We start from the raw sequence: 115343 nt of genomic DNA, 5'->3' as shown, positions 1-115343 counted from the left end.
TCGAGGCGGCGGCTCTCGTCGCCGAGCCGGTGCGCGAGGTGGGCGACCGGCCACGACGGCCGCGTCGCCAGCCGCGCGCCGGCCAGGTGCAGCGCCAGCGGGAGGTACCCGCACAGGCGCACGACGGCCCGGGCCGCGGCGGGCTCGGCGGCGACGCGGTCCGCGCCGATCTCCGCCGCCAGCAGGCGCAGCGCGTCCGGCTCGGGCAGCACGTCCAGCAGCACCTGGTGCGCCTGGGGCAGGTCCGGCAGCGCGGCCCGGCTCGTCACGATGGCCGCGGAACCGCCCGCGCCCGGCAGGAGCGGAGCCACGTGCGCGGCGTCCCGCGCGTTGTCCAGCAAGAGCAGGACGCGCTTCCCCGCGAGCGCCGAGCGGAACCGCGCCGACGCGGAGCCGAGCGTCAACGGCGTCGGCGGCTCGCCGCCGAGCTCGCGGATCAGGCGGTCGAGCAGGTCCAGGGGATCCGGCGGGTCGGCGGCGTGGCCGCGCAGGTCGAGGTGCAGCGAGCCGTCCGGGAACCGCCGGGCGAGCCGGTGCCCGGCCTCCAGGGCCAGCGCGGTCTTGCCGACCCCGGCCATGCCGGCGATGGCGACCACGACACCCGGACGAGGGTCGGCGAACAGGCCGAGCACGCGGTCGAGCTCCACTTCGCGGCCGGTGAACGCGGCGACCCCGCCCGGCAGTTCCCGCGGCACGGCGGTGGTCCCCGCCGGGGTCTTCGGGCGCGCACCCGCGGCGGCGAACTCCGTGCGGGCGTCGCCGGCCAGGTCGAGGGCGTCGGCGAGCCGGTCGAGGGTTTCGCGGTGCGGGAACCGGCGCTCCCCGCGTTCGAGCGCCCCGACGGCCTGGGCGCTGAGCCCGGCCGCCTCGGCGAGCGTCTCCTGCGTCAGCCCGGCCGCGCGCCGCAACCGGCGCAGCCGTGCCCCGAACGACTCCATCCGCCCCCTCCTCCCGAGGCGAAATCCTACGATGAGACGGCCGGGAGCATTGTCGCGGAAGATCGTATCGCTTATCGTATACGACGCTGTCCTCCTCCCGACGCTGCGAGGTGACCCCGTGCCCGCCCCCACGACCCTCATCGCCCGCGACTTCACCGAGTTCCGCACCGCCGTCTCGCAGTCGTTCGTCCCGCTGCACGTCACGGCGGGCGGTGACGGCTTCCGCGGCCGGATCCGCTCGTCGGGCGCCGACGAGGTGCAGGTCTCCGAGGTGACCGCCTCGCCCCACGTCGTCGAGCGCACTCCCGAGCTGATCGCCCGCGCCGAGCGGCGCTACTACAAGCTGAGCCTGATCCTGGCCGGCACCGGGCTGCTGGTGCAGGACGACCGCCAGGCCGTGCTGCGCCCCGGCGACGTCGCCCTCTACGACACGCACCGGCCGTACTCGCTGGTGTTCGAAGAGGACTTCCGGACGCTGGTGGTGATGTTCCCGCAGCGGCTGATCGACCTGCCCGCCGAGCTCGTCGGGCGGCTGACCGCGGTGCGGATGTCGGGCAAGGAGGGCGTCGGCAACGTCGTCGTGCCGTTCCTCGCCCAGCTCGGCGGCAACCTCGAGCAGCTGGCGGGCCCGGCGGGCGCGCGGCTCGCGCACAGCGCGGTCGACCTGCTCTCGACGCTGGTCGCGACCGAGCTCGACCTCGCGCACGCGGGCGCCGACCCGCACCACGAGCTGATGCGCCGCATCCGCGCGCACATCGACGCGAACCTGCACTCCGCCGACCTGACCCCGGCGCGGATCGCCGCCGAGCACTTCATCTCGACGCGGCACCTGCACGGGCTGTTCCAGGAGCAGGGCACCACGGTCTCCGGCTGGATCCGCACGCGCCGCCTCGAGCACTGCCGCCGCGACCTGCTCGACCCGGTCTACTCGGGCCGCCCGGTCGCGGCGATCGCCGCGCGCTGGGGGTTCGTCGACGCCGCCCACTTCAGCCGCGTGTTCAAGACCGCGTTCGGCCGGGCACCGAGCGAGCTGCGCCGGGAGTTGACGGTCAGCGCGTGACCGCTCGCCCGGACGAGGTGCCCGCCCGACGATCACGTCAGCTCCGCGCCCTCGCCGAGCGGCTGCCGACTCTCGGCGGCACCCTGCCCCGGTGGAGCGCTGCGCGGTGCTCGACCGGGTCGTGTCCGCGTCGCTCGCCGGCGCCGGGAGTTGCCATTCCCGAGCGGCTGCCGACGCTCGGCGGCATCCTGCCCGACGGCGCGCTCGGCGCGGTGCCCGGCCGGATCTCGCCGACGCCGGCGCCGGGAGTTGACCGTCAGCGTCCGGTAGTTGCCCCGCAGCGCGTGACCGCTCGCCCGGACCCGGCCCCCGCCCGACGATGAGGCCATGTCCGAAGCCCCCACCGACGGCTGGCGCACCTACGACGAGTTCGCCGCCGGGATCGCCACCTACCGCCTGCCGGACGCCGACCTCACCGGCCGGGACGTCACGGTCACCCTCGACGACGGCGAAGTCCTTTCGCTGAGCTTCAAAGACGCCGAGCACGTCGTGCTCAACGGCGTCGAGGACCCGTACGACGCCGTCGCCGTGCGCGACGACGTCTTCTTCGTGAACCTGCCGCTCACCAGCGTCGACGGCGAGGCGCTCACCGTCGTGTTCTCCACGACGTCGCACCGCGCGCTCGCCGTCCGCTCGGTGATCGGCGCCGAGGACGTCGAGGACGTTCCCCGCGTCTCGCAACGCTTCTGGTCCGGCGTCACCGACGGCGGAACCCCGTCCGGTGCCGTGCCCGGGCCGTCGCGGGACCTGATCGGCAAGCGGAACCTCTACCGCTACAGCCCCCACCACCTCTACGAGCACGTCTACGTCTCCTCGGAGCGCTACGCCTGGCAGTGCCTGGAAGGCGTCCAGCGCGGCCACGGCGACATGGACCTCTCGACCGTGTGGAAGTTCGCCGACGGGCTGTACCTGTTCTGCTTCCGCGAGTTCCGGATCGCCGTGGCGAGCGTGTGGCTGCACGACCTCGGCTACGCGCTGCGCACCACCGGCGTGTTCCTCGGGCTGACCGGCGAGGGCCGATCCGAGCACTCCCGCGCCGGCGGTCACGTCTACCCGCTCGGCTCGGTCAGCTACCCCGACGCCCAGCCCGCCTGAAGGAGCCTCAAGTGTCCAATGTGGACGTCATCCGCGCGCACTACGCCGCCAGCGACCGGGGGGACCTGCCCGGCATGCTCGCCCCGCTCGGCCCGAAGACGACGTGGACCGAAGCCGCCGGTTTCCCCTACGCCGGCACCTACACCGGCCCGGACGAGGTGGCCGAGCACGTCTTCACCGCGATCGGGCGGGACTGGGACGGCTACCGCTTCACCCTCGAAGACCTGCTGGACGCCGGGGACACGGTGATCGGCGTCGGCACCTACACCGGCACGCACCGCCGGACCGGCCGGTCCTTCACCGCCCGCGTCGCGCACCTGTGGCGCTTCGACGGCGGCGAGGTCGCCGCCTTCGAGCAGATCGTCGATTCCGCGCCCGTCGTGGCCGCAACCCGGGAGCAGCAATGAGAAAAGTCTTTCCCACCCTCGCGGTCGCCGTGCTGCTGGCCACCGCGGGCTGCGCCGGTTCCGACGCCGGTTCGAGCGGCCCGATCGTCGTCGGCTCGGTCAACGCGCTCAGCGGCGCGGCCACCTTCCCGGAGTCCTCGCAAGCGGCGAAGGCCGTGTTCGACGCGGCCAACGCCGCCAGCGGCGTCAACGGCCGCCGGATCGAGTACAAGGCGATCGACGACAAGGGCGACCCGTCGGCCGCCGCGGCCGCCGCCCGCGAGGTGGTCGGCGGCGACTCGGCCGTCGCGCTGGTCGGGTCGTCGAGCCTGATCGAGTGCGAGATCAACGAGAAGTACTACGAGCAGCAGAAGATCCTGTCGATACCGGGCATCGGCGTCGACCCGGCGTGCTTCTCCAGCCCGAACATCGCGCCGGTCAACGTCGGCCCGTTCCACGACATGACGCTCACCCTGCTCTACGGCTCCGAGGTGCTGAAGCTCGACGACGTCTGCGCGCTGCTCGAGATCGCGGGCAACACGCTCCCGGCGTATCAGGCCGCGATCGACGAGTGGACGAAGATCACCGGCAAGAAGCTGAAGTACGTCGATTCGACCGTCCCCTATGGAGGGTCGGACTACACGCCCTACATCGTCAAGGCGCGCGCGGCGGGCTGCAAGGCGATCACGGTCAACCCGGTGGAGCCGGACTCGATCGGCCAGCTCAAGGCCGCGCAGGCGCAGGGCTGGACCGACGTCACGTGGCTGCTGCTGACCAGCGTCTACAGCGAAAACTACGCCAAGGCGATCTCGAACGCCGGCGCCGGGGTCTACGTGCCGGCCGAGTTTTACCCGTTCACCGACGCGGCGGCGTCGGCGAACCAGGAGTGGCGGGACCTGATGGCGAAGAACAAGATCCCGCTGACGTCGTTCAGCCAGGGCGGCTACCTGGCGGCGAAGTACTTCCTCGCGGTGCTGCGCGGGATGAAGGGCGACATCACGCGCGAGACGGTGACCAAGGCGCTGCGCGAGATGAAGCCGATCAGCGACCCGATGGTCGGCACGCCGTACGTGTTCGGGCCCGCGCAGGCGCACCACGACAACACCGCGGGCTGGCCGATCAAGCTGGCCACCGGGACGAACAAGTGGGAGCTCTCGGCGCGGGACTGGCTGCGGATCCCCCGGTCCTAGGAGGACGTTCATGCTGCAGGGCGCACTGGCCGGCCTCGCCGCCGGCGGCCTCTACGCGGTGCTCGCGGTCTGCCTGACCCTGATGTCGCGGCTGGTGCGGGTGGTCAACTTCGCCCAGTCCGCGACCGGGATGTTCGGCTGCTACGTCGCCGTCTTCCTCGCCGTCCACCTGGGTTTCCCGGAGTGGCTGGCGACGCTGGCGGGCATCCTGCTCGGCGGCGCGCTGAGCGCGGTGCTCGGCTGGATCGTCTCGACGTGGCTCGCCGAAGCCGACACCGGAACGCGGTCGGCGGTGACGGTGGCCGTGCTCCTGCTGCTGATCTCGCTGGCGTTCATCCTGTTCGGCAACAAGCCGCAACCGTTCCACCCGCTGCTGGCCGGCCCGGCGTTCACGATGGGTGGCGTGGTGGTCAGCCAGGTCACCGTGGTGACGGTCGCGCTCGCGGTCCTGGTGGCGCTGGGCTGCCGGGCGGTGCTGGCCCGGACGTCGCTGGGCGTCCGGCTGCGGGCGCTGTCGGAACGCCCGACGACGGCGGAGCTGCTGGGCATCCCGGCCCGGCCGCTGTCGGTCGGCGTCTGGACGGCGACCGGGGTGATCGCCACCCTCGCGGTGTCGATCGTGGCGCCGTCGCAGTCGAACGACCCGACGTCACTGGCGATGCTGGTGGTCCCGGCCGCGGCGGCCGCGCTCCTCGGCGGCTTCCGCCGGCTGGACCTGGCCGTGGCGGGCGGCTTGGTCCTCGGCATGGCGCAGGGCGCGGTCGCGCAGGCCGACAAGCTGTCGGTGCTGCGGTACTTCCTCCCGTTCCTGGTCATCGTGGCACTGCTGCTGTGGACGCAGCGCAAGGAGGTGTGGGATGCGGCTCGCTGAAAACCCGCTCGCGCGGGCGGCCCTGCCCTTCCTGGTCGCCGCCGCGGCGATCGCCGCCGGGTACGCGCTCAGCGTCGGGCTCGCCGGGTACTTCGTCTACCTCGGCGTCAGCGCGGTCGTCGCGGCGATCGCCCTCCTCGGGCTCGGCGTGGTCACCGGGACCGCGGGCATGATCTCCCTCTGCCAGCTCACCTTCGCGGCGGTCGGCGCGTTCGTCGTCTCCGCGTGCAACGTCGCCGGCGTGCCCGGCGGGTTCGTCACCTGGCTGCTCCTCGGCGGCCTGGCCGCGGCGCTCGCCGGAGTCCTCGTCGGGCTGCCCGCGCTGCGGCTGCGGGGCATCACCCTCGCCGTCGTCACCCTCGGGCTGGCCGCGGCCGCCGACCTCACGCTCGTGCAGATCCAGTTCCCCGGCGCCACCGAAGGCACGTCGGTCGAGCGGCCGGACGCCTTCTCGGACGACCGGTCCTACTTCCTGTTCGCCGTGCTGGTGCTCGTCGCCTGCGGGCTGCTCGTGCACTTCCTGCGCCGCGGCCGCTGGGGCAGCAGCTGGCACCTGGTCGCCTTCTCCGAACGCGGGACCGCCGCCGTCGGCGCGGGTGTCCGCACCTCCAAGCTCACGGCGTTCGCGGTCAGCGCCGCGCTCGGCGGGATCAGCGGGGGCCTGCTCACCGGGCAGGTCGGCCTGGCCTTCCCGGCGAGCTTCACCGCCATCCAGTCGCTCGCGCTGTACGTGCTGGCGATCATGTCCGGCGCGCACCTGATCGACATGGCCGTGTTCGGCGCGCTGCTCTGGGTCGCCGTCCCCGAGCTGCTCAAGCGCTGGGGCGTGCCGCAGGACTGGGGGTTCGTGGTGTTCGGCGTGCTCGGCGTCCAGGCACTGACCGGCCGCGGCAATCTCGGCACGGCCGTGCGCAACCTCTGGTACCGCCGCGGCGCCCCCGCGGGTGTCGGGCTCGCCACCGAGGTCGCCGACGTCGAACCGCTGCCACCCGGCGACCCCGTCCTGGCGGTGCGCGGCCTGAGCGTCTCCTTCGGACACGTCGTCGCGCTGTCCGATGTGGACATCACAGTGCCCGAGCACGGGATCCTCGGCGTGATCGGGCCGAACGGCGCCGGGAAGTCCACTTTGGTCGACGCGATCAGCGGCTTCCTGCCCCGGGCGGACGGCACCGTCACCCTCGGCGGCCGCCCGCTCACCGGCTCGCCCACCCGCCGGGCCCGCGCCGGCCTGCGGCGGACGTTCCAGCAGGACCGCGTCCCGCCCGGCCTCACCGTCGGCGCGTACGTCCGGTTCGTCGCCCGGCGACGGCTCACCGGTGGCGAAGTCGCCGAGGCGCTGGAGTTCTTCGGCTGCCCGGCGCCGCGGACACCACTGTCGCGAGTGGACGCGGGCGCGCGGCGGCTCGTCGAGGTCGTCGGCCACCTGCTGGCGAAGCCCCGGGTGCTGCTGCTCGACGAACCCGCGGCCGGGCTGCCGCACGAGGAGCACGTCGCCTTCGGGCGGCGGCTGCGGCAGGTGCCCGCCCGGTTCGGGGTGTCGGTGCTGCTCATCGAGCACGACCTCGACCTGGTCCGGTCGGTCTGCGACACGCTCACGGTGCTCGACTTCGGTCAGGTGCTGGCGAGCGGCCCGCAGGCGGACGTGCTGGCCGACCCGGCCGTGCTGAAGGCGTACATGGGTGAAACGGAGCTGCTGTGAACGCGTTGCGAGTCCACGGGCTGACGGTGAAGCGCGGAGCCGGCCCGGTCATCCGCGACGTCGACCTCGTCCTCGAGCCCGGCCGGATCACCGCACTGGTCGGGCCCAACGGGGCCGGCAAGACGAGCTTGCTGGAAGGCGTGTCGGGCGTGGTGGCGCCCTCGGCGGGCAGCGTCCACGTCGGCGGGGTGAACGTCACCCGGCACTCGCGGGTGGCGCGGGCGCGGCTCGGGCTGGCGCACATCGAGCAGGGCCGGGCGGTGTTCCCCGGGCTGACGGTGCTGGAGAACCTCCGCCTGACCGCCCGCACCCCGGCGGGCGTCGACGAGGTCCTCGCGCTGTTCCCCGAGCTGGAGAAGCGCCGCGACTCCCCCGCGGCCCTGCTCTCCGGCGGCGAGCAGCAGATGGTGGTGCTGGCGCGGGCGTTCGCGGCCCGCCCGGCGTTCCTGCTCATCGACGAGATGTCGCTGGGCCTGGCGCCGGTGGTGTTCACGCGCCTGCTGCCGGTGGTCACGAAGTTCGCGGCCGAGGGGGCGGCGATCCTGCTGGTGGAGCAGTTCACGCACCTGGCCCTCGGCGTCGCGCAGGAGGCGGTGGTCGTCTCGTCGGGCCGCGTCACGTACTCCGGCGACGCCCGGACCCTCCTCGACTCCCCCGCCACCCTGCACTCCGCCTACCTCGGGTCCTGACTCACATCCCGGCGCGCTCGAAGGCCAGCGTCGGGAGGTCGACGGCGTGGGCGCCGCCGTCGGCGACCAGGACCGCGCCCGTGATGTAGGACGACTCCGCCGAGCCCAGGAACCGCACGATCGCCGCGATCTCCGCCGGCTCGGCGGGGCGCCGCAGCGGGACCTCCGCCGTCACGCGGCGGTAGCCCTCCTCGTGGCCGCCGGTGAAGCCCGCCGCCGCGGCGAACTGGTCCATCTCGCCGTCCGCCATCGGTGTGCGCACCCAGCCGGGGCAGACCGCGTTCGCGCGCACCCCGCGCGGCCCGAAGTCGCGGGCGATCGACCGGGTCAGCCCGATCAGCGCGTGCTTCGCGACGGTGTAGCCGGCGACGTTCGGCCCGGCGAAGAGCCCGGCCAGCGACGACACCACGACGACCTGCCCGCCGGTCTCCACCAGCGACGGCAGCGCGGCCCGGCACAGCACGAACGCGCTCGACAGGTTCGAGCGCAGGGCCAGCTCCCACTCCTCGTCGCCGGTGTCGACGACCGAAGACAGGCCGTGCCCGCCGGCGTTGGCGACCACTACGTCGAGCCGCCCGTACTTGCCCACGATCTCCGCGATCGCGCTTTCGGCGTCCTCGCGCACGCTCGCGTCGCACGCGATGACGTGCGCGCCGGTTTCCGCGGCCACCTTCTCGAGGGGCTCGCGCCGGCGTCCCAGCACGACGACGTGCGCGCCTTCGCCGGCGTACCGGCGGGCGACCGCCGCGCCGATGCCGGTACCGCCGCCGGTGATCGCGACGACCTTGCCTGATGAGTCCACTGTGGATCCTTTCCTAAGCGGGGAACGCCGAGCGGGCCGACATCCCGAAGTCGGCCAGCAGGGCTTGGCCGTTGACCGGCCGCGAAGCCGGGGACGCGAGGAACAGGACCTGCCGGGCGACGTCGGCGGCGGCCTGCACCGGGAACGCGGGGTCGTCCAGGACGGCGCCGAGGTCGGCGCGCGCCATCGGCGTGTCCACCACCGACGGGCAGACGCAGTTGACCCGGATCCCCGGCACCTCGACCGCGAGCGCGCGGGTCATCGCGACCACCGCGCCCTTGGACGCGCAGTAGGGCACCATGCCCGGCGCGGCCGTGAACGCCGAGTCGCTGCCGAGCAGGACCACCGCGCCGCTCTCGGCCAGCCACGGCAGCGCGTGCTTGACCAGCAGGAACTGCCCGGTGACGTTGACGGCGAGGACCCGCGCGACGGCGTCGGCCGTGGTCGCGGCCAGCGGCGTGCCGACCGGGCCGGAGATCCCGGCGCAGCCGACGACCGCGTCGAGGCCGCCGAAGTCCCGGGCGACGCGGTCCACCGCGGCGGCCAGCGCGGGCTCGTCGGTGACGTCCGCCTGGACGACGCCGGGCCCGGGTTCGCGGTCGATGACGCCGACCCGGGCCCCTTCGGCGCGCAACGCCCGCACGCAGGCCAGCCCGATGCCGGACGCCCCGCCGGTCACGAGGACCGCCTTCCCGGCGAGATCTGTTCGCATGCGCCCATCCTCGCCGCGGGCGGCGGAGACGTGGTTGGCCTCGAGTGCAGCGTTGTTGACGGGGACCGCACGGGCGATGGCGCGCGAGGCGGCACCGGCCGAGACTGGCCAGGGTGAGCACGCCGCACCCCCTCGACCCGCTGACCGCCGCCGAACTGACCGCCGGCCGCGCGGTCCTCGCCGACGCCGGGCTGGCGGGCGGCACGATCCGCGTCCCGCAGGCCGTCCCGGTCGAACCCGCCAAGGAAGAGGTGCGCGCCGGCGACGGCGACCGCCGTATCCGCTACACGCTCCTCGACACCGCCACCGGCCGCGCCGGGGAAGCCGTGGTGTCGGTGACCAGGCAGGAGCTCGTCTCCTGGGACGACTGGGCCGAAGCCGAGGGCCGGCCGTCGTACCTGTTCGAGGAGTACGCGCTGGCCGAGCGGCTGACGAAGGCGTCGGCGGACTGGCAGGCCGCGATGGCGCGGCGCGGCCTCGGCGACCGGATCGGCCACGCCTTCTGCGCGCCGCTCGCCCCCGGGTACTTCGGGCGCGAAGACGAGACCGGCCGCGTCATGCGCTCGCTCACCTTCCTGCGCGAAGACACCGACGACAGCCCCTGGGCGCACCCAGTCGAAGGCCTGGTCGTGCACCTGGACCTCACCGAGCAGCGCGTGCTGCGCGTCGAGGACGAGGGGGACGTCCCGGTGCCCGCCGAGCACGGGCGCTACACCGGCGTCCCGGCCCGCACGACGCTCAAGCCGATCGAGATCACCCAGCCCGACGGCCCGAGCTTCACCGTCGACGGCTCCGAGGTGACGTGGGAGGGCTGGCGCCTGCGCGTCGGCTTCAACTCCCGCGAAGGCCTGACGCTGCACCAGCTGAGTTTCCAGGACCGGCCGGTCCTGTACCGGGCCTCCGTCCCCGAGATGGTCGTCCCGTACGGGGACGTCGCGCCCGGCCGGTTCTGGATCAGCTACTTCGACGCCGGGGAGTACCAGTTCGGCAAGAACGGCAACGACCTGCGCCTGGGCTGCGACTGCGTCGGCGTCATCCACTACTTCCCGGCGTGGGTCGCCGACGACCGCGGCGAACCGGTCGAGATCCCGCGCGCGGTCTGCCTGCACGAAGAGGACGACGGGATCCTCTGGAAGCACACCGACCTCCACGGCCGCCCCGAAGTCCGCCGGTCGCGGCGGCTGGTGGTCTCCTCGATCGCCACCATCGGCAACTACGACTACGGCCACTACTGGTACTTCCACCTCGACGGCTCGATCGAGTTCGAGGCGAAGGCCACCGGCATCGTCTTCTGCGGCGCCGGGACGCCCGGTGCGGACCAGCCGCACGCCACCGAGCTCGCGCCCGGCCTGTTCGCGCCGGTGCACCAGCACCTGTTCTGCGCGCGGCTCGACGTCGAGGTCGACGGCGACCGCACCAGCCTGCACGAGGTCGACGTCGAAGGCGTGCCGACCGGGCCGGCCAACCCGCACGGCAACGCGTTCACCTGGCGGAGCACGCCGTTGCGGACCGAGCGGGAGGCGATGCGCCTGGCCGACCCCGCCCGCGCCCGCGTCTGGGAGGTCCGCAGCGCCGAGCGGGTGAACCGGCTCGGCAAGCCGACCGCCTACCAGCTGGTGCCGCGGCCGTCGGCGACGCTGATGGCGCAGCCGGACGCGACCGTGCACGCCCGGGCCACGTTCGCCACCAAGCACCTCTGGGCGACGCCGTACCGCGAAGACGAGCAGTTCCCGGCCGGCGACCGGCCCAACGCCCACCCCGGCGGCGCGGGCCTGCCCGCGTGGACCGCCGCCGACCGCGACCTCGTCGACACCGACCTCGTGCTGTGGCACGTGTTCGGCCCCACCCACGTCCCCCGCCCCGAGGACTGGCCGGTGATGCCGGTCGACAAGTCCGGCTTCCTGTTCCGGCCGTACGGGTTCCTCGACCGCAACCCCGCGCTCGACCTCCCGTCCGGCGACCACTGCGACCACTGAGGACTGCACCTTGACTACTCTCTCGGACACCTCGACCTGGCTCCCGCTGGACGGCCTGGCCCCGGGCTTCGACGCGAACAAAGCGCCGGTGGTCGGCGACCTGCACGGCCGCGCGTTCGTCCTGCACGACGACGGCGACGGGCCCGGCCGCACCGCCCGGTTCACCGGCGCGCGCGTCGCCTGGGACGGCGCGACCGTCCTCTGCGAAACGTTCCTCGTCGACCCCGACCTGTACTACGTCCAGTTCCACCCCGCCCCGCGCGAGGCGGTCTCGCTCCTGCTCGACCTGCGCGACGGCCGCGCCCTGGTCGTCACCACGACGATCGGCGACGACGGCACCCCGCGCGTCACCCAGGAGTTCCGGCCCGCGACGCTCGACGGGTTCGAGGTCCGCGGCGAGGCGATGGCGCCGAGCACGGCCCTGATCGGGCGCCGGGTGGTGTGGGTCTACAGCCGTGAGCACGCCTACGAGCACGTCTACCTCAGCCCGCACTGGTACACCTGGCAGTGCCTGGCCGGCCCCGAGCGCGGGCTCGCCGACACCGACGAGAACACCGTGTACCGGATCCGGCCCGGGATCCACGTGTTCGCCTGGCGGGAGAAGGTCATCCCGTGCGCGTCGGTCACCGTCGCCGACCACCGCGACGCCCGCCGCCTGCGCTCCCACGGCGTCCTCTTCGGGCTCGACGGCTCCGGCGAGCACCCGACGCACTTCACCTTCGGCGCGTACGGGCGGCTGCTGAGCACCACCGTCCACCCGGACGGCCTGGACCCGGCGGAGGGCTGAGCCGTGGCCGCCGACCTGGTACTGACGAACGCCCTGGTGTATACAGTGGACACCGCGCGGCCGTGGGCGTCCGCGCTCGCGGTGTCCGGCGGGAAGATCGTCGCACTCGAGGACGCCGAGCGCGGCCCGAAGACCGAAGTGCTCGACCTCGGCGGCGCGTTCGTCCTCCCGGGCCTGGTCGACGTGCACAACCACCACGCGATGGCCGGACGCGCCGAGCTGTTCGAGCTGACCTTCGGCGCGGACGCGGGCCTCGACGAGATCCTCGGCCTGGTCCGCGAGCGGGCCGGGACGCTGGGCCCGGACGAGTGGCTGACCGGCGGCGCGTGGGCGTCCACTTTGGTCTCGACGTTGTCCGCGCCGGCCGCGCGGCGGGCGCTGGACGACGCCGCGGGCGGGCGCCCGGTGTCGCTTTCGGACGACAGCAGGCACAACCGCTGGGTGAGCAGCCGGGCCCTCGAGCTGGCCGGCATCACGGCGGCCACCCCCGACCCGCCCGGCGGCGTGATCGTCCGCGACGGCGACGTCCCCAGCGGGCTCCTGCTGGAGGCGGCCGGGGTCCTGGTCGAGCGGGTGACCGGCGGCCTGACGGCCGGGCAGCACCGCCGCGCGTCCCAGCGGGCGATCGAGGTCCTGCACGGCTTCGGCGTCACGGCGTTCCAGGACGCCGGCGTCTCGACCGACATCCTGGGCGCCCTGCAGTCGCTGGATCTCGCCGGCGAACTGGCCGCGTGGGTGGTGTCGTCGTTGCTGGTCAACGACCCGATCTTCGGCTTCGACCCGGTCGGAGCGCCGCTGCTGGAGGTGGCGGACTCGTTCCGCAGCCCGCACCACCGCCCGGACTTCGTGAAGATCTTCCTCGACGGCGTCCCCCCGACCCGCACGGCGGCGTTCCTCGAGCCGTACCTGCCGGACGAAACGCACGGCGGCTGCTTCCGCGGTTCGACGACGATGCCGCCGCCGGAACTCACCGAGTGGCTGCTGACGGCCGCCGCGGCGGGCTTCTCGGCGAAGGTCCACTGCACGGGCGACGCCTCGGTGCGGCAGTTCCTGGACGCCGTCGAGAAGGTGCGCGCCGCGGGGTTCGCGGACACCCGGTTCCAGGTGGCGCACGGGCAGTTCGTGCACCCCGACGACCTGCCGCGGTTCGCCGAGCTGCGGGTCGCGGCGGACATTTCGCCGTTCCTGTGGGTGCCGGGGGTGATCCCGTCGGCGATCGCCGAGGTGCTGCCGGCGTCGCGAGCTTCGCGCATGCAGCCGAACCGGGCGTTGCTCGACAGCGGCGCGCTGGTCGCGGGCGGGTCGGACTGGCCGGTGAGCGAGTCGCCGAACGCGTGGGAGGGGATCGCGGGCCTGGTTTCGCGGCAGGACCCGTTCGGCCGCCGCCCGGGGGCGCTGTGGCCGGAACAGGCGATCACCCTGGCGGAGGCGATCGAGGTCTTCACCCTGGGCGGGGCCCGGGCGTGCGGGCTGGACGACGTCACAGGCGCGTTGACGCCGGGGCGCTCGGCCGACTTCGTGGTGCTGGACCGGGATCCCTTCCGGACCTCCCGGGTGGCGGGGACGCGGGTCGTGGAGACGTGGTTCGCCGGGCGGCGCGTGTTCCAGCGCTGACCCCGCGCCGCCCGGATGTCATGAAAGGGCCGTTCACCGCGCCTGGCGTCATGGACGACCCGTTCATGACGTCCGCAGCCGGCGCGAGCACCCCGTGCTGTACTCGCCGGTACTTTCTCCTACACTGGTAGAGAAACCAGTGCGGGAGGTGCCGGGTGCCCAAGATCATCGACCACGACCAGCGGCGCAGCGACATCGTCGACGTCACCTGGGACCTCATCGTGCGCGGCGGGATCGAAGCCGCCACCATGCGGGAGATCGCCGCCGCCGCCGGGTTCGCCAACGGGGCGCTCAAGCTGTACTTCCCCAGCAAGGAAGACATCATCGCGGCCACCTACGAGCGGGCCCTCGACATGATGCGGCAGTACGTCGAGCTCGACGGGCTCCGGGGGATCACCGCGCTGCGGGAGCTCTGCGTGTCGTCCATGCCGATCGACGACGAGCGGATCACCGCCGGGCGGGTGCTCATGATCTTCTGGCAGATGTCCCTGGACAACCGGACCATGCACGACAAGTACCTCGAGCACGTCCGCGAGTGGCGCGGGCTGCTCCACCGCTTCCTCACCGAGGGCCGCGAAGACGGCGACGTCGTCACCGGGACGCCCGACGAACAGATCGTCGACGAGATCGTCCTGCTCAACGCCGGCGCCAACGTGATGAGCCTGGTGGCGGGTGAGTTCTCCACGATCGACCTCCAGCACCGGCACCTGGAGTCCCTCCTGGACCGCCTCACCCGCCCCTGACCCTCAGGCGAAGATCCCCTTCAGGTACGCCGCCACCTCGGCGTGCGACCGCGCCGACGCCGGCAGGTCCGTGTACAGCCCGTAGAACCCGTGGATCTGGCCCTCGTACCGGTGCACGTCCACCGCCACCCCGGCCTCGGCCAGCTGCCGCGCGAACGCCTCCCCTTCGTCGCGCAGGACGTCGTACTCCGCCGTCAGCACCAGCGCCGGGGGCAGGCCCGACAGGTCCCGCGACCGCGAAGGCAGCACGTACGGGTCGTCCGCCCCGGTAGGGGCGTACTGGGCGAAGAAGAACCGCATCGCGTCCGCCGTCATGCCGTAGCCGGTCGCGAAGTCCACATAGGACGCGTGGCCGTCGTCCGGGTGGCCGAACACCGGGCAGATCAGCACCTGCGCGGCGATCGGCGGGCCGCCGCGGTCGCGGGACATCAGCGAGACCACGGTGGACAGGTTGCCGCCGGCACTCTCCCCGCCGACCGCGAGCCGGGACGGTGAAACCGCGGGCCCGGCGCCGCCCGCGGCCAGCCATTCCAGCACCGCGTAGCAGTCCGACGGCGCGGCCGGGTACGGGTCCTCCGGCGCGAGGCGGTACTCGACCGCCACCACCGCGACCGACGCCGCCGCGCACACCGCGCGTGAGGCCACCTCGTTCTCGTCGATCGAGCCGATCGTCCAGCCGCCGCCGTGGATCCACACGAACGCCGGCACCGGGCCGTCCGCTTCCGGCAGGTACACGCGGACCCGCAGAACACCGCCCGGGCCGGGCACCCAGTGGTCGGTCACCGACGCGACCGCCGCCGCCGGACCCGGCTTCGGCCGGGTGGCCGCGAACGCCGCCCGCAGCTCCACCGCCGTCGGCGGGCGATCGGGTACCGGCGCCGACGCGGCCTGGTCCAGCAGGTCCCGCACGGCCGGGTCCAGGCCGGTGCTCACACCGCCTCCGCGACGAGCACCCGCGGCGAGCCCGGCAGCGTCAGCCGGTCCACCGGGCGCCAGCCGGCGTCGGCCAGCCAGCCGCGGACGTCGGCCTCGGGGTGCACGACGGTGCCGTCGATGACCAGGTACTCCCCCGCGTGCAGCGCGTCGAGCGCCCGCGGCGACGGGTCGTCGTCCAGGAAGAAGTCCAGCAGCAGCAACCGCGCACCCGGTGCCGCCGCGGCCCGGGCGTGGCGCAGGATCGCCTGGTTCTCCTCGGCGGAGAACCGGTGGACGACGTGGTTCACCATCACCAGGTCGAACTCGCCCGCGGGCTCGGCCTCGGGGGTCGGCGCGCCGACGACGGTGGTCCGGTCCGCGAACTCCGCGACGGCTTCGGTGACCGACGGGACCGACCGCGGGTCGTAGACGAACGTCGCCCGCAGCACGTCGTTCGCCCGCAGGGCCTGCAGGGCGAACTCGGCCGAGAGCCCGCCCAGGTCCAGGAGGTTTTTGCAGCCGGTGAAGTCGAATTCGCCCACCAACATACGGGCGTGTAGGGCGTTATACGCCATGACGCCGCCGAGGAAGGTGCCCCAGCGGTCGCCGCCGAGGTCGAGCTCGCCGGGTTCGCCGGTGTCAGTGGTGTGCGAGAACTGCTGCCAGTGCGGGTAGCTGATCGTCTCGAGGAAGGTCAGGAACGGCGCGAGGTCCAGACCTTCTCCCCCGAGGTACGCGGCGGTGTCGGGCGTCAGCCCGTACCGACCGTCCACGCGGGACAGCAGGCCGAGTGCGGCGAGGGCGTCCCCGAGGATCCGGACGGTCTTCTCGGGCCGTCCGGTGCGCTCGGCCAGCTCCCCCGCGGCGAGCGGGCCGGCGGCCAGCGCGGGGAACAGGCCGATGCGGTTGGCGGCGAAGAGCTGCTGGGCGGCCATGTAGCCGACCGCGATGTCCACGATCCGTTCGGGCGTGGCGGGTCTGGTCGTCACGTCGTCCTCCTTTTGTTCGACGCGGACACTCTACATCCGTAGATAAAAGAGTCCAGTGCCGAGTTTTCCCCGTACAGCAACAAAAAGCCGTGATGTTTCAACTTCCTACGTTTGTAGAATAAAACCATTGACACCGCATGGCACCGGTGTCAACATGCGTAGAACTACCCCTGCCGGTGCCCGGCAGTCCGGCCCGCCCGCTCGTGGCGGGCGCGAGGAAGGGGAATCCATGACGCTGCTCGAAATCCGGGAGCTCACCGTCGGCGTCGTCACCGACGACACCGAGCGCGAACTCGTGCGGGAGCTCTCCCTCGATCTCGGGCGGGGGCGGACGCTCTGCGTGGTCGGCGAGTCCGGCAGCGGCAAGACCGTGACCGCCCTGTCGATCATCCGCCTGCTCGAGTTCGTCGCCCCCGTCCGCACCCGCGGCGAGATCGCGGTCGACGGCGTGGACGTCACGAAGCTGCCCGCCGACGCGATGCGCGCCTACCGCGGCCCGCGGATCGGCATGATCTTCCAGGAGGCCCTCGACTCCCTCAACCCGAGCCGCCGCGTCGGCGGGCAGCTGGCCGAGGCCTACCGCGAACCCGGGTCGCTGCCCGGGCAGGCCGCCCGCCGCGGCAGCCCGCTGCGCAAGCGCGCCGAAGCCAAGGCCCGGCGGCTGCTGACCGAGGTCGGGCTCACCGACACCGACCGGATCCTGCGGCTGTACCCGCACCAGATGTCCGGCGGCATGCAGCAGCGCGTGATGATCGCGCTGGCCCTGATGGCCGACCCCGACCTGCTCATCGCCGACGAGCCGACCACCGCCCTCGACGTCACCACGCAGGCGGAGATCCTCACGCTCTTCGACCGGGTGCGCCGCGACCACGGCACGGCGTGCGTGTTCATCACCCACGACATGGGGGTCGCCGCGCAGGTCGCCGACCGGATCGCGGTGATGTACCGCGGCCGCCTGGTCGAAACCGGCTCGCGCGACGAGGTCCTGACCCGGCCGAAGCACCCGTACACCCGGGCGCTGCTCGGGTGCGTCCCGCAGCTCGGCGTCAGCCGCCGCGACGGCTTCCCGACCATCTCCCCCGCCCGGCTCGCGTCGGCGATGGCGGGCGAGGCGACCGACGCCGTCGAAACCCCGGCCCTCAAACCGCGTCCCGAGCGGGAGCACGAAGGACCGCCGCTCACCATCACCGCGGTGTCCAAAGTGTACGGCCGAAAAGGCCAGTGGGTCGAGGCCGTCCGCGACGTCTCCCTCGAGCTCGCGCCGGGCGAGTTCTTCGGCCTCGTCGGCGAATCCGGCTCCGGCAAGTCGACGCTCGGCCGGCTCGTGACCGCCCTCGAACCACCGGTGTCGGGGACCATCGCCTTCGGCGCGCACGGGATCACGCCCGGCGGCCTGATCGGCGACGAACGCGCGTTCCGCCGTCGCGTCCAGCTCATCTTCCAGGACCCGCAGAGCTCCCTGGACCCCCGCCACACCGCCGCGCGGATCATCGCCGAGCCGCTGAAGGAACTGACCCCGCTGCGCGGCGCCGAGCTGGACCGGCGGGTGGCCGGCCTGATCGACGAAGTCGGCCTGCCGAAGGATTCAGCCGGGAAGCTGCCGTCGCAGCTGTCCGGCGGGCAGCGCCAGCGCGTCTCCATCGCGCGGGCGATCGCCGCCGGGCCCGAGCTGATCGTCGCCGACGAGCCGACGTCGGCGCTCGACGTCTCGGTGCAGGGCCAGGTGCTGAACCTGCTGCTGGACCTGCGCCGCACCCGCACGCTGAGCCTGCTGTTCATCACCCACAACCTCAGCCTCGTGCTGTCGGTCGCCGACCGCGTCGGCGTGATGTACCGCGGCGAGCTGATCGAAACCGGGACCCCCGACGAGATCCGGCTTTCCCCGCGGCACGACTACACCCGGCGGCTGCTCGCCGCCAACCCCGACCTGCCCGCCCTCCCCCACACAGGATCGACGCGCCCATGAAGAGAACTCCTCTGCTCGCCGCCCTCGCCGCCGCGGCCACGCTGCTCGCCGGCTGCATGGGCGGCGCCGGCACCACGACGGCCGCCGCCGGGCCACCGGTCCGCGGCGGCAACCTCACCGTCGCCGTCCCCACCGATCCGCAGTCGCTCGACATGGTCGCCAACCCCGGCCAGGTGACCGCGCAGATCGGCAACATGCTGTACGAGAAGCTGTTCGAAGTGGACCAGCACTTCGTCGCCCGGCCGATGCTCGTCGACACCTTCACCACCAGCCCGGACCGGCTCGCCTACACCTTCAAGCTGCGCCAAGGCGTCACCTTCCAGGACGGCAGCCCGCTGACGGCGAACGACGTCGTCGCGAGCCTGCAGCGCTGGCAGAAGAGCCACCGCACCGGGCAGCTCGTCACCCCGGACATCGACGCGATCACCGCGCCCGATCCGGCGACGGTGTCGATCAAGCTCAAGCGGCCGCGCTACCCGCTGATCGACGAGCTGGCCGGCGCGGGCACCGAGATCTACGAGGCGAAGAACCTCGCCGGCCTGCCCGCCACCGGGTTCGGCCAGGACAAAGCGATCGGCACCGGCCCGTACAAGCTGAAGAGCTGGGACATCGGCCAGCAGCTGGTGCTGGAACGCTACGACGGCTACAAGTCGCGGTCCGAAGAGGACTGGGGCGGGCAGGCCGGCGCGAAGCACGCCTACCTCGACACCGTCACCTACAAGGTCGTCGGCGACCAGGACGCGCTGGTCAACGGCCTGCAGACCGGCCAGTGGGACCACGCGATGCCGGCCAACGACCAGTACGAGCAGCTCAAGGCCAACCCGAACCTGGTCGTGCACAACCTGCCGGGCGGCAACGAGAACGTCGTCATCCCCAACTTCAACCCCGGTTCGAAGTTCGCCGACCCGCGGGCCCGCCAGGCGCTGAACCTGCTGCTGGACAAGCCCGCGATCAACGCGGCGACCGGCGGCAGCAAGGACCTCACCATCGAGACGGGCGCGTTCGCCTCGCCGGACAACAAGGCGTCCTACTCGGCCGCCGGGAACGACGTCTACCGGCAGCACGATCCGGCGCGCGCGAAGGAGCTGCTCGCCGAGGCCGGCGTCACCGCCGGGGCGACGATCCACATCGTCACCACCAACTCCTACCCCGAATTCGGGAAGTGGGCCGTGCTCATCCAGGACGCGCTCGGGAAGATCGGGCTGCAGACCAAGATCGACACGTTCGACTTCGCGACCATGCTCGGCACGCTGACCAAGGACCCGGGCGGCTGGGACATCACGACGTTGTTCTTCGACTCGTCGCTGACCTCGCCCGCCCAGATGCCCGCGCTCACCCTCGGCACGCTCAACGGCTCGTCGTCGCCCGAGCTCGACGGGCTGATGGCCGAGTTCAACGCCTCGACGACGCCCGAGCAGGCGAAGGCCGTCATCGACAAGCTCCAGGCGTTCACCTGGAAGCAGCTGTCGGTCATCACGCTGAGCCAGTCCCGGCTGTACGCCGCCTACACCCCGCGGCTCAAGGGCTACGGCGACTTCTACCGGGTCTTCTGGAACTCCTGGCTGGCCGCATGACCGGGCTGCTGCTGCGCCGGCTGCGCGACCTGCTGATCATCCTGGTCATCGTCGGCACGATGATGTTCTTCGTCATCCGGCTGATCCCGGGCGACCCGGCACAGGCGATCCTCGGCCCCACCGCGCGCCCGGCCGACGTCGCCGCGCTGCGCTCGAGCATGGGCCTGGACGGCTCGCTCTGGCAGCAGTACCTGAGCTGGGCCGGGCACGTGCTGCGCGGCGACTTCGGGACGTCGATCACCTACCACCAGCCGGTGCTGGACGTCGTCGCCGCGCACATCGTGCCGACGCTGACGCTGGCCGTGCTGTCCACGGTGATCAGCTTCTTCCTGTCCGTCGCGATCACGGCGTGGCAGGCGGTGTCGCCGCGCAACCCGGTCGCCCGCGGCCTCGACCGGCTGTCCTCGCTCGGCATGGCGATGCCGGACTTCTGGATCTCGCTGGTGCTCGTGCTGGTGTTCTCGGTGACGCTGCGGTGGTTCCCGTCCAGCGGCTACCACGACCTGCTGACCGACCCGGTGGCCGCGGTGCCCGCGCTGGTGCTGCCGGTGACCGTGCTCGTCATCGGGCAGACGGCGCTGTTCGTGCTCACCCTGCGCGAGAGCGTGCTCGGCGAGCTGCCCCTGGCCTACCTGCGCACCGCGCGCGTCAAGGGCCTGCCCGAACGGCGGGTGCTGCTGAAGCACGTTCTGCCGAACGCCCTGATGCCACTGGTGACGCAGCTGGGCAGCAACTTCGCCATGCTGGTCGGCGGGATCGTGATCATCGAGTCGATCTTCGTCGTGCCGGGGCTCGGCCACCTGCTGATGGGTGCGGTGTCCACTCGCGACTTCCCGCTCATCCAGGGCGTGACGTTGTTCGTCGCGGTGCTGTTCGTCGTGGTCAACCTCCTGGTCGACCTGTCGTACGCGCTGCTCGACCCGAAGGTGCGTGTCGCATGAGCGAGCCTGCGAGCGAATCATCCAACACTGCGCTTCCGGCTCAGGCGGCACCGAGCGCCAGCGAGGTGTGCGCATGAGCCTCGCCGTCGCCGAACCGGCGTCCGCTGTGGACACTCCCCCGCCCCGGCGGGCGGCCCGCGCGTTCCGGCGCAACCGGACCCTGGTGATCAGCTCGGTGCTGCTCGGCCTGATCGTGCTGGCCGTGGTCGTGCTGCCGTTCTTCCTGCCGAGCGTCAGCGCGACCGACCCGGTGCACCGGCTGCTCCCGCCGTCGGGCGCGCACCCGCTGGGCACCGATTCGTTCGGCCGGGACGTCCTCGCCCGGCTGGTGTCCGGCGGCCGCGCGTCGCTGGGGCTGTCCGCCTTGATCACGCTCTGCGCGGCGTTCTCCGGCATGGTGATCGGCCTGGTCAGCGGCTTCTACCGGGCCGCGGACGCGGTGCTGATGCGGCTGATGGACGCGTGGATGTCCTTCCCGGCGATCATCCTCGCGATGGCGCTGGCCATCGCGCTCGGGGCGAGCATCTGGACCGAGCTGATCGCGCTGACGGTGATCTTCACGCCGTTCACCGCCCGCGTCATCCGCAGCCGCGTGCTCGGGATCGCCGGGCGCCAGTACATCGGCGCGGCGCGGGTGTCCGGGATGAGCCGCGGCAAGATCCTGCTGGTGCACGTGTTCCCCAACGTGCTGCCGCTGGCACTGGTCCAGGTCGTCATCCTCGCCGCGGCCGCGATGCTGGTCGACGGGGCGATGAGCTTCCTCGGCCTCGGCATCGCCCCGCCCACCCCGACCTGGGGCAACATGATCGCCGAGGGCCGGTCGTACCTGGTGGTCGCGCCGTGGCTGGTCATCGTGCCCGGCGTGACGATCATGCTCTGCGTGCTCCTGCTCAACCTCGTCGGCTCCGCGCTGCGGATCGCCGTCGACGCCCGCGCCCGCACGCTCGGCGAGCTGCAGCGCCTCCGCCGTTCCTCTTGAGAAGGGATCTCCTTGACCGTCACCTCCCTCGCCGTGCGCCGGTTCGCCCCCGCCGGTCCGCCCGCGGGCCCGCCGGTGCTGCTCCTGCACGGCTTCGCCTCCGACGGGCACACCGACTGGGTCAGCACGGGCTGGCCGTCGGCGCTGATCGCTTCGGGGCGCCCGGTGCTGGTCCCCGACCTGCCCGGCCACGGCTCGAGTCCCGCACCCGCCGACACCACGCCGAAGGCCATCACCGAAGAGCTCGCCATCGCGGTCGGCGCGGTGTCCGAAGTGGACGTCGTCGGCTACTCGCTCGGCGCGCGGCTGGCGTGGGAACTGCCCGCGCTGCTGCCCGTCCGGCGGCTGGTGCTGGGCGGGATCAGCCCGCACGAGCCGTTCGGCGCGGTCGACGTCGAGGCCGCGCTGGCCTTCGCCGGCGGCGGCCGGCTGCCCGCGGACCCGCTGACGGCGGCGATCGCCCGGATGATCACCGCGCCCGGCCGCGACCCGGTGGCGCTCACGCACTGCATCGAAGGGCTGCGCCGGGAGCCGTTCGCCCCGCGGGTCGGCACCATCACCGTGCCGACGCGGTTCGTCGCGGGCCGGGACGACCCGGTCAGCCAGGGCATCGAGACCCTCGTCCCCCTGGTCCCGGGCAGCGACCTCCTGGTGGTCCCCGGCGACCACGGCGGCGCCCTGCGCGGCGCCCCCTTCCGCACCGCCGCCCTCACCTTCCTCGACACCCCCTGACCCGACCCGGGGCGTCACTTTCCCTATGAAAGTGACGCCCCGGGGGGGTTACCAGGAGCCGTCGGGGGCGACGTCGTGGTCGAGGCGGAGGTGGGCGAGGGCGGTGCGGATCTCCGGGCCGTGTTCGCGGGCCAGGAGGAGCGCGCCGAGGTTGTCGGTCAGCTGCTCCGCGCGGCTCACGCCGAACAGGACGTTCGCCACCGGTTCGTACGCCAGGCAGAACGCGAGGGCCAGCTGGGCGCGGGTCGCGCCGAAGTCCGCCGCGACGCGGGCGACTTCGGCGGAAGCCTCCACGATGGACGGCCGGATGCCCCCGACGTCCGCCCCGATCTTCCGCGCCGGGGCCGCGTTGCCCAGCAGCACACCGCCTTCGAAGACATCGGACGCCTGCAGTGCCAGGCGTCCGGCGTCGAAGTGCTTCCGGTAGGGCTCGCCCTCGGCCATCGCGCGCCGGGCGATCGAGTACTTCAGCTGCGCGAACTCCGGGCCCGGCAAGCCTTCACGGTCCGCGAACTCCAGCGCCTGGCCGAGGTCGGCCGCGAGCCAGTTGTTGACGCCCCAGCCGCCGATCCGGCCCGCCCGGATCTGCTCCGCGACCTCCGTGACCACGCGCGGGATGTCCGGGCGCTCCCGGTAGTCCCCCACCACGACCAGGTCCGCGCGGTCGGTCCCGATGCGGCCCAGCGACGTCTCGAGCTGCCCGGCGAAGCCGCTGCGGGGGTAGTCCCAAAGCCAGAGCTTGCCGCACAGCACGTAGTCCTCCCGGGCGATCCCGGCCTCGCGCACGGCCTCCCCGAAGAGGATGTCCGTCCGCGAGTTCTCCGCGTGCGGGCCGAAATCGTAGTGGGCGACGTCGAACAACGTGACGCCGGCGTCGACGGCCGTCTTGAGCAGCCGGACGGCGTCGCCGAAGTCCATCCGGTCCCAGGTGTTCCAGGAGCCGAGACCGAAGGCGGATCTTCCGAGCACGGGTTTTCCTTTCGCCGCAGCACATCTTTCATCTACAATTGTAGAATGAAAACACGGATCGTGGTGGTGACCGGCGGCGCGAGCGGAATCGGGCGCGGTGCCGCCGAAGCTTTTCTGGCCGCGGGTGACCGGGTGGTGGTCGCCGACGTCGACGCGCGGGCGGCACACGACGTCGCCCGGGCGATCGGGGCGGAGCACGTCGAGCTCGACATCGCGGACCCGGCGTCGGTGGACGCGGCGGTTTCCCTGGTCGCGAGCCGGTTCGGGCCGATGGACGTGCTGGTCAACAACGCCGGGCTGGCCGGGGGCGGCGGACCGGTGACCGACCTTTCCGTCGAGGTCTTCGACCGGTGCCTGCGGGTCAACTTCCGGGGCACGTTCCTGATGACCCGCGCGGTGGGCGCCCACATGGTCGCCGCCGGGACCCGCGGCGCGATCGTGAACGTGTCGTCGATCGGCGCGCGGCAGCCGACACCCGGGCTCGGCCACTACGAAGCGACCAAGGCGGCGGTCGACGCGCTGACCCGGTCCGCGGCCCTGGAGCTGGCACCGCACGGGATCCGCGTCAACGCCGTCGCCCCCGGCCCGGTGCTCACGCCGATGACGGCGGGGTTCGCCGCGGACACCGCCGCCCGCGCGGCCTGGGAGTCCCGGATCCCGCTGGGCCGCATCGCCGCCGTCGGCGACGTCGTGCCGTCCGTGGTGTTCCTGGCCTCGCCCGCCGCCGGGCACATCACCGGGGTGAGCCTGGCGGTGGACGGCGGCCAGCTGCTCACCTGACTATCCCTTGTGGACGATCCGGCCGCCGGTCACGGTCAGCCCGACCGCGACCGGCGGCAGGTCCGCGAGTGCGACTTCCAGAGGATCTTCGTCCAGGACGCAGAAGTCGGCGGCCATGCCGGGCTCGAGGGTGCCCTTCCACGCCGCGGATCCGTCTTGTGCGGCGGCTTCGGTGGTGTAGCAGCGCAACAGCCGTGCGGTCAGCTCGGGCGTGACACCCCGCGCACCCAGTAGCTCCCCCGCGGCCGCGAGGTGGACCCGCCAGTCCGGCGTCACGACCGGCGCGTCACTGCTCAGCGTGAGCCGCACCCCGAGGTCGAGGACCTCGCGCAGCGGCCACGCCTTCGCGGCCACGTCCTCGCCCAGCGCCGTGGCGACCATCGGCCGCATCGCGGTGGCGATCGCGGGTTGCGTCGTCAGCCCGACACCGCGCTCGGCCATCCGCCGCAGCTGCGCCGGGGTGACGAGGTCGCCGTGCACGAGGTGGTCGCCGTCGCGCAGGTGGGCGAGGGCGGCCTCGATGCTGCGCTCGCCGGTCGCGTGGACGCCGACGACCAGGCCGGCATCGTGGGCCAGGGCGATCATCGCGGCCAGGTTGGCCGCGCGCTCGCCGTCGTCGGGCCCGTCGACGAGCAGCGTTCCGTGGGTGCCGTCGGCGTAGCAGTGGTGGGTCCACGCGGTGCGCATCGGGGGGATGCCGTCGGCGAAGATCTTGACCCCGGACACGGCCAGCCACTCGGGATCCGCGGCCGGCACCGCGGTTCCGAGGCCGCGGGCGAAGTCCGGCAGCGAGCTGGCGCCGTCCAGGAGACCGAACAGGCGCAGCACGGTGACCCGCGCCCGCAGGCGGCCTTCTCGGTGCAGGTTCGCGTACTCGTCCAGGACTTCGGCCGAGAAGCACCCCGTTTCGCCGGGGCCGAGCCCGGGTTCGGTGTAGCTGGTGATGCCGAGCGCCGCGCAGACGTCGCCGGCGCGCAGGATCGCCGCCCGGCGGTCTCCGGCGGTGACCACCGGGGTTTCTTCGTGCGGCGCGCCGAGCAGCGGGTGCGGCCAGCGGGCGCCGAGCCAGGTCGCGTGCAGGTGCGCGTCGTTGATGCCGGGCAGGACCGTGCGCCCGGCCAGGTCCAGCACTTCGGTGTCCGGTCCGATGTGGGCGGTGAGGTCTTCCCCCACCGCGGCGACGCGGCCGTTGCGGACGGCGAGGCCGCCCGCCACCGTGCCGCCGGAGCCGAAGGTGTGCACCACCCCGCCGTGAACCACCAGGTCCGCCGGGTGGATCCGTTGTGCCGTCATGGTTTCCTCCCGGACCTGGACTTTTTCTTCCACGACTGTAGACTAAAAAGATGGCTCTGCCCACCCACACGGAGGCCGCCGTTCTCACCGGCCACCACGCGCCCCTCGAGCTGCGCGAACTCCCGCTGCCTCCGGACCCGGAACCCGGCGCCGCCCTCGTCCGGCTCACCTGCACCACGTTGTGCGGCACCGACGTCCACCTCTGGTCGGGGGAAATGAGTCTCCCCGGCATGCTGCCGATGGTGCTGGGTCACGAGATGGTCGGCGAAGTCGTCGCCACCGGACCCGGCACCACCGACACCCTCGGCCGGGAAATCCGCCCCGGTGACCGGATCGGCTGGTCCGAGTCGACGTGCGGGAAGTGCCACGGCTGCACGATCCTGCGCGAGCCGGTCGCCTGCGAGCGCCGCGGTTACGGCTTCCTGCAGCGTTCCGACCGGTTCCCCTACGCGACCGGCGGTCTGGCCCGCCATTGCTACGTCACGCCCGGCGCCGCGAAGCTCCTGCTGCCCGACGACGTCGAGGACACGTGGGCGTCGATGTCCGGCTGCGCGGGGAAGACCGTGCTGCGCGCGGTCGCCCGGTCCGGCGGCATCCGTCCGAACGCGACGGTCGTGGTCCAGGGCGCGGGCGCGCTCGGCGTGTTCGCCACGGCGGTCGCCCGGCTCTGCGGCGCCGGGGTGGTGATCACCGTCGGCGGGCCGCGGTCGCGGCTCGACGTCGCCGAGCGGTTCGGGGCCACCGCGACGGTCCCGGTCGAGTCCACCCCGGACGAACGCGTCGAGCGGGTGCGCGAACTGACCGGCGGCCGCGGCGCCGACCACGTCTTCGACTTCGCGGGCGGGCCCACGGTCGGCGCGGAGGCGGTCGCCTTCGCCGCCCAGCGCGGGACGGTCGCGATCGTCGGGTCGACCGGACCGGCGCCCTCCCCCGTGCCGCTGGGCACGGTGATGGGCAAGGAGCTGACCATCGCCGGCTCGCTCAACGGCGACATCGCCGACTACCACCGCTCGGTCGAGTTCTTCCGCGCCTTCGCCGATCGCCTGCCCTGGAACGAGCTGTTCAGCGCGCCGGTCGGGCTGGCAGGCGCGTCCGCCGCCGTCGAGTCGATGTCCCGGCTCGGCGAGCTCAAAGCCGTCATCGACCCCCGACTTCCCTAGGAGGGTTTTCGTGCGCATCCCCCAACGCCGCATCGGCCGCGACGGACCGGCCACCGGCGTCCTGTCCCTCGGTTCCTGGCACACGTTCGACCGGATGGACTTCCGCGAAGCCGTCTCGATGCTGCAAACGGCTGTCGACGCCGGGATCGGCCTGTTCGACGTCGGCGTTTACGGCCTGCCCGGCGCCCCGCCGGTGTTCACCGACGTGCTGTTCTCGGCCATGGTCCGCGCCGCGGGCCTGCGGCGCGAGGACTACCTGCTCTCGGCGAAGCTCTGGCTGGAGGGCTACCCGGAGCACAGCCTGCGCGCGCAGCTGGAGAACGCTTTCTTCCGCGCCGGCGTCTCCCACGCCGATCTGGTGATCCTCGGCGACCTCCGCCGCGACGACACCGATCTGCACGCCCTCGTCACCGACCTCGCCGCGCTGCACTCGGCGGGACTGATCGGGCAGTGGGGTGTCAACAACTGGTCGGCGCCGGCGATCCGGGCGGTCCACGACTTCGCCGCCGCGGACGGCGTGCCCGGCCCGGCGATCGCGCAGCTGAAGTACAGCGTGGCCCGGCGGTCCATTCCGGACGGTGCGCCGTTCGCTTCGGTGTTCGGCGAACTCGGCGTCTCGCTCCAGGCGTCCGACGTTTTCGAAGGCGGGGTGCTGCTCGGGAAGGGCGGGCGCCAGGTCGGGCGCGACCCCGGCGATGTCCGGCAGCGGATCGCCGGCTCGGCCGCGGACCTCGCGAGGGTGGCCGAGAGCGTCGGGGCGACGCCGGCCCAGCTGTGCCTCGCGTTCACGCTCACCCACCCGGCGACCACGACGACGTTGTTCGGCGCCACCAGCGTCAGGCAGCTCGAGGACAACCTCGCGGCGGTCACGCTCGTCGAGCGGATCGGTGCGGCGGACCTGCGCGAGCTGGTGGAGCCGTTCTGGGCCGACAAGGACGCCGTCGATCCGGAGGGCCCGTGACTCCGGAACTGTCCGCCGAGACGCTGGCGGCCGTCCGCGCGTCGTTCCGCAATCCCACCCCGGACGAGGCCATCGGCGGCCGGGACATCGAGTGGTCGGACCACGTCCTCGACGACGGCGTGGTCGTCACGGTGCTGCGGCCGCGGCACGCGCGGCCGGACGCGCCCGGGCTGTACAGCATCCACGGCGGCGGGATGGTGATGGACGACCGGTTCGCCGACCTGCCGCGGCTGGTGCCGCTGATCGAGGAGTTCGGGTTCGTCTGCGCGACCGTCGAGTACCGGCTCGCACCGGAGCACCCGCACCCGGCGCCGCTGGAGGACTGCTACGCGGGCCTGGTGTGGTTCGCGCAGACGTTCGGGTTCGAGCAGGTGATCGTGGGCGGCGGCAGCGCGGGCGGCGGGTTGAGCGCGGGGGTGGCCTTGCTCGCGCGTGACCGGGGCGGGCCGGCGCTGGCCGGGCAGCTGCTGCTGTGCCCGATGCTCGACGACCGGACGTCGGCGGACCTCCCGGACCTCGTGTGGTCGCGGGAGGCCAACGACTTCGGCTGGCGCAGCCTGCTGAACGGCCAGACGTCGCCCTACGCGGCCCCGGCGCGGATGACGGACCTCAGCGGCTTGCCGCCGGCGTTCGTCGAGGTCGGCGGGGCGGAGCTGTTCCGCGACGAAGACGTGGCGTACGCCGATCGGCTGGCCCGGGCGGGCGTCCCGACGGAGCTGCACGTCTGGGCGGACGCGCACCACGGCTTCGACCGCTTCGCCCCGGAAGCCGAAGTCACCCGCGCCGCCCTGGCCACACGGTCCTCCTGGCTCCGCCGCCTGCTCGACGGCCCGGGAGGTCGGCGCCGAGGATGAAGCGCGCGGCCTGCTCGCCGACGAGGACCGCCGGTGCGTTGGTGTTGCCCGTCGTCACCCGGGGCAGCACCGACGCGTCGGCGACGACCAGGCCGTCGAGCCCGTGCACCGCCAGCCGCGGGTCCACCACCGCGGCCGCGTCGGTGCCCATCCGGCAGGTGCCGACCTGGTGGTGGTACGTGATCGCCGTCCGCCGCACGTACTCACCGGCGTCGTCGCCCGGCGCCGGGTACAGCTGCCGGGCGCCCCACCCGTCCGCGAGCGCCGGTGCGGCGCCGACCGCCAGGCACTGCTCGACCGACGCCACCAGGCTCTCGAAGTCCGACGGCGCCGACAACGCCGCGAGGTCGATCAGCGGCGAGCCGTCCGGGGCCAGCCGCAGGCTCCCGCGGCTCTCCGGTGACACCATGCCCGCCATCAGCGAAAATCCGGTCGGCGGCCCGGACATCCACGGTTCGTACATCGGCACGCTGAAGCAGATCGGCTGGGTGTCCGGCACCGCGAGCCCGGCCCGGCTGCGCCAGAACCAGTGCACCTGCGTCACCGGCCGCCCGGGTTCCGGCACGACTTCGCGGGACGTCGAGAAGATCACCGGGGAGAGCAGGTGATCGTGCAGGTTGCGCCCCACCCCGGGCAGGTCCGCGACGACGTCGATGCCGAGCGCCGCCAGTTCGCCCGCCGGGCCGACGCCGCTGCGGAGCAGGATCGCGGGCGAGGCCAGCGCCCCCGCCGCGAGCACGACCAGGTCGGCCGAGAGTTCCCGCGCCACCCCGTCGATGGAGACTTCGACACCGGTCACGCGGGCACCGGAGAACCGCAGCCGGTGCACCATCGCTCCCGTGTGGACGGTCATCCGCGAAGCCACCGGAGCGCCGTAAGCGTGCCAGGTGTTGAAACGCCGCCCACCGCGCAAGGTGATCTGCTCGACGGACACACCGTCCAGGGTTCCGCCGTTGTAGTCCGGGTTGAACGCCAGACCGGTCTCGCGGCACGCGTCCACGATGGACCGCTGGACCGGGTGCAGCGGCTCGTTCGGGACGACGTCGAGGAGGTCCTTTTCGAGCCGGGCGAACACCGGCTCGACGTCTTCCCAGTACCAGCCGGGCAGTCCCCAGCCGTCGTAGTCGGCCGGGGCGCCGCGGACCCAGATCATCGCGTTGAGCGCGTGCGACCCGCCGAGGACCTTGCCCCGCGGCAGGTGCAGCCGCCGGTTCGCCGCGTGCTCCTGCGGCACGGTGTACAGGTCCCAGTCCTCGGGCCCGTGCCACAGCTCCCCGGCCCGCGCGGGGTCGTGGATCGCCGGGTTGACGTCCTCGCCGCCCGCCTCCAGCAGCGTCACCGCCGCGCCCGCGTCCACCAGCCGCCGCGCCACCACCGAACCGGCCGAGCCGGCGCCCACCACGATCACGTCCATGCGCTCCAGCGTGGCCCGCGCCCCTGTGGACCCGCGGCATCCCTTCGCGGTCGGTCAACGGGCGTGCGGGAGCGGACAAGACCCGCGGCACCCGGTCGCCCGATACTCGGCTCACCCCAGGCCGAGGAGGACAACGGGATGGCGACACGCCTGTGCATCGACGGACAGTGGACCGAAGCCGGCGGCGGCGTGCTCCCGACCCGCGACCCCGCCACCGGCCGCGTCATCGAAGAGGTCGGCACCGCCTCGCGCGCCGACGTCGACGCCGCCGTCGCGGCCGCCCGGCGCGCGCTCACCGCACCCGAATGGGCCGGGCTGCTCCCGGTCCGGCGCGCCGCGCTGCTGTTCCGGCTGGCCGACCTCGTCGAGCGGCACCACGAAGAGCTGGCCCGGCTGGAGACGCTCGACCAGGGCCAGCCGATCGGGGTGTCCCGGCAGGTGAGCGCGACCGGCACGGCGGAGCACTTCCGCTACTTCGCGGGCTGGGTGACGAAGCTGCAGGGCACCACGAACCCGGTGTCCTTCCCCGACACCCTGCTCTACACCCGCCGCGAGCCGGTGGGGGTGAACGCGCTGATCACGCCGTGGAACTTCCCGCTGATGATCCTCGCCTGGAAGCTCGCGCCGGCGCTGGCGACCGGCAACACGGTGGTGATCAAGCCCAGCGAGGTGACGCCGCTGACCAGCATCCGGCTGGTCGAGCTGGTGCACGAAGCCGGGATCCCGGCGGGCGTGGTCAACCTCGTCACCGGCGACGGCTCGGTCGGTGCCCTGCTGACCGAGCACCCGGACGTCGACCACGTCTCCTACACCGGCTCCACCGCGGTCGGGAAGCTGATCACGGCGGCGAGCGCGGCGTCCAACCTCAAGCGGCTCACCCTCGAGCTCGGCGGGAAGGCCCCGAGCATCATCGCGGCCGACGCCGACATCGACGCCGCCGTCGCGGGCAACCTCGCCGGGGCGACGCTCAACACCGGCCAGGTCTGCGCCGCCTACACACGCTTCTACGTCGACCGCAAGCGGGAGCAGGAGTTCGTCGACAAGCTGGCGCGCGGCCTGGAGGGCCTGCGGCTCGGGCCGGGCACCGAGGAGACCACGCAGCTCGGGCCGCTGGTGTCGGAGAAGCACCGCGAACACGTCGACTTCCTGGTCAGCACCGGCCGCGACCAGGGCGCCGACCTGGTCACCGGCGGGAACCCGGTCGACGGCGACGGCTACTTCTACGCCCCGACGCTGTTCGCCGGGGTCCGCGACGACATGGCGATCATGCGCGAGGAGATCTTCGGTCCGGTCCTGGCCGTGACGGCCTACGACGACGGCGACGAACCGCTCGCCCGCGCCAACGACACCGAGTACGGCCTGGCCGCGACGGTGTGGACCCGCGACCTCCGCACAGCGCAGCGCTACGCCGACGGCATCCGGGCCGGCGCGGTCTTCGTCAACATGCCCCCGATCCCGGACATGGCGGCGCCGTGGGGCGGCTACAAGGCCTCCGGCTGGGGTCGCGAAATGGGCCCCTGGGCGCTCGACGCCTACACCGAGACGAAGTCCGTCTGGCTCCACTACGGCGGGTGAAAGGGGGTTTCCCCGCGCCACAGATCGTATATTATTTAAGATACCTTCTTCGAACCGGCAGGCAGGACCACGGATGACGACCCTCCCGCAGCGGCCCGGCAAGATCATCGCGCTGCACCTCAACTACCGCTCCCGCGCCGCCCAGCGCGGCCGGGTGCCGGCGCAGCCGTCGTACTTCCTCAAGCCGCCGACGTCCGCGGCGGCGAGCGGAGCCGCGCTCGAACGCCCGGCGGGCACCGAGCTGCTGGGCTTCGAAGGCGAGATCGCGCTGGTCATCGGCCGCACCGCCCGCCGCGTCACGCCCGAGGAAGGCTGGTCCTACGTCGGCGGCGTCACCGCGGCCAACGACTTCGGCGTCTACGACCTGCGCTACGCCGACAAGGGCAGCAACCTGCGCTCGAAGGGCGGCGACGGCTTCACCCCGCTCGGTCCCGCGGTGCTGCCCGCCGCCGACGTCGACCCGGCCGCGCTGCGGCTGCGGACCTGGCTCAACGGCGAACTCGTCCAGGAGGACACCACCGGCGACCTGCTGTTCGGCTTCGGGCGGCTGGTCGCCGACCTCTCGCAGCTGATCACCCTCGAACCCGGCGACGTCGTCCTGACCGGCACCCCCGCGGGTGCTTCGGTCGCCATCCCCGGCGACGTCGTCGAGGTGGAGGTCGACAGCGACGGGCACACCACCGGACGGCTCGTGACCCCCATCGTCGCGGGCACCGTCCCCTTCGGACCGTTCGGTGCCCTCCCCCGCGCCGACGAGCAGCAGCGCGCGGACGCGTACGGGACCGCCGATGCGGGCTTCGAGCTGACGCCGGAGCTGCGCGCGAAGATCGAGTCCGTCGCCACCGCGACGCTGTCCGCCCAGCTGCGCAAGCGCGGCTACGACGCGGTGTCGATCGACGGGCTCACCTCGACCCGGCCCGGCGCCCGGCTGACCGGCCGCGCACGCACCCTGCGGTACCTGCCCTACCGCGAAGACCTGTTCAAGTCCCACGGCGGCGGGTACAACGCGCAGAAGCGCGCGATCGACGCGCTCGGCCCCGGCGACGTCCTCGTGGTGGAGGCGCGTGGCGAACGCGGGACCGGCACCGTCGGCGACATCCTCGCGCTGCGGGCCCAGGTGCGCGGCGCGGCCGGCATCGTCACCGACGGCGGGGTCCGCGACCTCGCCGCGGTGTCCGCTTTGGACATCCCGACCTACCACGCCGGGCCGCACCCGGCGGTGCTCGGCCGGCGGCACGTGCCGTGGGACGTCGACGTCGCGATCGCGTGCGGTGGCGCCGCCGTCTGCCCGGGCGACGTCATCGCCGGCGATGGCGACGGTGTCCTCGTCATCCCGCCGGACCTGGTCGAGGTGGTCGTCGACGCGGCGATCGAGCAGGAGCTGCAGGAGACGTTCATCGCCGAGCAGGTCGCCGCGGGCGAGCGCGTCGAGGGGCTCTACCCGATGGACGAGCACTGGCGCGGGAGGTACGCCGCATGGCTCGCGAAACGGTGAACGGCACCGCGATGAGCAAGTCGCGGATCGCGTACGAGTGGATCAAGGCCCGGATCGCCGACGGCACCTTCTCCCCCGGCTACCGCCTCGTCCTCGGCCAGCTCGCCCAGGAGCTCGGCGTCAGCGTCGTCCCGATCCGCGAAGCGATCCGGCTGCTGGAAGCCGAAGAGCTGGTGACCTTCGAGCGCAACGTCGGCGCGCAGGTCGCGATGGTCGACGAAAGCGAGTACCAGCACACGATGCAGACCCTCGCGCTGGTCGAGGGCTACGCCGCCGCGCTCGCCGCGCCCGTGCTCCCGCCCGGCGCGCTGGCCGAGGCCCGGGCGCTGAACGCCGAGCTGGCGGACTGCCTCGGGCACTTCGAACCGGCCCGGTTCACCGGCCTCAACCGCGACTTCCACGCCGTGCTGTTCGGCGCCTGCCCCAACCCGCAGGTCCTCGACCTGGTCCGGCGCGGCTGGGACCGGCTGAGCGGCCTGCGCACCTCGACGTTCAGCTTCGTGCCCGGCCGGGCCCGCGAGTCGGTCGCCGAGCACGAAACCATCCTCGGCCTGCTCGAAAGCGGCGCCCCCGCCGCCGACGTCGAGCAGGCCGTCCGCGCCCACCGGCTGGCCACCCTGGACGCGTTCCTCGCCCACCGCCGCCACTGACGCAAGAAGGGAAACCCATGCGCTTCCGCTCCGACCCCCAGGCCATCCGCGGGTCGATCGCGCCGCTGATGACGCCGTTCACCGCCGAGGGAGCCGTCGACCACGCCGGCCTCGAGAACCTCGTGCGCTGGCAGCTCGCCTCGGGCTCGCACGGCATCTCGATCGGCGGCTCCACCGGCGAACCCGGCTCCCAGACCGTCGCCGAACGCGCCGAAGCGATCCGCACGGTGGCCGCCGCGGTCGGCGACCGCGTGCCGTTCGTGCCCGGTACCGGCTCGGCGAAGCTCGACGAGACCCTGGAGCTGACGGCGGCCGCCCAGGACGCCGGGATCGACGCCGCGCTGGTCATCACGCCGTACTACGCGCGGCCGACGCAGGACGCGCTGTTCGTCTGGTACCGCACGGTCTGCGGCGAGTTCCGGGACCTGCCGATCGTCGCCTACAACGTGCCGAGCCGCACCGCGGTCGACCTCGCGCCGGAGACGGTCGCGCGGCTGTTCCGCTCGTGCGAAAACTTCGTCGGGATCAAGGAGACGACGAAGGACTTCGAGCACTTCTCCCGCGTGCTGCACCTGTGCGGCCGGAGCCTGCTGGTGTGGTCCGGGATCGAGCTGCTGTGCCTGCCGCTGCTGGCCCTCGGCGGCGCCGGGTTCGTCAGCGCGACGGCCAACATCGTCCCGGCCGCGTGCGCGGAGATGTACACCGCATGGCAGTCCGGCGACCACGAGCGCGCCCGCGAGATCCACTACGGCCTGCACCCGCTGGTCGACCTGCTGTTCGTCGAAACCAACCCGGCGCCCGGGAAGTGGGTGCTCGAGCAGCGCGGGCTGATCGCGTCCGGGCACGTGCGGCCACCGCTGATCACACCGACCGAGTCCGGCATCGCCCGGATCAAGGACTTCATGGCCGAAGGCGCCCAGTACCTCAGCCCCGCCGAAGGCTTCACCGTGGGAGGGAAGGCATGACCCACTACGTCCCGGAGGGACTGCCGGGCGAGCTCAAGCACTACATCGGCGGTGAGCTCGTCGACAGCGTGTCGGGCAAGACGTTCGACGTGCTCGACCCGGTGTCCAACACCCCGTACGTGACCGCCGCCGCGGGCCAGGCCGAAGACGTCGACCGGGCGGTCGCCGCGGCGCGCAGGGCGTTCACCGAAGGCCCGTGGCCGCGGCTGCTCCCCCGGGCCCGCGCGCGGATCCTGAACAAGATCGCCGACGCCGTCGAAGCGCAGGACAAGCGGCTGGCCGAGCTGGAGACGTTCGACACCGGCCTGCCGATCACCCAGGCGCTCGGGCAGGCGCACCGCGCGGCCGAGAACTTCCGGTTCTTCGCCGACCTCGTCGTCGCCCAGGCCGACGACACCTACCAGGTGCCCGGGCGGCAGGTGAACTACGTGCACCGCAAGCCGGTCGGGGTCGCCGGGCTGATCACGCCGTGGAACACCCCGTTCATGCTGGAGAGCTGGAAGCTCGCGCCGGCGCTGGCATCGGGCTGCACGGTCGTGCTCAAGCCGGCCGAGTTCACGCCGCTCTCGGCCAGCCTGTGGGCGAAGATCTTCGCCGACGCGGGACTGCCGGCCGGGGTCTTCAACCTGGTCAACGGCTTCGGCGAGGAGGCGGGTGACGCACTGGTCAAGCACAGGGGAGTCCCGCTGATCTCGTTCACCGGCGAAACCACGACCGGGCAGACGATCTACCGCAACTGCGCGGCCCACCTCAAGGGCATGTCGATGGAGCTGGGCGGCAAGTCCCCGGCCATCGTGTTCGCCGACGCCGACCTCGACGCCGCGATCGACTCGACGCTCTTCGGCGTGTTCTCCCTCAACGGCGAACGCTGCACCGCGGGCAGCCGGATCCTCGTCGAGCGGCCGATCTACGAGGAGTTCTGCACGCGGTACGCCGCGCGGGCGGCGAACATCGTCGTCGGCGATCCGCACGACCCGGCCACCGAGGTCGGCGCGCTCGTGCACCCCGAGCACTACGCCAAGGTGATGAGCTACGTCGAGCTGGGCAAGTCCGAGGGCCGGCTCCTCGCGGGCGGCGGCCGTCCGTCCGGGTTGGACAGCGGGAACTACGTGGCCCCGACGGTGTTCGCCGACGTCCCCTCCACCGCGCGGATCTTCCAGGAGGAGATCTTCGGGCCGGTGGTCGCGCTGACGCCGTTCGACACCGAAGCCGAGGCACTGGCACTCGCCAACGACGTCAAGTACGGGCTCGCCGCCTACCTCTGGACGTCGGACCTGGAGCGCGCGCACACCTTCGCGCAGTCGGTCGAGGCCGGGATGGTCTGGCTGAACTCGCACAACGTCCGCGACCTGCGGACGCCGTTCGGCGGGGTCAAGGCGTCCGGCCTCGGCCACGAAGGCGGCTACCGCTCGCTCGACTTCTACACCCACCAGCAGGCGATCCACGTCTCGCTCGGGCCGGTGCACACCGCCCGCTTCGGCACCGTCCAGGAGGGACAGTCATGACCGCCACGCCGCCGGACGTCATCCGCTGCGCGTACGCCGAGCTCGTCGTCACCGATCTGGCGGCCTCACGCGCGTTCTACGTCGACGTGCTCGGGCTCGTCGTCACCCACGAAGACGCCGACGCGCTCTACCTGCGGGCGTTCGAGGAGTACCTGCACCATTCCCTGGTGCTGCGCAAGGGATCCACGGCCGCGCTGGGCGTGCTGGCCTACCGGGTGCGCACGCCCGGCGACCTCGACCTCGCCGAGGAGTACTACCGGGCGCTCGGCGTCCGGGTGGAGCGGCGCCCGGCGGGTGCCACGCGCGGCATCGGCGAAGCGGTGCGGATCACCGATCCGCTCGGGTTCCCGGTGGAGTTCTTCCACGAGGCCGAGCACGTCGAGCGGTTCACCCAGCGCTACGACGTCCACGGCGCCGGCGCACTGTCGCGATTGGACCACTTCAACCTGGACACGCCGGACGTGCCGGCCGCCCGGAAGTACTACGAAGGCCTGGGTTTCCGCGTGTCGGAGGACATCCAGGACGACGAGGGCACGGTGTACGCGGCCTGGCTGTTCCGCAAGCCGACGGTCCACGACGTCGCACTGACCGGCGGCGACGGCCCGCGGCTGCACCACATCGCGTTCGCGTCGCACGAGCGGCACCAGATCCTGCACATCTGCGACCACCTGGGCGCGCTGCGCAAGTCCGGGATGATCGAGCGCGGCCCGGGCCGCCACGGCGTGTCGAACGCGTTCTACCTGTACGTGCGCGACCCCGACGGGCACCGCATCGAGATCTACACGCACGACTACTACACCGGCGACCCGGACAACCCGGTGATCACCTGGGACGTCCACGACAACCAGCGCCGCGACTGGTGGGGCAACCCGGTGGTGCCGAGCTGGTACACCGACGCGTCGGTGGTGCTGGACCTCGACGGGGCGGTCCAGCCGGTCGTCGCCCGGTCCGAGCCGCGCGAAGCCGACGTCACCATCGGCGCGGACGGGTTCTCCTTCACCACCGGGGAGGCGGAGTTCAAGCTAGGCGAGCAGGTGTGAGAACCACGCGCGGGTGCGGTTCAGGACGTCGATCCGGTGGTCGCGTTCGCGGATCGAGTGGCCTTCCCGCGGGTAGACGACGAACTCGTGCTCCCGGTCGTGCAGCGCGCGGTGCAGGAGTTCGGCCTGGGAGAGCGGCACGTTCGGGTCGCCCTCGCCGTGCAGGATCAGCACGGGCGTGCGGATCCGGTGGGCGTGGGTGATCGGGCTGTTCGCGAGCCCGCCGAGCGCGGCCTCGAACCGGGTGTGCTCGCCGGTGGCGGCCAGCAGCGGCCAGTCGATCACCCCCGCGCCGACCACGGCGGCCTTGAAGCGGTCGGTCTGCGTGACGGCCCAGGCCGCCACGAACCCACCGTGGCTCCAGCCGCCGATCCCGAGCCGGTCCTCGTCGGCGACACCCGCTTCGACGAGGAGGTCGATGCCGGCGAGGACGTCGGTGAACTCCGCCCCGCCGACGTCGCCGGCGACGCTGCGGGCGAAGGCGTCCCCGTGCCCGAGCCCACCGCGGCCGTTGGGCTGGAAGACCGCGAAGCCGGCGGCCGCGAGCCATTGGCCGGAGGGGTACCAGCCGAGGTGGAAGCGGTCGGCGTAGCGGTCGTGCGGGCCGCCGTGGATCAGGGTGACGAGCGGGAACGGGCCGTCCGAGCGGGTGGTTCCGGGCGGGAGGAGGAGCAGGCCGTCGAGTTCCAGGCCGTCTTCGGCCCGGTAAGCGAGGCGTTCCTGCGGGGCCCAGTCCCCCTTCAGGGCGGTGGTCAGGCGGACGAGCGGCCCCGCGGCCGGCCCGGCGTGCACGGCGTCGGGTTCGGCCGCGGTGCTCGCGACGAGCGCGACCTCGCCGGCCCCGTTCGCGGTCAGGCCGGCGAGCGAGCCCCGGGCGTTGGCGACTTCGGTGAAGTCCGGGAGCCGCCGGATCGTGGTGTCGAGCCCCTCGGCGACCAGGACGAGCGGCGGCCCATCCCCGGCTGCTGCGAGTTCGGTGGGGCAGCCGTCCAGGCCGGCGGTGAGGTTGCGGCCGTCGGCGTCGAAGACGGCATGGCCCCCGACGAGGCCGGGTGGGGTGAGACCGAGGTAGACCAGCCGCCAGCCGGTTTCGTCTCGCCACCAGGTGAGGCCGGTCGCTTCGAGCGCCGGGGTGGGCAGGTCTTCGACGGCGCCGGTGCGGAGGTCGACGAAGTGCAGGCCGGGTTCGAAGATCCCGGGTTCGCGGTCGGCGACGGACCAGGTGAGGACGGCGAGGGTCCGCCCGTCCGGCCGGGCGGCGGCTTCGACGACGTGCCGGCGGCCGAGGTCCGCGAGCGGCCGCGGGGTCTCGGTGCCCGGGTCGAGCAGCCACAGGCGATCCGGCCGGGCCACGGTGTCCCAGCGCGGCCTGGCCACCGGTGGCTGGTGAGCGGCCGCCACCGGGTCCTCGCCAGGCCCCGCACCACCTCCGGCGGGCGTGCGCGCGCCCGGGCCCGCCGTGACCTGGCGAACCCGCGGATCGGCTTGCCGGTCGTCCTCCCCCGGCGCCAGCACCACGACCGCCGCCGCGTCCGGCACCGGAACGCACCCGCTCACGCCCGTGGCCCAGTCCGTCAGCCGCTCCGCGTCGCCGTCGGTCCCGGCGCGGTACAGCTGCGCCTTCCCCTCTTCGTCCCGGTCCGACAGGAAGAAGACCGTCGCCGAGTCCGCCGCCCACCGCGGCTCGCGGCCCGTCGCGAACTCCCGCGGCTCGGCACCGCCGTCCGCCGGGACGAGCCACAAACCCCCGTCCACCGCGTACACGACCCACCGGCCGTCCGGGGACAGCTGCGGGGTGCGTGGCACCTGCCGGTCGACCACGGTCTCCGCCGTCAGTTCAGTCACTTCCCCGATACTGGCCCATCCGGCCGCCGCGCTGCCACGAACCCTCCGGGGAGGTGCGGGATGACCGTCGAAGAAGAAATGAGCCGGGCCGTCGAGGAGCTCAGCATGCGGGTCGCCGCCGCCGCGGAGCTGACGCTCGACATTTCCACGCGGCCGCTGCCACGGCGGGTGCGCTCGGCCGTCGCCGAGTGCGTCGGGTTCGGGCGGCCCCGGGACGAACGGCTCGGGGCGCTGCTCCTGGTCGTAGACGAACTCGTCGGCAACGCCTACCGCCACACCGCGCGGCCGTCCCTCCTGCGGGTCACGCGCGAACGGCGTGGCCTGCTGGTCGAGGTGTCCGACGAGGACCCGGCGATCGAGCGGGTGGCCGCCGGCGGCGGGCACGGGCTGCGGCTGATCGACGAGCTCTCCCACGGCTGGGGCGTGCGCGCGACCGCGCCGGGGAAGGTCGTCTGGGCGCTGGTGCCCGTCCACCTCTTCCGCTGACGCTCACCCCGTCCGCACCCCGACGAGCTCGCCCCGCGACCGCACCTTCAGCTTCCGCAGCACGTTGGCCACGTGCTGCTCGACCGTGCGCCGGGACAGGAACAGCACCTCCGCGATCTCCCGGTTCGTGTGCCCGTCGGTCAGCAACCGGGCCACGTCGCGCTCGCGCGGGGACAGCTCGTCGCCGTAACCGCGGCGGCCGCGACGGGAAGGAGCCGTCGCGCCCGTCGACCGGAACGTGTGGCGGCAGCGGGCCGCGTCGCGGGTGGCGCCCAGTGCGGCGAACGCGTCGGCCAGGTCGCCGAACTCGCCCGCCGCGGCCACGTCACCGGCCTCGTACCGGCAGCGCGCCCGGCGTTCGGCCGCCACCAGCGCCGGGTACGGCGTCGAGAGGCGCTCGTAGCGGGCGCAGGCTTCGTCGAACGCCCCGACCGCGCCCGCGACGTCGCCGTCGTGGGCCGCGACGATCCCGCGCCCTTCGGTGAGGACCGCCCGGGCCATCGGCGCCGCCAGGTCGCGGGTCTCGCGGTCGAGCTCGGCGAGCGCGGCACGGGCCTCCCCCGCGCGGCCGGTCCGGCAGAACGCCGTCACCGCCACCGGCACCAGCTCGCCCGACCACGCCCAGACGCCCTTGGTGCGGACCAGTTCCAGGCCGCGCGCGGCTTCCGCGGCCGCCGCTTCGACGGCGTCCTGGGCCAGCAGCATCCCGGCGATCCCGCCGTGCGCGGCGACCACCACCGGGGTGAACGCGTTCTCCGGCCGGTCGACGCCGGTCACCGCGAAACACGCCGCCGCCCGGTCCCAGGCCCCGCGCGCGCCGGCGAGCAAGCCCAGTACCAGCGACAGCTCGCTGCTCACCGGCAGCAGGTCGCGGTACTCCGCCAGCAGCGCCCGCGCGCGTTCGTCGAGCCCGGCCCACGCACCGCTCAGCCAGTCGATGTGCACCCCGGTCGTGCGGGCCGTGCTGACGACGTACGGCGTCCCGGCGTCGGCCGCGAGCTGCATCCCGCGTTCCAGCAGGCCGCGCGCCCGGCGGTGGTGCCCGGTCCACGCGCCGGCGTCGGCGGCGTTGCAGTACAGCCGCGCCAGCTGGCGCTGTTCCTCGGCCGAACCGGCGCTCACCGGGGCCGCGTCGAGCGCCGCCCACGCGCGCGGGTCGCCGATGTGCAGGCGGGACGGGATGTTGTTGGCCATCAGCGTCAGCCGCAGCCGCGCGTCGGCCGCCGTGGCGATGAGCCCGTCGACGCGGTCGAGCCAGGGCAGGTGCGCGCGCAACGGCGTCGCGCCGATCCACGGCTGCGCGAGCACCGCCATGGCCCGCCCGGCGAGGTCCGGCCGGTGCCCGAGCCCCGGCAGCGCCACTTCGATCTCGGTGCGCGCGGCCTCCAGGCCGCCGGCCTGGCGGGCCAGCAGCAGCCCGAGGCTCAGCCGGATCTCCGCCGACAGCCGCCCGGACAGCCGGTCGCCGGAGAGCAGCCCCTCCAGCGTGGCGACGACCTCGGCCTGCGAGACGCCGTTCGCGGCCACGGACGCCAGTTTCGCCGCCAGTCTGTCCACATCGGACGGATCGAGCTCCGGCCCGGCGAGCAGCGCGCGCAGCAGCCCGATCGCGGTCGCGGGGTCGCCGGCGTCCATCGCGCGGTCGGCCGCGGCTTCGCCGTAGCGCAACGCGTCGGCCGCGTTCCCGGCCTTCCGGCTGTGTTCGGCCAGCCGCAGCCACGGCTCCGGGCGCCGTCCGGCCAGCACCCGGACGGCCCGCCGGTGCAGTTCCTGGCGCACCGGCCCGGGGATCGCGCCGTACACCGCTTGCCGCGCGAAGTCGTGCCGGAACCCGTAGCGGCACTCGGCGGCCTCGACCAGCACCGCCCGCTCGAGGGCCAGCACGAGCGCGTACCGCCCGCGCGCCGCGCCCAGCCCCGCGACCGTCGTGAGGAGCTCGACCGGCGCCGGCTCGGCGAGCACCGCCGCGGCTTCGGCGATCCGCCGCGCCACGAGCGGCAGCGACCCGAGCCGGTCGACGGTCGCTTCGCGCAGCAGCTCGGGCACCTCGACGCTGTCCAGCGCCCCGTCGGTGACCGGCGACGGCAGCGCGTGGACGGCTTCCTCGACGACGAACGGGATCCCGGCCGTGCGCTCGTGCAGCCGGGCCGCGAAGGCGCCGGACACGCCGGGCTCGCCGAGCATGGCCGCGGCCAGCTGCCCCACGCCGTCCGGGTCCAGGGGGCCGACCCGGACCAGCGTGGTCGAGCTGCCCGGCGCCGGCCGGTGCGCGCGGCCCAGCGGGAGCCCGCCCGGCACGTCTTCGGGCCGGTAGCTCACCAGCAGGACCGTCCCCGCCGGCAGGTCGCCCATGAGGAACCGCAGCAGCCGCCGCGAGCCGTCGTCGGCCCAGTGGACGTCCTCGACGACGAGCACCAGCGGGCCCAGCAGGTCCAGCAGTTCGCGGACCGCGCGGAAGAACCGGTGCGCTTCGGCCCGGCGGTCCCCGGGCGGTTCCGGCGCCGCGGGCAGCAGCGGCGCGAGTTCCGGCAGGTGGCGGCCCAGGACGCCGGTGAGCGGGCCGGGCGCCGGGGCCGACGGCAGGTACTTCGCGGCGTCCCGCAACGCTTCGACGACCACGCCGTACGGGAACGGCTCCCGCTGCGGACGGCACCGGCCGGCCAGCACGCGCGCCCCGGCGAGCTCGGGCCGGGCCAGGAGTTCGGCGGCCAGCCGGGTCTTCCCGGCGCCCGCCTCCCCTTCGAGCACGAGGACCGCGGGCGGGCGCAGCGCGGCGGACACGAGCGCGGCCAGCTCGGCCGTCCGCCCGACCAGCACCGGCGAGCCGGCCCTGGCCAAGATCCCGTTCGTCATCGCCCGCCCCCCTGAAAGCGGCATAACGCCCCGAACCACCCTGTCCGGTGACCGGAGCTTAGGACCGCCGTTCGGGCGCGCGGAACCCGCGCGGCCGGGCACGGAACTTTCGTAGGGGAACCGCGAAAGGCATTAGTTACGTAGGCCTACGGGGCGCTGCCTCGCTTGTTAGCGCAGGTGAGCCCACCCGACAGTGAAACGGCGGTGGCTCTCGGTCACCGCACCGCGATTCACCTGTTCGAGTGAGTGGAGTCGAAGCATGCGCACAGTTCACCGCAAGGCGGGCGCCGTCGCCGCGGCGGTCGTGGCCGCGCTGGCCACCGCCGGCGTGGCGGCCGCCGCGGCACCGGAGGGCACCGTCGTCCCGGCCCGGCAGCACTACGGCGACCAGTACATCGTGGTGCTGAAGGACGCCCAGGCGCTCGTCGCACCCGCGTCGCTCGCCGGGCGGTACGGCGGCGAAGTCCGGTCGACGTACTCCCGGGTCCTGCACGGGTTCTCCGCCCGGCACCTGAGCGCGCCGCAGGCGCGGCGGCTGGCCGCCGACCCCGCGGTGGCCGCGGTCTACGAGGACGGCACCGCCCGCGTCGCGGGCACGCAGACCAATCCGACCTGGGGCCTGGACCGCATCGACCAGGCGAACCTGCCCCGCGACAACTCCTACACCTACCCGAACACCGGCGAGGGCGTCACGGCCTACGACCTCGACACCGGGATCAAGCCGGACAACCCGGAGTACGAAGGCCGCGCGTCGATCGGCAAGGACTTCGTCGGGGGCAACGGCAGCGACTGCAACGGCCACGGCACGCACACCGCGGGCACGATCGGCAGCAAGACCTACGGCGTCGCGAAGAAGGTCAAGCTCGTCGGGCTCAAGGTGCTCGGCAACGACTGCTCGGGCAACGGCCCGGACTCCGCCGCGGTCGACGCGATCGAGTGGGTCACGGCCAACGCCGCCAAGCCCGCGGTCGCGAACATGAGCCTGACCATGGACCAGGTCGGGGTCGGCGACGACGCGATCAAGCGGTCGATCGCGGCCGGGATCGTCTACTCGGTGGCCGCGGGCAACAGCTCCACCGACGCGTGCGGCACGAGCCCCGCGCGCGTCCCCGAGGCGATCACCGTCAACGCCTCCGACGAGAACGACAACCGCGCGTCCTTCTCCAACTACGGCAGCTGCACCGACCTCTTCGCGCCGGGCAACAACATCACGTCGCTCGGGCTGTCGAACGGCAGCAGCGCGAACATGAGCGGCACGTCGATGGCGACCCCGCACGTCACCGGCGCGGCCGCGCTGTACCTGGCCGCCAACCCGGGCGCCACGGCGCAGCAGGTGCGGGACGCGCTCGTCGGCGGCGCGACTTCGGGCGTGGTCAAGAACCCGGGGAGCGGTTCGCCGAACAAACTGCTGAACGTGTCGTTCATCGGCGGCGGTACCCCGCCGTCGAAGTGCGGCGCCAAGTCGAACACGACCCCGGTGGCGATCCCGGACGCCGGCGCCGCGGTCACCAGCTCGGTCACCCAGGACGGGTGCGACGGCAAGGCGCCGGCGACGCTGGCGGTCAAGGTGGACATCACCCACACCTACACCGCCGACCTCGCGGTCGACCTGATCGGGCCGAGCGGCGCGGTCTTCCCGCTGCGGAAGGCCGGCGGCACCGGCTCGGCGGCGGGCATCCACACCACCTTCACGGTGAACGCGGCGGCGGAGCCCGCGAACGGCACCTGGCAGGTGCGGGCGCAGGACGTCTACCGCTTCGACACCGGCACGCTGGACGGCTTCACGATCACCTTCTGACGCCGGAACGGGGAGGCGGCGGCCTCCCCGTTCCCGGTCCTCATTGGACGGTCAGGGTGTACTTCGCCGTCGCGGTCTTGCCGGTGGAGTCCTTCGCGGTGACGGTGACCGGGTAGGTCCCGCGCTGGAACGGCCCGGTGAGCTGCATCCGGGACATCCCGCCGCCGTTCACCGTGGCGGGGTTGAAGAACGGCGCGAACGACAGCCCGGTGGCCGACAGCGTCACGGTGCCGGTGCCGCCGGAGACGGTGACCGCGGCGGTCGTGAAGAACCCGGGTCGCACGGTCCCGCTACCGGGGTCGACGCTCACTTTGAGGTCACCGTTGGGCGGCTGGCCGGTCCCGACGGTCAGGGTCAGCTTCGCGGTCGCCGTGCCGCTGGGGCCGGTCCCGGTGATCGTGACCGGGTAGTCCCCTTGGAGTGTGGTCGCGGCTGTCTCGATCGTCAGCTTCGCGGTGTCCCCCGAGGTGATCGTCGCGGGCTGGAACGTCGCCTTCGCCCCGTCCGGCAGGCCCGACGCGGTCAGGTCGACCCGCTCCGCGCCGTTCTTCCCGGCGGTGCTCGTCACCGACGCGGAAACGTACCCGCCCGGCTCGGTCTTGACCGCGCCCGGCGTGACGCCGATGCCGAACGTCTCCGGCGGGGTGACGTCGCCGATCTGCTGCTTGACCCAGTCGCCCATGTCGTTGTTGAGGCGGCCGTAGACGCTGTACCACTTGAAGTCGCTGCGGCTCCACGACGCGACGCCGGCGACCTTGCCGTCGACGAGCAGCGGCCCGCCGCTGTCGCCGGGCAGGATCGTGACGTGGCCGTCGGAGTAGCCGCTGCAGATCATGGTGGCTTCCTGGAAGCCGGCGCCGACGCCGCTGCAGTTGCTCCCGGCCACGATCGGCAGGCTGAACTTCGTCAGCGTGACGTCGCGGGTGTCGTCGTTGAAGTCCTTCTTGCCGTAGCCGAGGCCGAGCCCGGTCTTGCCCGGCTTGTTCAGGTCCGTGTCGGCCGAGGTGGCGACCTTCGCGTACTGCCCGCCCGGCACCGGGATGTCCCGGTCGGTGGTCACCACCGCGACGTCGTAGCCCTGGTCGAAGTTGACGTACTTGGGGTGGGTGTCGTAGCTGACCACGCCGATCGCCGTGCCGCCGCCGGCGCTGAGGTCGTCGAGTCCGTAGAGGAACGACTTCTGCCCCTCGGCGGCCTTGCAGTGGGCGGCGATGAGGATCTTGCGCGGCGCGACGACCGAGCCGGTGCAGGTCTGCCCGAGCGGCCGCGGCCCGCCGTCCCGCAGCCCGGCGATGACGAACGGGTAGTCCTTGACCGACGCGGGCGTCCCGCCGACCGAAGACGGCGACACCCCGGCCGGCAGCGGCGTCCCGCCGAGCGGCGCCACGGCGGGCGGATGGTCACCCGCCTGTGCGGCGGGTACGGCGACCAGCGGCAGGGCGAGGACGGCGGCGAACGCGCCCAGCAAGCGTTGTCTCGAGTTCACGGCAGCTCCTTTTCGAGGTTGCTGCCGGTCACTTTCCGGTGACGCCGGGTACGAGAACAACCGGGGAGCCGCCCCGTACGGCTACGGAACTATTGCCGCGTCATTGCCGCGCCGCGAGGGCGTTCAGCAGCCGTTCGTGGTCGCCGGCCTCGCGCAGCACCGGCGCTTCGAGCTCGCCGGCACCGGGGTCGTCCGCGCGCACGGCGGCCAGGAACCGGACCACCGCACGGACTTCGGGCACCGCTTCGCCCCCGAGGTGGGCCAAGACGGTCGAGGGATCACCGGCGGCGCCTTCGATCGCCGCGGCCCACCCGTGCCGTTCGTCCCAGACGAGCGCGAGATCGTGGTCGGGAAAGCGGCTCAACCGCCAGTCGAGGGCGATGTAGGCGGCGGCGGGCGTCCCCGGGTCGAAGGCGCAGGACTCCAGCCCCACCCCGACGGCCTTGGCGACCGCCTCCACGTATCCGCGCAACCGCCGCTCGAACGAGAACTCCGTGTCGCGCCCGAAGTCGATCAGAATGCTCAACGCCGCCTCGCTTCCCGAACCGCCGCGGGATCCCCGCGATCCGGACGGCGAGTACCCCGTCCCGGTGTCAGCCAATCGTGGGCCACGCACCGGAATCGACGGAGCAGTTCGGCCCGGCAGCGCGGCCATCCTCGCCGGGGCGCGCGGCGATCCCGGCGGCGCAGCTCGAACCCACGCCCACCGCTTGCGCGCCCGGGATTGCGCCGGAGGGGCGCCCAGGGCCGCCCGGCGGGCGTCGGCTCAGCGGCAACGGCCGGCCGCATGTCCGGCACAGGGCCCGCGGCGGCCGCGCCATCGGGCCATGCAGCCGGAGCCGACTGCGTTTCCCTGACAGCGGGCGCCGGAGGGGGCGAACGTCGGCTCAGCGGCCGCCGCGATCATCCGGGCCGAGGTGAACCGCGCGAACCGATCCCGCGGCTCGAAACTCGCGGCCGGCCGCGGTGACCGGCGCACCGCCGCGACCCGAGGCCGCGTTCAGTCCGCCGGGGGCACTTGCAGTCCCGAGAACACCGCCGCGATCAACCGCCGTCCCTGGGCCGCGCCCTCGTCGTCGTTCGCCACCCGCCACAGGAAGCTCATCAGCATGATGATGTCCGCCGGGTCGTGCCCCGGTGCGATCGTCCCCTCCGCCACGCACGCGTCGGCCAGCTTCTTCACCGCCGCCGTCGCCGGTGCCCACGAAGCGCTGATCACGTCCTGGGCCGCGGGACTGTGCAGGGCGTCGCCCAGCCCGTGCTTCAACCGGATGTAACCGGCGAGCGTCTCGAACCACTCGACGAACGCCGCCTTCGCCGACGGCTGCCTCTCCAGCACCGCGTCCGCCTCCGCGGTCAGGCGCTCGATGTCGTGCTGGTAGGCCGCCAGGATCAGGTCCTCCCGCGTCGGGAAGTGGCGGTACAGCGTCCCGGCCCCCACGCCCGCGTGCTTCGCGACCTCGCTCAGCGGCACGAGCGGGTTGGCCGCGAACAGCTCGTGCGCGGCTTCGATGATCGCGACCCGGTTGCGCGCGGCGGCCTTGCGCTGGGTGCCGTACGTGCCGTCGGTCATGCCCCGATCATGCCCCACCTTTGACATCCGGAGAGCTCTCCGCTAATTTCGAACTCGCGGAGGATCCTCCGCGAGTTGCCCAGGCAGGAGCACCCCATGCACTACGTGAAGCTCGGCACCACCGGCCTCGACGTCTCCCCCGTCGCGATCGGCGCGATGACCTACGGCGAGCCCGACCGCGGCCACCCCGTCTGGTCACTCGGCGAGGACGACGCGCGGCCGCTGATCAAGCACGCGCTCGACGCGGGCATCAACTTCTTCGACACCGCGAACATGTACTCGAACGGCTCCAGCGAGGAGATCCTCGGCCGCGCGCTGAAGGACTTCGCCGACCGCGACGACGTCGTGATCGCCACCAAGCTGCGGCACCCGGTGCGGCCCGGCCCGAACGGCAAGGGGCTCTCACGCAAGGCGATCATGACCGAGGCGGACCACTCGCTGCGCCGGCTCGGCACCGACTACATCGACCTCTACCAGGTGCACCGCAACGACCACGCCACCCCGCTGGAGGAGACCCTCGAAGCGCTCAGCGACCTCGTCAAAGCGGGCAAAGTGCGCTACCTGGGCGCCTCCTCGATGCCCGCCTGGGAGTTCGCGAAGGCCCTCCACCTGCAGCAGCGGCACGGCTGGGCCCGGTTCGCCTCGATGCAGGACCACTACAACCTCCTGCACCGCGAGGAGGAGCGCGAGATGATCCCGCTGTGCCTCGACGAAGGCGTCGGCACGATCATCTGGAGCCCGCTGGCCCGCGGCCGCCTCGCCCGCGCCTGGGACGACGCCCGCTCGACCGCCCGCGCCGAGACCGACGGTGCCTTCGCGGACATGCTCTACTCCCCCACCGAGGAGGCCTCGAACCGCGCGATCGCCGAGGCCGTCGGGAAGGTCGCCGCGGCGCACGGCGTGAGCCGCGCGCAGATCGCGCTGGCCTGGCTGCGGCGGCAGCCCGTGGTGACCGCGCCGCTGGTCGGGGCGGGTTCGGCGGGGCAGATCGACGACGCCGTGGCCTCGCTCGACGTCGTGCTCTCCGACGACGACGTGCGCGCGCTCGAGGCGCCCTACACCCCTCGCCACGACTGGCAGGGCGTCTCCGACGAAGCCGAGCTGGCCGCGATCCGCGCCCGCATCCCCGGTATGGCACTGAAGTAGGCACCGGGACCGTGCGCCTGCCTGGTCCGTGAGGCAGGATCGAGGCGTGACCATCGATCAGGCCGGGGTGCCCGAAGCCCGTCCGGGCCCGGCGTTCCCCGAGCACGAAGCCCGCGTCGACGCCCTGCGCCGGCAGCTCACCGAGATCAGCGGCGAAGCCACCGTGCGGCTGGCCAAACGCACCTCGAACCTCTTCCGCTCCCGGACCGCGTCCCGCCACCCGGGACTGGACGTCGCCGGGTTCAGCCACGTGCTGCGCGTCGACCCCGAAACCCGCACCGCCGACGTCGAAGGGATGGTCACCTACGAGCAGCTGGTCGACGCCACGCTGCCCCACGGGCTGATGCCGCTGGTCGTGCCGCAGCTCAAGACCATCACCCTCGGCGGCGCGGTCACCGGGCTCGGCATCGAGTCCTCGTCGTTCCGCAACGGCATGCCGCACGAATCGGTGCTCGAGCTCGAGATCCTCACCGGCGACGGGCGGATCGTCCTCGCCACGCCGGACAACGAGCACCAGGCCCTGTTCCACGGCTTCCCCAACTCCTACGGCACCCTCGGCTACGCGCTGCGGCTGCGGATCCTGCTCGAGCCGGTCAAGCCGTTCGTCGAGCTCCGCCACGTCCGCTACCACGACCGGGACACGTTCTTCAGCGCGCTCGGCGAAGTCTGCGAGAGCGGCGAGCAGGACTTCGTCGACGGCACGGTCTTCGGCCCGGACGAGCTCTACCTGACGCTCGGCACCTTCACCGACTCCGCGCCCGCGACCAGCGACTACACCTGGCTGGACATCTACTACCGGTCCATCCAGCGGCGCGAGACCGACCACCTCACCGTCCGGGACTACCTGTGGCGCTGGGACACCGACTGGTTCTGGTGCTCGCGCGCGTTCGGCGTCCAGCACCGGCTGCCGCGGCTGCTGCTGGGGCGCCGGCTGCTCCGCTCGTCGGTCTACTGGAAGGCCGTCGCGCTCGACCGCCGGTTCAAGATCGCCGAACGGCTGCTCAAGCTCCGGCGCCTGCCGCCCGAGGAGACCATCGTGCAGGACATCGAGGTGCCACTCGCCCGCGCGGCGGAGTTCCTCGAGTTCTTCGAGCGGGAGATCCCGATCAGCCCGGTCTGGATCTGCCCGCTCCGGCAGCGCCCCGGCGGCGTGCGCTGGCCGCTCTACGAACTCGACCCCGCCGAGCTCTACGTCAACTTCGGGTTCTGGTCGGCGGTGCCGCTGGAGCCCGGCGAACGCGACGGCGTGCACAACCGGATGATCGAGGCCGAAGTCACCCGGCTCGGTGGGCACAAGTCGCTCTATTCGGACAGCTTCTACTCCGAAGACGAGTTCTGGCGGCTCTACAACGGCGACGCCTACGCCGAGCTCAAGCGGACCTACGATCCGCGCGAGCGGCTGCTCGGTCTCTACGAAAAATGCGTCCGCCGCCGGTGAAAGGAACGAAAGTGACCCAGGCAAGCACCACGGTCGGCGAGGTCTTCGAGCGGCTGCTCGGCCCCCGCGCCACCGTGTCGATCACCGCCTACGACGGCAGCAGCAGCGGCCCGGCCGACGCCCCCGTGGCCATCCAGGTGCGCTCTCCGCTCGCGCTCGACTACCTGATGTCCTCCCCCGGCGACCTCGGCCTGGCCCGCGCGTACGTCGCCGGCGCGCTGGACGTCACCGGCGACCTCTACACGGCGCTGCACGCGCTGTCGGCCCAGGTCGACCAGCTCACCGCGGCCGACCGGCTGTGGCTGCTGCGCAAGCTCGGCCCTGGCCACCTGCGGCTGGTCAAACCGCCCGCCGAGGAGCACCCGAGCCGGTTCCGCCGCGGGCTGACCGCGCTCCGGCACTCGAAGGAGCGCGACAGCGAGGCCATCGCCAGCCACTACGACGTCTCCAACCGCTTCTACGAGCTCGTCCTCGGCCCGTCGATGGCCTACACCTGCGCGGTGTTCCCGACCGCGGACGCGACGCTGGAGGAGGCGCAGGCGAACAAGTTCGACCTCGTCTGCCGCAAGCTGGGCCTCAAGCCCGGCATGCGGCTGCTCGACGTCGGCTGCGGCTGGGGCGGCATGGTCGCGCACGCCGTCCGGCACTACGGCGTCGAGGCCCTCGGTGTCACACTTTCGCGTGAACAAGCGCAGTGGGCGCAGAAGAACATCGTCGCCCTCGGCCTCGCCGACCGCGCCGAAATCCGCCACCTCGACTACCGCGACGTCACCGAAACGGGGTTCGACGCGATCTCGTCGATCGGCCTGACCGAGCACATCGGGGCGCGCAACGTGCCCGGCTACTTCCGCTTCCTCGCCGGCAAGCTCAAGCCGCACGGACGGCTGCTCAACCACTGCATCACCAACCCGGACACCAGCGTCGCCCACCGCTCGCGCGGGTTCATCGACCGGTACGTCTTCCCGGACGGCGAGCTCGAAGCCCCTGGTGAGATCGTCACGGCGATGCACGACAGCGGCCTGGAGGTGCGGCACTCGGAGAACCTGCGGGAGCACTACGCGTTGACGCTGGCCGGCTGGTGCGAGAACCTCGACGAGCACTGGGACGAGGCGGTCGGCGAGGCCGGCGCCGGGCGCAGCCGCGTCTGGGCGCTCTACCTCGCGGCCTGCCGGCTGGCGTTCGAACGGCGGGAGATCGAGCTGCACCAGGTGCTCGGAGTCCGCACCGACAGTGCCGGCGGGATGGGTCTGCCGCTGCGACCCGACTGGGGGGTTTGACCCGGGTACGGGGAGTAGTGCGAGAATAGGGACGAGACCGGGACGTCCGAACGGGACGCTCCGGCTCACTAACAAAGAGTAGGTATTGGTATGGCTCAGGGCAGTGTCAAGTGGTTCAACGGTGAAAAGGGCTTCGGCTTCATCGCCCAGGACGGCGGGGGTCCGGACGTGTTCGTCCACTACTCCGAGATCCAGGGCACCGGCTTCAAGTCGCTCGACGAGGGTCAGCGCGTCGAGTTCGAAATCGGTCAGGGCCAGAAGGGCCCGCAGGCCCAGCGCGTAAGCGTCATCTGAGCCACGAGGCACCTGAAGGCCCTCGCCCGTTCCGGGCGGGGGCCTTCTTCGTGCGCGGCCACACTGCGGATTCACAACAGTCCGGTAACGTATGGGGTGCCGGGAGCCCTTCCCACGCCCGGCCCGCGGCCACCGGTCGCCGTCCGGTTCCGGGTGTGGCAGCCCCGGCGGCGGCGATGCCGCGATGACCACCGGGGCCGATCGCCGGCAGGAGCGGCGACACGCCCGGCCACCACCCCAGACCGCAGACCGCCGGGTGATCCCGCTCCCCGGCCCCCGCGCGAGGACCAGGTCCCGCGCGGCGAGATCCTCGAATCGAGTAGTGCATGACCGCCTCCGTGAAGGCTCCCCGCCCGATACCCAAACCCGTGCTCAGCGGCCGCCAGAGCGTCGCCGAGCTGATCACCATCCGCACGTTTCTGCTGGTCCCGTTCCTCGCGCTGGCCGCCGCCGTCCCGGTGTTCTGGGGCTGGGGCGTCAGCTGGCTGGACCTCACCATCGGCGGCGCGTTCTTCGTGGTCTCGACACTCGGCGTGACCGTCGGCTACCACCGGTACTTCACCCACGGCGCGTTCCGCGCGAAGCGGGCGCTGCGGATCGCCCTGGCCATCGCCGGCGGCCTCGCGGCGCAGGGCCCGGTGATCGGCTGGGTCGCCGACCACCGCCGCCACCACGCCTTCTCCGACCGCGAGGGCGACCCGCACTCCCCGTGGCTGTTCGGCACCTCCCCGGTGGCGCTGGCCCGCGGGTTCTGGCACGCCCACATGGGCTGGCTGTTCGGCCGGGACAAGACCAACGTCGAGCGGTTCGCCCCGGACCTCGCCGCCGACCGCGACCTGCGCGTCGTCGACCGGCTCTTCCCGCTGTGGGTCGTGCTGAGCCTGCTGATCCCGCCGCTGCTCGGCGGCCTGATCACGCTCTCCTGGTGGGGCGCGCTGACCGCGTTCCTCTGGGCCGGCCTGGCGCGGATCTCGTTCCAGCACCACGTGACGTGGTCGGTGAACTCGATCTGCCACATGATCGGCGAGCGCCCGTTCGCCAGCCGCGACCGCTCGGCGAACTTCTGGCCGCTGGCGATCCTGTCGATGGGCGAGTCCTGGCACAACACCCACCACGCGGACCCGACGTCGGCCCGCCACGGCGCCCAGCGCGGCCAGATCGACATCTCCGCGCGGGTGATCTGGGCGTTCGAGAAGCTCGGCTGGGCGTGGAACGTCCGCTGGCCGACCCCGAAGCGGCTCGCGGCGCTGGCCCGCTGACGAAACCCCGCCGAAAGTCCTTGCCCCCGCGGCCGCGCCGGGTGACCTTGTCCGGGTGGACGCAGTCGCGCTGACCTTCGACGACGGCCCGTACCCGTCGACCACGCCGGCTCTGCTGGCGGCCCTCGGCGGCGTACGGGCGACGTTCTTCCTCTGGGGTGAGCACGCCGCGGCGCACCCGGACCTGGTGCGGGCGATCGCGGCCGCGGGCCACGCGATCGGCAACCACACGTGGACGCACCCGCGGCTCACCACCCTCGACGCCGCGAGCCGCGACCGGGAGGTCCGCCGGACGCAGGATCTCCTGGCGGCGCTCACCGGCGTCCGCCCGGTGCTGTTCCGGCCGCCCTACGGCGACACCGGCCCCGACGTGGCTTCGCTCGTCGCCGCGCAGGGGCTTACCGAGGTGCTGTGGAGCGTCGACACCCGCGACTGGGCCGGCGCGTCCACCGGCGAGATCGTCACGGCGGCTTCGGCGGTGGAGCCGGGCGGGGTCGTGCTGCTGCACGAAGGCCGCCCGGCCACCGTCGAGGCGGTGCCCCGCCTCCTCGCGGACCTGGCCGCCCGGGGCCTGCGCCCCGGTCCGGTCAGGGGTTGATGCGGGTGTAGGCCGGCTTCGGGCGCAGGTCCTCGTCGAAGAGGCAGGCCGCCCCCTCGCCGGGGAACACGTCCGGCACCCAAGAGTGCCGGTCGGTGAAGCCCCACGTCGTGAACTCGACGCAGCGGCGGACCGCCTGGCAGCCGTCCCACAGCCGGCCGAAGTAGCTCGCCTGGGTGGCCAGCTTCGCCGCGTCGGGCGGGGTCGGGATGCGGACGTCCGCCTCGGTGATCGCGACGTCCACGCCCAGCTTCGCCAGCCGGGCCAGGTTGGCGCGGTACTCGGCCGGGAAGCCGTACTGGATCGACAGGTGCCCCTGGATCCCGACGCCGCCGATCGGCACGCCCTGCCGCCGCAGGGTCTTCACCAGGTCGTACACGGCGTCGCTCTTCGGGTTGCGGCCTTCGATGTTGTAGTCGTTGATGTAGAGCGTCGCCTTCGGGTCGGCCGCGTGCGCCCACCGGAAGACGTCGGCGACGAAGCCGTCGCCGAGCTTCTGCCGGAAGACGGTGTCACGCCGGGTGCCGTCCTCGTTGAACAGCTCGTTGACGACGTCCCAGGCGCGGACCTTTCCCTGGTAGCGCTTGACTTCCGTGGTGATGTGGTCCTTGAGGACGCGGCGGAGCTCGTCGGCCGGCAGCGCGGCGACCCAGTCCGGGAGCTGCGAGTGCCAGACGAGCGTGTGCCCGCGGACGGTCTTGTGGTGCTGCTGGGCGTACCGGACGATCGCGTCGGCGCCCGACCAGTCGTACTGCCCGCGGACGGCTTCGACGGTCCCCCACTTCATCTCGTTCTCGGGGGTGACGTTGTCGAATTCGCGGGTGAGCACGGCACGGTAATCGGGTTCCGCCGCCAGGTAGGACGCGGCCACCGCGCTCCCGACGTAGCGGTTCGTGCTGTATTGCAGCGGAACCGACGCGGACGCGGCAGGCGCCTGCCACGCCGCGATACCGGCGACGGCCGCGAGCACCAGCACGGCGCGTTTCTTCGGAATTCTTCTCAGCATCTTCACCCTTCCATCGACAATGGCGAACCGAAAGTTTCGAGGCGTTTCAAATCAGGTTTCGATGACCTAGAATCTCCTCCATGACAACGAAGTCCGAGGATCTCGAGCCGACCGCGTCCCGGGTCACGATCGCCCGGATCGCCGCCGAGACCGGTGTTTCCGTGCCGACTGTTTCGAAAGTCCTGAACGGTCGGCCCGACGTCGCCGAAAGCACCCGGGCCCGGGTGGAAGCGGTCATCGGTAAATACGGTTACCGCCGCCGGGCTGACGAACGGTCCCGCCGTTCGCGATTGCTGGAACTGATGTTCCACGAACTCGAAAGCACGTGGGCACTCGAAATCATCCGCGGGGTCGAGTGCGTCGCCCGCGAAAACGGAATGGCGGTCGTGCTCGCGGAATCGTCCGGGCGGCACACCCCCGGCCAGAGCTGGCTGGAGAGCGTCCTCGCCCGCCGCCCGGTCGGCATCGTTTCGGTGTGCTCGGACTTCACCGGCGGGCAGCTGGCCAAGCTGCGCGCCCGCGACATCCCGCTGGTCGTGGTCGACCCGGCCGGCGCGCCGGGCCCGGAGACGCCCTCGATCGGGGCCACGAACTGGCAGGGCGGCCTGACCGCGACCCGGCACCTGGTGGACCTGGGTCACCGCCGCATCGCGATGATCGGCGGACCGGAAGGCGTGCTGTGCAGCCGGGCGAGGATCGACGGCTACCGCACGGCCCTGGAGACGGCGGGCCTGGCGTTCGACCCGGCCCTGGTCCGCCGCGGCGACTTCCACGTCCGCTCGGGTTATCGCGAGCTGGCATCGCTGCTCACCCTCCCCGACCCGCCGACGGCGGTGTTCGCGGGCAGTGACCTGCAGGCTCTCGGCGTGTACGAGGCCGCCCGCGGCGCCGGGCTGCGCATCCCGGACGACCTGAGCGTGGTCGGCTTCGACGACCTGCCGATCGCCCGCTGGCTGACCCCGGAGCTGACGACGATCCGCCAGCCCCTGCAGGAGATGGCCGCGGCGGGCGCGAGGTTGGCGATTTCGCTGGCGCGCGGGGTGCACCCGGAGAGCCACCGGGTGGAGCTGGCGACGAGCCTGGTGGTCCGGCAGAGCACGGCGACCCCGGCGCACCGGCCGAGCGAGGCCCTTCCGGTCGGCCGGAGGTAGCGGCCGACCTGCGGGGACCCCCAGCCCTGTCGCGGCACTTTTCCGTGAAAGTGACGCGGGGCCGGGCGAGACGCGACAGCACCGGCGGCCCCGCCACGGTCTTGCGCGGCTCCGCTCATCCCGGCCACCGCATGCTCTCCGGCGGCCCCAGGTAGCTCGGCCGCAGCCCGCCGGTGTCCACCACCAGCTTCTGCAGCACCACCGCCGGGTCCACCATCCAGAACTTCAGCACGTGCGGGCCCGCCGCCCCCACCACGTGGCCCGTCGACGTCAGGTTCACGTTGTCCGACGTCGTCCGCTCCCACTGCCGGTTCATCGACGTGTCGTCCGCGCCCGTGGCCTTCGTGATGTTCACGACCTGCGGCTCCGCGTCGTCGAACGAGACCGCGTAGCGCAGCCCGTCCCCCGCCAGCACGTTGTTGCGTGGCGAAAGGTACGCCCACACCGTGACCGGGCCCGCCGTGAACAGCGTCATCCGGTACTCCAGCCGCGGGCCCGCTCCCGGGTTCCGGCTCGCCGACGTCACCGGGAACGGCGTCATCCCCAGGTCCGGGACGCGCCGCCACGACGTCCCCTCGACAGCGACGTTCGCGCTGCAGTGCGGGGCTTCCACCGACACGTACCCGCCCGCTTCGACGAACCCGCGCCGCCACGGCGCCGGCAGGTCGCGGTGCCGCACCACCGCGTCCACCACCACCGACGAACCGGCGCCGGACACCGTGATCGGCACCGTCGTCGTCCCGCGGGGCGCTCGGGCCCAGTCGATCCGCACCGTCATCCGCAGCTCCTCCTCCACCCGCCCGCCGCGCGGCTCGACCCGCACCCACGGCGCGCCCGGGGTGACCGTGCAGCGGAACGGCGTCCGGCCGCGGTTGAAGACGTCGATGTACTGCGCCGGCGCGCTTTGCCACGGGCTGAACTCCGGCAGCGCCGGCCGGCCGGCCGCTCCCGGCCACGCCTCGGCGGCCCCGTCGACCGCGACCCCCAGCGAAGCCGCGGCGGGGACGTCGAGGCGGCGCACCGCCGGGAAGATCACGTCCGGCAGGGCCACGTTGTTCAGCTCCGGCTGCTGCCACGGCGCGTTCGGGCCGTACCGCTCGACGTCGCCGTAGTCGATGTGCGGCTGGGTCTGGAAGCCCTTCCACTTCCCGCCCGCGACGCCGGTGTTGTACTTCTCCGCCAGCGCCAGGTCGTCGGCGAACCGCGCCTCGGTGACGGCGGCGAGCCCGTTCGCCGAAGCCCGCCCCTGGGTCACGTACAGCAGGTTGGTGAACTCCGCGCGCCGCAGCGCGTACAGGTTCGCCGAGGCCTGGACTTCGTACAGCACCAGTTCGTAGAAGGCGTCCCGGTAGGCCGCGGGCACCCGCGGGGAAAGGCGGGCCGCCCGCGCCCCCAGGTCCTGCCACTCCGCCGTGACCCGGTCCAGCTCGCCGTAGTTCACCAGGCTGAACGGCGTCGCCTGGTCGTCGTAGGTGATCGTGCCGTCTGCGGCCAGGGTGATCCGCCGGTTCAGCAGCTCCGGCTTCCGCCGCGACTGCAGCCGCCCGTAGTCGTGCAGCACCCCGGCGATCTCGCCCGCCAGCGCGGGGCCGAAGTTGAGCGCGGCGAACTCGCGCTCCCAGGTGGACAGTCGTTCGGCCGGCCACGCCGCGGGGTTCCAGGCGTAGTCGAGGAAGAACTGCAGCGGCAGCTCGTTGCCCTTCATGTCCCCGACGTTCGCCACCCACAGCCGGTCGTTCCCGTAGGCGGTGGCCTGGTTCAGCTGCTCCCACGTGTTCGCGATCAGCGCGGTGTCGACCCACTTGTAGTTGCGCCCGCCGCCGACGTAGTCGAAGTGGTAGTAGAGCCCGTACCCGCCCGGGTGCGGCGGCAGCGAGAGGTCCGGGTGCTTGCGGATGTTGCCCCAGTTGTCGTCGGTGAACACGACGATGACGTCGTCCGGCGGCCGCAGGCCCTTGACCCAGTACCGCTGGACCTCCTTGTAGAGCGTCCACACCTGCGGGACGTCGGTGCTCAGCTCGCGCGCGAGGATGTCCCGCTCGGCCGCGAGGATCTCCGCCATCAGCTCGATGCCGTCGCCGTCGGGCAGGCTGACGTCGCCGTTGCCGCGCATGCCGAGCGTGACGACGCCTTCGAAGCCCTCGCGGGCCATCCGGCGGATGCCGTCGGTCCAGTAGGCCTTGATCGCTTCGCCGTTGCGGCGGAAGCTCCACTCCCCCGTGCCGCCGTAGGGGTCGTGCCCGGGGGTCGCGTGCCGGTTCCACTCCTCGATGCCGCGCATCATCGGTGCCTCGTGCGAGGTACCCATGACGACGCCGTACTCCTTGGCCGTCGCGTGGTTGAGCGGGTCGTCCTCGGCGAACGCCCGCCCCCACACCGCCGGCCACAGGTAGTTGGCGCGCAGCCGCAGCATGGTTTCGAACACCTTCGCGTAGAAGAGGTGGTTGAAACCGTTGGGGAAGCCCGGTGCGTGGCCCGGCCCGAAGTACTCCGGAGCCCAGGTGCCGAGCGCCGGGTTCTCGTCGTTGACGAAGAACCCGCGGTACTTGACGTACGGGGTGCCCAAGCTGAAGCGCTCGCCCGGGAGGTGCAGCTCGGCCTGCCGCCGCGGCGGGACGTCGGCCCACCAGTACCACGGCGAAACACCGATCCGCCGCGAAACCTCGTAGACGCCGTAGATCACACCGCGCTGATCGCTGCCGGTGAGCACGAGCCGCCCGTCGACGACCTGGCTCAGCGACGTCTCCCACTTCCCGGCGATGTCCCGGACGTCCAGGCGCCCGGCCCGCACCAGGTCGTCGACCAGCGGGCTGTGCCCGAGGGTGCCGACCAGCACCACGGGCCCGTGCTCCGGCACCACATCGGACACGGCCGGGCGGACGCCCGTGACGCGTTCGACGTCGGCGGCCAGGTCCCCGGCGACCCGGCGGACCCCCGGCAGATCGCCGGGGGCGACCACGATCGTCGCGGCCTTTCCCCGCGACACCAACGGGAATCCGGTCCCGGCTTCGGCGAGTCCCGGCAGGGCGGCCGAACCGGCCCCGGCCAGCGCGAGCAACTGCAGAAAGGTACGGCGGTGGACCTCGGACGGCACGGGAGACCTCCTGAGTCAGCCCTTCACGGATCCGGTCAGCCCGCCGACGATGCGCCGTTCGGCGAGCACGAAGAACGCGAGCGCCGGGATCATCGACAGCGCGGTGAACGCGAGCACGCGGGCGGTGTCCTGGGAGTACTGCGACTGGAACGTCGCGACGCCGAGCGGGAGCGTGAAGTGCGCGGAGTCGTTGAACACGAGCAGCGGCAGCAGGTAGGCGTTCCAGCTGGTGACGAAGGCGAGCACGCCGACCGTGGTCAGCGCGGGTGTCGACAGCGGCAGCAGGATCCGCCAGAAGAAGCCCAGCCGGCTGGCTCCGTCGAGCACGGCCGCGTCCTCGATCTCACCCGGGATGGCGTGCATGAACGGCCGCAGGATCACGATCGTCACCGGCAGCGAGAACGCCGCCTCCGGGATCGCCACGCCCCAGAAGCTCTCGAGCATGCCCAGCTGGCGCAGCCACAGGTACAACGGCAGCGTCGCCACGGTAAGCGGGAACAGCAGGCCGAGGGTGAACAGGGTGTACAGGCCTTCGCGGCCCTTGAACTGGTACCGCGACAGCGCGTACCCGGCCATCGAGCCCAGGCCGACGGCGACCGCGGTGGCGATCACGGCGATCAGCGCGCTGTTGCCGAGGAACGTCCAGAACGCGCTCGAGCCGAGGACCGAGGCGTAGTTGTCCGAGATCCACGGGCCGGGCAGCCCGGCCGGGTCGTTGTTGAGCTGGGCGTTGCTGCGGAACCCGCCGAGCACGACGAACAGCAGCGGCACGACGGTCACCCCGAGCACGACGATCGCCGCGAGGTAGCCCACCGACAGGCCGAACCGGCGTGAACGCATCAGCCCACCATCCTCGTCAGGGCACCCTGGGTGTCGCGGCGGAGCGCGAACCGCTGGTACAGCAGGGCGAACACGAAGCAGATGACGAACAGGATCACCGCCACCGCGGAACCGAACCCGAATTCGTAGCGCTTGAAGCCGTGGTCGACCAGGTAGGTCGCCATCGTCGTCGACGCGTTCGCCGGACCGCCCGTCGTCATGATCCAGGCGACGTCGAACAGCTGGAGCGAGCCGATCACCGAGAGGAAGATCCAGATCCGGATGGTCGGCCCGAGCAGCGGCAGCACGACGTGACGGGTCGTCTGCCAGGCCGACGCGCCGTCGAGCGCGGCGGCTTCGCGCAGCTCCGCGGGCACGCCTTGCAGGCCGGCCAGCAGCAGGATGATGCCGAAGCCGATGTACTTCCAGGTGATCACCGCGAACAGCGTGTAGAGCACGATGCCCGGGTCGGCCAGCCAGTTGTGGATCAGGCCGCCGAGCCCGGCGCCCTTGAGCACCTGGTCGGCGAAGCCGTTGGGCTGCAGCATGAGCACCCAGATCACCGCGGTGATCGCCTCGGACAGCACGTACGGCGCGAACACCAGTGCGCGCAGCACCGCCCGGCCGCGCAGCTTCCGGTTGAGCAGCATCGCCAGCCCGATCGACAGCGGCAGCTGAACCACGATCGACAGTCCCGCGATGATCAGGTTGTGCACGATGGCGCTCTGGAACACCGACCCGCTGAAGGCGTCGGCGTAGTTGTCGAAACCGATGAACTTGTCGAGCGGGCCGAAGCCGTTCCACTTGAACAGGCTGTAGAAGGCCGCGATCCCGATCGGCACCAGGACGAACCCCGCGAACAGCAGCAGGGCGGGCCCGAGCAGGAGCGCCAGCTCGAGCCGTTTGCCGAGACCGGACCGCTTCGCGCGGCGGCCCGGAGCCGGTGCGGACGGCCGGTTCGCCGTCCGCACCGGCTTCGTCGCCGTGGTCACTTGTTGCCCGCCGCGGCCTGGTTGACGGCGGCCACGATGCCTTCGGGGGTGCCCTGGCCGGCGAACATGTTCGCCACCGCGTCGTTCAGCGCGGCGCCGACCGCGGTCGGGAACGCCCGGTCGAAGTACATCTGCAGGTACGGCGCCTTCGTGCCGTAGTCGTAGACGGCCTTCAGCGTGTCGGTCTTCAGCGCCTTCGCGGCGACGGTGTTGACGGGCAGGCCGGCTCCCTGCGCGGCGAGCTGCGTCTGCACCGGCTCGCTGCCCAGGTACTGCAGGAAGTCCGCGCACGCCTTCGACGCGCGGGTGGTGCAGGCGAACCCGTCACCGCCGCCGAGCACCGCCGCCGGGTCGCCCTGCCCGCCCGTCACGGCCGGGAACGGGAACCAGCCGACCTTCGAATCCAGCTGCTTGTCGTCGGTCAGCGCCGACATCGTGCCGGGCTCCCAGTCGCCCTGCAGTTCCATCGCGGCCTTGCCGTTGGCGACCAGGCCGGCCGAGCTGCCCGCGCCCTGCTGGGCGGGCGTGCCCGCGAACCCGGTCTGGAACGGTTGTGTGGCCAGGAAGTTCTTCAGGTCCTGCCCGGCCTTCGTCCAGCACGGGTCTTCGAGCTTGACCGCCTTCACCGACTGCTTGAGCACGTCGACCGAGCACTCGCGGATCGCGAAGTAGTTGAAGTAGAAGGCGTCCGGCCAGCGGTCCTTACCGCCGACCGAGATCGGCGCGATGTTCTTGGCCTTCAGCTGCGTGACCGCGGCGTTCAGCTCGTCCATCGTCTTCGGCGGGGTGGTGATCCCCGCCTGCTGGAAGAGGTCCTTGCGGTACCAGAAGCCGACGAAGTGCTGTTCGAACGGCACGCCGTACTGCTTGCCGTCGACCTGCCAGTTCTCCCCGAACTTGCCGGTGGTCTGGGTGATCCACGGCTTCGTGGCGTCGGTGATGTCGGCGACCTTGCCCGAGGTGATCTGCGAGGCCAGGTCTCCGGCGCCCCAGGACTGGTAGACGTCCGGCGGCTCGGCCCCCTGCAGCGCGAGCGGGACCTTCGTCGGGAAGTCCTCGTTCTGCAGCGGCTGGGCCTTGATCGTGACGTCCGGGTGCGCCTGGTGGTAGTCGGCGACGACCTTCTCCCAGATCGACTTGATCGGATCGGTGGTGCCGTTGTGCCACCAGGTGAGGGTGACCGGCCCGCTCGGCTGCGCGGGCGCGTCGCTCCCCCCGCTGCACGCCGAAAGGGCGAGCGGGAGGACGGCTGCCAAGGCCGCGAGAACGGGGATTCTGTGCTTCGCGAACATCGTGGGTCCACTCCTGACGACTTCGGCCGAGTTGGACGGGGCGCGACTGCGCCCGGGTTGGCGAAGAGTTTGCTCCGGGGCAAATCGGATGTCAATCGTTGTCGATAACGTTTTACATGGCTAGTCTGAGCCGATGCAGCCCAGTTCCAGGGTGACCATCCGTGACGTCGCGGCCCGCGCCGGCGTCTCGGTGGCCACGGTTTCCAAAGTCATCAACGAGCGCTACGGCGTCTCCGCCGCGACGCTCGCGCGTGTCCGAGCGGTGATCGACGAGCTGGGCTACGAGGCGAGCCTCGTGGCGCAGAGCCTGAGAAACCACCGGACGAACGTCATCGGCATCCTGGTCGCCGACCTCGAACCGTTCTCGACCGAGCTGCTCAAGGGAGCCGCGGACGCCATCCGCGGCAGCGGTTTCGAGCTCGTCGTCTACTCCGCGGGCGGACGCACCGGCGACCCGGCCGGCTGGGAGAAGCGCTACCTCTCCCGCCTGTCCGGCACCCTCGTCGACGGCGCCGTGCTGGTCACGCCCGCCGTTTCGCTGGAAGCCGTGCCCGGCACGCCGGTCGTCGCGGTCGACCCGCACACCGGCCCGTCGCACCTGCCGACCATCGACTCCGACAACCTCCGCGGCGCGCAGCTCGCCACCGAGCACCTCCTGGAACTCGGGCACCGCCGGATCGCGTTCCTCTCCGGCCGCCCCGACCTCGAATCGGCGACACTGCGCAAGGCGGGCTACCTGCGGGCGCTGGAAGCCGCGGGCGTGCCGGCCGACGAGAACCTGGTCCGGATCGGCGCCTACGACCCGGAGGTCTCCGCGGCCTCCGCGCACGACCTGCTGACCGGGCCGGACCGGCCGACCGCGGTGTTCGCCGCGAACGACATCTCGGCCATCGCGACCGTCGGCGCGGCCCGCGAGCTGGGGCTTTCGGTGCCCGACGACCTTTCCGTCGTGGGCTTCGACAACGTCCCCGAGTCCGCGCTCTGCAGCCCGCCACTGACCACTGTGGACCAGCCGATCCGCGAGATGGGCCACCGGGCGATCAGCATGCTCATCGCGCTGATCAACGGCGACGCGGTCGAGCGCACCCACGTCACCCTCGACACCGGCCTCGTGGTGCGGCACTCGACCCGGGCCCTCTCCCCACCTCACCTGTGACATCCGGGGCTTCGCCCCGGGCCGGGGGCTCCGCCACCCGGAACCCCCGAAGAATCTCTCATGAAGGGCGGAAAGCCTTGACCACGCAGCCCACCACGGCGCCGGAGCCGTGGCGCGACGCCACAGCCGACCCGGGCGAGCGCGTCCGCGCGCTGATGGCCCGCATGAGCCTCCGCGAAAAGCTCGCCCAGCTCTACGGCGTGTGGGTCGGCATCGACTCCGGTGGCGAGATGGCCCCGCACCAGCACGACTTCGTCGACCCGTCGGTCGACTTCGACGACCTGGTCCGCCACGGCATCGGGCAGCTGACCCGGGTGTTCGGCACCCGCCCGGTCGACCCGGTGATCGGCGCGCACAGCCTGGCGCGAACCCAGCGGCAGATCGTGTCCAGCAGCCGGTTCGGGATCCCCGCCGTGGTGCACGAGGAATGCCTGACCGGGCTGGCCGCGTGGCAGGCCACGATCTACCCGGCCCCGCTGTCGTGGGGTGCGACGTTCGACCCGGACCTCGTGCGGCGGATGGCGGCGCGGATCGGCGCGACGATGCGCGGGCTCGGCGTGCACCAGGGGCTCGCGCCGGTTCTCGACGTCGCCCGGGACCTGCGCTGGGGCCGCGTCGAAGAGACCATCGGCGAAGACCCGTACCTGGTCGGCACGATCGGCAGCGCGTACGTCGCCGGCCTCGAGTCGGCCGGTATCGTCGCGACGCTGAAGCACTTCGTCGGCTACTCCGCCTCGCGGGCCGGGCGCAACCTGGCGCCGGTTTCCGCCGGGCCGCGCGAAATCGCGGACGTCCTGCTCCCGCCGTTCGAGCTGGCGCTGCGGGCGGGCGCGCGGTCGGTGATGAACGCCTACACCGACACCGACGGCCTCCCGGCCGCCGCCGACGCGGAGCTGCTGACCGGGCTCCTGCGCGACACCTACGGTTTCGACGGCACGGTCGTCGCCGACTACTTCTCCGTGGCGTTCCTGCACCGGCTGCACGGCGTCGCGGCCGACCGCGGCGACGCGGCCGGGCAGGCGCTGGCCGCCGGGATCGACGTGGAACTGCCGACCATGGACTGCTACGGCGAGCCGCTGCTCGCCGCGGTGGAAGGGGGCGCGGTCGACGCCGCCGTCGTCGACCGCGCCCTCGAACGCGTGCTGCGGCAGAAGTGCGAGCTGGGCCTGCTCGACGCGGACTGGGCGCCCGAGTTCCCGGAGGAGATCGACCTCGACGACGCCGGCTCCCGGGCGATGGCGCGCGAGGTGGCCGAGAAGTCGATCGTGCTGCTGCACAACGACGGGACGCTGCCGCTGGCCCCCGGCGCGAAGCTCGCCGTCGTCGGGCCGCGCGCGGACGCGGCGGGCGCGATGCTCGGCTGCTACTCGTTCCCGCTGCACGTCGGCGTGCACCACCCCGACGTCCCGTTCGGTGTCTCGGTGCCGACGGTGGTGGAAGCGCTGCGCTCCGCCCACGACGTCACCTACGCCCTCGGCTGCCCGGTCACCGGCGGGGACGACGAAGGGATCGCGGAGGCCGTGTCGGCGTGCACGGACGCGGCGGTGTGCGTGGCCGTGCTGGGCGACCGGGCCGGGCTGTTCGGCGGCGGCACGTCCGGCGAAGGCTGCGACGCGCCCGACCTGCGGCTGCCCGGCCGGCAGGAGGAACTGCTGGACGCGTTGCTGGACACGGGCAAGCCGGTCGTCCTGGTGCTGCTTTCGGGCCGGCCGTACGAGCTTTCGCGTCAGCTGCCGCGGCTGGCCGCGGTGGTGTGCGGGTTCTACCCCGGCGAAGAAGGCGCGCCCGCGCTGGCGGACGTCCTCAGTGGACGGATCGACCCGGCCGGCCGGCTGCCGGTGAGCTTCCCGGCGGCCGGCGCGAGCCAGCCGTCGACCTACCTGGCGGCACCGCTCGGCCGGCGCAGCGAGGTGAGCACGGTCGACCCCACTCCCCTGTTCCCCTTCGGCCACGGGCTTTCCTACGCCCCGGCGACCTGGGTGGACGTCAGCGCGACGGGTTCGCTCTGGCCGACCGACGGCGTCTGCCGGGTCCGGGTGACGCTGCGCAACGACCACGACCGCGAGACCTCCGAAGTCGTCCAGGTGTACCTGCACGACCCGGTCGCCGAGGTGGCGCGACCCGAGCGGCAGCTGATCGCGGCGCGCCGGGTCACCGTGGCCCCGGGCGCGAGCGTGGTGCTAGACATCGGGCTGCACGCGGACCTGACCTCCTACACCGGGCGCGCCGGGCGCCGCCAGGTCGACCCCGGTGACGTCGAGCTGCGCGTGGGTACGTCGAGCGAGCAGATCGTCGCGACCCTGCACTGCACGCTGACCGGGCCGCGCCGGCACGTCGGCTTCGACCGGGTCCTGACCCCGGAGTTCTCGTTGTGAGACGCACTTCGCTGATCGCCGTGCTGGCGCTGCTTACCGCGTTGTTCGTCGGCGCCTCGGGCCGCCCGCCGTCGTCACACTGGGTGGCGACGTGGACGTCGATGCCGCAGCTGACCGAGCCGGGCAACCTGCCGCCGGCGCCCTACACCGGCACGAACCGGGTGCTGGACAACGCTTCCCTGCGGCAGACGGCGCACGTCACGGCCGGCGGGCCCCGCATCCGCCTGCGGTTCTCGAACGCCTTCGGCGGCGCGCCCCTGCCGCTCACGGCGGTCACGGTGGCGCGGCCGGTCGCGGGGGCCGCCGGGGTTTCGGCGGTCGTCCCGGGCAGCGCGGCACCGGTGACGTTCCACGGCAAGGCGGGCACGGTGGTTCCGGTGGGCGCGCAGGTGGTCTCCGATCCGCTGCCCTTCCCGGTGCGGCCCTTCGAGAACATCGCCGTGACGACGTACCTGGCGCACGGCCAGGCGTCCCTGTCGGTCACTTCGCACCCGGGCTCGCGGACGACGTCGTACCTGGTGCCCGGTGACCAGGTGGCCGCGCCGGAGCTGCCCGGCGCGACTGCCGTGGACCACTGGTACTTCCTCAGCGGCGTCGAAGTGCTGTCCCCGGCCTCGGCGGTGGCGGTGATCGGTGACTCGCTGTCCGACGGCCGCGGCTCGACGACGAACGGCAACGACCGCTGGCCGGACGTGCTGGCCTCGCGGGTCCCATCAGCCGTGCTCAACCAGGCCGCGGGCGGCAACCGCGTGCTGCAGGACGGCCTCGGCCCGAACGTGCTGGCGCGCCTGGACCGCGACCTGCTCGCCCAGAGCGGCGTGTCGTGGGCGATCGTGTTCGAAGGCGTCAACGACCTCGGCACGGCCACCCCGGCCGCCGCCGCGGACGTGGCCGCGCAGCTGATCGACGCCTACGACCAGATCGTGGTCCGCGCCCACGCGGCCGGCATCGAGGTGTACGGAGCGACGCTGACCCCGTTCGGCGGCAACACCGGCTACGACGCACCGGAGCGCGAAGCGGCGCGTCAGCGGGTGAACGCGTGGATCCGCGAGCCCGGCCACTTCGACGCGGTCCTCGACTTCGACCGCGTGGCCCGCGACCCGGCGGTCCCCACGCGCCTGCTGCCGGCCTACGACGTCGGCGACCACCTGCACCTCAATCCCGCCGGATATCGCGCATTGGGTTCGAGCGTTCCCGCGCGCCTATTCCGAACGGACTGAAAGAAATGCCGGCTGGGCGGAAAGTGGACAATTCCTGGACGTCATTTCCGCGCGTCATCACGGATCGCCGAACCGGACCTGACGGACGGTGATCACCCCGGCGAGCGCCGGATATCCGTTGGGACACAAGCGAGTCTCGAAGGTGGGGGCCTGTGCCGCGCGTCACAGGCTTCACCCTATAGTGGCGCCCGTCTGTTCGTCCCCACAGTGAGCCGTCGCTCCCCGGGAAGGGAACCCATGTCCGACGTCATCAACAGCATCTTCGGCCGCCCCAAGAACGAAAACCCCAGCTCCGGCGGGTACGCCTACGGCACCCCCGAGCCCGAACCCGCGGTCGCCGAGGCCCCGGCCGACGGCGCCGAGGACACGGATTCCGCACCCGAGCCCGAAGCCGCCGCGGAAACGGCCGCGGTCGAGACCACCGAGACCGCCGAAGACGACACGGCCGCGACGGACTCCGAAGAGGACAGCGCCGAAGACGACGACACGGCCGCCGTTGCCGAGGATGACACCGACTCCGACGCCACCGAGGACGACACGGCGGCGGACACCGCCGTCACCGACGACGACTCCGAGCCGGCGGCCGAGACGGAAACGACCGAGGAGCCGGTCGCCGAAGCCGAGACCGTCGCCGAAGAAGAGCCGGCCACCGAGCCCGTCGCCGAGGCCGAGCCCGTCGTCGAAACCGAGCCGGTCGCGGAGGTGGAACCGGCCGCCGCGGCGGTCATCGCCGAAGCCGAGACCGTGGTCGCCGAAGCGGCCCCGGCCGAGGTCCGGCCCGCCGCCGGCACCCGCGGCAGCACCACGGTGGCCGACGGCGTGGTCGCGAAGATCGTCACCCGGGTCACCGCCAAGGCCGAAGGCGTGCACAGCGTCGACGAAGACGGCATCAAGATCGAGCTCGCCGACGAGGTCGCCTGGATCACCATCCCGCTGGTGATCGCCTTCGGCCACGCGGTCAAGGCGCTCGGCGAGCAGATCCGGGTCTCCGTGATCGACGCCGTCGAGCAGTACCTGGGCCTCGACGTCGAGGTCGTGGACGTCCACGTCACCGACATCCACTTCCCGGAAGCGGACTGACCGCGGGCGCCCGGTCCCGCGGGACCGGGCGCCCTCTCGGGACGCTCTCCGTCGTACCGCGAGCACCCGCGCCACTCCTTCGAGTGGTGCCCCGATTCCCTCGTGGGTAAAGAATTCCCGACCCGCCGCCGTCGTCGAGCCGGGTGCGGGCCGCGCTGCTAAAGTTCCGCGCTCTGGTCCGGACCACGCCGGCCCGATCTCCGGAAAAAGGCGACACTTGACCCACCTGACCCGCCCCGGCCTGCGCGAGCCCGTGCCGGACACGCCCGACTGGCACGTCACCGCGTTCCTCGCCCCGCGGCCGGGCGACGGCGACCACTCGGCGCTCGACGAAGTCCGCGCCCTGCGCGCCCGCATCGTGGTCGACCACGGCCGGCGCCCCGCGTTCCGCCGCGCGGACGGCACCCAGGCCGACGACCGGAACCTCGATTTCGGCGCCTGGCACTTCCTCGCGCGACGCAGTCCCGGCGGCCCGCCGCTCGGGTACGTCCGGCTGTCCACACCGGACACGGGCGCGTTCTTCCGGTCCCGCGACTTCCTCGGGGACCAGGACTACGAAAAACTCCTGGCGGCCGAGGGGTTCCCCGCCGAGGGCGTGTTCGAGCCCAGCCGGCTCGTCGTCGAGCACGGCGCCCGCCGGCTCGGGCTCGGGCTCCACCTGAACGCGCTGGCCATCGGCGCGGCCCACCACCTCGGCGCGCGGGCGGTGATCGGCACGTCCGGCACGAAGGACGGCCAGGACCGCTTCCACGAGCGCTTCGGCTTCCGGCCCGTCCGCGGCACGCGCCGGTACGTGCCGCAGTACACCGAAGACGTCGTCGTCATGCTCCACCGCGTCGCCGACGGCGGCGGGCAGCACCACGACCTGATCACCCGGCTGCGGGACGAGTTCCCGGTCGTCGCCGGCGCGGGAGCCCGCACCACCCGGGTCACCTCGCGTGGCGCCGCGGCGCCCGACCGCGACACCTTCCGGCCGGTCCTGCACGCCGCGGCCGAACTCGACGCGCTGCTGGCATCCGGTGCCGTCCGCGACATCCACGACACGATCGACGACCAGCTCACCGAGCTGGTCCGCGCCCGCGAACCGGCGTGCCGCGACGCCACCGAGATCGCGCGCGAGAAGCGCGAGCAGCTGGCCGGCACCGAGCCGTGGGAGTACGGCACGTGGGCGTGGTACCCGTGGTCGGGGCGGCTGGTGCACGTCCTGCCCCGCGAGGAGTTCCGCCTGGCCCGCACCGGCCGGAAGCAGTTGTCCGGCCGGCGGATCGGCGTCCTCGGCCGGTCGGACGGCGACAGCGTGGCGCTGACGTTGGCGCGGGAGGGCATCGGCGGCGCGTTCAAGCTGGCCGACTTCGGGCCCTCCGGCCTGAACCGCCTGCGCGGCGGCCTGCACGACATCGGTGTCGACCAGGCGGTGCTGACGGCCCGGCAGCTGACCGAGCTCGACCCGTACCTCGACGTCGAGGTCGAACGGGCCGGACTGAGCCCGGAAACGATCGAGCGGTTCTTCGCCGGCGGGCTCGACCTGCTCGTCGAGGGGTGCGCTACGCCGTGGGCGAAGATCGCGGCCCGCGAGTACGCGCGCGACCTCGGCATCCCGGTCGTGATGGCCACCGGCCGCGGCACGCTCGACGTCGAGCGCTTCGACCGCGAACCCGACCGACCGCTGCTGCACGGCCTGCTCGGCGACGTGAAGTCGGTCGACGTCCTCGAGCTGACCGCGAGTTCCCGGACCGAGCTGCTCCGGACCATCGAGGACGCCGACCGGCCGCAGCCGGCACCGGGTGCCGCGCTCGTCGGCGCGCTGTGCGGCGAGGCGGCCCGCCGCATCCTGCTCGGCCGCCCGTGCGAGTCCGGCCGCTTCCACGCCGACCTCGACGAGCAGCTGCACGGTCCGTAACACGAACGGCGGCACGATCGACCGTAGGTAGACTGCCGTTGCGTTCGGTGACGGATCGGGGAGGCGGCACATGCCCATCGACAAGGTGCGGGTGGATCTGGGCTGGGGCCCGGCGAAACTGTCCGGCGAATGGCGCCCGGACCAGGCCGAACGCGATGCGGCGTGGGAACTGTACGTCGAGCTGGTCACCCGTGTCACGGTGGCCCCGCTGGCTCCGGACCACGGCATCCTGCGTGAGGCGCTCAGCTCGCTGTACCAGCTGTTCGGCGTGACGCGGGAAATCCTGCGCCGGTACGGGCCGTCCGTGGCGAAGCCGCCTCGAAAGGGTGAATACCGCTTCGGCCACCTGGCGATCTGGATGCTGAACGCGGTCCTGCGCCCGGTACTGGCCCGGTGGCACCCGGCGTTGCAAGAGTGGGAGGCGAGCCGTCCCGACGGCACGGCGGTGGTCGTCCACGAGGCAGCGTGGGAGAAGTCGGTGGAGCTGCGCGCGGAACTGGAGCGGCTGCGGCTCGTGCTGCTGCAGTACGCGGAGATCTTCGCCAAGGTCTGCGAAGCGCCGGCGTTGATCGACGCGACGCACGACATCCTCGCGCAGTACGAGGCCGAGCAGTCCTAACGCACGACCTCGTAACGCAGATGCGTGACGTCGCGGTCTTCGAGGCGGCGGACCAGCCGCAGCTCGACCGGGTCCGACTCGCCGAACAGGCGCCGCCCGCCGCCGAGCAGGACCGGGACCAGGTGGATCTCCAGCTCGTCCAGCTCGCCGGCCGCCAGCAGGGCCTGCGCCGCACCCGCGCCGTGCACCATGACCCCGCGGTCGCCGGCCGCCGCGCGGGACTCCTCGGCGCACGCCACCACGTCCGTGAAGTACCGCGCGCTGCCGGGTAGTGCGTCTGCCGGGTCCGCGTGGTGGGTCAGGACGTTGATCGGCACGCCGTCGTGGTGGTCGCCACCCCACCGGCCGGCCAGCTCGAACGTCCGCCGTCCCGAGATCAGCGCGCCGGTCGAACACGCCTCGCGGTAGACCCGGCCGCTGGGTCCGGCACCGTGGCGTTCGTCGAGCCAGTCGAACAGCCGTCCCCCGCCGCGGCCCAGCTCCTGGCCCGGCCGGTCGTCGGGACCGGCGATGTAGCCGTCGAGGGACATGGACATGGACATGTACAGGCGGATCATGGGGTGCTCCTCGGGTCGCGTTCGCTTCACCCCTGCGTCGAACGAACTCCGCCCGGATCGACACGCCTCACTCGTCCCGGGCCCGGGCGATCACCTCTTCCAGCCGCAGCGGGCTCGCCGGGTGGTGGGACAGGCACAGCGGCGTCGCCACCTGGCGGAACCCGAACGCCTCCCCCGCCACGTAGAACTGCGCGCGCTCCAGCCGTGAGATGTCCGCAACCGGACTCCCTTTCGCGCGGGCCAGCTCGTTGGCCGCCGCGATCTGGGCCGGGCTGTTGAGTCGGCCGAAGAACTGCGTCATCGCGTTGCCGACGACCTGGTTGTGCAGCCCCTTCGGCGCCTGCGTGGCGAACAGCAGCCCCAGCCCGTACTTGCGGGCCTGCGACGCGAGCACGATCGTGCTGCGCGTACTCGCCGTGAGGCTCCCCGACGACGCCATCGTCTGGGCTTCGTCCATCACGAACAACGCCCCCAGCGGCCGCTCCCCCGCCGGGTTGCGCTTGATCCAGGCGAACAGCTCCATCTGCAGCTGGTTGACGAAGTTCTGCCGCTGCTCGTCCGCCTGCAGCCCGACGAAGCTGATCACCGAGACGCGGGCCCGCTTGCCGTCCGCGGGAGTCAGCAACACGCCCGGATCCACCGGTTCGCCGCCACCCGCGAAGAGCGGGTCGTTGACCATCGCCGCCTTGAGCACCTCGGCCAGGCCGGCCGCGATGCGCTTGGCGTCGTTGAGGTTGCTGACGTCCTCGGGCAGATCGGTCAGCAGCTCGATCAGCTCGGGCAGGCTTCGCGACCCGGTCTTCGCGTGCTCGACGACCGCCTGCCGCAACACGGCCAGCCCGATGTTGGTCTTCGCGGTACTCCCGGTCAGCCGCGCCTGCGGAGCCAGGGTCGCCACGGCCACCTCGACGGCGGCGGCGAACTCGTCGGAGTCGTCGAGCACGCCGGCGAAGTCCGGCAACGGCTGGAAAGCGAGCGGTCGCCCGGTCGCCCGCCCCGGCGTCCACACGACGACGTCGGTCTCGGCGAGGTACCGCTTCGCGAGCTGGGCGTCGTCGGGCCCCCAGCTCTCCGGCGGCGTCGGCCAGGCGTCGCCGAGCCGGGCGAGGTCGTTGTTGGGATCCAGGACGATCGCGGAGACGCCCAGCAGCGCGCACTCCTCGACGATCCGCCTGAGCAGCACGGTCTTCCCGGACCCGGACCCCGCGAAGACGGCGGCGTGCTTGCGCAGCGCGGAAAGCTCGACCCGCACCGGCTCCCCCGACCCGACGACGGTCCCGAGCGTGATCTCCCCGTCGGCCGGTGGCGGATGGGTCCCTTCGGCAGGCTGCCCCGACGGCTTCTCCGGCAAGACGGCGGACAACAACTCGGACCGGCTCGCGGGCCGTCGGTCGATCAGCCATTCATGCAGTTCCCGGCCACCGTTGGCGAGCATCTTGTCCAGGGCCCAGAAGATCCGGACGTCGGCCGCGCTCGGCGGGATCGTCTTGCCACCCGCGGTCGTGAACTTGTCCACCTCTTCCCGCGTCTTCGCGCCCTTTCCCCAGGCGTCCCGCAGGATCACGAGGTGCCGGTTGTCCGCCCCTTGCCGCTGCCCCGCCGCGGACCGCGCCTTCCGGAACCGGCTCAGCGCGGCCCGCGGATCCCGTGCGGGAATCGCCCGGAAGGCCCAGTGCTCCTGGAGGTCGGCGGCCTCGTCGAGGGTCCGCGTGAGCCAGGCGTGCACCTCACTGCGGGCGTTCTGCCGCTCGCACGACCACTCGAGATCGTCATCCCCGACTTCGGTCACCCAGCACCGAAGGGCGGCGGAAAGGAGATCGGGCATGGCCTTGTCGACGCTCTTCTCGGCGAGCAGCTTCCCGGGATCGGCTTCCGCTTGCAGCTTTTCGAATTCACTGTCGAGCTCTGCGAACCGGTCACTCTCGACGGCCGTGCGCACGGGCGCGACCGGCACCGGGGTCTTCTCGTCGAAGGAAAAGAGCTCCCTGACCTGCCCGCTGCGCAGGCACGCGTCGATGTGCGCGCCGATCCGCTTCAGCAGCTCACGCGGTGTCCACTGCTCCCACGGCTCGTCGAACGCCTCGGGCGCCACGGGCCAGCTCGGATAGGGCGGGGTGAACTCCATGGCCTGGTAGGCGACGCCCAGCCGTTTCTCGACCAGCGCCCGCCCGACTTCGGCGTGGGTGATCCGGCCGAGCATCACCGATTCGCGGAAGCGATCCGGGACGGTTCCCGCCGCCTTGGTCTTGATCTGCTCCCACGTCGACGGCAGGCAAGCCAGCACGGTCAGGGTCTTGTGGGTGACCTCCCGCAGACCCATCAGCCCGTCGGCGATCTGCGCCACGAGCAGGTCGTCCCCGACGCCTTCGCGGAGCATGCCCTGCGTCGACCGCGCGACGAGCGTGTCGAGCTGGTCGACGGCGATCACGACCGGCCCGGTGAGGGCGAGCAGCCGCGTGATTTCCTGGACGAGGACACGGGACGGTTTCGGCCTCGAGTAGATGTTCCACTGCCGGGCTTCCGACGTCAGCTCCGCGTCGCCGTCGAGGAAGTCCTCGCCGATGTACTTGGCGCCGCGGTCCCGGCTGGCGATGAGCACGAGGGCCCGCGCGGTGTCCCCGCATTCGTCGGCGACCATCTCGTCGAGCGAAGCCACCCCGTCGACGAACGCCTCGACGTCCTCCACCGTCAGCCCGCGCCCCCGCCGGATCCTCCCCTCGACCTCGGCGGCGACGTGCGCCCGCAGGCACACGCGCAGCAGGAACCGCTTCAGCTGGGACTCACCCGAATCGTCCGGCCGGGTCAGCCCACGGCGCAGCGCCTCGGCCGTGTTTTCCCAGAACGCCTCGGCGGCGGTGACGTCGTCGAGGAAGAAGTACCCCCGCGCGCGGTGCACCTGACGCCGGACGAGGCCCAGCAAGTGGGTCTTGCCGACCCCCTTCAAGCCGCGCAGGACGAGCCCGATCGGGCTGGGCCCGTCGCTGGTCACCGCATCGCGGATCCCCGTGTCGAGTGCGGCGAGCGCATCGGCGTGCAAGCCCTCGACGTGGTACGGCGAATCCCGCCAGACGTGGTCTGGGGTGTCCGCCCAGTCGAAGCTCAGCGTCGCCAGTGCTTTCAGCTCGTCCATCACGACGCCTCGAACGCGACGAAGTGGTTGTCCTCGCCGCCGATGCGGATCGCCGCTTCGTGGTCGGCCGCGGTGAGCGCCTTGCGGTTGTCCTCCGGGACCAGGTGCACCTCTCCCGCGCGGCTCAGTTCCTTCAGGACGGCATCGACTTCCGCCGCGGGTGCACCCAGCTTCGGCCGCAGGTCGACCAGGCCGACCCAGCCCCGGGGCTCCTTCACGAGCTCGCGGTAGGCGACGCGGATCCGGTCCTCGAGGCTGCCGCCCGACACGGTTGCCACAGCCGGACCGCCTTCGACGCCGGCGAAGACATCGGCAAGCTTGAGCTTCTCGCGCTGCAGGTACTCCGCCAGCCGCCCCAGCATGACGTAAAGCGCTGCGGCCAAGGGACTCTGGCCCCGCTGCGGCGGCGGACCGCCCATCGTCAGTTCCTGATCGCACCACGCCCAGCCGCTCTCGCTCAGCTCGTGCACGAAACTCCGCTTGGGCCCCGTCCGGTCGCTGTCGACGTAGCCGAGCTTGTTCAGCCCCGTGCGTTCGGTGCCCGTGAGGGTGAACCCCACGACCTCCTCCAGCTCCTGGTTGGACACCTCCCGGCCCAGCACCATCAGCGTGAACATCGCCGCGGTCTGCTTCTGTCCCAAGCGGTCCGTCATTCGAGATCCTTCCGGTGCTGCGTCGTGGTTTTCGCGCGGGTTTCGAGGAGGCGCAGGAGCCACTCGATCGCGTGGCGGGTCGGCAGGGGGGCGCCGTCGCGGACGTCGCCGTTCGGGGGGCGGGTGCGGGTGGCCACCGCCAGGTCGGCCGCGAGGTCGTTGGCCCGGGCGTCGTCGCCGGCGCCGATCGCGGCGCGGAGGCCCTCGATCAGCTCGTCGACCAGGTCCCAGCGGGACGGGCGCAGGTGCGCGTCGCGGGCCTGGTGCAGGACTTCGGCGACGTCGACCGCGTCGAGCAGCGGGGTGAAGCCGCGCAGCTGGCCGACCAGGTCGCGGGCCACCTCCGCCGGGCCGCGGGCGCCGAGGCGTAGGTAGCGCAGGTTGCCGACGTAGCCGGGTAAGCCGGCCGCCTCCGTGCCGGACGTCAGGACCGGGATGACCCGGCGGTCCTGGCCGAGCGTCCGGTGCAGGAACAGCTCGACCTCCGCCGACTGCCAGCGGCTCACCTTGCCGTCGACGACCAGGCACAGGTGGCGCGCGTCGTCCGCGGCCCTGGACAGCAGGGAACGGTCGCCCGACAGGGACTTCACGACCCGGACGTCCAGCTTCTCCAGTTCCGCGACCAGCTCGGCCGCCGGTCCCACCGACGAGCGCGGGATGCTGACGCGCAGTTCGTGGGTGAACTCGTGGCGGCTCGCGCGCACCGCCGCGACGTACGCGTCGCGGTTTTCCGCCAGCAGGTCGGTGCGGTCGAAGCGGCACGCGATCACCGCCGCGACCGTCTCCAGCGCGAACCCGATCTGGTCCGCGCTCGGCGTCTTCTCCGACAGCACCGGCAGCTGCTCACCGAAACTCCAGTACGACACGTACGGCAGCGTCAGGTGCCGGGACATCGTTTCCGGCGCGACGCCCTGGTCGAGCCACGTCCGGTACAGCTCGGCCGTCTCCCCGAGGACGATCCGCCGCCACTCCTCCGACCGGCCGTACTCCTCCCGGTTGTCGAAGCGCGACAGGACCGGCAGGACGGTCAGCCGGGACCGGTCGAACGGCAGCAGGTTCCGCGCCGCGTCCGCGCGCCGCGCGAGTTCCATCGCGCCGCGGATGCTCTGCCGGTTCGCGGTGAACAGCAGCACGAGGTGGTCCGGCAGGTGCGCGGTGCAGATGCTGCCGATGTCGGAGATCCCGGTGCGGCTGTCGATGAGGACGAAGTCGTAGTCCGCGGTCCACTGCTCCCGGCACTTCTCGAGGTATTCGCCGAACCCCTCGTCGTACAGGACGTCCCAGTCGATCGCCTGGACCTGGCCGATGTACCCGGGCCCTTCGCTCCCGGCGGCGATGAAGTCGAGCGCGCGGGCGCCCCGCAGCCGCGTGACGTGCGCGCCCGGCGCGAACCGGCCGGCCTGGAAGTCCGCCACGAGGTCCACCACGCCCCCGCGCGGTTTCCCCGGCAGCTGCGGCCGGAAGTAGTCGACGAGCCCGGGCGCTTCGAGGTCCCAGTCCAGGCAGAGCACCCGGTGGCCCCAGCGGGCGAGCAGGACGGCGATGTTGGCCAGCGTGAAGCTGCGGCCGACACCGCCCTTGTAGGAGTAGAAGGTGAACACCGAACCCGGCATCCGTCAGAACCTCGGCATCCGCGCCGGCTTCGACGGCTCGGGAGCCGGCGTCAGCACCGGCCAGTCCGCCCGCCAATCCGGCGCTCGTTCGATGAGTTCTTCCAGTTCCTTGGCGATTTCCGCGATCTTGTGGTTGAACTCGAGGTACGCCGGCGCCAGCTGGAAGTGCTCGAACGGGTGGTTCCACTGCTGCAGGTCGCGCATGCGCCGCTCGTGGGCCCAGTCCGGGAAGTTCCGGGAGTCGCAGAAGATCACCGGGTAGATCAGCGGCCCCGCGGTCAGCTCCTCGCGCTTCGCCATGGAGTACCACTCCGCCAGGCACCATTCGTCCCGGAAGTACTTCGGCGAGCACACCGGAACCAGGACGCGGGTGTGCTGCAACGCCGTGCGCCATTCGACCGGCCAGCTGGTCCCGGTGGGCACGCGGTCGTCGCAGAATATCCGCGCGTCGCGGTAGAGGTTGTTGTCGAGCACTTCCGAGAGCCGCGGGTGGAAATGGTTTTTCACCCACGCGGAAATGTCCCGGCCGGTGCGTTGGTAGCTGATGAACACGTCGTACTCGTACACGCGTGCGCTCGCTCCTTCACCGCTCCCCACCAGGCAACGGCCATCCTAGGCCGGGCCGGAGCGGCCGGGAAAGGCGGGAAACTGGACAGAATCATGCCAGTACCTGGCCACCACTGGACAATATCTCCGGCCCACTCGAAAACCTTGACAAACGCCGAACCGGCGGATAATCGTTTTGCCGATGACCGACCGTGAAGCGCCCCGGGTGTTCGTCACCTACGCGCACGACACCCCAGAGCACAAGGAACTCGTGCACCGCTTCGCGTCGTTTTTGCGCGTCGGGATCGGCCTGGACGTGCACCTCGACGCCTGGTACGACAACAGGCGCCGGGACTGGTCGTTGTGGGCCACCGAAAACCTGGAGAAGGCGGACTTCATCCTCGTCGTCGCCTCCCCCGACTACAAGCGCCGCGCCGACGGCACCGCGATGCCGCACGAGGGCCGGGGGTCCCAGTTCGAGACGGCGATCATCCGCGACAACCTCACCCGGGATCTGCGCCGGGAGACCGAACGCGTGCTTCCCGTCGTCCTGCCCGGCCGTTCGATCGACGAGATCCCGGCCTTCCTCAACGCGTACTCGACGACGAGGTACTCGATCGACGAGTTCACCGAAGCCGGCGTCGCCGACCTGATCGCCGCGATCACCGGGCAGGGCCAGTACCCGATGCCCCGCCGCGGGACTTGGCTCGGCGGGACCCGCGAGCCGCGCGAAGTGCCCGCGGGCGAGCTGCCGTGGCTGTGCGCCAGCAACGGCGTCCGCCGCGGTCCGGCGTCGATCGGCGGCACGCACTACGAGGAGAGCATCGTGCTGCGGCCGACGTCGCCGACGGCGACCGGAACCGGGTTCGTCGAACTGGAGCTGGGCGGGAACTACCAGCGGTTCAGCACCGTCGCGGGCGTCCCCGACGACGCCAGGGACGAGTTCCAGGTCGGCCGGGTCCGGGTGGTGCTCGACGGGACCCCGCGCGCCCAGCACGACGTCACCGCCGGGAAGCCGGCCGCCATCGACCTCGACGTCACCGGCGCGCGCCTGTTGCGCGTGGAGATGTCCCGCCCGGGCGCCGCGACGTCGCCGTTCGGGTCGGCCGCCGTCGTGGTCACCCGGCCGGGGCGGCCGCCCGAGCTCGCGCTGGGCGACCCCACCATGACCTAGACGAGTAATGCGTAGTTCGTTCAGTGGTCGTAAGCGGTCAGGGATCGGGTGATGGGCCGGCTGGTGGCGCGGTTGTGCCGGATGGCGGCGGTAAGTGCCAGGAAGCGTCGGGCGACGCGGGCTTGCGGTTGCGGTAGGACGGACGAATCAGCCGGACCCCGCACTCGGTGAGGTAGTGGTCGCAGATCGCCATGAGCAGCCGCGGTCCCCAGAACCAGCGCGAGTGTGAACGGCAGAAGCCGTACTTGGCCCAGCCGGCCAGCTCCTAACGCTTGACCGTGGGCCGGGACCGGCCACTCCACCGGGGTCCACAGGTCGGTGTCGGCCGCCAGCCAGCGCGTGACGAGCTTGATCGGTGGCAGTGCGGCACGCAGGCGGCGGTTGTAGCCGGATTGGCCGGGCAGGAACCGTAGCCGGCGGGCCTCGGAGGCGCCGGCCGGTGAGGTGGTCGTCGATCTTGACGTGGAGTGCGGTGAGAAGGGTGTTCAGGTCCGTCGTCACAAACGGACCTTGGACACCCTTCGTCCGCCTCCGGTCACCACCCGGACTTACGCATTACTCACCTAGCCGCTCACGGGGTGATGACCACCTTCAACGCCGAGTTCGCGGCCGCGTTGGCGAAGACCTCGTACGCCTCCTCCATCTCACCGAACGTGAACCGGTGCGTGCCCATGTGCTCGGCCGGGATGCGGCCCGACGCCACCATCTTCAGCAGCGTCGGGATCGAGACCGTGTCGACCAGGCCCATCGTCAGCGTCAAGTTCCGGATCCACATCTCCTGCATCGGCAGCTCGACCGGCACCCCGTGGACGCCGATGTTCGCGATGCGGCCACCCGGACGGACCAGGGAGGCCGCCGTGCGCAGGGTTTCCGGGTAGCCGACCGCTTCGATCGCCACGTCCACGCCGAGGCCGTCGGTCAGGCCCAGCACATCGGCGCGGGTGTCCGGGCCGGCTTCGAACGCGTCCGTCGCGCCGAACTCCAGTGCCTTCTCGAGGCGGAACTTGTCGGAATCCACGGCGATCACCTTCGCTGCGCCCCAGAGCCCGGTCGTCAGGATCGCGGCCAGGCCGACCGCGCCGGCGCCGACCACCGCCACCGTGTCGCCCGGGCGGACGCGGCCGGCCAGGACGCCGACCTCGTAGCCCGTCGGCAGCGAATCCGCGAGGAAGATCGCCTGTTCGTCGGTGACCTCCGGCGGCACCGCGTAGAGCGAGGTGTCCGCGTACGGCACCCGCACCAGCTCGGCCTGCGTGCCGTCGATGAGGTGGCCGAAGATCCAGCCGATCCCGCCGACCGTCTGACAGTGCGACGGCATCCCGCGCCCGCACTGGGTGATGGCTGGCACGAGCACCCGGTCCCCCACGGCGAACGCGCGCACGGCGTCCCCGATCGCCGTCACCGTGCCGACCGCTTCGTGGCCGAGGATCCGGCCGTCGGTGACCGCGGCGACGTCGCCCTGCAGGATGTGCAGGTCGGTGCCGCAGATCGTGGTGGTGTCGACGCGCACGACCACGTCGGTCGGCTCCTGGACGGCGGCGTCCGGGCCCGGCCGGTTCCGACGCTAAGACCCGGAAACCGGCCCGGCTGTCGCAATTCGAGACACGTCCGGCCCCAGCAGCGCGATCGACGCCCGCACCGCCACCTCGGTGACGTCGCCCGCGCGGCCGCCGTCCTCGACCGTGGTCGCGATCAGCTCGCGCAGGCCGCCCAGCAGGATCACTGCCACCTGGCGGGACGGCGGGCTGATCCCCGCCGCGCGCAACGACGCCGTGTCCGTGAGGCGCTGGGTCATCGCGATGAAGCCCTCCATCGCGTCGCGCTGCAGGTCGCGGGCCGCGGCGCCGAGGGCGGGGACGTCGCGGATCCAGCTCAGCGTGATCGCCGGCTCGGACTCCGCGCACGCGATCCACGCCTCGATCGCCTGGCGCACCTGCAGGGACCACTGCGCGGCGGGGTCGACCGCGTCGGAGATCTGCTGGATCATCGCGCGGTTCGCGTCGGCCAGCAGCGCGATCAGGCACTCTTCGCGACTCGAGAAGTGCTCGTAGAACGTCCGGCGGGAGGTGCGGGCGCGGCGGACGACGTCGGCCACCGTCGTGTCGCGGAAGCCGGTCTCGGTGATCGACGCGGCCAGGCCGTCCAGCAGGCGCTGGCGGTGCCGGCGGGTGTCGACGTCCACAGCGGTCACCCCTTCCTCTTGAAACCGGATGGTACACCGGCGTACCGTACCGACGGTACGGTCGCGTACCACCTTTCCGGGAGGGTCGATGACGACCATGACACGCCTCGCGACGCTGCCGCCGGGGCCGGCCGTGCCCCGCGCCGTCCAGGGCGCCTACGCGCTCACCCAACCGTTGCGGGGCATGCGGCGGCTCAAAGAGCGCTACGGCGACGCCTTCACCGTCGACGTGCCGATCTTCGGCAACGCCGTCGTGCTCGCCAATCCCGCCGAGATCAAACAGCTCTTCACCGCCGGCCCCGACCTCGTCGACAACCTCGAAGTCAACCTCGGCCGCGTGCTCGGGCCGCGGTCGCTGTTCGCCCTCTCCGGCGACGAACACAAGCGGCAGCGCAAGCTCCTCGTGCCGCCCTTCCACGGCCGCCGCCTCGCCGCCTACGAGCGGATCGTCGAGGAAGAAACCGTCCGCGAGCTGGCGAGCTGGCCGGAGGGGAAGGCCTTCGCCACGCTGCCGTCGATGATGCGGATCACGCTCAACGCCATCCTCCGCGCGGTGTTCGGCGCCGAGGGGGCCGAGTTCGCGCAGCTGCGTGAGCTGCTTCCGCCGTTCGTCACGCTCGGGTCGCGCCTGGCCGTCCTGCCGATCCCGAAGAAGGGCCGCTTCAACCCGTGGCGCCGCTTCGAACGGATGCGCCGCGAGTACGACGCGATCGTCGACCGGCTGATCGCCAAGGCCCGCCCGGACGGCGACGACGTCCTCGCGATGATGCTGCAGACCCGCTACGACGACGGCTCCGGGCTCACCCGCGAGGACATCGCCGACCAGCTCCTCACCCTGCTCACCGCCGGGCACGAAACCACGGCGACCACGCTGGCCTGGGCCGTCGAACGCCTTCGCCGCCACCCCGCGCTGCTGGCCGAACTCGAAGCCGGAGTCGAGGCGGACGACGGGAAGCTCCTCGACGCGACCATCCTCGAGGTCCAGCGCAGCCGTCCGGTCATCGACCTCACCGCCCGCCAGGTCAAGCAGGACGGCTTCCGGCTCGGCCGCTGGACGCTGCCGAAGGGCTACAACGTGCTGGTCAGCATCGCGCTGGTCCACGACGACGACGCCGTCTTCCCGCACGCGGCCACCTTCGACCCGCACCGCTTCGAAGGCGCACGCCCGGATCGCTACCAGTGGATCCCGTTCGGCGGAGGCACCCGCCGCTGCCTCGGCGCCGCCTTCGCCACCATGGAGATGACCGTCGTGGTGCGGACGTTGCTGCGGGACTTCACCCTCGTGCCGACGACCGAGCCCGGCGAACGCTGGCACTCGCGGGGCGTGGCCTACGCCCCCGCCAAGGGCGGCCGCGCCATCGTGCGCCGCCGGAGCACCGGAGGAGATTCGTGACCGAACAGACCGCCGACGTCGGCCGGGGCATTTCCCTGGTGTACGAACGGATCGGGGACACCGGCGCCGAGCCCCTGGTGCTCGTCGCCGGCCTCGGCCAGCAGCTGCACAGCTGGCCGGACGCCTTCTGCAAGCAGCTCGCCGAGCGCGGCTTCGAAGTCGTCCGCTTCGACAACCGCGACGCCGGGCGCTCGACGCACCCGCGCTTCCGGCCGCCGAGCCTCGCCGGCATGCTCGCCGGGCGGTTTCCCGAGCAGCAGTACGACCTGCTCGACATGGCCGCCGACACCCTCGGCCTGTTCGACGCCCTGGACCTCGAAACCGCGCACATCGCGGGCGTTTCGATGGGCGGCATGATCTCCCAGACCGTCGCCGCGCGGTACCCGGACCGGATCCGCACCCTGACGTCGATCATGTCGACCACCGGGTCGCGCCTGCTCGGCCGTCCCGCGCTCTCGACGTTGCGGATGATGGGCGCGAAGCCGCCGAAGTCACGCGAAGAGGCCGTCGAAAGCGCGGTCCGGATGTTCCGGCACATCGGGTCGCACGGCTTCCCGTTCGACGAAGCCTGGGTGCGCGAGACAGCCGGGACGGGCTGGGACCGCGACCCGACGGCCGGCGGCGTCGGCCGTCAGCTCGCCGCGATCATGAAGTCCGGCAACCGGACCCCGCTGCTGCGCAAGATCACCGCGCCCACGCTGGTGATCCACGGTGACCGCGACCGGATGGTCCACCCGACCGGCGGCGGCGCGACCGCCCGCGCCATCCGCGGCGCCCGCCGCGAAACCATCGCCGGCATGGGCCACGACCTGCCCGAAGGCGCGTGGCCCACGATCCTCGACCTCATCGACAAGCACGCGAGGAGCAGCGATGTCACGGCCCCGTAGTGCCGATCCGACCGAAAGCAGACGGAAACGGTCCGCAGCCGATCCGCACGAGGCAACGGTTTCCGCCGTGACTGCCGCCGGATCGGCACGCAAACGACACAGCCTTGTCGGCAGGCCGGTGGTCATCACCGGCGCGGCCTCCGGCATCGGCCGCGCGCTGGCCACCCGGCTCTCCCGGCTCGGCTCGCCGGTCGCGCTGGCCGACGTCGACGCGGACGGCCTGAAGGCGACCGCCGCCGCCCTGCACGGCCGGGTGCTCACCCGGGTACTCGACGTCCGCGACGCCGAAGACCAGCTCCGCTTCGCCGCCGAAGTGCGGGACTGGCTCCCGGCGCCGCTGGCCGCGGTGTTCAACAACGCCGGGGTCGCGGTCACCTCGAGCGTGCTGGACGCGGTGGCCGAAGACGACGACTGGCTGCACGACATCAACTTCCACGGCGTCGTGCACGGCACGCGCGCGTTCCTGCCGATCCTCGTCGAGCAGGGCGAAGGCGCGATCGTGAACACCTCCAGCGTGTTCGGCCTGCTCGGGATGCCGAACCAGAGCGCGTACTGCGCGGCGAAGTTCGCGGTCCGCGGTTTCACCGAATCGCTGCGGCAGGAACTGCACGGCTCCGCGGTCCGCGCGATCACCGTGCACCCCGGCGGCATCACGACGAACATCGCGCGCAACGCCCGCGTGCGCCGCGATCCGGCCGGGCTCGGCCGCAGCCGCGAGGAGATGGCCGCGCAGTTCGAGGCCATGACCATGACCTCGCCGGACAAGGCGGCCGCGATCATCCACGCCGGCGTCGACCGCGGGAAGGCCCGCATCCTGGTCGGCCCGGACGCCTACCTGTTCGACGCGCTGGCCCGCATCACCCCCACCCACTACAACGCCGTGCTTTCGCGTGTGATGAGGCGCCCGCGGCGGAAGGAGGCCGTCCGATGACCGAGCACGTCGAAGTCCTGATCGTCGGCGCCGGGCTGTCCGGTGTCGGCGCGGCCCACCACCTGCGGACGGCGTTCCCGCGCAAGACGTACGCGATCCTGGAGGCCCGCGACGCCATCGGCGGCACCTGGGACCTGTTCCGCTACCCGGGCGTCCGGTCCGATTCGGACATGCAGACCCTCGGCTACCGGTTCCGGCCGTGGACCGACGCGAAGGCCATCGCGGACGGCCCGTCGATCCTGCGCTACGTCCGCGACACCGCGGCCGACGCCGGGATCGACCGGCACATCCGGTTCGGGCACAAGGTGGTCCGCGCCGAATGGTCCACGGAGGACGCGTTGTGGACGGTCGAGGCGGTGCACGACGGGAAACCCGTCGAGTTCACCGCGAAGTTCCTTTACCTGTGCAGCGGCTACTACGACTACGCGGGCGGCCACACGCCGGAGTTCCCGGGCCTCGAGAACTTCGGCGGCACGGTCGTGCACCCGCAGCAGTGGCCCGAGGACCTCGACTACACCGGCAAGAAGGTCGTCGTCATCGGCAGTGGCGCGACCGCCGTGACGCTCGTCCCGGCGATGGCCGAGCGCGCCGGGCACGTGACGATGCTGCAGCGCTCCCCCACCTACATCCTTTCGCTGCCGTCGGAGGACGCGCTGGCGAACCGGTTGCGCGGGCTGCTCGGGCCGAAGCTGGCGTACCCGATCGCGCGCTGGAAGAACGTCGCCGTCAGCACGCTGATCTACCAGCTCAGCCGGCGCCGCCCCGGCGTGGTCAAGGCGATGATCCGCAAGGCCGCGATGAAGCAGCTGCCGCCCGGGTACGCCGTCGACACCCACTTCAAGCCGCGCTACCAGCCCTGGGACCAGCGGCTCTGCCTGGTGCCGGACGGCGACCTGTTCCGCTCGATCAAGCGCGGCGACGCCTCGATCGCCACCGACCGGATCGCCTCCTTCACCGAGCGCGGCATCCGGCTGGAATCGGGCGACGAGCTCGAAGCGGACGTCGTGGTCACCGCCACCGGGCTGAAGCTGCTGGCCTTCGGCGGGATCGACCTGGTCGTCGACGGCGACCCGGTGAAGCTGCCGGAAACCATGGCCTACAAGGGCATGATGCTCAGCGGGGTGCCGAACTTCATCTTCACGATCGGGTACACGAACGCGTCCTGGACGCTCAAGGCCGATCTGGTCGGCGAGTACTTCGTCCGGCTGCTGCGCCACCTCGACCGCACCGGGCACGACCAGGCCGTGCCGGTCAACGACGACCCGGCGGTCACCGAGCGGCCGCTGCTGGACTTCGACGCCGGGTACGTGCTGCGGTCGATCGACGAATTCCCGAAGGCGGGTTCGCGGGCGTCGTGGCAGCTGGGCATGAGCTACGCGCACGACGTCGTCAAGCTCCGGCACGGGCGGATCGACGACGGCGCGCTGCGGTTCTCGCGACGGCGGGCGGGAGCGGGCAGACTGGGCGCATGACGCTCGGAACCGCCCCCGCCCGGGGCCGCTGACATGCACTCCGCGGGACTGGTGCTGCACCCCCGCCGCGACTCGGCGGCCGCCGTCGAAGCCGTGCTCGGCTGGGCGGGCAACCGGGGGATCGAAATCCTCGGCATCGAGGACGAGATCGTCCGGCTGGACTGCGCCGCGATCGGCGTGACGCCCGAAGAGCTCGGGCGGCGCGCCGACCTCGTGGTCAGCCTGGGCGGCGACGGCACGATGCTGCGCGCCATGCGGCTGGCCGACGGGCAGCGCGCGCCGGTGCTCGGGGTGAACCTCGGCAAGCTCGGCTTCCTGGCCGAGGTCGACGTCCCGGACCTGCCGGGCGCGCTCTCGGCGATCGACGACCACCAGTTCACGGTCGAGCCGCGGCTGGCCGTGGACGCGGTGCTCGCCGGGCGGCGGATCACGGCGTTCAACGACATCGCGGTGGTGCGCGTGCCCGGCGACGGCAGCGCGGTGGTCGCGGTCCGCGTCGGCGGGCAGCAGTTCGTGAGCTACTCGGCGGACGCGGTGGTCGTGGCGACCCCGACCGGCTCGACGGCGTACAGCTTCTCCGCCGGCGGCCCGATCACCAGCCCGTCGGTCGAAGCGCTGCTGGTCACGCCCGCGGCGCCGCACTCGGCGTACAGCCGGGGCATCGTCCTCTCGGTGCACGACGAGGTGACGCTGGAGCTGCTGCCGACCAGCGGGCGGCTCGCGGTGGAGGTCGACGGCCAGGTCGAGGGCTACGTCTCCCCCGGCGATCGCCTCGACCTGAGCGCCCGCCCGAGCGCGGCGCGGGTGGTCCGGCTCGGCATGACGACGTTCTACCAGCGCGCCCGGCGCAAGCTCCGGCTGACGGACTCGGCGGAGATCCCCGGCGACGGCGACCTCTGAAGACGTCACTTTCCCTACGAAAGCTCCGCCTGGGTGGCCTGGGTCACATCTCGGGTGTGTCGCGCTTGGATCACGGAATGGTCACGGGTAGCGTCCGCGACTTCGCCTGAACCAGCCGAGCCGTCCCGGAGTGTTTCCACGCATGCTGTGCCCTTCACCCGTCCGTCCGTCCCTGCGCGCCCGGCTGCTCGTCCCCGGAGCCCTGGCCGCCTTCGCCGGGGCCGTGGTGCTCCTGGCCGTGCTGCACCTCGACCGGCGGGTGGCGCCGCTCGACCCGGTGAGCACGATGCTCAGCGACTACGCGCTGAGCCCGGGCCGCTGGCTGTGGGACGGCGCGCTGCTGCTGACCAGCACGGGCTCGGCGTTGCTGCTGGTCGCGCTGTACCGCCGCGGCCTGCTGGCGAACCCGGCCCTGGTGGCGGCGAAGGCGCTGTGGTGCGTGAGTCTGCTGGCGGTGGCGGTGTTCGCGAAGGATCCGCAGGGCGGCGCGATCACGGCGACGGGCAAGATCCACCTGTACGCGTCGGCGGTGACGTGCCTGAGCCTGCCGGTGGTCGGCTGGGCACTGGGCCGCCGGCACCGCGACGACCCGCGCTGGCGCCGGTTCGCGGCCTGGTCGCGGCGGCTGGCGCTGGCGGCCATCCCGTTCTACCTGCCGTTCATCGTCCCGTTCGCGGTGAACGTCGTATTGGGCGGCCACCTGCCGACGGTGGCGACGGGCCTGGTGGAACGGCTGATGATGGTGCTGGAGATCGCGTTGCTGGCGGTGCTCGGGCAGTGGGCCCACCGCGCGATGCGCCCAGTTCAGGCGGGTGTGGGTTCGCCGTTGTCCGGCTGGCCGAGGCTGCCGGGGAACCGGGACGTGACGACCTCCGCGACGACGGCCTGAACGATGATTTCCCGCGACCGGATCGCGCAGCGGACGCCCTGCCGGAAGAGCCCGCCGTGCTCCCACAAGTGCAGCGGATCGACTTCCAGAAACGCCCTCGACCAGGTAGGCCGCGAACGACACCACGACCAGCAGGCCACCCTTGCCCACGTAGGCGCCCAGGTCCCACAGCGCCGCGAAGGCGCGCTGCGGAGGGCGGCTTTCCGGGAAGGGGTCCGCGACCGCGAGCAGCCACGCGAACCCGCTGGCGATCGGGGTGCGCACCTCGCGCAGCCCCGGCAGGAGTGAAGCCAGCACGCGGACGAGTCGCACGAAGGCGGTCGTTCGCTACGCCTCCGGCTGCTTCCGCGTCCGGTGCAGCAGCCAGTCGCGCTCGGTCCGGATCAGCGCGTACCGCACCGACGACGTCCGCCCGTGCAACGTGAACAAGATCCGCTTCTCCGTCCGGTCGTGCTCCTCCCACCACCCCGTGTCGGCGACCTTCTTCGTCTCGTCCTCGTACCCGAGGTGGTCGAGCGCGTGATCGGGGACGGCGACCGCGAGCCGGTTGCCGCGGGTGTCCGGTGGCAGTCCCCGAGGCACCGCCCACGACCGCAGCACGCCGTCTTCCTCCAGGCGGAGGTCGAAGTGGTGCCGCGGCCGCCAGTGCTCGTGCAGCACGAAAGCCGGTCGCTCGCTCATCACCCCACGATGCCAGAACTCCCGGCTTTTACCCGTTTTCCCGCGCGCCAAACAGTCCATCCGTGGACTTGACTCATTCCGAAGAAGCGCGCACGGTGGGGTCCATGAGCGATGTGACCACCGCGCTGCGGGCCGCCGGTCTGCGGGTCACCCAGCCGCGACGGGCGGTGCTCGCGTGGCTGGCCGGTCATCCTCACTCCACAGTGGACGAAATCGGCACCGGGGTCCGCTCGGTGCTGGGTTCGGTTTCCACCCAAGGCGTCTACGACGTCCTGGGCGCGTGCACGGAAGCCGGCCTGATCCGGCGGATCGAGCTGCCCGGACACCCCGCCCGCTTCGAACGGCGGGCCGGGGACAACCACCACCACGTCGTGTGCCGCTCGTGCGGGCGGACGGAAGACGTCGACTGCGTGGTCGGCGAAGCACCGTGCCTGGCCCCGGACGACGCGCACGACTTCTTGATCGACGAAGCGGAAGTGGTGTTCTGGGGCGTCTGCCCCGGCTGCCGCGCCACTCCGCGGAAAGAGACACCGCGATGACGCAGTCCCCTCCCGAACCGACCACCACCGACGCCGGGATCCCGGTCGAGAGCGACGAACACTCGCTCACGGTCGGCCCGGACGGCCCGATCCTGCTGCAGGACAGCTACCTCATCGAGCAGATGGCGCAGTTCAACCGCGAACGCGTCCCGGAGCGCCAGCCGCACGCGAAGGGCAGCGGCGCGTTCGGGCGGTTCGAGGTGACCGGCGACGTCAGCGCGTACACCAAGGCGGCGGTGTTCCAGCCGGGAACGACGACCGACCTGCTGATCCGCTTCTCCACCGTCGCCGGGGAGCGGGGCAGCCCCGACACCTGGCGCGATCCGCGCGGCTTCGCGGTGAAGTTCTACACCAGCGAAGGCAACTACGACATGGTCGGGAACAACACCCCGGTCTTCTTCATCCGGGACCCCTTGAAGTTCCAGCACTTCATCCGCTCGCAGAAGCGCCGCGCGGACAACAACCTGCGCGACCACGACATGCAGTGGGACTTCTGGACGCTGTCGCCGGAGTCGGCGCACCAGGTGACGTGGCTGATGGGCGACCGCGGCATCCCGCGGACCTGGCGGCACATGAACGGCTACAGCTCCCACACCTACATGTGGGTCAACGCCGCCGGTGAACGCTTCTGGGTGAAGTACCACTTCAAGACCGACCAGGGCGTGGAGTGCTTCACCCAGGACGAAGCCGACCAGATGGCCTCGGCCGACACCGACTACCACACGCGCGACCTGTACGAGGCGATCGAGCGCGGCGACCACCCGAGCTGGACGCTGAAGGTGCAGGTCATGCCGTTCGACGACGCCAAGACCTACCGGTTCAACCCGTTCGACCTCACGAAGGTGTGGCCGCACGGCGACTACCCGCTGATCGATGTCGGCCGGATGACGCTCGACCGCAACCCGACCGACCACCACACCGAGATCGAGCAGGCCGCGTTCGAGCCGAGCAACCTGGTGCCCGGCATCGGCGCCAGCCCGGACAAGATGCTGCTCGGCCGCCTGTTCTCCTACCCGGACGCGCACCGCTACCGGATCGGCGCGAACTACCGGCAGCTGCCGGTCAACGCGCCCGTCGCGCCCGTCCACAGTTACAGCAAGGACGGCGCGATGCGGTACACGAAGGTGTCCGACCCGGTGTACGCGCCGAACTCCAAGGGCGGCCCGCACGCCGACGTCGCCCGCTACGGCACCCCGGCGGGCTGGCACACCGACGGCGACATGGTCCGCACCGCCTACGCGCTGCGCGAGGACGACGACGACTTCGGCCAGGCCGGCACGATGGTCCGCGAAGTCCTCGACGACGAGCAGCGCGCGCGGCTGGTCGACAACATCGTCGGACACCTGCTCAACGGCGTGGGCGAGCCGGTGCTGACGCGCGCCTTCGACTACTGGCGCAACGTCGACAAGGACCTCGGCGACCGAATCGAGTCCGGTGTGCGCGCCAAGCAGGACGAGAAGGACCCGAAGGCCGCCGACCAGGGCAACCCGGCGCGCTCGAGCATGCAGCGCAAGGCTTAGCCCTCCCCGGAGCCGGCGGCGGCGCACGGGCTAGGTTGGACCTCCGCGCGGGGGAATAGCCAAGGAGGCCCGAGTGAACGTCGCCGGCGGGGTGCTGCCGGTCGCGGCCGCGGTGGCGCTCCTCGTGTTCGCGGTGCGGCTGGCGCGCGAGCCGCGGCGGCTCGGCAACGCCGTCTGGCTCGGCGTGGCGCTGCTGCTGACCGCGCTGTGGCTGCTGCGGGAAACCCCGGTGCTGGTGGCGGTGGCCGGCGCCGCGGTGGTGCTCGGCGCGCTGGTGCTGCCGGTCGCGCTGGTCGTCAACGGCATCCAGATGTGGCGGCGGGAAGGGCGCAGCACCGGGAACCTCCTGTCGCTCGGCCTCGGTGTCGGCCTCCTCGCGCTGGAAGCGCTGTTCTTCGTCCCGCTGGGGCGGTGGGGCTCGGCGCTGGTGGGCATCGCGGCCGTGCTCGCCTGCTACTTCGGGTTCCTGTTCCTGTCGCTGCTGGTGTATTCCGCGGTGTACAGCCGGATCGGACGGCGGGGCGGCATCGACGCGATCATCGTGCTCGGCTGCGGCCTGGCCGGGAATCGGGTGCCGCCGCTGCTGGCCGGGCGCCTCGATCGCGCGCTCCGGCTCGCCGCGCGGGAACCGGAGCCGCCACTGCTGGTGGTTTCGGGCGGGTGCGGTCCCGGCGAGACGGTCACCGAGGCCGAAGCGATGCACGCCTACCTGCGGGAGCGCGGGATCCCGGCCGAGCGGATCCGCCGCGAGGACCGGGCCACCACGACCGAGGAGAACCTGCGCTTCTCGGCGGAGCTGCTGCCGCGCGACGCCCACCGGGTGGTCGCGGTGACGAGCAGCTACCACGTGTTCCGGGCCGCGGTGGAGTGCCGCCGGCTGCACCTGCCGTTCCACGCGACCGGGTCGCCGACCGCGCGGTACTTCCTGCCGAGCGCGCTGCTGCGCGAGTTCGCGGCGCTGATCCTCCACTACCGCCGGACGACGATCGCGGCGTGCGCGGCGATCGCCGGCACCGGCTTGGTGCTGGCGTTCACGGCCTAGTGTCCTGAGTCGTCAATTCGTTGGCAGTGTGCGGCGAGAGTGTCGAGGATCTGGTCGGCGGTCTTGGTCCAGACGAAGGGCTTGGGGTCGTCGTTCCAGGCCTCGACGTCGGCTTCGAGTTCGGTGACGCTGCGGTGGGCGGATCGGCGGAGCTTGCGGTTGGTCAGCTCGGCGAACCAGCGTTCGACCAGGTTGAGCCAGGAGGCGCTGGTCGGGGTGAAGCGCACGGGGAAACGCGGGTGCTGCAGCAGCCAGTTCTTGATCGCCGGGGTCTTGTGTGTTGGCGTCGATGGTCGTGAGGAATTTGGAACTCCTGATGCCGGTGCCGTCGGTCGTGCTGGGCGATCACCGACCCGGTGGCCGGGTTCAGGGCGGCGAACAGGCTGGTGGTGCCGTGCCGCACGTAGTCGTGGGTCGGCATCACGGCACTTTAGACACTGACCACGAGATCAAGACTCAGGACACTGGACGTACCGGGCCATCCGCTCCTTCCTGCGCCGCGGCCGGTTCGCCGCCCGGCCCACGACCGCGCTTCCGCGTCACCCCCTCCGTGCGCTAGGTTCATCCGCAGATCTGGTTTGCCCAATAAACCAGTTACGAATCCGGGGAGCACACATGACCGATCTGCCGCCGGCCGCGCTGCTCGACGAGATGACGCGACTGCGCGCACGGACCCGGGCGGACCGGCACGCCTACGTCCCGCCGCTGCTGCTGTTCGGCGTGCTCGTGCTGCTGGCGCCGCTGTGGGCCGAGGGCGGGCCGCCGCGGTTCGGGCTCGCGGGGGTCTGGTTCGGGACGCCGTTGCAGCTGTACTGGCTGGCCGTGGTCGTCGGCGGGTTCCTCGCCACGGCCGCCTGGTACCTCTACCGCGGCCACCGCAGCGGGGTGCGGACGCCGATCCGCGGCTACCTCGCGATCGGGCTGGTCGGCGTCCTCGGCGTCTCGCTCGGGCTGCCGGTGGTGGAGTCCTTCGCCTACCGCGTCGCGCGGTCGCCGTACGCGCAGCCGTCGTTCACCGTCCCGGTGGCGGCCGTCGCCCTGCTGGCCGGCGCCGGGGTCCTGGGGCTGCGGACGCGGCTCGACGGCCGGGGCGCGCGCGGTGCGGCCACGGCCGCCACGATGGTCTGCGGCTTCGTCGTGCTGGCGATGCTCGACCTCGCGCTCGCGCCCGCCCGGCCGTACGCGCCGCTCCTCACGATCGCGCTCGGCCTGCTGGGGCTGGCGTGGCTGGAGCGCAGCCGGGTGCTCGGCGTCGTCAGCGGGCTCTTCGCGGCGTCAGCGCTGCTGGTGAACCTCTACAACGTGCAGCACGTCTTCTTCCACCTCGGCCTTTTCGCGCGCTACGAAGGGGAAGCGACGATGGCGTTCACGAACACGCTGCCCCCGGGGCTGGTGCTGCTCGCGGGCGGCGCCTTCGCGGCCTGGCACGAGCGGCGGCCGCGCGCATGAGCGAGCACCCCGCGGCCGGCCTGGACGAAACGGTCCACCAGCGGCACCGCCTCGGCATCCTCACCATCGCCGCCGAGGCCGGGAAGGTGGACTTCGGGTACCTGCGCCGGACGCTGGACATGACGGCCGGGAACCTGTCCCGGCACGTCACGATCCTCGAGGAGGCCGGGCTGATCGACGTCGAGAAGGGGTACGAGGGCAAGCGGCCCCGCACGTGGATCACGATCAGCCCGGCGGGCCGCAAGGCACTCGCCGCGGAGGTGGCCGCGCTGCGGGCGCTGGTGTCGGCGGTCGAGCGCGCGGTCCCGGTGCGGCCGCGCACGACCTGATCCGGGCGTCAGCCGGGTGCCTGCACCTCGGTCGCGGACCTCTCCCGGCCGGCCGCCCACGACGCCAGCAGGACCAGGCCGTCCGCGGTCGCCGTGCCGGCCGGCGCGGTGTAGACGTTCATGAGCAGGCCGGGTTCGGCGGGCAGCTCCATCGACTCGACGTCCAGGTCGAGCCGGCCCACCACCGGGTGGTGGATGCGCTTGCGGCCGGACCGGTGGAGCCGGACGTCCTGAGCCGCCCACCCCCGCCGGAACGGTTCACTGCGTGCCGAGAGTTCCTCGACCAGGGCGAGCAGCTCCTCGTCGTGCGGATCGCGGCCGGCTTCCATGCGCAGCTTCGCGGCCACATCGCGGGCGATCCGGTCGTAGTCGACGAAGAACGTTCTCGCCGCTTCGGGATCCAGGTACACGAACCGCGCGGTGTTCGCCGGCCGTCGCGGGCCGGCCAGCACCGGTGAATACAGCGCGCGGGCCAGGTCATTCACGGCCAGCACGTCGTAACGGCCGTTGCAAATCCACGCGGGCGCCTCGGTGATGGCGTCGAGCACCCGCTGAAGCGCCGGACGCACGGTCGCGGCGGGTCGCCGGCGGCGCGGACCGCCGGGCGCCCCGGACTGCCGCGCGAGGTGGAACAGGTGATCGCGCTCGGCCTCGTCGAGGTGCAGGGCGGCGGCCAGCGCGTCGAGGACCCCGTCGGAGGCGCCGGCGAGGCCGCCGCGCTCCAGCCGCACGTAGTAGTCGACCGACACCCCCGCCAGGAGAGCCACCTCTTCGCGACGCAGGCCTTTGACCCGGCGGTTGCCGCCGTAGGCGGGCAGTCCGGCCCGTTCGGGCGCGATCCGCGCGCGCCGCGAGCTCAGGAACTCCTTGATCTCGGTGCGCAGATCGATCTTGGCCACTCCCCCACCCTAGGCGCTGTCCGCGGGCGGAGGGAGGTACTGCGGGTACCCCGCGACGGCTAGGTACCGGTCGCGGTCGTGGCGATGCCGCCGTCGCTCGGGATGACGGTGCCCGTCAGGTAGGACCCGGCCCGGCTGGCGAGGAACACCGCGATTCCCGCCATGTCGTCGTCGCGGCCGAGCCGGCGCAGCGGGGCCTTCGCCGTGATCGTGTCGCCGACGGCGTCGAGCGTGGCCGCCATCATGTGCGACGGGAACGGTCCCGGGGCCACCGCGTTCACCGTGACGTGCTGGGGGCCCAGTTCCCTGGCCAGCACCCTGGTGAGCTGGTGGAGTGCTGCCTTGCTGGCGGCGTAGGAGTAGTTGGGCGACTCGGCGACGTGGATGGCGGCGATGCTGCCGATGTTGATGACCCGCGCGGGATCATCGGCCGTGCCCGCCCGGCGAAGTGCGGGGAGCAGCGCCTGCACCAGCCAGAACGGCGACTTGAGGTTGAGGTCGAGCACCGTGTCCCACGCCTCGTCCGGGAACGTCGCCAGCGGCTCGCGCCACATCGCTCCCGCGTTGTTGACGAGGATGTCCAGGCGGTCCGAGCCGGCCTGGACGAGATCGGCGAGGCGCCGGCACTCGCCGTGCTCGGACAGGTCGGCGGGGATCGCTCGGACGTCGCCGAATCCGGACAGCCGGCGCTGTGCCTCCGCGCACGTGTCCGCGTTGCGCGAGCTGATGACGACGCGGGCGCCGGCCTGCAGGAGGCCGCGCGCGATCATCATCCCGATGCCCTTGGTGCCGCCGGTGACGAGTGCGTACTTCTCGCTCAGGTCGAAAAGGCCTGAGTGGGTGGTGAACTGGTGGTCCGCCATGGGTTTTCCGTTCCTCCTGCCGTGGAAGCCGTGAGCCGGCTCACCCAGGTTCACAGGCGTCCCGGACGGCCGGGAGACCCTGGTGGGACAGGGACCGGGAGGACCCCTCTCGCTAAGCGCCCCGCAGCACCGAAACGGCGTGGGCGACCCCGTCCTCGGCGCGGAGCCGGGCGCCGACGTACTGCGCGCCGCGGCGGAAGAGCGGGTTTCCGGTGAGCTCCCGCAGCCGGGCGGTCAGCACTTCGACATCGAGTGCCTTGAGCGGCAACGGTTTCGGCCCCGCGCTGAGCCGCGAGACGCGGTCACCCCAGTAGGGCTGGTCGGAGAAGACCGGGCACACGAGCGACGGCACCCCGGCCCTCAGCGCCGCGGCGGTGGTGCCGGCGCCGCCGTGGTGGACGACGGCCGCGGTGCGCGGGAACAGCCACCCGTGCGGGACGTCGGCGACGGTCAGCAGATCGTCGTCGTCGAAGTCGCCTTCGGTGGCGAGGAGGCCGCGCAACCCCGCACGGCGCAAGGACGTCCGGACGGTCTCGAAGGTCTGTTCGGCTTCGGCCGGGCGCATGCTCCCGAACCCGACGTACACCGGCGGCGGGCCGGCGGCGAGGAAGTCGCGCAGCCGCGGGCCGGGGCGCCACGGACCGGCGTCGAGGAACCAGTACCCGGTGACGTGGACGTGCGCGGGCCAGTCCGGCGGCCGCGGCACGACGGCGCCGGAGAACCCGCACAGCACCGGGGCCCGCCGCCGCGGCCCCCGCGCTCCAGCCGCGGGCAGGCCGAGAGTTTCCCGGCGCCAGTGGTCGATTTCGGGACGCAGGAGCTGCCAGGCCAGAGCGTCGACCGCGGGGAAGCTCAGCTGACGGCCCCAGGGTCCGAGGCGTCCGGCCGCGGGGAGCAGCGGGTGCGCGAAGGCCCGGGTCGGCACGCTGGGCTGGTAGTGCAGTTCGGCGTTCGGGACGCCGAGGTGGGCGGCCAGGTGCGTACCGAGGAAGCCGAGGGTGGGCGCGAGGATCAGGTCCGCACCGGCGGCGCCGGTGTGGGTGTCGGCGAGCAGCCGGGTCAGGATCGGCCGGAGCACTTTCCGCAGCCCGCTCACGAACTTGTGCGGGCGCCCGGCGGTCCAGGCCCGACCGGCGGCCGAGCCGAGGACTTCACCCGGATCGGCGGAGAGCGGGGCGAAGGCAAGCCCGCGTGCTTCGATCAGCCCCCGAAATCCCGGCGCGGCGAGCACCCGGACCCGGTCCCCCGCGGCGGCGAGCCCCTGACCGAGCGCAACACACGGCTGGACATCCCCACGCGAGCCGGGCGCGACGATCACGACCAGGCGGCTCAACGGCCGACTCCGACGATGCGGTCCCCGACCACCGCGGACCGGGGTGGTGAGTCGCGGCACCCCGCCGCAGTTGGCCACGGCACGCCCTGCCTCACCATCCGGCCGCCACAGCCCGGCCGCCAGTCCGGCGCCACTGCCCCGCCGCCGCGGGTCGTCGCTTGGCCGCCGCAGCCAGGCCACCGGTCCCGCACTACCGCCCCGCCGCTGCGAGTCGTCGCCTGGCCACCACAGCCCGGCCACCAGCCCAGCGCCACCGCCCCGCCACCGCACGCATTCATCGCTTGGCCGCCGCGGCCCGGCGACCGGTCCCACGCCACCGCCCCGCCGCCGCGGGTCGTCACCTGGCTACAACAGCCCGGCCGCCAGCCCAGCACCACCGCCCCGCCGCCGCACGCGCTCATCGCCTGGCCACTCCAGTCCGGCCACCAACCCAACGCCACCAACCCGCCACCACACGCGCACATCGCCTGCCCGCCACAGCCCAGCGACCAGTCCCACGCCACCACCCCGCCGCCGCGGGTCATCGCTTGGCCGCCGTCAAGCGATAACGCAAGCGGAACGGCAGGTTCGCCAGAACCGCCGCCACCCGGGCGTCCGTGCCCACCAGGTACCGCGGTGCCGGGCGGCGGGCCGTCAACGCGCGGACCACCACCTCCGCCGCCCGGCGGGGCGGGACTCCCGTCCGCGCCGAACGGGCCGCACTCCGCTCCGCCGCCTCCAGCTGTGCCGCGTACCGCTCGAGGCCCGCCGCCGGAAGAGTCGCGCGCACCTGCTCGGCCGCCGCGCGGGCTCGGGGCCAGATCGGGGTCGCCACCGCGCCCGGCTCGATCAGGACCACCTCGATGCCCTCCGGGGCCAGCTCCGCGCGCAGGCTGTCCGTCAAGCCGACCAGCGCGAACTTCGACGTGTGGTACGGCCCCACCATCGGGCCCGCGATCCGGCCCCCGATCGAACCGAGCGTCACGACCCGCGCCGTCTCCGCGATACGCAGGGCCGGGAGCATCGCGCGGGTGACCGCGAGCTGGCCGGTGACGTTCACGTCCAGCTGCTCCCGGAACGCCTCCAGCGGCACGTACTCGAGCGGGCCGGGCCGCGCGAGGCCGGCGTTGTTCACCAGCCCTCGCACCGGTCCGCCGGCCGCGACGCGCTCGCCGCACGCCGTGATCGATGCCGGGTCGCGCAGGTCCATCCGCAGCACCGTGACCGCGTCGCCGTACGCGCGGGTGAGGTCCGCCTCGTCGCCGTCCGTGCGCACGCTCGCCCACACGTGGGCGCCGCGCCGGACCAGCTCCGCCACGCACGCGCGGCCGATGCCGCCCGACGCGCCCGTGACCACATAGGACACCCGCGTCACGACGCCGCCGCCAGCACCTGCAGCATCCGCGGCCACGTCTTGTGCAGCTGCTCCTGCCAGTACGCCCACTGGTGCGTGCCGGGCCCGTAGAGGTCGGTCGTGACCGGGACGCCGAGGGCGCGCAGCCGCCCGGCCATCGCCGTGGTCTGGCCGCCGCACAGGAATTCCAGGAGCATCGCGCCGGGCAGGACGTCGATCGGGAGCTGGGCGTCCAGCGGTCCGGGCAGGCCGTTGCCCGCGGAAAGGTACAGCTCGGTGCCGCGCAGGCGTTCGGCGTTCACCAGCGGGTCGTGCGCTTCCCAGCGCGCCGGTTCGCGGCGACGGTCGCCCCAGAGGGCCTCCGGGTCCAGGCGGGCGGAAGCGACGATCGCGTCCGTGAGCAGCTCACCGGTCGGGCCGGCCGGGTTGAGGTTCCCGCTGTAGGAGGCGGCGTAGCGGAACACGCCGGGCCGCCGCGCGGCGAGTTCGATCGCGCCGTAGCCACCGAGGGACAGCCCGGCGGCCGCACGCCGGCCGTCGCCGCGGTAACCGCGGTCGATCAGCTGCGGGAGCTCGACGGCGGTGAAGGTCTCCCACTGGTTCAGCGCGATGTCCTTGCCGTAGTTCCACCAGTCGCTGAAGAACCCCGCCGGCCCGGCCCCCGGCATCACGACCAGGACGCCGGCGTCGTCGGCCAGCCGCCGGACGTCGGTGTTGGCGCTCCAGCCGCGGTAGTCCTGCAACCGGGTCTCCCCGGCGAGCAGGTACACCGCCGGCCACGTCCGGTCCGGGTGCTCCGCCCAGTCGCGTGGCAGGATCAGCCGGACCATCGCGTAGGCCCCGACCCCGGTGGAGCGCACGGTGAGGTCGAGTACCCGCGCGTCACCGTCCACAGTGGTCTCGGCGACGACGTGCGAGCCGTCGTCGGCGCGTGGCCCGTCCGCCGCCGCGGCAGGGGTGCCGGGCAGCACGCACGCCACGGCCGCCAGCGCGGCGAGCCACCTCGAAGACATGCGCATACGCTTTCCTTTCCGAAGGTCCCGACGATGCGCCCAAGCTAAAGTCATCAGGCCGGAAAACGCAATTGTCTCGTCCGCCACACGACCGGACAATGTGAATTGCAGGCAAACAAACTCCCCCATACGGGTGAGCCGACGAGCACGCTCGGTCACCAAAGTCGGACGGACGTGCCAAAAACTCGCCGGTAACCTGCGATCCAGCAGGTCACGCCGTGTACACGAGCAGCGTTTACGGGATCTTGAGGCCCTTCCGGTAACCGATTTCTTGCCCTAGCCTCGCCCGTATCGCCGGGTTAGGCCGCCCTCGCCGCCGTCCCCGTCACGCGTCCCAGCGCCGGGACCCAAAAACCCCGAGAATGCTCCCGAAAGGGTCCACCATGGCTGCCCGGAATCGTTTCCCCCCGTTTCGAATCACCGCGCTCGCGGTCGCCGCCGCGGCGGCGTCCACCATTTCCGGACCCGCCGAAGGCGCGACACCCAGCCCGTCCCCGGTTCCGCCGGCCGCGCTGCTGCCGGCCGAAGCGATCCCCGCTCCCCCCGCACCGCGTGCCGGGTTCGACGTCGCCACCGCACTGTCCACTCTGGACGCCAAGGACGACGGCGGGTGCACGGACGTCGTGCACGGCAGGCTGCTCCGGGGCCCGGCCACCGGCCAGGGCTTCCAGACGGCGGTCCCGGGTGGGCAGGTGAGCGAACTGGTCGCGCGCACCCCGGACCCGCCCGATCTCGCCGCGTGGACCGCGAAACTCCGCCAGTGCGCGAGCGTGACCGTGGACGACCAGGACCTCCCCACCGTCTCGACGCTCACGACCGGGACCGCACCCGCCGTACCCGGCGCGAAAACCCTTTCCTACCAGCAGTTCCTGACGCTGCCCGGCCAGCCGGCCGAGCTGCCGGGACTGCGCCTGCGCACCGTCGCCGTCGCCGCCGACGACGTGCTGGTCGTGCTCCGCGACGCCGGCACGACCGACCTCGACCTCGACACCCTGGCCGTCGCCGCGTGGCAGCACGCGGCCGCGCGGCTGGGCCGCTAGCCAAGGAGAACCCATGTCCGACGTGAACTTCCCGGCGGTGGGCGGCGGCACCCTGACCGCGTGCCTGCGGCACTGGGCGGCGACCACCCCCGACTCCCCCGCCCTGACCTTCGCCGACTTCGCCACCGACCGCGACGGGCGGCGGCGCACCCTCACCTGGCGCCGGCTGGGCGAACGCGTCGACGCCGTCGCGGGCGCCCTCCCGGTCCGGCCCGGCGACCGGGTCGCCGTGCTGTGCCCGCAGGGTCCGGACTACGTGGTCGGGTTCCTCGCCGCGATCACCGCGGGCGCGATCGCGGTGCCGCTGTTCGACCCGGGGCTGCCCGGCCACGCGGGACGGCTCGCCGCGGTGCTCGCCGACTGCGCGCCCTCGGCCGTCCTCACCACCACGCCGAGGCAGCCGGCCGTCGAAGAGTTCGTCGGGGACGTCCCGGTCGTCGCGGTGGACCGCCCCGGCCCGGTGCGGTCGTGGCCCGCTCCCGAAGCGGTCCCGGACGACGTCGCCTACCTGCAGTACACGTCGGGCTCGACCCGCACGCCGGCCGGCGTGGTGCTCACGCACGCGAACGTCCTCGCGAACGTCACCCAGGCCGTCCGCGGCCTCGGCCTCGACCCGGGCGCGTCGACCACCGTCTCGTGGCTGCCGCTGTTCCACGACATGGGACTCGTGCTCGGCCTGATCACGCCGCTGGCGCTGGGCCTGCGGTCGGTGCTGATGGACCCGCTGGCGTTCATCGAGCGGCCGGTCCGCTGGCTGGAACTGCTCGGCGACCACGCCGGCGCGTGGAGCGCCGCCCCCAACTTCGCGTTCCACTACTGCGCGAGCCGGATCCGCGACGCCGAACGCGCCCGGCTGCGGCTCGGCCGCGTCACGGCGATCGTCAACGGCGCCGAGCCGATCACCCCGGCCGTGCTCGACCGCTTCCACGCCACCTTCGCGGCCGCCGGGTACACCCCGGACAAGACGCGCCCGGCGTACGGCCTCGCCGAAGCGACCGTGTTCGTCACCACCGGGCCCGCCGCCGCCCCGCGCGTCACGACGTTCGACCGCGACGCCCTCGCGACCGGCACCGCGCGCCCCGCGGCCGACGGCGTGCGGCTGGTCGCCTGCGGTGCCCCGGCCGGGCAGCTCGTCGCGCTCGTCGACCCGGAAACCGCGGTCGCGCTCCCCGACACGTCGGTCGGTGAGATCTGGGTGCACGGCCCGAACGTCGGCGAGGGCTACTGGCAGAAACCCCTGGAGAGCACGGAAACCTTCGGCGCGCGCCTGGCCGGTGACCGCGGCGACCTGCCCGAGGGGCCGTGGCTGCGGACCGGCGACCTCGGTCTCCGGCACGACGGCGAGCTCTACATCGCGGGCCGGATCAAGGACCTGATCATCGTCGACGGGCGCAACCACTACCCGCAGGACGTCGAAGCGACTGCCGCGTCGGCCGACCCCGAGATCCGGCCCGGCAGCGTCGCGGCCTTCGCGATCGAAGGCGCCGACACCGAGGCCGTCGTCGTGGTCGCGGAGCACCGCGCGCACGCCGACCTGGCCGAAGCGGCGGAACGCGCGCTGGTCACGACGGTCCGGCGGCTGGTCGCCGACGCGCACGGGCTCGCGCTGCGGGACGTGCTGCTCGTCCCGGCGGGGCGGGTGCCGCGCACGTCCAGCGGGAAGATCGCCCGTGCCGCCTGCCGTGACCGCTACCTCGCCGGTGACTACGGGAAGGCGTTGGCACGATGAGAAACCCGGACACCCTGCGCCGCTGGCTGCTCGACGCGGTCGCCGAGCACACCGGCCTGACCGCCGAACCCGACCGGCCGCTCGGCGACTACGGCCTGTCCTCCCGCCAGGCCGTCGGGATCGCCGCCGACCTCGAAGAGCTGCTCGGCACCCGGCTGCCGTCGACGCTGCTGTGGGAGAGCCCGACCATCGACCACCTGGCCCGCAGCCTCACCTCCGGCGCCGAACCCGAACCCGCCGCGGCGGTCCGGGACCGCCGCCGGACCGACCCGATCGCCGTCGTCGGCCTCGGCTGCCGCTTCCCCGGCGCGGACGGCATCGAGGAGTACTGGGACCTGCTGCGGACCGGGCGCGACGCCGTCCGGACCGCGCCACCCGGGCGGTGGAGCGCCGACGCCGCGCCGGTGGTGGGCGGCTTCCTCGACGACGTCGCCGGGTTCGATGCCGAGCACTTCGGCATCACCCCGCGCGAAGCGGCGACGATGGACCCGCAGCAGCGGATGCTCCTGGAGGTGACGTGGGCGGCGCTGGAGCACGCCGGGATCGCGCCGTCGTCGCTGCGCGGCAGCCGGACCGGCGTGTTCACCGGTATCGCGACGCACGACTACGGCCACCTCACGATGACCGGCGGCACCCCGGACCTGTGGACGGCGACCGGCGCGGCGGGCAGCATCGCGGCCAACCGGCTGTCGTACGTCTTCGACCTGCGCGGCCCGAGCGTGGCGGTGGACACGGCGTGCTCGTCTTCGCTGGTGGCGGTGCACCACGCGGTGCGCGCGCTGCGCGACGGCGACGCCGACCTGGCGCTGGCCGCGGGCGTCAACCTGATGCTGCTGCCCGGCCCGACGGCGGCGTTTTCCGCGGCGGGCCTGCTCGCGGCGGACGGCCGCTGCAAGACGTTTTCGGCGGCCGCGGACGGCATCGCCCGCGCCGAAGGCTGCGGCGTGGTGGTCCTCAAGCGCCTGGCGGACGCCGAAGTGGACGGCGACCGCGTCCTGGCGGTGCTCCGCGCGTCGGCGGTCAATTCGGACGGCCGGTCCCACGGCCTGGCCGCCCCCAACCCGGCGGCGCAGCAGGCGATGCTGCGGGAGGCCTATCGCGGACTGGATCCGTCCACTGTGGATTACGTGGAGGCGCACGGGACGGGGACACTGCTCGGTGACCCGATCGAGGCTCGTGCTTTGGGTGCGGTTTTGGGCGCGGGGCGGGATGCCGGGTCACCGCTGCTGATCGGGTCGGTGAAGACGAACATCGCGCACGCCGAGGCCGCAGCGGGGATCGCCGGGGTGATCAAGGTGGTGCTGGCGCTGGTGCACGGCGAAGTCCCGCCACAGCTGCACTTCGCGGCGCCGAACCCGCACATCCCGTTCGAGGAGCTGGGGTTGCGGGTGGTGAGCGAGGCGACACCGTGGACACGGCGCGGTGGGCGCGCGGTGGCGGGGGTGTCGGCGTTCGGGTTCGGCGGGACGAACGCGCACGTGGTGCTGGAGGAGGCGACGGTTCCGGAGCCGGCACTCGGTGAGGACGGCCGGACCGGATCGCGAGCCGTCCCCGGCGGCCTGGCCGGCACGAGCGAGAGCGGCGGGGTCCAGGCCGGGAGGCAAGCCACCCTCGACAGCGGCGCCGGGGCCCGGACCCCGGTACCAGCCGCCCTCGACGGCGTCCAAGCTGGGCCGCAAGCCACTCCCGCCGACGGCGCCGGGACCCCGGCACAAGCCACCCTCCAGCTCGGGCGTGGCGGACCGCAAACCGCTCCCGGTGGCGGTGTCGCCGGCGTTCAAGCCGGACCGCAAGCCGGACCGCAAGCCGCCCTCGGTAGCGCCGGGGTTCGGATCGCCCTGCTGTCCGCCCGTACCCGGGACCGGCTTGCCGAGCGGGCCTCCCAGCTCGCGCGGTGGCTGGATTCCCCCGCCGGGCAACGAACTCACCTTGCCGATGTCACCCACACGTTGTTCCGGCGGGACGATGCCGGTCCGCACCGGGCCGCCGTTGTCGCCGGGGACCTCGGTGAGCTCGCCGTGCTCCTCCGGGAAGTCGGGGCCGGGGCCGATCCGCTGCCCGCCGGCGCCGTCGCCGGGCGGGCCGTCGGCGGGGAAGGGCCCGTGTTCGTCTTCTCCGGGCACGGTTCGCAGTGGGCCGGGATGGGCCGCGGGCTGCTCGCCGCCGAACCGGCGTTCGCCGCGCAGGTCGACAAGCTCGGTGATCCCTTCACCGAGCACACCGGGCGGTCGCTGCGTGCGCTGCTCACCGCCCGGGACCCCTTCTCCCTCACCGAAACGCAGCTGGCGATCTTCGGCACGCAGCTCGCGCTGGCCGCCCGGTGGGAGGCGCTCGGGGTCCGCCCGGCCGCTGTCGTGGGGCACTCGCTCGGGTCCGCGGCCGCCGCCGTCGTGAGCGGGGTGCTGACCGCTGATGAGGCCGTCCACCTGGTCGCGACGCGGGCGCGGCTGCTCGGCACCGTCGGCTCGGGCGGGGCGATGGCCGCCGTCGAGCTGACGCCGGACGAGGTCGACCGCTACCCCGGTGTCGAGCTCGCCGTCGATTCCGCGCCCGGGCAGGTGACCGTGGCCGGGGACGCGCCGGTGCTGGACGCGCTGGTCGCGGAGCTGACCGCGGCCGGGCGGAGCGCGCGCCGGCTGCCGGTGGACGTCGCCGGGCATTCGCGCGGGGTCGAGCCGGTGCTGGGCGCGCTGCGCGACGCGCTCGCCGAGCTGGGCGGGCGGCGGCCGCTGGTGCCGTGGTACGACACGGTGCTGCCCGACCCGCGCGAGCTGCCCGACTTCGACGCCGGCTACTGGGCCGCGCACCTGCGGCGCCCGGTGCGGTTCCGGCAGGCCGTGACCGCGGCCGCCGCGGACGGGCACCGCGTGTTCATCGAGGTTTCCCCGCACCCCGTCCTGCGCGGATCGCTGGCCCGCACGCTCGAGGCGGCCGGGATCGCGGACGCGGTGGTGACGGGCACCCTGCGCCGCGGCCAGGACGAAGTCCGCTCGTTCGGCGCGGCCGCGGCGGCGCTGTATTGCGCGGGCACGCGGATCACGCTCTCCGCCCCCGACGACGGCGCGAAGCTGACCGACGTCCCCCCGATGCCGTGGCGCCACGAACGGCATTGGTACACCGGCGAAACCACGCCGCCCGCGCCCGAGCGGCCCGTGACGACCCGAGCGGCACCGCCCTCCCACGGCACCGGCGACCGGCTCACCGAGATCGTCGCCGCCATCATGGGGATCTCCCCCGGCCGCCTCGACGCCGACGTCCCCCTCGTCGAACTCGGGCTCGACTCCCTCATGGCGAACCGGATCCGCGAAGCGCTCCGGCGTGAACTCGGTACCGACCCCGACCCCGCCGTCTTCCTGCGCGGCGCCACCCTCGCCGACCTCAACCGCGACCTCCGCCCGACCCGCGGCCGGGCCTGGGACGCCGCCGACCGGCTCATCCTCCGCCTCTGGCACGAACACACCGGTACCGATCCCGGCGGTACGCACCTCCGCCTGACCGGCACCGCACGACCGGAGCACCTCGCCCAAGCACTCGCCGACGGCCTCGCGACCGAACTCGGCACCCCGGTCGACCCCGCCGAACTCCTCAAACACGACTCACTGGCCGCCATCGCCGAAGTGGCGCGGGCGATCCTCGACACCCGGCAGGAAAGCCTCCTCAAACCCGGCGACGCCGGCACCGCCCCGCTCCTGCTCTTCCACCCCGGCGGCAGCACCTGCACGGTCTACCGCCCGCTGCTGGACCGGCTGCCTGCCGGCGTGCCGTGCGCCGGGTTCGAACGCGTGCCCGGGACCAGCATCGAAGAGCGCGTCGAACGGCTGCTCCCGCTCGTCCGCGCCCGCCGGCCGCACGGGCCCTACCGGCTCGCCGGGTGGTCGTTCGGCGGGGCCTTGGCCTACGGTGTCGCCGCGCGGCTCGCCGACGAGGGCGAAACCGTCGAGCTCGTCGCCCTCATCGACACCATGCTGCCGCTGCCGGAACCGGACCTCGACCCGCGGGCGTCGTCGGCGCGGCGGTTCCTGCGGTTCACCGGGTACGTCGAAGGCACCTACGGCCGCGCGGTCCGGCTCGGCCACGACGAACTCGCGTCACTGCCCGAAGAAGACCAGATCGAGCTCACCATGCGGCGGGTCGCCGAAGCCGGGTTGCTCAGCCCCGGCGTGCTGCGCCACCAGCGTCAGTCCTTTTTGGACACGCTGGCGGCCGAACGCGGGACGCCGCGCCGCTACGACGGCCGGGTCGTGCTCTACCGGGCGACCGAGCCGTACGCCGCCGGGCTCGCGATGGAACCCCGGTACTCGCGCACGGACCTCGCGGCCGGGTGGGCGGAGCTGTGCCCGCGGCTGGAGATCGTGCCGGTCGCCGCGCACCACCTGTCCGTGATCGACCCGCCGCACGTCGACGTCGTCGCGCGGCACCTGGCGGGCCTGCTGTGGCCGTGACCCGCGCCTGGCCGCTGCTGGCCGTGCTCGGGGCCGGCTTGTTCCTGGTCGCGGTGGACGCGACCGTGCTGCACGTGGCGCTGCCCGACGTCGTCCGGCAGCTGCGGCCGGGCGCCGCCGCGCAGGTCTGGATCGTCGCGATCTACCCGCTCACCGCGGCGCCGCTGCTGCTGCCGTTCGGCACGCTCGGCGACCGGTACGGACGACGGCGCGTGCTCGTCACCGGCTACGCGGTGTTCGGGCTCGCGTCGCTCGGGTGCGCGGTCGCGCCGGACGTTCCGGCGCTGCTCGCCGCGCGGGCCGTGCTCGGCTGCGGCGGCGCGCTGATCATGCCGGTGACGATGTCGCTGCTGCGGGAACTGTTCCCGGAGCAGCGGCAGCGGCGGGCGGCGATCGCGGTCTGCAGCGGCATCGCCGGCACCGGCTCGGTGTTCGGGCCGGTGCTCGGCGGGGTGCTCGTCGAGGCGTGGGGCTGGCGGGCGACGTTCCTGGTCAACCCGCCGGTGATCCTCCTCGCGGTGGTCGCGGCGCTGCGGTGGCTGCCGCGGTCCCCGCCGGGGCGGCAGCCGTGGGACGCGCTCAGCGCGCTGCTGGCGGCCGGCGGCGTGCTCGGGCTCGCCTTCGCGGCCGGGCCGTCGGGGGGCGGCTTCGCGGCCGGGGCGGCGGGCGCTGTCCTGATCGGACTGTTCGTGCGCCGCCAGCGCCGGGCGGCGGTCCCGTTGCTGGACTTGACGTTGTTCCGGCGGCCGGGCGTGCCGGGCGCGGTCGGCGGGGTGCTGCTGGTGATGAGCACGCTGGTCGGGCTCGGGTTGCTGCTGGCCCAGTACCTCCAGGTGGTGCTCGGCCTGTCCCCGACGGCCGCCGCGGCCCGGCTGCTGCTGGTGCTCGGGGCGTCGGCGGTGGGCAGCGTGGTGGCACCCGCGCTGCTCACCCGGTTCGGCAACGCGCGGGTCCGCACGGCGGGGTTCGCGGTGACGGCGGTCTCCTTGCTCGTCCCGGCCGCCGGGGCGCTGACCTCCGCGTGGTGGCTCGGCGGCGCGCTGGTGGGCACGGGGTTCGGGATGGCGCTGGCGCTGACGTCGAGCACCGACACGTTGCTCTCGGCCGCCCCCGCGGACCGCGCGGGTGGCGCGGCGGCGGTCGAGAAGACCGGCTACGAGCTGGGCGCCGGGCTGGGCACCACGGTGTTCGGTTCCCTGGCGGCGGCGGTCTACGCGGGACGGCTGGTGGTGCCGGCCGGCGTGCCCGAAGCGGCTGCGCGGCTGGCGTCGGCGGGTCCGGCACAGGCGGAAACGGCTTCACGGGGGCTGGCGGCGGCGGACGAGCTGCTCGCGGCAGCGCGAACCGCCTGCACGGCGGGGGTGCAGGCGGCCGCCGGTGTCGCTTGTGGACTGTTCGCGCTCGCCGCGGGTGTCTCGATGCTCCGCCGGAGCAGGAAAACAAGCCCCGCCGTGTAGGTCGTTATACGCTCACTGGAACCACTGGCCGGCCCCCGGACGCGACCCGACCGGGCGCACCTCCGGGATCGGGAGCGAGCCCTGGCTCGGCGGCCAGAGCGTCACCGCCGGGACGTGGCGCAGCTGGGCCCGCAGGCTGTGCAGCGGCAGCGGGCGGCGCCGGGTCAGCAACGTCGTCGTGCGCGGGTGCAGGTCGACGAACGGGTAGGTCGCGTGCAGGGCCGCCAGGCGGTGCTCCAGACGCCGGCTCCGGTCGGTCAGCTCGTGCGGGTACACCGCCGGCTGGATGACCAGGAACTCCCCCGGCCCGAGCCGGACCGCGCGGTCGAGGGGGCGCAGGCCGTCGCGCAGGAGGTCGGCGATGTTCTGCTCCGTGTGCATGCGGATGCGGGTGCCGTGCCGCCGCTCGAGGGCGCCGGGGTCGTCGACCGCGACGAAGACCAGGCCCAGCGGGACCGTGTCGGTCGCGTCGCCGAGCCAGGACTGGATGCCCGCCAGGGTGTCGAGGCCCGTGTCCGGGTCGACGGCCGGGCCGGTCGCCGGACGCGGCTCCGCGCGGGAACGGGCCTTGTCGAGCTTGGTCGCGACGTGCCGGAGCGCCGCCTCGGCGCGGCTTTCGACGTCGAGCGCCGGCGGGGTTTCGACCGAGGCCAGCACCTCGCCGACCTTGCGCCGGACCGCCGGGGGCAGCCGGTCGCCCATCGCGTCGCGCAGGCGGACCACTTCGGCGTACGCCTCGTCGCGGCGCAGGCCCCAGCGGCCGCGGAAGAGCCGGGCCGCCTCGACCGCGGACGCCGCCGGGTCGATCTCGTCGAGGTCCTGCGCGACGACCGAGGCGCCGAACGTCGGCGACAGCACGGCCACCGACCACTCGCGCGCCATCGGCTCGTCCGGGCGCAGCAGCACCGGGGTGACGCCGTGCGGCAGGTCGGGACGGCCGGAGTCGACCATGCCGACCACCGTGACCGCGGCGCGCCGCGCGATCTCGGCATACACCTCCCGCTCGCGTTCGAAGTACGGGAGCCGCTGGAACAGCGCGAACACGACGGTGTCGTCGCCCGCGCCTTCGGCCAGGGCCGCGCGCTCCACCGCGTGCGACGCCGTCACGAGGGCACGCTTGGAAAGCACGCCAGCGCGCGGATCTGCGTCGGGCATGGGATCGCCTTCGCCGGGGAAAGGGAGACAACAACCGTAAGAGAGCCCGCCGCACCCCGCTAGTCACCCGATGGTGCGAACTCAGAAGTGGTCGCGGTCGGCCTCCCGGGCGACGACCTCGGCCCGGTCCGCGAGCCGCTCCAGCCCGCTCAACGGCTGCCGCATCCGGTGGTTTCCCCGCAGCCGCGCGGCATTGCGGTCCAGGAACGCCCAGTAGCCCGCGGTGAACGGGCACGCGTCCGGCCCGGTCCGTTTCTTCGGGTCGAACACGCAACCCGGACAGTGGTCACTCATCCGGTTGATGTAGGCGCCTCCGGCGGCGTAGGGCTTGGTCCCGACGACCCCGCCGTCGGCGTACTGGCTCATCCCGATCACGTTGGCCGGCATCACCCAGGGGAACCCGTCGACGAACGCGGTCGCGAACCAGTGGGTCAGCTCGGCGGGGTCGTAGCCGCGCTGCAGCGCGTGGTTGCCGAGCACCATCAGGCGCTCGATGTGGTGGGCGTAGCCGCGGTCGCGCACGCCGGCGAGCGCGGTGCGCAGGCAAGCCGCTTCGACGGCGTCGGCGTCCAACGAACGCCACCACTCCGGCAGCTTGCGCCGCGCCTGCAAAGCGTTGCGGTGCAAGTACTCCGGCCCCTGGTGCCAGTACAGGTGCCACACCCAGTCACGCCAGCCCAGCACCTGGCGGACGAACCCCTCGACGCTGCTCAGCGGCGCCTCGCCGGCCCGGTACCGCTCCTGCGCCTTCCGGACGACGTCCCGCGGGTCGAGCAGCCCGAGGTTGAGCGGGACGGACAGCAGCGCGTGCGCCATCGCCCAGTCGTGGGTCAGCATCGCGTCCTGGTGCGGCCCGAACACCGGCAGCCGGTGGTCGAGGAACCGCTTGAGCGCGCGCTGGGCTTCGTCGTGCCCGACGGCGAACTGCCGCGGCCCGTCCACACCGACCGGGTGGATCTCCCCCGCGCGCTCGGCCGCGTCGAGGTCGGCGCGGACGCGGTCGTCGATCTCGTTCTCCCGCGGGTGCCACGGCGCGGGGACGTCGAGGCGGGTGGTCTTCGGGGGCGGCTGCCGGTTGTCGTGGTCGTAGTTCCAGTGCCCGCCTTCGGGCTCGCCGTCGGCTTCGAGCAGCACGCCGAACTTCCGCCGCTGGTCGCGGTAGAAGTCCTCCATGACGAACCGGGTGCGCCCGGCGGCCCACTCCGCGAAGTCCGCTTTGGACAGCACGAACCCGGGCGTCGGCAGGATCTCCGTGACGACGCCTTCGCCGTGCAGCTTCCGGACGAAGGCGTCGGCCGCGTGCGACGTCGGTTCGTGCACGACGACCGGCCGCCCGAACTCGCGCAGGCCGGTGCGGTAGTCCGGGGCGTCGATCAGCGTGACGCGGTCGCCGAGGTCGGCGGCGAGCCGGTGCAGCGCCGCCTGGACCAGGTGCAGCTTCTGGCGGTGGAAGGGTTTCGCGGCGAAGGCCGCGGCCGAGCGGATCACCAGGACGTCCCGGTGCCGGTGCTCGGGCGTGCCGTGGAAGTGCGGCCCGAGCTGGTCGGCGAACAGCCACAGCGCGGGCTCGTCTCGCATGCGGGGAACGCTAACCCGCTTCCGGCGGCTCCGCAGCGTACGCCCGCAGCACTTCCGTGGTGTCCCCGAGGAACCGCGCGACGACCTCGGCGTGCGCCGGCGTCAGCCCGTCGGTCAACCGGGTGACGGCGTCGACCAGCGGCGCGAGCGCGACCCGGACCTCGTCGCGGGCGGCTTCGCTGAGCACGAGCGTGATCCGCCGCCCGTCGCTGGGGTGCGGGCCGCGGCGGACGTGCCCGGCCGCTTCGAGGCGGTCGACCAGCACGGTGGCCGACGCCGAGCGGATCTTCAGCGCGTGCGCCAGGTCCACCGTGCCCATCGGCGTGCCGAAGGCGAGGTGCTGCAGCGCCTGCACGTCGGTGGCGCCCAGCCCGAGCCGGCGGGCGAGCGCCGCCTGGACGTCGTGCGCGAGCGAGAGCAGCTCGCGCAGGGCGAAGTTCACCCGAAGGGCTACCGGAACGTCTTCCACCAGGCCATTCTAGGTTAGCTAGACAATCTAGCGAGTTTTGCTACCGTGGAGCTCGTGGACGTCCGAGCGATGAATGCCGAAATGACCGCGAAGCTGATCGGTGCCCCGGCGGAGCCGCCGCCCGAAGGTGGCTACGCGCTGCGGGTCGTCGAGACCCGCGGCCGCAGCTCCGGCAGCCCCCGCCGGGTACCGCTGGCCGTGGTGGCGAAGGACGGCGGGCACTACCTCGTCTCGCCGGTCCGCGACCGCGACTGGGTGGTGAACCTGCTGGCCACACCGGAGTGCGCGCTGCTGGCGGCCGGTGAGCGGGCCGAGCGCCGGGCCGAACCGGTCGGCGGCGACGAGGCCGCCGGGGTGGTCGCCACCTACCTGGCCGCGATGTCCGTGCCGTGGGCGGTCAAGGCGTTCCCGGTCCCCCAGGACGCCGGCCACGAGCAGATCCTCGAGCACGTGCCGGGGATGGCGGTGTTCCGCCTGTCCACAGTGGACCCGGCGTGAGCGTCGCGGTCGCGGGTGGCGGCCCCGGCGGGCTGCTGCTCGGCTACCTGCTCGCCCGCGCCGGGATCGAGGTCACCGTGCTGGAAGCCCGGTCGGACTTCGACCGCGACTTCCGCGGCGACTCGCTGCACCCCTACACGCTCGAGCTGCTCGACCGGCTCGGCCTCGCCGCGGACCTGCTGGACCTCGACCACTTCAAGGCGCGTTCGTTCCGCTTCCACACCCCGGCCGGGGTCTACAGCTGCGCCGATTACGACCGCCTCCGCACGCCGTTCGGCTACGTCGCGCTGATGCCGCAGGTGCGGTTCCTCGACTTCCTCGCCGAGCGGGCGAACGCGCTGCCGACGTTCCACCTGCGCACGAACGCCAAGGTCACCGGCCTGCTCGAGGACGACGACGGGACGGTCACCGGCGTCCGCTTCCGCGGCGGCGAGCTGACGACGTCGCTCGTCGTCGGCGCCGACGGCCGGTTCTCCACCGTGCGGCGGCTGGCCGGCCTCGAAGCCCGCCCGCTCGGCGCCACCACCGACCTGCTCTGGTTCCGGCTCCCGCGCTCCCCCGGCGACCCGCCCGACGCGGACCTCGACCTCTACTTCGGGCGCGACGCGTACGTCGGCGTCCTCGGCGGCGTGCATGACTGGCAGGTCGGCTACAGCATCGAGAAGGGCGCGTACGCGGCGTTGCGTGAACGCGGGGTCGAGCCGATCCGAGCCTTCGTGCGCGAGCGCGTGCCGTGGCTGGCCGACCGGGCGCACCTGCTCACCGACTTCTCGCAGACGACGCTGCTGTCGGTGGACATCTCCCGCGTCGAGCGCTGGCACCGGCCCGGCCTGCTGCTGCTCGGCGACGCCGCGCACGTCATCTCCCCGGTCGGCGGCAACGGCATCCTGATGGCGGTGCAGGACGCCGTCGCCGCGGCGAACCGGCTGGTCCCCGCCCTGCGGCGGGGCACGGTCACCGACGAAGACCTCGCGGCCGTGCAGGCCGCCCGGATCCGCGCGATCGAGCGGGTGCAGGCCGATCAGGTGCGGGTGGAGAAGCGGGCGGCCGCGGCGCGGGCCCGCGGCCGGGGCACCGCGCCGCCGTCACTGCTCAAGTACCTGTTCGCGATCCCGGCGCTGCGCACCCGCGGGGCCCGCGGCAACGCCTACGGCCCGTTCCCGCCTCAGCTGGACGAATCCCTCTTCGCGTCGTAGGAGGTCCAGCCGCCCTCCCCTTCGGCCGCTTCGACGTCGGCGTCGGAACTGGCGGCGTGCGTCATGGCGGCGATCGTGCGCTCGAGGCCCTGCTGGACCTCGCCGCCCTCGGCCTCGCGGACGCTGTGCAGCGTCACGGTGATCTGCGAGGACGCCGGGCCGTCGTCGTCGATCCGCAGCTCGCCGTGGTAGTCGTCGGGGCCTTCCGCGCCCCACTTGAGCGACCGGGTGCCCGGGTCGGTGTGCAGCCAGGCCTCGCTCGCGACGCGCTTGCCGTGCACCTCGGCTTCGACGTGCACGCTGTCGCCGCCCTTCGGCTCGGCCACCTTCATCTCCGGGAAGTACCGGGGCAGGTTCTCCGGGTGGCTCAGGAACGCGAACAGCTCGTCGGCGGGGATGTCGGCGGTCGCGGTGTGGCGGTACTCGGTCATCGGGGTCACCTTTCGTCGGTTCGCCGGTTACCCCTGAAGCCGTGCATTAAAAGGCCCCGCACGGGGAACCTGAGGGACATGACGGCCACCGAACCCGAAACCCGGCGCGGACCCGCCCCCGTCCAGGGCATGGGCATGCTGATCGGGTTGCTCTTCCTCGTGCTCGCCGCGCTCGAGCTGATGTCGGGCGTCACCGACGGCGGTGGTCCGCACGAGCTGTTCGGGGTGTTCTCCGTGTCGGGGCTGTGGGCGCTCCTGCACCTGCTGACCGGCGCCGTCGCGGTGTTCTGCACCCGCTCCTCGCGCCTGGCCGCCCGGTTCCTGGTCGCGGCGGGGGGTGTCTACGCCGTGGTCGGCCTGGTCTTGCTGCTCCCGCTGCCGCAGGCGATCACCGACGCGCTGCCGATGAACACCGCCGGGCTCTGCCTGGTGCTCGGCCTCGGCACGGCGATGCTCATCCTGGGAGCGGGCTGGCTGCAGCGCGGGCCGGGACGGCGCCGCTGAAGTCGTCGGCCGGCCGCGGGAACCGCACCAGCACCGCCGTGACCAGCACCGCGAGCCCGAACAGGACGTAGCCGTTGCCGGTGAGCTGCTGGAGGAAGTCCCAGCGGCGCTCGACTTCGCCGCCGCGCGGCCACCACCACTGCGGTCCCGCGACGAACAGCACGACGCCGACGCCCGCCAGGACCGCGATCCCGCGCCGCCGCGTGCGGCGGGCCAGCTCCGCCCAGCCGAGCAGCACGATCACGGCCCACACCCAGTGGTGCGTCCAGGAGATCGGCGAAACCAGCAGCCCGCCGAGGGCGTTCAGGCCGAGCGCGATCGTCGTCTCCCCCGCGGCCAGCGCGCGCCGCACACCCAGCGCGGTCAGCACGAGCACCACCGCGACGAGGGGCAACCACCACGCCGTCCGCGCGTCCGCCGGGACCCCGGCCCGGGCCAGCAGGCCGAGCAGCGACTGGTCGCCGGCGTAGGTCGGTTCGCCGACGCGGCCGGTGTCCCACAGCGCACCGGTCCAGTACCGCATCGAATCCGCGCCGGCCAGCAGGAAGCCCAGCGCCGTCGCGGCCAGGAAGGTCACGCCGGCGGTGATCGCCGCCCGGGTGTCGCGGCGGAGCAGCAGGTACAGCAGGAACACCGCCGGCGTCAGCTTGATCGCGGCGGCGAGGCCGATCAGCAGGCCCCGCGGCCACCTCGGCGCGGCCACGAGGACGTCGAGCGCGACGAGCGCGAGCAGCAGCAGGTCGATCTGGCCCGCGTACAGCGTCCGCAGCACCGGCTCGAGCGCCTCGGCGACCAGCAGGACCGCGGCCACCCGCCACCGGTCGCACCGCTTCCCGAGCGCGCGCAGCACCGCCCGCAGCACCAGCGCCAGCACCCCGAGCGTCAGCAGCGTGAGGGCGAGGCAGGCCGCCCAGTACGGCAGGACCGCCAGCGGCGCGAGCAGGATCGCGGCGAACGGCGGGTAGGTGAAGAGCAGGGACTGGCCGTCGCCGGTGGGCGGCAGCGTGCCGTACAGGTCATGGCCGTGCAGCAGCGCCGCCGAGCCGAGCCGGTAGACGTCCAGGTCGACGCGGTAGGCCGGGAACCGCCACCGGCCGTCGTTGTAGGACACCAGCAGTGCCGCCAGGACCAGGACCTGCGCGCCCGCCAGTAGATGTTTCCCCCGCATCCCCAGCATTCTGTCGGGTCACCGCGCGGGAGCCATCCGGGTATCCCCCGGACCGGACCCGGGGAAAACCGGTTGCCCGCCGTGCCACCCTGGGCGGATGGGGACCCCGGAAGGCTTCGCGCACCGCGCCGACGAGCACGGCGTCGTGACGATCACGCACCACGGCCGTCCCGCGGGCACCCTCCGCGGCGCCGCGGCGACCCGGTTCCTGGCCGCGATCGCGCGCGGCGACGACCCGCAGCTGCTGATGGCCCGCGTGACCGGCAACTACAAGCACGGCAACGAAAGGCGCGCCCGCGAGCACCCGCGCAACCGCGGCCGGTGACTTTCTCGCCCGTTCGGGTCAAGCGGCAGGACTGGATGGGTTAGCATCTGCCCCCGTGCCGAGCTCGCCAAAAATTCACGCCAATCCCAACGTCGGCTTCGCGTGGCTGAGGATGATCGGCGCGATCACCGTCATCGTCGACCACAGCATGCCGCTGCTGCACCCGCAGCGGCTGACGATCTTCCCCGCGTCGTGGCACATGTCGCCGGGGTACATCGCGCTGATGGGGTTCTTCGCGATGAGCGGCTACCAGATCCAGGACAGCTGGACGCGCGACCCGTCGTGGTGGCGCTTCTCGGCGCGGCGGCTGCTGCGGATCATGCCGCCGCTGGTCGTGGTGCTGCTGGTGACGGTGTTCGTGATCGGGCCGCTGGTGACGACGTGGCCCGCGCACGACTACTGGACGCACATCCAGACGTGGCGCTACCTGGTCGGCACGACGGTGCTGTTCTACATGCAGCACGACCTGCCCGGCGTGTTCGCGGGCAACCCGTACCCGTTCTCGGTCAACGGCGCGATCTGGACGCTGCCGATGGAACTGCTCGGCTACGCGCTCGTCCTCGTCGTCGGCGTGGCCGTGCTGATCGGCCTGCCGCGGCTGGTCCTGTTCCTCGTCCTCGGCGGCATGGTCTACACGGACACGGTGCTGCACGCGACGTTCGAGCAGCACGGCCTCGGCGGCTCGCTCCTGGTCGTCCCGATCGGCTCGACGGTGTCGTTCCTGGTCCCGTTCGTGATCGGGATGGTGCTGCACGCCTACCGCGACCGGATCCCGCTCAAACCGTGGGTGGCGCTGGTGCTGTTCGGCGCGTACCTGGCGCTGAGCCAGACGCCGGCGAGCCGCTACCTGCTGGCACTGAGCGCGGCGTACGGGGCGATCACCCTGGCAATGCACTGGCCGCGGCGGCTGGAGGCGGCCGGGCCGTGGGTCTACGGCAGTTACGGCACGTACATCTGGGGCTTCCCGATCCAGCAGCTGTTCATCCTCGCGGGCGTGCGGCAGGTGTGGCTGCTGATCCTGCTGGCGGTGCCGTCGGCCTACCTGGTGGGGCAGCTGTCGTGGAACTACGTGGAGAAGCCTACGCAGAAGTTCCGCCGGTATTTGCAGACGCCGGCCCCGGTGCGGCGTCCGGTGGCGGCGCCGCCGCAGATCCCCGCCACGGCGGCCGCGCCGCTGCGGAGGTCTTGAGTTTCTTCGGCGGGCCGGGTGTGGTGCGTCGCGAATGACCCATCGGGGACGTCGGAGGCCGCGAATGGGTCATTCGCGACCTCCCCTTGGCCCGGCTGCCCGGCCCTGCGGAGACCTTGAGCCCTCCAACGGCATCGGGTTCCCCGCCCGGCCCAGCCGACAGCCCCGCGGAAACCTTGAACTCCCCGGCGGTACCGGATGCGGCGCGTCGGGATGACCCATTGGGGACGCCAGAGGGCGCGAACGAGTCATTCGCGCCCTCCCGCTGGCCCGACCGCCCGACCCGAAGGAGACCTTGAGCCGAGCCGGGCGGCATCGGGTTCCCCGCCCGGCCCGGCCACCGATCCCGCGGAGATCACCGCTCCCCACCAGCCTCGAGTGCGCCGCCCGGCCCTGCGGAGACCTTGAGCTCCCCGGTGGCGCCGAATGCGGCGCGTCCCGAATGACCCATCGGGGACACCAGAGGCCGCCAATGAGTCATTCGCGACCTCGCCCGGCCCACCGGAGATCTTGAGTTCCGCGCTCGGCCTTCGGCATGCTGGCGGCGTGACCTACGACGTGCAGAGCATCCGCAAGCACTTCCCCGCGCTCGCCGACGGCGCCGCCGCCCACTTCGATGGGCCCGGTGGCTCGCAGGTCCCCGATGTCGTCGGGGAGGCGGTCGCCCGCACGCTGTGCGCCGCGATCGCCAACCGCGGGGTCGTCACCGCCGCCGAGCGACGGGCCGGTGCGGTCGTCACCGAGGCTCGGCAGGCCGC

99 protein-coding genes and 1 pseudogene (2 of these 100 cut by a window edge) are annotated in these 115343 nt (G+C 72.7%); 63 read left to right on the top strand and 37 right to left on the bottom strand.

The annotated features are described in order from the left end of the window. A protein-coding gene (locus tag ACLJQM_RS20885; RefSeq protein WP_410632448.1) for a tetratricopeptide repeat protein crosses the window boundary here: on the bottom strand, positions 1-938 show its 5' end (the start). 1276 nt of this gene lie to the left of the window's left edge; only the first 938 of its 2214 coding nucleotides appear in the window; its start codon is at positions 936-938; the stop codon falls past the left edge of the window. 118 nt (positions 939-1056) lie between these two features. Between ACLJQM_RS20885 and ACLJQM_RS20880 the strand changes: the two genes are divergently transcribed. From ACLJQM_RS20880 to ACLJQM_RS20850, 7 genes are all read left to right on the top strand, one after another. Beyond that, positions 1057-1998, top strand: coding sequence for a helix-turn-helix domain-containing protein (locus ACLJQM_RS20880; RefSeq protein WP_247023529.1), 942 nt, complete (start codon positions 1057-1059; stop codon positions 1996-1998). A 327-nt stretch (positions 1999-2325) separates the two neighbouring features. Next, positions 2326-3093 carry a MoaF C-terminal domain-containing protein gene (locus ACLJQM_RS20875; RefSeq protein WP_410632447.1) on the top strand — a complete coding sequence of 256 codons (768 nt, stop codon included), beginning with the start codon at positions 2326-2328 and terminating at the stop codon, positions 3091-3093. Positions 3094-3104: 11 nt separating this feature from the next. Then, complete coding sequence (locus tag ACLJQM_RS20870) at positions 3105-3500, top strand: nuclear transport factor 2 family protein (RefSeq protein ID WP_410632445.1); 396 nt, start codon at positions 3105-3107, stop codon at positions 3498-3500. Continuing rightward, positions 3497-4669, top strand: coding sequence for an ABC transporter substrate-binding protein (locus ACLJQM_RS20865; protein ID WP_410632444.1), 1173 nt, complete (start codon positions 3497-3499; stop codon positions 4667-4669). Before ACLJQM_RS20870 ends, ACLJQM_RS20865 begins: the two co-directional genes overlap by 4 nt. A 10-nt stretch (positions 4670-4679) precedes the next feature. Continuing rightward, entirely contained in the window at positions 4680-5540 is an 861-nt protein-coding gene (locus tag ACLJQM_RS20860; protein WP_360768937.1) for a branched-chain amino acid ABC transporter permease, read from the top strand. Next, positions 5527-7239: an ABC transporter permease subunit gene (locus tag ACLJQM_RS20855; protein ID WP_410632443.1), complete on the top strand. Its 1713-nt coding sequence runs from the start codon at positions 5527-5529 to the stop codon at positions 7237-7239. The genes ACLJQM_RS20860 and ACLJQM_RS20855 overlap by 14 nt, the downstream gene beginning before the upstream one ends. Continuing rightward, positions 7236-7928, top strand: a complete 693-nt coding sequence (locus tag ACLJQM_RS20850; protein WP_360768942.1) for an ABC transporter ATP-binding protein — start codon at positions 7236-7238, stop codon at positions 7926-7928. Before ACLJQM_RS20855 ends, ACLJQM_RS20850 begins: the two co-directional genes overlap by 4 nt. 1 nt (position 7929) lies before the next feature. On the opposite strand, the gene ACLJQM_RS20845 is transcribed toward ACLJQM_RS20850, so the two are convergent. Both ACLJQM_RS20845 and ACLJQM_RS20840 read right to left on the bottom strand, forming a co-directional pair. Beyond that, entirely contained in the window at positions 7930-8730 is an 801-nt protein-coding gene (locus ACLJQM_RS20845; RefSeq protein ID WP_247023536.1) for an SDR family NAD(P)-dependent oxidoreductase, read from the bottom strand. Between the two features lie 13 nt (positions 8731-8743). Beyond that, positions 8744-9442, bottom strand: coding sequence for an SDR family NAD(P)-dependent oxidoreductase (locus ACLJQM_RS20840; protein ID WP_360768948.1), 699 nt, complete (start codon positions 9440-9442; stop codon positions 8744-8746). A 113-nt stretch (positions 9443-9555) separates the two neighbouring features. On the opposite strand from ACLJQM_RS20840, the gene ACLJQM_RS20835 reads away from it, so the two are divergent. From ACLJQM_RS20835 to ACLJQM_RS20820, 4 genes are all read left to right on the top strand, one after another. Then, the gene (locus ACLJQM_RS20835) at positions 9556-11418 is read left to right on the top strand and encodes a primary-amine oxidase (protein WP_410632442.1); all 1863 of its coding nucleotides are present in this window, start codon (positions 9556-9558) and stop codon (positions 11416-11418) included. A 10-nt stretch (positions 11419-11428) separates the two neighbouring features. Continuing rightward, positions 11429-12205, top strand: a complete 777-nt coding sequence (locus tag ACLJQM_RS20830; RefSeq protein ID WP_410632441.1) for a molybdenum cofactor biosynthesis F family protein — start codon at positions 11429-11431, stop codon at positions 12203-12205. 3 nt (positions 12206-12208) lie between these two features. Then, on the top strand, positions 12209-13819 hold the full coding sequence (locus ACLJQM_RS20825; RefSeq protein WP_410632440.1) for an amidohydrolase: 1611 nt from the start codon (positions 12209-12211) through the stop codon (positions 13817-13819). Positions 13820-13974: 155 nt separating this feature from the next. Then, entirely contained in the window at positions 13975-14562 is a 588-nt protein-coding gene (locus ACLJQM_RS20820) for a TetR/AcrR family transcriptional regulator (RefSeq protein WP_360768959.1), read from the top strand. A gap of 3 nt (positions 14563-14565) precedes the next feature. On the opposite strand, the gene ACLJQM_RS20815 is transcribed toward ACLJQM_RS20820, so the two are convergent. Both ACLJQM_RS20815 and ACLJQM_RS20810 read right to left on the bottom strand, forming a co-directional pair. After that, a complete protein-coding gene (locus tag ACLJQM_RS20815) occupies positions 14566-15495 on the bottom strand; it encodes an alpha/beta hydrolase (protein ID WP_410632439.1) in 930 nt (309 codons plus the stop codon). Further along, positions 15492-16466 carry a methyltransferase dimerization domain-containing protein gene (locus ACLJQM_RS20810; protein ID WP_410632437.1) on the bottom strand — a complete coding sequence of 325 codons (975 nt, stop codon included), beginning with the start codon at positions 16464-16466 and terminating at the stop codon, positions 15492-15494. Before ACLJQM_RS20810 ends, ACLJQM_RS20815 begins: the two co-directional genes overlap by 4 nt. A 229-nt stretch (positions 16467-16695) precedes the next feature. Between ACLJQM_RS20810 and ACLJQM_RS20805 the strand changes: the two genes are divergently transcribed. The 5 genes from ACLJQM_RS20805 (at position 16696) to ACLJQM_RS20785 (ending at position 22658) form a co-directional block, all read left to right on the top strand. Continuing rightward, on the top strand, positions 16696-18432 hold the full coding sequence (locus tag ACLJQM_RS20805; protein ID WP_410632436.1) for a dipeptide ABC transporter ATP-binding protein: 1737 nt from the start codon (positions 16696-16698) through the stop codon (positions 18430-18432). After that, positions 18429-20006, top strand: coding sequence for an ABC transporter substrate-binding protein (locus tag ACLJQM_RS20800; RefSeq protein WP_410632435.1), 1578 nt, complete (start codon positions 18429-18431; stop codon positions 20004-20006). Before ACLJQM_RS20805 ends, ACLJQM_RS20800 begins: the two co-directional genes overlap by 4 nt. Beyond that, complete coding sequence (locus ACLJQM_RS20795; protein ID WP_360768974.1) at positions 20003-20947, top strand: ABC transporter permease; 945 nt, start codon at positions 20003-20005, stop codon at positions 20945-20947. The genes ACLJQM_RS20800 and ACLJQM_RS20795 overlap by 4 nt, the downstream gene beginning before the upstream one ends. A 73-nt stretch (positions 20948-21020) precedes the next feature. After that, the gene (locus tag ACLJQM_RS20790; RefSeq protein ID WP_247023546.1) at positions 21021-21926 is read left to right on the top strand and encodes an ABC transporter permease; all 906 of its coding nucleotides are present in this window, start codon (positions 21021-21023) and stop codon (positions 21924-21926) included. A 12-nt stretch (positions 21927-21938) separates the two neighbouring features. Beyond that, on the top strand, positions 21939-22658 hold the full coding sequence (locus tag ACLJQM_RS20785; protein ID WP_410632434.1) for an alpha/beta fold hydrolase: 720 nt from the start codon (positions 21939-21941) through the stop codon (positions 22656-22658). Between the two features lie 48 nt (positions 22659-22706). Here the strand turns inward: ACLJQM_RS20785 and ACLJQM_RS20780 are convergent, their stop codons facing one another. Further along, positions 22707-23627 carry an aldo/keto reductase gene (locus ACLJQM_RS20780; protein WP_410632433.1) on the bottom strand — a complete coding sequence of 307 codons (921 nt, stop codon included), beginning with the start codon at positions 23625-23627 and terminating at the stop codon, positions 22707-22709. Positions 23628-23672: 45 nt separating this feature from the next. Here ACLJQM_RS20780 and ACLJQM_RS20775 point away from each other — a divergent pair, with 45 nt between their 5' ends. Beyond that, positions 23673-24407 (top strand): SDR family NAD(P)-dependent oxidoreductase, encoded by a 735-nt coding sequence (locus ACLJQM_RS20775; protein ID WP_360768981.1) that lies wholly within the window; start codon positions 23673-23675, stop codon positions 24405-24407. Here ACLJQM_RS20775 and ACLJQM_RS20770 read toward each other — a convergent pair whose 3' ends face one another. Continuing rightward, on the bottom strand, positions 24408-25733 hold the full coding sequence (locus tag ACLJQM_RS20770; RefSeq protein WP_410632432.1) for an amidohydrolase: 1326 nt from the start codon (positions 25731-25733) through the stop codon (positions 24408-24410). Positions 25734-25756: 23 nt separating this feature from the next. Here ACLJQM_RS20770 and ACLJQM_RS20765 point away from each other — a divergent pair, with 23 nt between their 5' ends. The 3 genes from ACLJQM_RS20765 to ACLJQM_RS20755 are packed head-to-tail and all read left to right on the top strand — an operon-like array spanning position 25757 to position 28675. Further along, positions 25757-26860: a zinc-binding dehydrogenase gene (locus ACLJQM_RS20765; RefSeq protein WP_410632552.1), complete on the top strand. Its 1104-nt coding sequence runs from the start codon at positions 25757-25759 to the stop codon at positions 26858-26860. Between the two features lie 10 nt (positions 26861-26870). Continuing rightward, positions 26871-27821 (top strand): aldo/keto reductase, encoded by a 951-nt coding sequence (locus ACLJQM_RS20760; protein ID WP_360768987.1) that lies wholly within the window; start codon positions 26871-26873, stop codon positions 27819-27821. After that, complete coding sequence (locus tag ACLJQM_RS20755; RefSeq protein WP_410632431.1) at positions 27818-28675, top strand: alpha/beta hydrolase; 858 nt, start codon at positions 27818-27820, stop codon at positions 28673-28675. The genes ACLJQM_RS20760 and ACLJQM_RS20755 overlap by 4 nt, the downstream gene beginning before the upstream one ends. Here ACLJQM_RS20755 and ACLJQM_RS20750 read toward each other — a convergent pair. Beyond that, on the bottom strand, positions 28596-30089 hold the full coding sequence (locus ACLJQM_RS20750; RefSeq protein ID WP_410632430.1) for a GMC family oxidoreductase: 1494 nt from the start codon (positions 30087-30089) through the stop codon (positions 28596-28598). The genes ACLJQM_RS20755 and ACLJQM_RS20750 overlap by 80 nt on opposite strands. 138 nt (positions 30090-30227) lie before the next feature. Between ACLJQM_RS20750 and ACLJQM_RS20745 the strand changes: the two genes are divergently transcribed. The 6 genes from ACLJQM_RS20745 to hpaD all read left to right on the top strand — a co-directional run bounded on the left by ACLJQM_RS20745 (position 30228) and on the right by hpaD (position 37319). Further along, entirely contained in the window at positions 30228-31664 is a 1437-nt protein-coding gene (locus ACLJQM_RS20745; RefSeq protein WP_410632429.1) for an aldehyde dehydrogenase family protein, read from the top strand. A 73-nt stretch (positions 31665-31737) separates the two neighbouring features. Continuing rightward, on the top strand, positions 31738-33159 hold the full coding sequence (locus ACLJQM_RS20740; RefSeq protein WP_410632428.1) for a fumarylacetoacetate hydrolase family protein: 1422 nt from the start codon (positions 31738-31740) through the stop codon (positions 33157-33159). Further along, positions 33141-33809 (top strand): GntR family transcriptional regulator, encoded by a 669-nt coding sequence (locus tag ACLJQM_RS20735; protein WP_410632427.1) that lies wholly within the window; start codon positions 33141-33143, stop codon positions 33807-33809. The genes ACLJQM_RS20740 and ACLJQM_RS20735 overlap by 19 nt, the downstream gene beginning before the upstream one ends. Before the next feature lie 17 nt (positions 33810-33826). Continuing rightward, the gene (dapA, locus tag ACLJQM_RS20730; protein WP_410632426.1) at positions 33827-34774 is read left to right on the top strand and encodes a 4-hydroxy-tetrahydrodipicolinate synthase; all 948 of its coding nucleotides are present in this window, start codon (positions 33827-33829) and stop codon (positions 34772-34774) included. After that, positions 34771-36279: a 5-carboxymethyl-2-hydroxymuconate semialdehyde dehydrogenase gene (gene hpaE / locus ACLJQM_RS20725; protein WP_410632425.1), complete on the top strand. Its 1509-nt coding sequence runs from the start codon at positions 34771-34773 to the stop codon at positions 36277-36279. Before dapA ends, hpaE begins: the two co-directional genes overlap by 4 nt. Next, the gene (gene hpaD, locus ACLJQM_RS20720) at positions 36276-37319 is read left to right on the top strand and encodes a 3,4-dihydroxyphenylacetate 2,3-dioxygenase (RefSeq protein ID WP_360769009.1); all 1044 of its coding nucleotides are present in this window, start codon (positions 36276-36278) and stop codon (positions 37317-37319) included. Before hpaE ends, hpaD begins: the two co-directional genes overlap by 4 nt. Here hpaD and ACLJQM_RS20715 read toward each other — a convergent pair. After that, the gene (locus tag ACLJQM_RS20715) at positions 37302-39164 is read right to left on the bottom strand and encodes a S9 family peptidase (protein WP_410632424.1); all 1863 of its coding nucleotides are present in this window, start codon (positions 39162-39164) and stop codon (positions 37302-37304) included. The two genes, hpaD and ACLJQM_RS20715, sit on opposite strands and share 18 nt — an antisense overlap. A 60-nt stretch (positions 39165-39224) precedes the next feature. Between ACLJQM_RS20715 and ACLJQM_RS20710 the strand changes: the two genes are divergently transcribed. Then, entirely contained in the window at positions 39225-39650 is a 426-nt protein-coding gene (locus ACLJQM_RS20710; RefSeq protein ID WP_410632423.1) for an ATP-binding protein, read from the top strand. 3 nt (positions 39651-39653) lie between these two features. Here ACLJQM_RS20710 and ACLJQM_RS20705 read toward each other — a convergent pair whose 3' ends face one another. Beyond that, positions 39654-42503, bottom strand: coding sequence for an ATP-binding protein (locus tag ACLJQM_RS20705; protein ID WP_410632422.1), 2850 nt, complete (start codon positions 42501-42503; stop codon positions 39654-39656). Positions 42504-42762: 259 nt separating this feature from the next. Between ACLJQM_RS20705 and ACLJQM_RS20700 the strand changes: the two genes are divergently transcribed. Further along, a complete protein-coding gene (locus ACLJQM_RS20700; protein ID WP_410632421.1) occupies positions 42763-44301 on the top strand; it encodes a S8 family serine peptidase in 1539 nt (512 codons plus the stop codon). A gap of 40 nt (positions 44302-44341) precedes the next feature. Here ACLJQM_RS20700 and ACLJQM_RS20695 read toward each other — a convergent pair whose 3' ends face one another. The 3 genes from ACLJQM_RS20695 to ACLJQM_RS20685 form a co-directional block, all read right to left on the bottom strand. After that, the gene (locus ACLJQM_RS20695) at positions 44342-45787 is read right to left on the bottom strand and encodes a trypsin-like serine protease (protein WP_410632420.1); all 1446 of its coding nucleotides are present in this window, start codon (positions 45785-45787) and stop codon (positions 44342-44344) included. A 100-nt stretch (positions 45788-45887) separates the two neighbouring features. Beyond that, positions 45888-46313 carry a DUF6292 family protein gene (locus ACLJQM_RS20690; RefSeq protein ID WP_247023562.1) on the bottom strand — a complete coding sequence of 142 codons (426 nt, stop codon included), beginning with the start codon at positions 46311-46313 and terminating at the stop codon, positions 45888-45890. 474 nt (positions 46314-46787) lie between these two features. After that, complete coding sequence (locus ACLJQM_RS20685; RefSeq protein WP_410632419.1) at positions 46788-47360, bottom strand: TetR/AcrR family transcriptional regulator; 573 nt, start codon at positions 47358-47360, stop codon at positions 46788-46790. Between the two features lie 96 nt (positions 47361-47456). Between ACLJQM_RS20685 and ACLJQM_RS20680 the strand changes: the two genes are divergently transcribed. The 6 genes from ACLJQM_RS20680 (at position 47457) to ACLJQM_RS20655 (ending at position 53372) form a co-directional block, all read left to right on the top strand. Further along, entirely contained in the window at positions 47457-48506 is a 1050-nt protein-coding gene (locus tag ACLJQM_RS20680) for an aldo/keto reductase (RefSeq protein ID WP_410632418.1), read from the top strand. A 46-nt stretch (positions 48507-48552) separates the two neighbouring features. Beyond that, the gene (locus tag ACLJQM_RS20675) at positions 48553-49944 is read left to right on the top strand and encodes an FAD-binding oxidoreductase (RefSeq protein WP_247023564.1); all 1392 of its coding nucleotides are present in this window, start codon (positions 48553-48555) and stop codon (positions 49942-49944) included. Then, the gene (locus ACLJQM_RS20670; protein ID WP_396126802.1) at positions 49926-51221 is read left to right on the top strand and encodes a class I SAM-dependent methyltransferase; all 1296 of its coding nucleotides are present in this window, start codon (positions 49926-49928) and stop codon (positions 51219-51221) included. The genes ACLJQM_RS20675 and ACLJQM_RS20670 overlap by 19 nt, the downstream gene beginning before the upstream one ends. A gap of 90 nt (positions 51222-51311) precedes the next feature. Then, positions 51312-51515 (top strand): cold-shock protein, encoded by a 204-nt coding sequence (locus ACLJQM_RS20665; protein WP_086680104.1) that lies wholly within the window; start codon positions 51312-51314, stop codon positions 51513-51515. A 326-nt stretch (positions 51516-51841) separates the two neighbouring features. Beyond that, positions 51842-52774 carry an acyl-CoA desaturase gene (locus ACLJQM_RS20660; protein ID WP_247023566.1) on the top strand — a complete coding sequence of 311 codons (933 nt, stop codon included), beginning with the start codon at positions 51842-51844 and terminating at the stop codon, positions 52772-52774. Between the two features lie 55 nt (positions 52775-52829). Next, positions 52830-53372, top strand: coding sequence for a polysaccharide deacetylase family protein (locus ACLJQM_RS20655; protein WP_410632417.1), 543 nt, complete (start codon positions 52830-52832; stop codon positions 53370-53372). Here the strand turns inward: ACLJQM_RS20655 and ACLJQM_RS20650 are convergent. Next, complete coding sequence (locus ACLJQM_RS20650) at positions 53362-54378, bottom strand: endo-1,4-beta-xylanase (protein WP_410632416.1); 1017 nt, start codon at positions 54376-54378, stop codon at positions 53362-53364. The genes ACLJQM_RS20655 and ACLJQM_RS20650 overlap by 11 nt on opposite strands. Positions 54379-54458: 80 nt before the next feature. On the opposite strand from ACLJQM_RS20650, the gene ACLJQM_RS20645 reads away from it, so the two are divergent. Continuing rightward, on the top strand, positions 54459-55529 hold the full coding sequence (locus ACLJQM_RS20645; RefSeq protein ID WP_247023569.1) for a LacI family DNA-binding transcriptional regulator: 1071 nt from the start codon (positions 54459-54461) through the stop codon (positions 55527-55529). A 115-nt stretch (positions 55530-55644) separates the two neighbouring features. Here ACLJQM_RS20645 and ACLJQM_RS20640 read toward each other — a convergent pair whose 3' ends face one another. From ACLJQM_RS20640 to ACLJQM_RS20625, 4 genes are read right to left on the bottom strand one after another with little or no spacing between them, the layout of a single operon-like run. After that, positions 55645-58623 (bottom strand): glycosyl hydrolase 115 family protein, encoded by a 2979-nt coding sequence (locus ACLJQM_RS20640; RefSeq protein WP_410632415.1) that lies wholly within the window; start codon positions 58621-58623, stop codon positions 55645-55647. A 15-nt stretch (positions 58624-58638) separates the two neighbouring features. Further along, positions 58639-59463 carry a carbohydrate ABC transporter permease gene (locus tag ACLJQM_RS20635; RefSeq protein ID WP_360769046.1) on the bottom strand — a complete coding sequence of 275 codons (825 nt, stop codon included), beginning with the start codon at positions 59461-59463 and terminating at the stop codon, positions 58639-58641. Beyond that, the gene (locus tag ACLJQM_RS20630; RefSeq protein WP_410632414.1) at positions 59463-60434 is read right to left on the bottom strand and encodes a carbohydrate ABC transporter permease; all 972 of its coding nucleotides are present in this window, start codon (positions 60432-60434) and stop codon (positions 59463-59465) included. The genes ACLJQM_RS20635 and ACLJQM_RS20630 overlap by 1 nt, the downstream gene beginning before the upstream one ends. Continuing rightward, positions 60431-61726: an extracellular solute-binding protein gene (locus tag ACLJQM_RS20625; protein ID WP_360769052.1), complete on the bottom strand. Its 1296-nt coding sequence runs from the start codon at positions 61724-61726 to the stop codon at positions 60431-60433. The genes ACLJQM_RS20630 and ACLJQM_RS20625 overlap by 4 nt, the downstream gene beginning before the upstream one ends. Positions 61727-61877: 151 nt before the next feature. Here ACLJQM_RS20625 and ACLJQM_RS20620 point away from each other — a divergent pair, with 151 nt between their 5' ends. The 6 genes from ACLJQM_RS20620 to ACLJQM_RS20595 all read left to right on the top strand — a co-directional run bounded on the left by ACLJQM_RS20620 (position 61878) and on the right by ACLJQM_RS20595 (position 70076). Continuing rightward, complete coding sequence (locus ACLJQM_RS20620; protein WP_410632413.1) at positions 61878-62882, top strand: LacI family DNA-binding transcriptional regulator; 1005 nt, start codon at positions 61878-61880, stop codon at positions 62880-62882. A gap of 77 nt (positions 62883-62959) precedes the next feature. Next, on the top strand, positions 62960-65257 hold the full coding sequence (locus ACLJQM_RS20615; protein ID WP_360769058.1) for a beta-glucosidase family protein: 2298 nt from the start codon (positions 62960-62962) through the stop codon (positions 65255-65257). Beyond that, a complete protein-coding gene (locus ACLJQM_RS20610) occupies positions 65254-66477 on the top strand; it encodes an SGNH/GDSL hydrolase family protein (RefSeq protein WP_410632412.1) in 1224 nt (407 codons plus the stop codon). The genes ACLJQM_RS20615 and ACLJQM_RS20610 overlap by 4 nt, the downstream gene beginning before the upstream one ends. Before the next feature lie 237 nt (positions 66478-66714). Then, complete coding sequence (locus tag ACLJQM_RS20605; protein WP_410632411.1) at positions 66715-67557, top strand: Asp23/Gls24 family envelope stress response protein; 843 nt, start codon at positions 66715-66717, stop codon at positions 67555-67557. Positions 67558-67774: 217 nt separating this feature from the next. Continuing rightward, positions 67775-69457 (top strand): ubiquitin activation protein, encoded by a 1683-nt coding sequence (locus ACLJQM_RS20600; protein ID WP_410632410.1) that lies wholly within the window; start codon positions 67775-67777, stop codon positions 69455-69457. 70 nt (positions 69458-69527) lie between these two features. Beyond that, a complete protein-coding gene (locus ACLJQM_RS20595; RefSeq protein WP_410632409.1) occupies positions 69528-70076 on the top strand; it encodes a hypothetical protein in 549 nt (182 codons plus the stop codon). Here the strand turns inward: ACLJQM_RS20595 and ACLJQM_RS20590 are convergent. From ACLJQM_RS20590 to ACLJQM_RS20570, 5 genes are all read right to left on the bottom strand, one after another. Continuing rightward, positions 70073-70633 carry a dihydrofolate reductase family protein gene (locus ACLJQM_RS20590; RefSeq protein ID WP_410632408.1) on the bottom strand — a complete coding sequence of 187 codons (561 nt, stop codon included), beginning with the start codon at positions 70631-70633 and terminating at the stop codon, positions 70073-70075. The genes ACLJQM_RS20595 and ACLJQM_RS20590 overlap by 4 nt on opposite strands. A 67-nt stretch (positions 70634-70700) precedes the next feature. Next, entirely contained in the window at positions 70701-73763 is a 3063-nt protein-coding gene (locus ACLJQM_RS20585) for an ATP-binding protein (RefSeq protein ID WP_410632407.1), read from the bottom strand. Next, positions 73763-74416, bottom strand: coding sequence for a hypothetical protein (locus ACLJQM_RS20580; RefSeq protein WP_410632406.1), 654 nt, complete (start codon positions 74414-74416; stop codon positions 73763-73765). Before ACLJQM_RS20580 ends, ACLJQM_RS20585 begins: the two co-directional genes overlap by 1 nt. Then, positions 74413-76029, bottom strand: coding sequence for a KGGVGR-motif variant AAA ATPase (locus ACLJQM_RS20575; RefSeq protein WP_410632405.1), 1617 nt, complete (start codon positions 76027-76029; stop codon positions 74413-74415). The genes ACLJQM_RS20580 and ACLJQM_RS20575 overlap by 4 nt, the downstream gene beginning before the upstream one ends. Before the next feature lie 3 nt (positions 76030-76032). Then, entirely contained in the window at positions 76033-76596 is a 564-nt protein-coding gene (locus tag ACLJQM_RS20570; protein WP_247023584.1) for a TIR domain-containing protein, read from the bottom strand. A gap of 181 nt (positions 76597-76777) precedes the next feature. On the opposite strand from ACLJQM_RS20570, the gene ACLJQM_RS20565 reads away from it, so the two are divergent. Beyond that, a complete protein-coding gene (locus ACLJQM_RS20565) occupies positions 76778-77749 on the top strand; it encodes an SEFIR domain-containing protein (protein ID WP_247023585.1) in 972 nt (323 codons plus the stop codon). Between the two features lie 571 nt (positions 77750-78320). Here ACLJQM_RS20565 and ACLJQM_RS20560 read toward each other — a convergent pair. Together ACLJQM_RS20560 and ACLJQM_RS20555 are read right to left on the bottom strand one after the other, a co-directional pair. After that, positions 78321-79265, bottom strand: a complete 945-nt coding sequence (locus ACLJQM_RS20560; RefSeq protein WP_410632404.1) for a zinc-binding dehydrogenase — start codon at positions 79263-79265, stop codon at positions 78321-78323. A gap of 48 nt (positions 79266-79313) precedes the next feature. Beyond that, positions 79314-79940, bottom strand: coding sequence for a TetR/AcrR family transcriptional regulator (locus tag ACLJQM_RS20555; RefSeq protein ID WP_247023588.1), 627 nt, complete (start codon positions 79938-79940; stop codon positions 79314-79316). 79 nt (positions 79941-80019) lie between these two features. On the opposite strand from ACLJQM_RS20555, the gene ACLJQM_RS20550 reads away from it, so the two are divergent. From ACLJQM_RS20550 to ACLJQM_RS20525, 6 genes are all read left to right on the top strand, one after another. Then, positions 80020-81324, top strand: coding sequence for a cytochrome P450 (locus tag ACLJQM_RS20550; protein WP_410632403.1), 1305 nt, complete (start codon positions 80020-80022; stop codon positions 81322-81324). Continuing rightward, positions 81321-82211 carry an alpha/beta fold hydrolase gene (locus tag ACLJQM_RS20545; RefSeq protein ID WP_410632402.1) on the top strand — a complete coding sequence of 297 codons (891 nt, stop codon included), beginning with the start codon at positions 81321-81323 and terminating at the stop codon, positions 82209-82211. Before ACLJQM_RS20550 ends, ACLJQM_RS20545 begins: the two co-directional genes overlap by 4 nt. 67 nt (positions 82212-82278) lie before the next feature. Continuing rightward, positions 82279-83142 (top strand): SDR family NAD(P)-dependent oxidoreductase, encoded by an 864-nt coding sequence (locus tag ACLJQM_RS20540; protein WP_410632401.1) that lies wholly within the window; start codon positions 82279-82281, stop codon positions 83140-83142. Then, positions 83139-84614, top strand: coding sequence for a flavin-containing monooxygenase (locus tag ACLJQM_RS20535; RefSeq protein WP_410632399.1), 1476 nt, complete (start codon positions 83139-83141; stop codon positions 84612-84614). The genes ACLJQM_RS20540 and ACLJQM_RS20535 overlap by 4 nt, the downstream gene beginning before the upstream one ends. A gap of 33 nt (positions 84615-84647) precedes the next feature. Next, a complete protein-coding gene (locus ACLJQM_RS20530) occupies positions 84648-85514 on the top strand; it encodes an NAD(+)/NADH kinase (protein WP_410632398.1) in 867 nt (288 codons plus the stop codon). A 142-nt stretch (positions 85515-85656) separates the two neighbouring features. Then, a complete protein-coding gene (locus ACLJQM_RS20525; RefSeq protein WP_410632397.1) occupies positions 85657-86403 on the top strand; it encodes a DUF998 domain-containing protein in 747 nt (248 codons plus the stop codon). 327 nt (positions 86404-86730) lie between these two features. Here ACLJQM_RS20525 and ACLJQM_RS20520 read toward each other — a convergent pair whose 3' ends face one another. Then, a complete protein-coding gene (locus tag ACLJQM_RS20520; RefSeq protein ID WP_410632396.1) occupies positions 86731-87084 on the bottom strand; it encodes a DNA polymerase ligase N-terminal domain-containing protein in 354 nt (117 codons plus the stop codon). Between the two features lie 104 nt (positions 87085-87188). On the opposite strand from ACLJQM_RS20520, the gene ACLJQM_RS20515 reads away from it, so the two are divergent. From ACLJQM_RS20515 to ACLJQM_RS20505, 3 genes are all read left to right on the top strand, one after another. After that, positions 87189-87623 carry a Fur family transcriptional regulator gene (locus tag ACLJQM_RS20515; RefSeq protein ID WP_410632395.1) on the top strand — a complete coding sequence of 145 codons (435 nt, stop codon included), beginning with the start codon at positions 87189-87191 and terminating at the stop codon, positions 87621-87623. Then, the gene (locus ACLJQM_RS20510; protein WP_360769114.1) at positions 87620-89143 is read left to right on the top strand and encodes a catalase; all 1524 of its coding nucleotides are present in this window, start codon (positions 87620-87622) and stop codon (positions 89141-89143) included. Before ACLJQM_RS20515 ends, ACLJQM_RS20510 begins: the two co-directional genes overlap by 4 nt. Positions 89144-89216: 73 nt before the next feature. Beyond that, positions 89217-90185, top strand: a complete 969-nt coding sequence (locus ACLJQM_RS20505; protein WP_410632394.1) for a YdcF family protein — start codon at positions 89217-89219, stop codon at positions 90183-90185. On the opposite strand, the pseudogene ACLJQM_RS20500 reads toward ACLJQM_RS20505, so the two are convergent. Next, positions 90182-90600: pseudogene (locus ACLJQM_RS20500) on the bottom strand (IS630 family transposase); the annotation flags it as partial. The gene ACLJQM_RS20505 and the pseudogene ACLJQM_RS20500 overlap by 4 nt on opposite strands. Before the next feature lie 200 nt (positions 90601-90800). Between ACLJQM_RS20500 and ACLJQM_RS20495 the strand changes: the two are divergent. After that, the gene (locus ACLJQM_RS20495) at positions 90801-91634 is read left to right on the top strand and encodes a hypothetical protein (protein ID WP_410632393.1); all 834 of its coding nucleotides are present in this window, start codon (positions 90801-90803) and stop codon (positions 91632-91634) included. Next, a complete protein-coding gene (locus ACLJQM_RS20490; protein ID WP_410632392.1) occupies positions 91631-91963 on the top strand; it encodes a transcriptional regulator in 333 nt (110 codons plus the stop codon). Before ACLJQM_RS20495 ends, ACLJQM_RS20490 begins: the two co-directional genes overlap by 4 nt. Before the next feature lie 8 nt (positions 91964-91971). Here ACLJQM_RS20490 and ACLJQM_RS20485 read toward each other — a convergent pair whose 3' ends face one another. The 5 genes from ACLJQM_RS20485 to ACLJQM_RS20465 all read right to left on the bottom strand — a co-directional run bounded on the left by ACLJQM_RS20485 (position 91972) and on the right by ACLJQM_RS20465 (position 97410). After that, a complete protein-coding gene (locus tag ACLJQM_RS20485) occupies positions 91972-92862 on the bottom strand; it encodes a helix-turn-helix domain-containing protein (RefSeq protein WP_410632391.1) in 891 nt (296 codons plus the stop codon). A gap of 59 nt (positions 92863-92921) precedes the next feature. Beyond that, complete coding sequence (locus ACLJQM_RS20480; RefSeq protein ID WP_410632390.1) at positions 92922-93725, bottom strand: SDR family oxidoreductase; 804 nt, start codon at positions 93723-93725, stop codon at positions 92922-92924. 112 nt (positions 93726-93837) lie between these two features. Then, on the bottom strand, positions 93838-95058 hold the full coding sequence (locus ACLJQM_RS20475) for a glycosyltransferase (protein WP_410632389.1): 1221 nt from the start codon (positions 95056-95058) through the stop codon (positions 93838-93840). 520 nt (positions 95059-95578) lie between these two features. Further along, positions 95579-96412, bottom strand: a complete 834-nt coding sequence (locus ACLJQM_RS20470; protein WP_410632388.1) for an SDR family NAD(P)-dependent oxidoreductase — start codon at positions 96410-96412, stop codon at positions 95579-95581. Beyond that, the gene (locus ACLJQM_RS20465) at positions 96409-97410 is read right to left on the bottom strand and encodes an alpha/beta hydrolase (RefSeq protein ID WP_360769135.1); all 1002 of its coding nucleotides are present in this window, start codon (positions 97408-97410) and stop codon (positions 96409-96411) included. The genes ACLJQM_RS20470 and ACLJQM_RS20465 overlap by 4 nt, the downstream gene beginning before the upstream one ends. 377 nt (positions 97411-97787) lie before the next feature. Between ACLJQM_RS20465 and ACLJQM_RS20460 the strand changes: the two genes are divergently transcribed. From ACLJQM_RS20460 to ACLJQM_RS20445, 4 genes are read left to right on the top strand one after another with little or no spacing between them, the layout of a single operon-like run. Then, the gene (locus ACLJQM_RS20460; RefSeq protein WP_410632387.1) at positions 97788-98444 is read left to right on the top strand and encodes a hypothetical protein; all 657 of its coding nucleotides are present in this window, start codon (positions 97788-97790) and stop codon (positions 98442-98444) included. A gap of 13 nt (positions 98445-98457) precedes the next feature. Next, complete coding sequence (locus ACLJQM_RS20455) at positions 98458-100173, top strand: fatty acyl-AMP ligase (protein WP_410632386.1); 1716 nt, start codon at positions 98458-98460, stop codon at positions 100171-100173. Beyond that, positions 100170-104615 (top strand): type I polyketide synthase, encoded by a 4446-nt coding sequence (locus tag ACLJQM_RS20450; RefSeq protein WP_410632385.1) that lies wholly within the window; start codon positions 100170-100172, stop codon positions 104613-104615. The genes ACLJQM_RS20455 and ACLJQM_RS20450 overlap by 4 nt, the downstream gene beginning before the upstream one ends. Then, positions 104606-106072, top strand: coding sequence for an MFS transporter (locus tag ACLJQM_RS20445; protein ID WP_410632384.1), 1467 nt, complete (start codon positions 104606-104608; stop codon positions 106070-106072). The genes ACLJQM_RS20450 and ACLJQM_RS20445 overlap by 10 nt, the downstream gene beginning before the upstream one ends. A gap of 12 nt (positions 106073-106084) precedes the next feature. Here ACLJQM_RS20445 and ACLJQM_RS20440 read toward each other — a convergent pair whose 3' ends face one another. The 3 genes from ACLJQM_RS20440 to ACLJQM_RS20430 form a co-directional block, all read right to left on the bottom strand. Further along, complete coding sequence (locus ACLJQM_RS20440) at positions 106085-107227, bottom strand: DICT sensory domain-containing protein (RefSeq protein ID WP_410632383.1); 1143 nt, start codon at positions 107225-107227, stop codon at positions 106085-106087. A gap of 81 nt (positions 107228-107308) precedes the next feature. Continuing rightward, positions 107309-108805, bottom strand: coding sequence for a cryptochrome/photolyase family protein (locus ACLJQM_RS20435; RefSeq protein WP_410632382.1), 1497 nt, complete (start codon positions 108803-108805; stop codon positions 107309-107311). A gap of 10 nt (positions 108806-108815) precedes the next feature. Continuing rightward, positions 108816-109274 (bottom strand): MarR family winged helix-turn-helix transcriptional regulator, encoded by a 459-nt coding sequence (locus tag ACLJQM_RS20430; RefSeq protein ID WP_360769154.1) that lies wholly within the window; start codon positions 109272-109274, stop codon positions 108816-108818. An 81-nt stretch (positions 109275-109355) separates the two neighbouring features. On the opposite strand from ACLJQM_RS20430, the gene ACLJQM_RS20425 reads away from it, so the two are divergent. Together ACLJQM_RS20425 and ACLJQM_RS20420 are read left to right on the top strand one after the other, a co-directional pair. Next, positions 109356-109772 carry a nitroreductase family deazaflavin-dependent oxidoreductase gene (locus ACLJQM_RS20425; RefSeq protein WP_360769157.1) on the top strand — a complete coding sequence of 139 codons (417 nt, stop codon included), beginning with the start codon at positions 109356-109358 and terminating at the stop codon, positions 109770-109772. Next, a complete protein-coding gene (locus ACLJQM_RS20420; protein WP_410632381.1) occupies positions 109769-110968 on the top strand; it encodes an FAD-dependent oxidoreductase in 1200 nt (399 codons plus the stop codon). Before ACLJQM_RS20425 ends, ACLJQM_RS20420 begins: the two co-directional genes overlap by 4 nt. Here the strand turns inward: ACLJQM_RS20420 and ACLJQM_RS20415 are convergent. Then, positions 110938-111399, bottom strand: coding sequence for an SRPBCC family protein (locus ACLJQM_RS20415; protein ID WP_360769162.1), 462 nt, complete (start codon positions 111397-111399; stop codon positions 110938-110940). The two genes, ACLJQM_RS20420 and ACLJQM_RS20415, sit on opposite strands and share 31 nt — an antisense overlap. Positions 111400-111477: 78 nt before the next feature. On the opposite strand from ACLJQM_RS20415, the gene ACLJQM_RS20410 reads away from it, so the two are divergent. Further along, complete coding sequence (locus tag ACLJQM_RS20410) at positions 111478-111903, top strand: DUF4383 domain-containing protein (protein WP_247023615.1); 426 nt, start codon at positions 111478-111480, stop codon at positions 111901-111903. Here the strand turns inward: ACLJQM_RS20410 and ACLJQM_RS20405 are convergent. Then, entirely contained in the window at positions 111854-113071 is a 1218-nt protein-coding gene (locus tag ACLJQM_RS20405; protein WP_410632380.1) for a glycosyltransferase 87 family protein, read from the bottom strand. The genes ACLJQM_RS20410 and ACLJQM_RS20405 overlap by 50 nt on opposite strands. Positions 113072-113168: 97 nt before the next feature. Here ACLJQM_RS20405 and ACLJQM_RS20400 point away from each other — a divergent pair, with 97 nt between their 5' ends. The 3 genes from ACLJQM_RS20400 to ACLJQM_RS20390 form a co-directional block, all read left to right on the top strand. After that, positions 113169-113396: a hypothetical protein gene (locus ACLJQM_RS20400; protein ID WP_247023617.1), complete on the top strand. Its 228-nt coding sequence runs from the start codon at positions 113169-113171 to the stop codon at positions 113394-113396. 55 nt (positions 113397-113451) lie between these two features. Beyond that, the gene (locus ACLJQM_RS20395) at positions 113452-114585 is read left to right on the top strand and encodes an acyltransferase family protein (RefSeq protein WP_410632379.1); all 1134 of its coding nucleotides are present in this window, start codon (positions 113452-113454) and stop codon (positions 114583-114585) included. 546 nt (positions 114586-115131) lie between these two features. Next, positions 115132-115343 carry the beginning of a cysteine desulfurase-like protein gene (locus tag ACLJQM_RS20390; protein ID WP_410632378.1) on the top strand. The gene runs 994 nt beyond the window's last position, so 212 of the gene's 1206 nt are visible here — the first part of the coding sequence; its start codon is at positions 115132-115134; its stop codon lies beyond the right edge, outside the window.

This window comes from Amycolatopsis sp. cmx-4-83 (genome assembly GCF_046548815.1).
In the GTDB taxonomy this organism is placed as follows: Bacteria; Actinomycetota; Actinomycetes; order Mycobacteriales; family Pseudonocardiaceae; genus Amycolatopsis; species Amycolatopsis pretoriensis_A.
The sequence above is the reverse complement of the archived record's forward strand: the minus strand, read 5'-3'. Positions and strand labels throughout refer to the sequence as shown.

Coding starts and splice junctions, on each gene's coding strand:
- ACLJQM_RS20855 (WP_410632443.1), top strand. CDS start 5,527: ATGCGGCTCGCTGAAAACCCGCTCGCGCGGGCGGCCCTGCCCTTCCTG.
- ACLJQM_RS20535 (WP_410632399.1), top strand. CDS start 83,139: ATGACCGAGCACGTCGAAGTCCTGATCGTCGGCGCCGGGCTGTCCGGT.
- ACLJQM_RS20710 (WP_410632423.1), top strand. CDS start 39,225: ATGACCGTCGAAGAAGAAATGAGCCGGGCCGTCGAGGAGCTCAGCATG.
- ACLJQM_RS20495 (WP_410632393.1), top strand. CDS start 90,801: ATGACCGATCTGCCGCCGGCCGCGCTGCTCGACGAGATGACGCGACTG.
- ACLJQM_RS20865 (WP_410632444.1), top strand. CDS start 3,497: ATGAGAAAAGTCTTTCCCACCCTCGCGGTCGCCGTGCTGCTGGCCACC.
- ACLJQM_RS20440 (WP_410632383.1), bottom strand. CDS start 107,227: ATGCCCGACGCAGATCCGCGCGCTGGCGTGCTTTCCAAGCGTGCCCTC.
- ACLJQM_RS20435 (WP_410632382.1), bottom strand. CDS start 108,805: ATGCGAGACGAGCCCGCGCTGTGGCTGTTCGCCGACCAGCTCGGGCCG.
- ACLJQM_RS20740 (WP_410632428.1), top strand. CDS start 31,738: ATGACGACCCTCCCGCAGCGGCCCGGCAAGATCATCGCGCTGCACCTC.
- ACLJQM_RS20565 (WP_247023585.1), top strand. CDS start 76,778: ATGACCGACCGTGAAGCGCCCCGGGTGTTCGTCACCTACGCGCACGAC.
- ACLJQM_RS20685 (WP_410632419.1), bottom strand. CDS start 47,360: ATGACCGACGGCACGTACGGCACCCAGCGCAAGGCCGCCGCGCGCAAC.
- dapA (WP_410632426.1), top strand. CDS start 33,827: ATGCGCTTCCGCTCCGACCCCCAGGCCATCCGCGGGTCGATCGCGCCG.
- ACLJQM_RS20680 (WP_410632418.1), top strand. CDS start 47,457: ATGCACTACGTGAAGCTCGGCACCACCGGCCTCGACGTCTCCCCCGTC.
- ACLJQM_RS20665 (WP_086680104.1), top strand. CDS start 51,312: ATGGCTCAGGGCAGTGTCAAGTGGTTCAACGGTGAAAAGGGCTTCGGC.
- ACLJQM_RS20480 (WP_410632390.1), bottom strand. CDS start 93,725: ATGGCGGACCACCAGTTCACCACCCACTCAGGCCTTTTCGACCTGAGC.
- ACLJQM_RS20550 (WP_410632403.1), top strand. CDS start 80,020: ATGACGACCATGACACGCCTCGCGACGCTGCCGCCGGGGCCGGCCGTG.
- ACLJQM_RS20735 (WP_410632427.1), top strand. CDS start 33,141: ATGGCTCGCGAAACGGTGAACGGCACCGCGATGAGCAAGTCGCGGATC.
- ACLJQM_RS20745 (WP_410632429.1), top strand. CDS start 30,228: ATGGCGACACGCCTGTGCATCGACGGACAGTGGACCGAAGCCGGCGGC.
- ACLJQM_RS20525 (WP_410632397.1), top strand. CDS start 85,657: ATGCTGTGCCCTTCACCCGTCCGTCCGTCCCTGCGCGCCCGGCTGCTC.
- ACLJQM_RS20410 (WP_247023615.1), top strand. CDS start 111,478: ATGACGGCCACCGAACCCGAAACCCGGCGCGGACCCGCCCCCGTCCAG.
- ACLJQM_RS20530 (WP_410632398.1), top strand. CDS start 84,648: ATGCACTCCGCGGGACTGGTGCTGCACCCCCGCCGCGACTCGGCGGCC.
- ACLJQM_RS20515 (WP_410632395.1), top strand. CDS start 87,189: ATGAGCGATGTGACCACCGCGCTGCGGGCCGCCGGTCTGCGGGTCACC.
- ACLJQM_RS20800 (WP_410632435.1), top strand. CDS start 18,429: ATGAAGAGAACTCCTCTGCTCGCCGCCCTCGCCGCCGCGGCCACGCTG.
- ACLJQM_RS20510 (WP_360769114.1), top strand. CDS start 87,620: ATGACGCAGTCCCCTCCCGAACCGACCACCACCGACGCCGGGATCCCG.
- ACLJQM_RS20520 (WP_410632396.1), bottom strand. CDS start 87,084: ATGAGCGAGCGACCGGCTTTCGTGCTGCACGAGCACTGGCGGCCGCGG.
- ACLJQM_RS20400 (WP_247023617.1), top strand. CDS start 113,169: ATGGGGACCCCGGAAGGCTTCGCGCACCGCGCCGACGAGCACGGCGTC.
- ACLJQM_RS20590 (WP_410632408.1), bottom strand. CDS start 70,633: ATGATCCGCCTGTACATGTCCATGTCCATGTCCCTCGACGGCTACATC.
- ACLJQM_RS20465 (WP_360769135.1), bottom strand. CDS start 97,410: ATGCGCATGTCTTCGAGGTGGCTCGCCGCGCTGGCGGCCGTGGCGTGC.
- ACLJQM_RS20840 (WP_360768948.1), bottom strand. CDS start 9,442: ATGCGAACAGATCTCGCCGGGAAGGCGGTCCTCGTGACCGGCGGGGCG.
- ACLJQM_RS20415 (WP_360769162.1), bottom strand. CDS start 111,399: ATGACCGAGTACCGCCACACCGCGACCGCCGACATCCCCGCCGACGAG.
- ACLJQM_RS20490 (WP_410632392.1), top strand. CDS start 91,631: ATGAGCGAGCACCCCGCGGCCGGCCTGGACGAAACGGTCCACCAGCGG.
- ACLJQM_RS20860 (WP_360768937.1), top strand. CDS start 4,680: ATGCTGCAGGGCGCACTGGCCGGCCTCGCCGCCGGCGGCCTCTACGCG.
- ACLJQM_RS20875 (WP_410632447.1), top strand. CDS start 2,326: ATGTCCGAAGCCCCCACCGACGGCTGGCGCACCTACGACGAGTTCGCC.
- ACLJQM_RS20750 (WP_410632430.1), bottom strand. CDS start 30,089: ATGGACGTGATCGTGGTGGGCGCCGGCTCGGCCGGTTCGGTGGTGGCG.
- ACLJQM_RS20575 (WP_410632405.1), bottom strand. CDS start 76,029: ATGCCGGGTTCGGTGTTCACCTTCTACTCCTACAAGGGCGGTGTCGGC.
- ACLJQM_RS20425 (WP_360769157.1), top strand. CDS start 109,356: ATGACCGCGAAGCTGATCGGTGCCCCGGCGGAGCCGCCGCCCGAAGGT.
- ACLJQM_RS20625 (WP_360769052.1), bottom strand. CDS start 61,726: ATGTTCGCGAAGCACAGAATCCCCGTTCTCGCGGCCTTGGCAGCCGTC.
- ACLJQM_RS20595 (WP_410632409.1), top strand. CDS start 69,528: ATGCCCATCGACAAGGTGCGGGTGGATCTGGGCTGGGGCCCGGCGAAA.
- ACLJQM_RS20580 (WP_410632406.1), bottom strand. CDS start 74,416: ATGACGGACCGCTTGGGACAGAAGCAGACCGCGGCGATGTTCACGCTG.
- ACLJQM_RS20790 (WP_247023546.1), top strand. CDS start 21,021: ATGAGCCTCGCCGTCGCCGAACCGGCGTCCGCTGTGGACACTCCCCCG.
- ACLJQM_RS20405 (WP_410632380.1), bottom strand. CDS start 113,071: ATGCGGGGGAAACATCTACTGGCGGGCGCGCAGGTCCTGGTCCTGGCG.
- hpaD (WP_360769009.1), top strand. CDS start 36,276: ATGACCGCCACGCCGCCGGACGTCATCCGCTGCGCGTACGCCGAGCTC.
- ACLJQM_RS20775 (WP_360768981.1), top strand. CDS start 23,673: ATGAAAACACGGATCGTGGTGGTGACCGGCGGCGCGAGCGGAATCGGG.
- ACLJQM_RS20450 (WP_410632385.1), top strand. CDS start 100,170: ATGAGAAACCCGGACACCCTGCGCCGCTGGCTGCTCGACGCGGTCGCC.
- ACLJQM_RS20650 (WP_410632416.1), bottom strand. CDS start 54,378: ATGCTGAGAAGAATTCCGAAGAAACGCGCCGTGCTGGTGCTCGCGGCC.
- ACLJQM_RS20660 (WP_247023566.1), top strand. CDS start 51,842: ATGACCGCCTCCGTGAAGGCTCCCCGCCCGATACCCAAACCCGTGCTC.
- ACLJQM_RS20795 (WP_360768974.1), top strand. CDS start 20,003: ATGACCGGGCTGCTGCTGCGCCGGCTGCGCGACCTGCTGATCATCCTG.
- ACLJQM_RS20605 (WP_410632411.1), top strand. CDS start 66,715: ATGTCCGACGTCATCAACAGCATCTTCGGCCGCCCCAAGAACGAAAAC.
- ACLJQM_RS20455 (WP_410632386.1), top strand. CDS start 98,458: ATGTCCGACGTGAACTTCCCGGCGGTGGGCGGCGGCACCCTGACCGCG.
- ACLJQM_RS20635 (WP_360769046.1), bottom strand. CDS start 59,463: ATGCGTTCACGCCGGTTCGGCCTGTCGGTGGGCTACCTCGCGGCGATC.
- ACLJQM_RS20700 (WP_410632421.1), top strand. CDS start 42,763: ATGCGCACAGTTCACCGCAAGGCGGGCGCCGTCGCCGCGGCGGTCGTG.
- ACLJQM_RS20585 (WP_410632407.1), bottom strand. CDS start 73,763: ATGGACGAGCTGAAAGCACTGGCGACGCTGAGCTTCGACTGGGCGGAC.
- ACLJQM_RS20705 (WP_410632422.1), bottom strand. CDS start 42,503: ATGACGAACGGGATCTTGGCCAGGGCCGGCTCGCCGGTGCTGGTCGGG.
- hpaE (WP_410632425.1), top strand. CDS start 34,771: ATGACCCACTACGTCCCGGAGGGACTGCCGGGCGAGCTCAAGCACTAC.
- ACLJQM_RS20645 (WP_247023569.1), top strand. CDS start 54,459: ATGACAACGAAGTCCGAGGATCTCGAGCCGACCGCGTCCCGGGTCACG.
- ACLJQM_RS20805 (WP_410632436.1), top strand. CDS start 16,696: ATGACGCTGCTCGAAATCCGGGAGCTCACCGTCGGCGTCGTCACCGAC.
- ACLJQM_RS20460 (WP_410632387.1), top strand. CDS start 97,788: ATGGCTGCCCGGAATCGTTTCCCCCCGTTTCGAATCACCGCGCTCGCG.
- ACLJQM_RS20670 (WP_396126802.1), top strand. CDS start 49,926: ATGCGTCCGCCGCCGGTGAAAGGAACGAAAGTGACCCAGGCAAGCACC.